Source organism: Actinomadura flavalba DSM 45200, from assembly GCF_000374305.1.
GTDB classification, from domain to species: Bacteria; Actinomycetota; Actinomycetes; order Streptosporangiales; family Streptosporangiaceae; genus Spirillospora; species Spirillospora flavalba.
The window spans coordinates 113634-223682 of record NZ_KB894100.1 but is presented as its reverse complement, the minus strand read 5'-3'; the positions used below and the strand labels follow the sequence as shown (position 1 = coordinate 223682).

Below are 110049 nucleotides of genomic sequence, written 5' to 3'. Positions count from 1 at the left end.
CACCAGATCCCGCCCGATTGTCAAACCGAACGAATTCCCGCACCACAGCAGACAGCCCACAACCATCCAGACGCGACAAAGCCACGCCAACGAATTGATCATGGAGGGTTCCCCCGGGCCGGCCACCGCGCACGCGCAGCGTCCTGCATCCCGCTGGGGACAAGTGAGAAACTTATGCGGTCCCGGCGGCGACGTCAAATCGAACGGCCGGTGCGGCCGGACACGGTCGCCGTCCAGACGACCCGGCCCCCGTCGTCCCGCCCGGGGAGGGCGGCAGCTCGCAAGACGGCAGTCCCCACGACGGTCCGCGTCCGAGCGGTCCGGGAAGGCCCGTCGTCCATCAGCATGCGACTTTTCGGAAGCACCCGTCTGTTCAAATGACCTCCTGGTCACTTACGCTCGGGACGAAACGGACGGACGACCTCGGGGAGCTAGAGACGATGGGCGCTCCGCGCGACGTGGTGATCATCGGTGCCGGGTTCGGCGGCATCGGCATGGCGGTCACGCTGAAGCGGGCCGGGATCGACGACGTGCTGGTGCTGGAGAAGGCGTCGGGGCTCGGCGGGACCTGGCGCGACAACACCTATCCGGGCGCGGCGTGCGACGTCCCCTCGCACCTGTACTCGTTCTCGTTCGCGCCCGAGCACGGCTGGTCGCGCCGGTTCTCCGAGCAGCCGGAGATCCTGCGCTACCTGGAGCGGGTCGCCCGGGAGCACGGCGTCCTCCCCCACATCCGGTTCGGCACCGAGGTACGGGGCGCCCGTTATGACGCGGACGCGGCGCTTTGGCACGTCGACACCGACGCCGGTCAGGTGGACGCCCGCGTCCTGATCTCCGCGTGCGGTCAGCTCAACCGGCCGGCGCTCCCGGCGATCGAGGGACGCGACACGTTCACCGGCCCGAGCTTCCACTCCGCCCGCTGGGACCACGGCGCCGACCTGGCGGGCAAGCGCGTCGCGGTGCTCGGGACGGGCGCGAGTGCGGTGCAGATCGTCCCGGAGATCGCCCGGACGGCGGCGCACGTGGACCTGTACCAGCGGTCGGCGCCGTACGTGATCGCCAAGCCGGACCGGCGGTACCCGGGGTGGACGCGGGCGCTGCTCCGCGCCGTCCCGCCGGTGCAGGCGCTGAGCCGGGCGCGCGACTACGCGCAGTACGAGTCGCGGGCGCTGGCGTTCATCCAGTACCCGAAGCTGATGAAGGTGATGGAGCGCCGCTTCCACCGCACGCTGGCCGGGCAGGTCGCCGATCCGGGGCTGCGCGCCGTCCTGACGCCCGGCTACCCGATGGGCTGCAAGCGCATCCTCATCTCCAACGACTACTACCCGGCGCTGACGCGGCCGGACGTGGACGTCGTGACCGCGCCGATCGAGCGGATCGTGCCGGACGGCGTCGTCACCCGCGACGGCATCCGCCGCCCTGCCGACGTGCTGATCCACGCGACGGGGTTCGCGGCGTCGGGGTTCCTCGCGCCGATGCGGATCACCGGACGGGACGGCCGGGAGCTGAGGGAGGTGTGGCGGGACGGCGCGGAGGCGCACCTGGGCATCACCGTGCACGGCTTCCCGAACCTGTTCCTGCTGTACGGTCCGTACACCAATCTCGGGCACAACAGCATCATCTACATGCTGGAGTCGCAGTTCCGGTACGTGCTCGGCGCGCTGACCGCGATGCGCCGCCACGGGCTGGAGTGGATCGAGGTGCGCGCCGACGCGCAGCGCGCGTTCGGCCGCCGCATGCAGGACCGGCTCCGCACGACGATCTTCGCTGCGGGCTGCGAGAGCTGGTACCAGACGTCCGACGGCAAGGTCGTGAACAACTGGCCGGGCTTCACGTTCGCCTACCGGCGCGCGACCCGGCGTCCCGACCCCCGGCATTTCACGGCGGGGCGCAGCGCTTAGGGTCGGGGGCATGCCGACTGCCTTGATCACCGGAGCGACGGCCGGGATCGGTGCCGCGTTCGCGCGCCGGCTCGCCGCCGACGGATTCGACCTCGTCCTGCTCGCCCGCGACACCGCCCGGCTGGAGGCGGCCGCCGCCGACCTCGGCGGACGGTACCGCGTGCGGGTGGAGACGCTCACCGCCGACCTGTCCACCGACGCGGGCATCGACGCGGCCGCCGCGCGGGCCGCCGCCGGGGTGGACCTCGTCGTCAACAATGCCGGGTTCGCCAACAAGGGGACGTTCCTCAACGTTCCGGTCACCGACGAGCAGACGATGCTGAAGGTGCACTGCGAGGCGGTGCTGCGCATCACGTCGGCGGCGCTGCCGGGGATGCTGGAGCGCGGACGGGGCGGCGTGATCAACGTCGCGTCGGTGGCGGCGTTCCTGGCGCGCGGCACCTACGGGGCGTCCAAGGCGTGGGTGGTGGCGTTCAGCCGGGGCGTCGCGCAGGACATCGCTGCGCAGGGCGCGAAGAACGTTCGCGTCATGGCGGTGTGTCCCGGGTTCGTGCACACCGAGTTCCATGATCGGGCGGGCATGAAGATGGATGGGATGCCGGAGTTCATGTGGATTCCGCAGGATCTCGTCGTGGACGAGGCGCTGCGCGACCTGCGGCACGGCGTCACGGTCAGCGTTCCGAGCGCGCGCTACAAGGCGCTCGTGGCGCTGGCGCGGATGGTGCCGCCGAGCCTGCTGGAGCGCACGTCGTCGCGCGCGGGCCGCAACTACGACTGACCGGTTCCCTCGGGCGGCAGGGGGTCGAGCAGACCGGGCGCCGTTTCCCGCGAACGGGAGGGCTCGTCGGCGTCGGGCGCCGTGTGGACGGCCTGGCGGCCGTTGTCGCCAGGACGCGTTCCTGCGCCGCACCGACGAGCCCTGAGTCCTGCCGGAGGACTCGGCGGCTCTGCTGCTCGGCGGCGTCCCCGCCGCCCCCGGCCTGCTCACCGAGGCACGCGCTCGCGTGCCCGGCGGGGACCGGCGCAGCGCGATCGTGCCCGCGGCGCCCGGATCGGGGTATTCGTGCGTCTTGCGCCGGGGAGCGGGTGGTGGCCGAGCCGCAGGCGGCGTAGCACCGACGTGGATCGGCCGAGCGTCGCCGCCTTCGGTTCCGAGCGGCAACCGGGGATCACCCCTGTGGGTGGCCGGAAAGGTCGGAGATCGTCGCTTCGTCCTCGGGCGCTCTGACCGGCGCGTCCGGATAAACTCCCGGGCGTGCCGGAACCCCAGTTCGAAGTCCAGATGCTGCACGACCGCGTCATGATCCGGAGCGACCGGGACAGCGGCGAGCGGCGCAGCACCGGCGGCATCGTCATCCCCGCGACCGTGTCGCAGACGAACCGCCTCCAGTGGGGCGAGGTGTGCGGTGTCGGGCACCATGTGCGCACCGTCAAGGCCGGCGACCGGGTGCTGTTCCACCCCGACGACCAGTTCGAGGTCGAGATCCAGGGCGAGAACTACCTCGTCATGCGCGAACGCGACCTGCACGCCGTCGCCAACGAACGCCCCGAGCACGGCACCGGGCTGTACCTGTAGCGCCTGGGTCCTTCTTGCGGTCGTCGAAGGTGCGGAACCAGTCGCGGTAACTGGCAGGGAACGGTGTGACCGGCGCAGGTTCCGCTGCTGTGGCGGCCAGGTGAGTTTGCGAAGTGGTTGTCATGGGAGCCTTCACGCGCTCCGGGCGCGGCGCCTAGTGTCACCTTCGGTAGTCGACCCCCCACCGAAAGGAGTCGGAGGTGACGAGCGAAACCGGCGTCCACCCGTTCGTGCGCGCCAAGATCGAGGCGAGCTTCCGCTGGATGGACGACGACGAGGACGGGTACTTCACCGAGGCCGAGCACGCCGAGATGGGCCGGCGGGCGGCGTCCGCCCTCGGCCACGAACCGGGCGGCGACGCCGAACAGCGGATGATCGACGCCTACCTGCACATCTGGCAGCGGCTGCACGCCCCGCTCGACAGCGACGGGGACGGCCGCATCAGCAGAGCGGAGTACATCGCCGCGACCACCGCCGTCGCCGGCGACCCGGCGCTGGCCCAGCGCACCCTGGGCGAGCTGGCCGACGCGGTGATGACCGTCGCCGACCAGGACCGCACCGGCACCCTCACGCTCCCCGAGTACCTCGCCTTCATCAGCGGCCACGCCCCCGGCCTTCCCAGCGCCGTCGTCACCGAGGCGTTCACCCGTCTCGACCTCGACGGCGACGGTGCCATCGACCACGCCGAACTCACCCGCTGCGTCCTCGACTACTACACCAGCCCCGATCCGGCCGCCCCCGGCAACTGGTTCTTCGGCCCGCCGCCCGCCCCCGTCTAGAAGGGTTCAGGGCCCGGCGCGGAAGTCCAGGCGACGCATGACGCGGTCGACGACGTCGGGCGGGACGCCGGGTTCGCGGCGGGCGTCCAGGGCCTCGCGGCGGCCCGCCGCCTGAACGTCACGCTGGATCTCGCGGAACCGGCCCGCGCGCTGCCAGGCGCGGCGGGCCGACTCGGTCTCGTCGGCGTCGGCGGCCTGCGGGTCGGCGTGGGTGAGGCGTTGCAGGAGGCCGGTGCGCAGTCGCTCGTAGACGTCGTCGGGCAGGTCGCCGGCGGCCGAGACGCGTTTCAGCTCGGCCAGCTCGGCGCGCAGCACGCGGTTCCACAGGTCGAGTTCCATGCGGCGTTCGGCGGCCGTGTCGGCGTGCACGCCCGTCCAGCGGACGACGAGCGGCAGCGTCGGGCCCTGCACGAGCAGCGTGAACAGCACGACGGCGAACGCCGTGAACAGGATCTCCGCGCGGAAGGGGAACGGCCTCCCGTCCGCGACGGTGAGCGGCAGCGCCAGCGCGAGCGCCACCGTCGCGACGCCGCGCATGCCCGCCCACCACGTCACCACCGTCTCCTTCCAGGTGTACGGCTCGTCCATGAGGTGGTCGCGGTGGGCGGTGCGGAAGATCCGCAGCGTCGCGAGCAGCCACACCAGCCGCAGCGCGACGACGACCACGATCACCACCACCGCGCCGCCGAGCATGCGCGGCCACGACGCGCCCGCCTCCCGCAGCACCGTGCTCAGCTCCAGCCCGATCAGGCCGAACGCGAACCCGCCGACGAGCAGCTCGATGATCTCCCAGAACACGTCCCCGACGAGCCGGTAGCCGCTGTCGTCGGTGCGGGTCGCGGCGTCGGTCAGGTAGAGCGCGCAGACCAGCACGGCCAGCACCGCCGACGCGTCCAGCCACTCGGTGACGGCGTAGGCGGCGAACGGCACCAGCAGCGTCAGCGCGACCTTCCAGGCCGCCTCGTCGAGCCGGTCGACAAGACGGCTCGACGCCCAGCCGAACACCCCGCCGACCAGCACCGCGACGACCGCCGACACCACGAACCGCCACGCCGCGTCCCACGCGGAGAAGTGCCCGCTCACGACCGCCTCGATCGCGACGCTGTAGACGACGATGGCGGTGACGTCGTTGAACAGCCCCTCCCCCTCCAACACGGAGGTGAGGCGGCGCGGCAGCCCGAGCTTGGACGCCATCGCCGTCGCCGCGATCGGGTCCGGGGGCGCGACGACCGCGCCGAGCGCCACGGCTGCGGCGAACGGCACCGCCGGATGCACGAGCGAGAACGCCGCCGCGACGGCGGCCGCCGTCACCAGCACGAGCCCGACCGCCCGCAGCGTGATCGCCGCCCAGTTGACGACGAACTGCCGCCAGGACGTGCGGCGCGCGGCGGCGTACAGCAGCGGCGGCAGCACCAGCGGCAGGATCAGGTGCGGTTCCAGCGAGATGTCCGGCACGAACGGCAGCACCGCCAGCACGAGGCCGAACACCGTCATCAGCACGGCCGACGACAGCCCGATGCGGCGGCTCAGCGGTTCGGCGAGAACGGCCGCGAACAGCACGACGAAAAGGAGTCCGAGCTGTTCCATGGTCTCTCCCGTCTCCGATTCATGACCGACCCTAGGCGGCCCGCCGCACTTCCCGGCGCGGGACGCGGCGACGGAAAAGCCTTTGCCCATTCCTGGCCGCCGCGTTATAGTCACCCCATGACTGCCGGGTCGGCCATGCGCCGCGCACGAGTGAGGCACCCGGCCACGGCGTGATCGCCGGGCCGGCCCGAGGGCCGCCTTCTCCTTCGCATTGAACGTCGAGCGCTCTTGGGCGCCGATGGGGCCGCCGTCTGGACGTACCGTCCGTACGCGATCAGCGGGGCCGGTTCGGTGCCCGGATGTCCAGGTGGCACGCACGGCGGACGATGCGCCCGCGCGGCCGATCTGGCCCCCGTGTGCAGGCGGGCCAGGAGCGAATTCGGTAGTACCGATGCTCCCGTGGTGGGTACGAGTCGCCCATGGTGCTCGCTGCCGGTGCGCGGTGGAGCCCGGGCTTGGTGTCGTCCGGGGTGCGTTCTCCTGTTGATGCACCGGACTTTTCACGCGCCGGACATCGTGTGCGCCCTCCGTTCATGAGGTCACTTTCCCACGTATCTGTTGCGTGTTCACTCTCGGCACGGCGGGTCTTTTTCGCCTGCCCTCGTACGACGAAAGAAGAGAATGCCCAACCCTTTCAACGACCCGATCATCAGCGAGTTCCGCGCCAACAACGGCCGCGTCGGCGGTCCTTTCGAGGGCAGCCGGTTGCTGCTGCTCACCACGACCGGCGCGCGCTCGGGGGCACCGCACACCACGCCCGTCGGCTGCCTGCCCGACGGCGACCGCGTACTCGTCATCGCCTCGGCGGGCGGCGCGGACCGGCACCCCGCCTGGTTCCACAATCTCGTCGCGCATCCGGAGGTCACCGTCGAGGACGGCGTCTTCACCTACCGGGCCCGCGCCGACGTCCTCACCGGCGACGAACGGGACCGGCTGTTCGCCCGCGCCGTCGAGGCCGACCCCGGGTGGGCCGAGTACCAGGCGGGCACCGACCGGGTGATCCCGGTCATCGCCCTCACGCAGGTGGACGGCGGGCCTCCCCCGGGACCGCTCGGCGACGGACTCGTCGCCCTGCACGGCGCGTTCCGCCGGGAACTGGCCCTGATCCGCGCCGAAGTGGCACGGTCGGGCGCGGCGGTCGGCGCGCAGCTCCGCGTCAACTGCCTCACGCTCTGCGAGGGGCTGGGCGTGCACCACCGGCATGAGGACGGCGGCCTGTTCCTCTTCCTGGAACAGCACCACCCCGACCTGGCTCCGGCGCTGGCCCGGATGCGCGACGAACACGCCGCGATGACGGCTCTCCTGGACGAGCTGCGCGCCCTGCTGTCCCAGCCGTCCCCGGACCCGTCCGCCCTCGCCGCCGAGGTCGACCGCCTGACCGCCCAGGTCGAAGCCCACCTCGACTACGAGGAATCCGAACTGGTCCCGATCCTCAACGCCGTACCGACACCCGGCTGACCGGCGGACGACGCGGGGCGCCGCCTGCTCGCGCGCCGGTTCCTTCGCTGCCCGCGCGCCCGGCCACAGGCGGCGACCCGGCGAGTCCAGCGCTCGCCGACGTAGACCGGCGCGCGACCTCCAGGTAGGAGCACACCTCGGCGCAGCGACCCACAGCAGCAGCTCGGGCTGGTCGAGCCGTTCGCTGCGGCCGAACGTCGCTCGCGTGCGCGCCGGGTACCCGCACCGGCGCGCCGGGCAGACGCCCTCGGCCTGCCCTGCCGACGCCCCCGGCCTGCCCTGCCGACGCCCCCGGCCTGCCCGGCGGACGCCCTCGGCCTGCCCGGCGGACATCCTCGGCCTGCCCGGCAGGCATTCTCGGCCTGCCGGGCGGGCGCCCTCTGCGTAGCGGGCGGGCGCCCCGGCGCGCCCGGCAGGCGCCCTCGGCCTGCCGGGCGGGCATCCTCGGCGTACCGGGCGGACATCCTCGGCGCGCCCGGCAGGCGCGCCCGGCGCGTCTGCCCGGTACGGCCGGACGTCGCACGCGTGCACGCCGGGTACCCGCCTCGGCGCACCGGGCAGACGCCCTCAGCCCGCCGAGCAGGCACCCTTGGCTTACCGGGCAGGCACCCTTGGCTTACCGGGTAGGCACCCTCGGTGTGCTGGCAGGCGTTCCCGGCGTACCGGGCAGGCGCCCCCGGCCTGCCGGGTAGGCACTTTTGGCGTGCCGGGCGTGCGTCCTCGGCCTGCCGGGCGGACATCCTCGGCGCGCCCGACGTGCACCTTTGGCTTACCGGGCGGGCATCCTCGGCGCGCCCGGCGTGCGTCCTCGGCGCGCCCGACGTGCACCTTCGGCTTACCGGGCAGGCGCTTTCGGCGTGTCGGGCGGGTGTTGGCGCGGTGGTGGTCAGGTCTCCGAGTGGTCGTCCAGGTAGGCGGCGAGGGCGGCGGAGGCGGTGAGGCGTCGGCGGCTGCGTGCGGTCAGGTCGTGTTCGCGGGCGTCGAGTTCGGCGCGGACGCGGGCGGGGTCGCCGGTGGCGCGAAGCTCGCGCAGGACCGCCGCGACGATCGGGAAGGGGTAGCCGCCGCTGCGCAGCAGGGCGGCGATGCGCGCGTCGCGGAGGGCGGGCCCGTCGTAGCGGCGGTGACCGTCCGCGTCGCGCGCGGGACGCAGCAGCCCGCGCCGTTCCCACGCCCGCAGCGTCGTCGCCCGCACCCCCGTCACCCGCGCGACCTCCCCAATCCGCAACGGCTCCCGCCGCCCAAGGCCCCGCGCCGCAGAACGGAAGCCACGCTCTCCGTAACCCATCGTCCCGGCACCCGCGGCACCCGGTGGTCTTGGTGGGGGGTGGCTGGCGGTTTGGGCGGGGAGTGGGGTGGTGGGTTGGTTTGGGGAGGGGTGCGGGTCGTCGGGGGTGGGTGGGGTCTTGGCGGCTGCTGTTACGGCGGCGCGGACGGCTTGGATCTCGGCGCGTTCTCGGTCCAGGGCCGCGTGGCTCGCGTCGGCGTGGGCGAGGGCGGTCGCGGGGTCGCCCGCGTAGAGGGCGGCGAGGATGGCGCGGGTGCGGGGCCAGCCGTGGCCGGCGGCTAGGGCGCGCAGGAGGCGGAGGGCGGCGGCGTGCTCGCCGGTGAGGACGCGGTAGCCGTTCGCGGCGCGGTCGGCGGGCGGCAGCAGGCCGGTGTCGAGGTAGGTGCGGAGCTGCTGCACGGAGATGCCCGCCGAGCGGGCGAGGTCGGCCGCGCGGAGCCGTCGGGCGGTCATCCGCCGAGCGTAGCCCTTGCACCGTCACTTGAGACTTTGGCGCCCCCGTCCTCGACGTTCACGCGGAAAAGTGCCACATAGGGGTCCAAGCCCAGAATGGAAGGGCAGCCACTCGACGGAGGTCCACCCATGCCAGCCCTTCCGCTCCGCACCCTCCGGGTGCTCCAGACCCGCCGCGTCACGCCCCGCATGGCGCGGATCACGTTCGGCGGCGACCTGCACGACCTCGTCCTCGCCGGACCCGACCAGCAGGTCAAGCTCTACTTCCCGCGCCCCGGGCAGGCGGCGCCCGTCCTGCCCGACGGCGGCGACGGCGACCTGACCCGCTGGTACCGGGCGTTCGCCGCGATGCCGGAGGACGAGCGCCCGTGGATGCGGAGCTTCACCCTGCGCGGCCACGACGCGACGACGGGCACGCTCGCGATCGACTTCGTCCTGCATGGTGACGCGGGGCCTGCCTCCCGCTGGGCCGGACAGGCCGAGCCCGGGGACGTGCTGGCGATGTTCGGCCCGTCGGCGGCGTTCGCGCGTCCGGTGCCGCTGCTCGACTCGGCCGTCGCCGCCGACTGGGTGCTGCTCGCCGGGGACGAAACGACGCTCCCCGCGATCGGCACCCTCCTTGCGGCGCTGCCCGCGCGGACGCGCGTCCTGGCGTTCCTGGAGGTGGCCGATATCGCGGAGGAGCAGCGGTTCACCACGTCCGCCGACGTCACCGGCCGCTGGCTGCACCGCGACGGCACCGCTCCCGGCGACCCCGGGCTCCTGACGCGCGCCGTCGCGGCGGCGGCCTTCCCGCCGGGCGCCGTCTTCGCCTGGCTCGGCGGCGCCGCCCCGACCGTCCGCGCCCTGCGCCGTCACCTGGTCGGTGATCGCGGCGTCCCGAAGCACGCGGTCGACTTCACCGGTTACTGGCGTCCCCGCCTCACCCAGGACGACGCCCCCACCCCCGACGACCACGCCGACGCCGCCGCCCTCCTCGAACAGGCCCGGGCCCTCACCCGAACCACCTGAGAGGAAGCGGCGTCCGACCTGGCCCCGGACTGGCCCAGGCCCGCACACACCGATTCAGACACTGGACCGTGACGGTCTACGGTGACTCGAACCACCCCGGACACGCTCCCGGTGAGGCTCGCGCCGGGCCAGGCGCTGACCTCGGCGGCCAAGCCGTGGCATCCCCCGGTGACCTCGAACAGGTCCGAAGCACCCGGTGAGGCTCGCGCCGGGTCGGACACTGGCCTTTGGCGGTCGAGCCGTGGCGTCCGACGGTGACCGCGAACCGCCCGAGACCCGCAGCCGGTGAGGCTCGCGCCGGGCCAGGCGCTGACCTTGGCGGTCGAGCCACGGCGTCCTGCGGTGGCATCGAACAGGTCCGGGGGCTCAGCCGGTGGGGTGGGCGTCGGTCAGGCGTTGATCTTGGTGGTCGAGCCGTGGCGTTCCTTGGTGATGTGGAGCTGGGTGGGGACGCGGGCGCGGAGTTCGGCGACGTGGCTCACGATGCCGACGGCGCGGCCGCCGTCGCGGAGGCCGTCGAGGACGTCCATGACCTCGTCGAGCGTGTCCTCGTCCAGGGTGCCGAAGCCCTCGTCCACGAAGAGGGTGCCGATCTCGGTGCCGCCCGCCTCGGTGGTGACGACGTCGGCCAGGCCGAGCGCGAGGGCCAGCGACGTGATGAACGACTCGCCGCCGGAGAGCGTGGCGGGCTCGCGGACGCGGCCCGTCCAGGCGTCGGCGACGCGCAGGCCGAGGCCGCCGCCGCTGCGGGTGCGGTCGCCGGCGGCCTTCTCGACGGTGTGCTCCAGCACGTAGCGGCCGGACGACATGCGGCCCAGGCGCTCGTTCGCGGCGGCGACGACCTGCTCCAGCCGCGCCGCGAGGACGTACGCCGACAGCGACATCGCGCGCCGGTTCGCGGTGTCGGTGCCTGACGCCAGCCCGGCGAGGCGGCGGGCGACGGCGTGCTCGTCCGCGGCGGGCCGCCACCGCGCGACGGCGGCGGCCAGCTCGGCCCGCAGTTCGGCGAGCCGCGCGCAGCGGACGCGGGCACGGTCGGCGGCGGACGCGGCGGCGGTGTGCACGGCCTCGGCGGCGGCGAGCGCGGCGTCGAGGGCCGGGACGTCGGGGGCGGGACGGGCGGCGGCGCGGGTGAGCGCCGGTTCCGCCAGCTCACGCTCGACGTTGCCCTTCTCCACGTCGTAGCGGCGTTCCTTGTCCCGCAGTACGCCCTGCTCCTCGTCGTCCAGGGCGGCGGCGTGCGCCGCGTCGCCGGACGCGAACCCCTCGGCCGCGACGGTCTCGGCGGCGGTGGCGCGGGCGGCGGCCAGTTCCCGTCCGGCGACGATCGCGTCCCGCGCGGCGTCGGCGGCGGCCCGCAGCGCGTCCGCCTCGCGCCGCAGCCGCTCGGCCCGCGCCTCCAGCGACGGGTCGTCGCCGCGCGCCTCGGCCAGTTCGGCGCGCAGCCGGTCGTGCTCGGCGGCCAGGTGCTCGACGCGCGTACGACGTTCGGCGAGCGTGCGGGCGAGGGCGTCCCGCCGCTCCCGCGCGGCGTCGAGCGCCTCCTCGTCGTCCCGCAGTGCGGCGGCCAGCCCCGCGGCCTCCGCCCCCTGCCGCTCGGCCTCGGCCAGCGCCTGCCGCGCCGCCCGCACCTCGGCCTCCACCTCACCGACGGCGACGTCCCCGACGACCTCGCGCAGCGCCGCCAACTCGGCCCGCGTACGCTCAACGACCCCGCCCGCGACCTCCCGCGCACTCTGCGCCCGATCAGCGGCCGTCTGCGCCGCCTCGATCTCCTCGACCTCCGGCACCCGCCCGGCCACCGGCTCCGCCGCCTCGACGTCCCCCGCACCCGGCATCCACGCGGCCCGCACCCGACCGTCCGCCGACTGCGCAGCCTCGGTGCTCGGCGTCCGTGTGGGGTCTGTCCGGTCGGGTGCCGGGTGCGGGGTGCGGGGATCTTCTGTGGCCGATATCTGTGTGGTGTGGTGGGTTGCGGGGGCGGGGTGGTCGGGGGAGCCGCAGACCGTGCAGGGTTCGCCGGGGACGAGGCGGGCGGCTAGGACTTCGGCCATGCCGTCCAGGCGGGACTGGCGGAGGGTCAGGACGTGGTCGCGGGCGGTCTGGGCCGCGTCGGTGGCCGCGCGGTGGGCGTCCTCGGCGGTGGTCAGTTCGGGGATCAGGGCGTCGCGGCGGCGGGCGGACGTCAGGCGGCGGGTGGCGTCCTCCGCCGCGCGGCGGGCGCCGGGTTCGGCCGCCGCCGCCTCGCGGGCGGCGGCGAGGGCCGTGCGGCGCGACTCGACGCGGGCGGGAAGCTCGGTGAGCGCCGCCCCCGCCCGCTGCTCCTCCGCCGTCAGGCGGGTCAGCTCGCCGTCCAGCGCGGTGCGTTCGCGGGCGAGTTCGGTCAGGCGGTGGGCGTCGGCGCGGCGGGTGTCGAGCTGGGCGAGTTCGTCGCGGCGGTCGCGTTCGGCCTTGCCGAGGACGTCGTCGGCGGCGCCGGGCGGCAGCAGCGCGGCGACGCGGGCGCGGGTGTCGTCGGCGCTGCGGCGCGCCTGCGTCAGGCGGCGGCCCCGGTCGGTGACGGCGTGCAGGTACGGCAGGACGCGGTCGGCGCGGGCGGCGGCGTCCAGCCGCGAGCCCAGCTCGGAGCGTTCGTCCAGCCGCGCGGCGAGCGCGTCGCGGCGGGCCGTCGCCGCCGCGTGCCGGGCCTGGAGGTCGGCCAGCGCGCGGGCCTCGTCGACGGACGCCCGCGCCTGCGCCAGCCCGGCGCGGGCGCCCTCCGCCAGCGCGGTCACGGCGTCGCGGGCGGCGTCCAGGTCGGCGGCGAGCCCGGCGGCCCACCCGGGCAGCACCTCGACGCCCGGCACCAGCGCGGGTTCGGCGGCGCGCGGCCCCGGCACCGGGCCGCGCGGCGCCAGCGGCGACACCGTCCCGGCGGTCTCGGCGACGCGGTCCGCGACGGACGCCGCCGACGCCTCCAGCGCGTCCACCGCGCGGCCCGTCGCGGCGCGGCGCTCGGCCAGCCACTTCTCCACCTGCGTGAACACCTCGGCGGCGAACAGCTTCTCCAGCACCTTGCGGCGTTCCTCGGCGCCCGCGCGCAGGAACCCCGCGAACTCGCCCTGCGGCAGCAGCGCCACCTGGCAGAACTGGGCGGCGTTCATCCCGAGCAGGCTCAGGATGACGTCACCGGCCTCGTCGTTGCGCGTGGCCAGCGCCGTCCACGCGCCGTGCTCGTACTCCTCCAGGATGACCTTGGCCTTCTCGGTGGTCGTCCCGGTGCCGCGCAGCTTGGGACGCTCCCACGCGGGCGCCCGCATGACGCGCAGCCGCCGCCCCCGGATCGTCGTCTCCAGCCGCACCGACGGCCCGGTGCCGGGCGCGGCGTGGTCGCTGTGCAGGCCCTTGGCCGCGTTCCGCACCCCCGGGACCTGCCCGTACAGGGCGAAGCAGACGGCGTCGAGCACGGACGTCTTCCCGGCGCCGGTGCGTCCCCGGATGAGGAACAGTCCCGCGTCGGAGAGGGTGTCGAAGTCGATCGTCTCGGTGCCGGAGAACGGCCCGAACGCGGTGACCTCCAGCCGGTGCAGCCTCACGCGCGGGCCTCCTTGGCGCGGACGTCCTCGAACGCCTCGTGCAGCAGCGCCGCCTCGCGCGGCGCGGGGACGGCGCCGGTGACCTCGGTGACGAAGTCGCCCGCGAGGTCGAGCGGCGACCGTTCCCGGGTGCGCTCGGTCCAGGAGCGGTGCGGCCGGTCGGTGCCGCGCGGCTCGTAGGCGAGGACGAGCGTGTGCGGGAACCGGCGGCGCAGCCGTTCCATGGCGGCGGACGGCCGGTCGGGGTCGGTCAGCGTGACCTGGAGCCAGTGGTCCTCGACGGCGTCGTGCCGGGGGTCCGCGAGCAGGTCGTCCAGGTCGCCGTGCAGCCGGGCGAGGCGGCGCGGGACGGGCGCCTCCGCGAACTCGGCCGACACCGTGCCGTCGGCGGCCAGATCGACCAGCCACGAGCCCTTGACGTGCCGGGTCTCGGAGAAGGAGTACGCCAGCGGCGAGCCCGAGTAGCGGACGCGGTCGGTCATGCGCTGCCGTCCGTGCAGGTGGCCGAGGGCGGCGTAGTCGACGCCGTCGAACACCGACGCGGGCACGTGCGCGGCGCCGCCGACGCTGATGTCGCGCTCGCTGTCGCTGGCCTCGCCGCCGGTGACGAACGCGTGCGCGAGCACGACCGACCGGGTGCCGGGCCGGGTGGCCAGGTCGGCGCGGACGCGGCGCATCGCCTCGGTGAGCGCGGCGGTGTGCCCGCGTTCGTCCAGTTCCCAGGGGGCGCGGACGAGTTCGGGTTCGAGGTAGGGGACGCCGTAGACCGCGACGCCGTCGATGACGACGGGTTCGCCGACAGCGGCGAACGACGTGCGGACGTGCACGCCCGCCGCGTCCATGAGCGCCGACCCGAACCCGAGGCGGCGCGTGGAGTCGTGGTTGCCGGCGATGAGCACGACGCGGACGTCGCGCGCGGCGAGCCGGGCCAGGGTCTCGTCGAACAGCCGCACCGCGTCGACCGGCGGGAGGGCGCGGTCGTAGACGTCGCCGGAGACCAGGACGCAGTCGACGCGTTCGTCGCGGACGGTGGCGAGCAGGTGGTCGGCGAAGGCGGCCTGGGCGCCGAGCAGATCCTCGCGGTGGAACGCGCGGCCCAGATGCCAGTCGGACGTGTGGAGGAAGCGCATGTCGCACGCAACCCTAGAGGCGGCCACCGACACACGCGTGGCAGAAACGCCGGTACGCCGCAAAGCGTCCCTCTACGGTGAGGAACATGACACCGCCCCCTCAGACCACGCGGATCGCCGACGACGTGTACGCCTTCGTCCAGCCCGACGGCACCTGGTGCCTCAGCAACGCCGGGTTCGTCGTCGGGCCGGACGCGGTCACGGTGATCGACACGGCGGCGACCGAGCGGCGCGCCCGCGCGCTGCGCGCCGCCATCGAGGGGGTGACGCCGCTGCCGCCGCGCGTGCTGGTGAACACGCACTTCCACGGCGACCACACCTACGGCAACGCGTTCTTCCGCGACGCGACGATCGTCGCGCACGCGAACGCGGCGCCGCAGATCGCCGAGCAGGGCCTGCTGCTGACGCAGATCTGGCCGGACGTGGAGTGGGGCGCGATCGAGATCGTCGGCCCCGACGTGACGTTCACCGACCGGCTCACCCTGCACGCGGGCGACCTGGCGATCGAGCTGATCCATCCGGGCGTCGCGCACACCACCGGCGACGCCGTGGCGTGGATTCCCGAGCGGGGCGTGCTGTTCGCGGGCGACCTCGTCTTCAACGGCGGGACGCCGTTCGTGGCGGTCGGGTCGATCCAGGGCCTGCTGGACGCGCTCGCGGAGCTGCGCGCGCTCGGCGCGGAGACGATCGTCCCGGGTCACGGCCCGCTGTGCGGCCCGGAGGTGTTCGGCCCGACGGAGGAGTACCTGCGGTGGATTCAGGCGCTGGCGCGGGACGGCGTCGCGGCGGGCCGTCCGCCGCTGGAGACGGCCCGCGCCGCCGACCTCGGCCCCTTCGCGGCCTGGACCGACCCCGAACGCCTGGTGGGCAACCTGCACCGCGCGTACTCGGAGGAACGCGGCGAACCGCTCGGCGCCGCGCTGGACGTGATGACCGCGATGCTGGAGATGGCCGAGTACAACGACGGAAAGATCCCGACCTGCCGGGCGTGAGCCGCGCACTCCAGTAGGTTGACCCGCGTGAGCGAACGCCCCTACGTCCTGCTGAGCTGCGCCATGTCGGCGGACGGGTACATCGACGACTCCTCGCCCGAGCGGCTGCGGCTGTCCAGCGCCGCCGACTTCGACCGGGTGGACGGGGTGCGGGCGACGTGCGACGCGATCCTCGTCGGGGCGGGCACCGTCCGGGCCGACGACCCGAAGCTGACGCTGCGGTCGGACGCCCGCCGTCAGCGGCGCGTCGCGCGCGGGATGCCCGGCGACCTGACGAAGGTGACGATCACGGCGACGGGCGACCTCGATCCCGGGTCGCGGTTCTTCACGCACGGCGACGTCCCCAAGATCGTCTACACGACGCCGGCGGCGGCCGGCGGCACGGCCGCGCGGCTCGGTGACCGGGCCGAGGTGGTCGCGGCGGGCGACCCGGTGAGCCTGCCGTATCTGCTGGCCGACCTGGCGGGGCGGGGCGTGCGGCGGCTGATGGTGGAGGGCGGCGGCGCGGTGCACACCCGGTTCCTCACCGAGGGGCTGGCCGACGAACTGCACCTGGTCGTCGCGCCGTTCCTCATCGGTGACCCGTCCGCGCCGCGCTTCGTCGGGCCGGGCGTGTTCCCGCAGAGCCCGGCGCGTCCGATGCGGCTGGGCGAGGTGACCCGCATCGGGGACCTGGCGCTGCTGCGCTACCTGATCGGCGGCGCCCGTGGCTGACGGCCCGCCGCCCGGCCCGGCGGGCGACCCGTACTGGCTGGGCCTGGCCTGCGACCTGGCCGCGCTCTGCCCGCCGTCGGAGACGGCGTTCTCGGTCGGCGCCGTGATCGTCGCGGCGGACGGGACGGAGCTGGCGCGCGGGTACTCGCGCGAGTCCGGCCCGCGCGACCACGCGGAGGAGGCGGCGCTGGCCAAGCTCGGCCCCTCCCCCGCGCTGCGCGACGCGACGATCTACAGCAGCCTCGAACCCTGCGGGCGCCGCGCCTCCCGGCCCTCTCCCTGCGCCGACCTGATCCTGGCGGCGGGCCTCCCCCGCGTCGTGCAGGCGTGGTCCGAACCGGACCTGTTCGTCGCGGCGACCGGAGCCGTCCGCCTGCTCGCGGCGGGCGTCGAACTCCGCGAGCTCCCCGAGCTCGCCGACCGCGCCCGCCGCCCCAACCGGCACCTGCTCGACTAGGACGGGTCGGGCTTCCCGCGCGGGTGGACCTTCAGCTCGTTGAACGTGGCGACGGACGCGGCGAGCCGGACGCCGTCCCACAGCCGCAGCGCCGCCTCGCCGCGCGGGATGGCGGAGACGACCGGGCCGAAGAACGCGACCGGGTCGCCGGTGTCGGTGGTGGTCGCGATGATGGGGCTGCCGACGTCCTTGCCGACCAGCGCGACGCCCTCGGCCGTCGACGCGCGGACGGCCGGTTCCCACGCCGCGTCCCCGGCGGCGTTGGCGAGGTCGCGGGGCAGCCCGGCGTCCTCCAGCGCGGCGGGGAAGGTATCGTCGGACCAGCCGTCCTCGCGGTGGATGCGCTCGCCCAGCGCGGTGTAGAAGCGGCCCAGCGCGGCCTGCCCGTGCCCGGCCTCGACCGCCGCCGCGAGGCGGACCGGGTACCAGAGGTAGCCCTCGGTGTCGCCCTCCGGGTCCTCGTCGAGGTGCTCGTTGAGGACGGACAGGCTGAGGATGCGCCAGCGGATCTCGACGTCGCGGTGCGCGGCGACGTCGAGCAGCCAGCGGGAGGTCAGCCAGGTGTAGGGACAGGACGGGTCGAAGTACAGGTCGGCGGTCCGCACAGGAGTCATGGACCCTCTCTACCCCGCGTTCGGATGAGACGGCAGTCTCATCCGACCCTGGCGGTGCCCGGGGCGGCCGTGCCATGCTGAGCCAAGCAAGCATTCGGTCAATTGATCGAGGAGAGCGATGCGCGAGCACGACCGGCTGTTCATCGGCGGCGACTGGACCGCCCCCTCCGGGACCGGGACGATCGACGTCGTCTCCCCGCACACCGAAGAGGTCGTCGGGCGCGTCCCGGACGGCACGGCGGCCGACATCGACGCCGCCGTCGCCGCCGCCCGGCACGCCTTCGACCACGGCCCCTGGCCCCGCATGACGCCCGCCGAACGCGCGGAGATCATCGGCCGGCTGGCGGCGATCTACGCCGAACGGCAGCAGGAGATGGCCGACCTCGTCACGGCCGAGATGGGCTCCCCCATCCTGTTCTCGATCTTCGGGCAGGCCGCGCTGCCGCAGATGGTGCTCCAGTACCACGCCGACCTCGCCGCGTCGTTCACCTGGGAGGAGGAGCGCGCGGGCATGCTCGGCCCGGTCACCGTCACCCGCGAGCCCGTCGGCGTCGTCGCCGCGATCTACCCGTGGAACGTCCCGCAGTTCACGCTGATGCTCAAGCTCGCCCCCGCCCTCGTCGCCGGGTGCACGGTCGTCGCCAAACCGTCGCCGGAGGCGCCGCTGGACGGCTTCCTGCTCGCGGAGTGGATTCGCGAGGCGGGCGTGCCGGACGGCGTCGTCAACATCGTCCCGGCGGGCCGGGAGGTCGGCGCGCACCTCGTCGCGCACCCCGGCGTCGACAAGGTCGCGTTCACCGGCTCCACCGACGCCGGACGCAGGATCGGCGCGGTGTGCGGGGAACGGCTCAAGGCGTGCACGCTGGAACTCGGCGGCAAGTCCGCCGCGATCATCCTGCCCGACGCCGACCTCGCCGCCACCGTCGAGGGCCTGAAGATGGCGTCGCTGATGAACAACGGCGAGGCGTGCGCCGCGCAGACCCGCATCCTCGCGCCGCGCGCCCGCTACGACGAGGTCGCGGACGCGCTCGCCGCGATGGTCGGCGGCCTGGCCGTCGGTGACCCCGCCGACTACGGCACCGAGATCGGCCCGCTGGTCGCCCGGCGGCAGCGGGAACGCGTCGAGGGCTACATCCGGATCGGCCAGGAGGAAGGCGCCAAGATCATCACCGGGGGCCTGTCCCGCCCGCACGACCGGGGCTGGTACGTCACGCCGACCCTGTTCGGCGACGTCTCCAACGACATGCGCGTCGCCCGCGAGGAGATCTTCGGGCCCGTCCTCGCGCTCATCCCCTACGACGACGAGGACGACGCCGTCCGCATCGCCAACGACAGCGACTACGGCCTCGGCGGGTCGGTGTGGACGGCCGACGTCGCCCACGGCGTCGAGGTCGCCCGCCGAGTCCGCACCGGGAGCTGCGGCGTGAACCTGTACGTGCTGGACCCCAACACCCCGTTCGGCGGCTACAAGGACAGCGGCCTGGGCCGCGAACTCGGGCCCGAGGGAGTGTCCCCGTACCTGGAGTACAAGGCGATCCCGCGCCCGTCGTGAAAAGGAGGGCTGACCTCCCCCGCCGCCCCCCGCGGCGGAGGAAGTCAGCCCAGCGGAACGACCGTCCAGCCGTGCCGCACGCGGCAGGCCGCGAGCGTGTCACGATCGGGACGGCCCGTCACCAGGAGCCGCACGCCGCCCACCGGAAGTTCGGCGGTACCGGCGTCCAGCGCCCGCAGATCGGCGGGAGTCACCACCGCCATCGTCGCCCGGCGGCGGCCGACCTCGGCCAGCAGCTCGGGCAGGCCCGGCCCCTCGACGGTCGCGAGCGTCGCGCCGTGCGTGAGGCACAGGTCCACCAGCCCGGCCCACACGGCGGACGAACAGTCGCCGGGGCGGCAGGCCAGAACGTCATCCACGCCGAGCCCGACCGTGGCACCGAGACGGTGCAGGTCGGCGAAACGCTCGGCGTGGGTGATCCCCTCCGGTGGATCGCACAGGTGCAGCGCGAGATCGCGCAGCGGGTCGGCGGGAGGCGGCGGCTCGGGACCGGGGTCGGGGGCGACCGGGGGTGCGCCCGCCTCCACGAGCCGCGCGAAGGACGTCGCGCCGGGGACGTTCCCGAACGCGAACACCTGCCGCACGTAGGCGCGCTCGGCCGCCGCCAGCGACTCGGCGGCCGTGGCGGCGCCGGTCAGCAGGAACCGGGCGCCGCACTTTTTCATCAGTTCGGCCAGCGCCGGGACGTCGGCGCCCGCGGGCAGCGGCGCGGGGATCGCGCCCGCCGCAGAGACGGCGTGCACGGCGAGCGCGTGGTCGCACGCGCCGGTCACGAGGATGGCGGCGACGTCGCCGGTGCGGACGCCGAGCCGGCGCAGGCCGCCCGCGGCGGCCGGGATCGACGCCGCGAGCCGCCCGTAGTCGAGTTCGCGGTGCGGGTCGATGAGGGCGGGCCGCGCCGCGCCGCGTTCGGCGTGGGTGCGGGCCGCCGCGAGGACCGCCTCCGTGACAGTGGTCGCGGAGACGGCCGGGTGGCCGAGCTGTCCGTCGAGCATGGGCCGAACGTAGGTGCGGCGCCGCTGCCACCACATCCGAAGATGTGTGTAGGGGGATGTGTAGGTCATGTCGCTCATGTGGTCAGCCCCGCCCTGCGCAGCAGCGTGCGCCGCCGGACGCGGCCGGTGTCGGTGCGCGGGATCGCGTCCACGACGTGCACGGCGGCGACGCGGCGGCTCGGCGCGACCTGCGCGTTGACGAACGACAGCAGGTCGCCGCGCGGGGTCTCGGCGAGCACGACGAACGCGTGCGGGACGAGCCCCAGGTCGATGTCGGGGGCCGGCGCGACGGCGGCGTCCCGCACGGCGGGATGCGTGGCCAGGACGCGCTCGGGATCGGCGGGCGGCTCGGGGGTGCCCTCGCCGGAGCGGCCGAGGACGTAGACGCGGCCGTGCTCGTCGGCGAACGCCGCGTCCCCGGCGGGAAGCCACCGGGACTTCGCCGCCGGGGCGGGCACCGGCACGCGGACGTACAGGTCGCCGGGCTGGTAGGCGGCCTGGTCGGTGCCGGTCGCCGGGTCGACGATGCGCCAGGAGACGCCGGGCAGGCCCCGGCCGACCGAGTCGGCGGTGCCCTCCTCGCAGCCGCGCAGGTTGAGGTGGGTGAAGCCGCCCGCCTCAGCGAGCCCGTACGCCTGCCGGACGGTGCAGTGCAGCCGCTCGGCGCAGGCCCGCGCGGAGCGGGCGTCGAACGGCCCGCCGGTGACGACGACGGCGCGCAGGGCGGGCAGGTCGTAGCGGGCGGTGGCGCGGTCCACGGCGAGGGCCTCGGCCTGCGCGGGGTCGAGCAGCGCGACGGTGACGCCGAACTCGCGCAGCGCGCGCAGCAGCTCGTGGCGTCCGCCGCCGGGCCGCGCGACGACGGTCGCGCCGAGGCGCAGCGCCGGGTTGAGCAGCCCGTTGAGGCCGAGGACGTGCGCGAGCGGCAGGCCCGACAGGACCACGTCGGTGCCGCCGATCATGCCGGAGTCCGCGACGCGGGTGATGCCCGAGACGACCTCGGCGTGGCTGAGCCGGACCGGCCGGGGCGGCGCGCCGGCACCGCGCGTGCACACCAGGAGCGCGGTGCCGGTCGCCGGGTCCACGTCGACGTCGGGAGCCGCTCCACCCGCCAGGAACGCCCCGAACGGCTCGGCTCCGGGCTCGGCGCCGAAGCACACCACGCGCGGCGGCGTCCGCGCCGCCTCGATGGCGTGCCGGACCAGGCCGAGCAGCACGGGCCAGGTGATGACGGCCACGGCGGCGGAGGCGTCGAGCAGCCGGGTCAGCTCGGCGGGCGGGACGGTGACGCGGATCGGGAACGGCACCAGGCCCGCCGCCGCGACCGCGTGCAGCGCGAGGGCGAACTCGGGGCCGTCGGGCAGGTGCAGGGCGACGACGCCGCCCGGCGGCAGGCCGGCGCGGGCCAGCCCGGCGGCGCCGGAGCCGACGAGCGCGGCGAGCTGGGCGTGCGTGGGGCCGCGCCCGGTGGTGGCGTCCAGGACGGCGGCGCGCCCGCCGTGGCCGAGGTCGTCCGCGGCGCCGAAGACGGTCTGCGCCATCGTCATCGCGGTGCGGGCCGGGCCGCCGACCCCGAGGGACAACATCATGCTCCGGACGTTAGGCGCGCACGGGGGCGGCGCACATGCTCCAGAGTGTGCACACGGGGTCGTATCCGTGCGGGCCGGTGTGTGTACACATACCCCGGCGGTCATGCCCCGGCGTCGTCCGGGATGGCGTCCACCGCCCACGCCGCCACCTGGGCCCGGGAGGTGAAGCCGAGCTTGGTGAGGATGTTGGTGACGTGCCGGGCGACCGTCGCCGGGCTGATGAACAGCTCCTCGGCGATGCCCCGGTTGCTGAGGCCGCGCGCGACGAGCAGCGCGATCTCGCGTTCGCGGGCGGTGAGGGTGCTCGGCGGGGACGCGGGGGCGGCGGCGCGCGGCCGGGGCACGCTGGGCCGGTCGGCGGCGTCGGCGGCGTCGGCGGCGTCGGCGGGATCGCCGGGGCCGCGCAGCGCGAGCGTGACGGCCTCGTCGGGGGTGACGACGCGGCCCTCGGCCCAGAGCCGGGCGACGGCGGCGTCGCCGAGCGACCGGCGCAGCGGTTCCAGGACGCTCTCCAGCCGGGCTCCGGCGCCGGGGCGGCGGACGTGGCCGGAGGTGGCGGCGGCGTCGTCCAGCCCGGCGGCGGCTCCGGCGAGCACGACGGCGCCGCGCTCGTCGCCTTCGGCGGCGAGCAGTTCGGCGCAGGCCGTCAGGGCGCGGGCCAGGTCGGCGCGGATGCCCGCGGACCGGCACAGCCGCAGCGCCTCGCGCAGGCTCTCGCGGGCGTCGGCGGGATCGCCCTGGGCGAGCGCGACGCGGCCGATGCCGAGCAGCGCGCGGGCGCGTTCGGGGCGGGCGCCGATCTCCTCCAGGGCGGGCAGCGCGGCGGTGAAGCACGAGCGTCCGGCGGCCAGGTCGCCGCGCAGCACCGCGACCTGCCCGAGCCCGATGAGCGCGGACGCCGCGCCCCACTGCTGGTCGATCTCGCGCATGACCGCCAGGCCCTGTTCGAACAGCTCGCGGGCGTCGCGCAGCCGGTTCTCGCGCATCCGCATCCGGGCGCGGACGAGCAGCACGTAGCCGCGGTTCCATTCCTGGCCGGGGGCGCGGGCGATGGCGGCGGCCTCGTCCAGGTGGACGGTCGCCTCGTCGAACCGGCCCGCGACGATCTCGGACTCGGCGCGGGTGGTGAGGGCGACGGCGGCCATGAAGTCGTCGCCGGACTTTCGGCACGGTTCCAGCGCGCGCGCGGCGAACTGGCCTGCCTGCGTGAAGTCGCGTCCGCCCGCGGCGAGCTGCGCGCGTCCGGCGAGGCCGGGGCCGTGCACGTAGGCGGGCAGGCCGGTGCCCGCGACCAGGAACCGGTCGGTCCACTCCACCCACTCGCCGACGCGGCCCCGCACGATCCAGTACGTGCGCAGCGCCGTGCAGAGCCGCAGGCCCTCCTCGAACTCGCGGCGTTCCAGCGACCACTGGAGCGCGGCGCGGACGTTGCCGAGTTCGGCGTCGTAGCGGCGGAAGAGGGCGACCCGGTCGGCCCAGGTGGCGGGGATCTCGCCGAGGGCCAGTTCGGCGTCGCGTTCGGCGGTCTCCAGGACGGCGTCGCGGTGCCGCCGCCGGACCTCGGCGTCCTCCCCGGCGGCGGCCAGGTGCTCGGCGGCGTACTGGCGGATGCTGTCGAGCAGCCGGAACCGCGTCTCGCCCGCGACCTCCCCGGCGACCGCGGCCAGCGAACGGTCCGACAGGGCGGTCAGCAGGTCGAGCAGGTCGTCGCCGCCCAGGCCGGACAGGGCGGGCGGGTCGTCGGCGCAGACGCGCTCGGCCTGCGCGAGCGTCCAACCGGCGAAGACGGCGAGGCGGCGCAGCAGCACGCGTTCGCGCGGGCCGAGCAGGTCGTGGCTCCAGTCGATCGCGGCGCGCAGCGTGCGCTGCCGGGGCGGCGCCGTCCGGTCGCCCGCGCTGAGCAGGTTGAACCGGTCGGTGAGGCGCGCGGCGATCTGCTCGGCCGACAGCACCCGCACCCGGGCGGCGGCCAGTTCGAGCGCGAGCGGGACGCCGTCCAGCGCGCGGCACACCTCGGCGACGGCGGCCGTCGCGGCGAAGTCGGGGCGGACGGCGACGGCCCGCTCGGTGAACAGGCGTTCGGCCTCGGCGGGCTCCAGCGGCGGCACCCGGTAGACCGTCTCGGCCGACATCCGCAGCGGCTCGCGGCTCGTGGCGAGGATGCGCAGGCCCGGGCAGCGGGTCAGCAGCAGACCCGCCAGCGTGGCGGAGTCCTCGACGAGGTGCTCGCAGTTGTCCAGGACGAGCAGCGCGTCCCGCGAGCCGAGCGCGTCGGCGATGACCCCGGCGACGAAGCGCCCGTCCTCCTCCACGATCTCCATGGCGGCGGCGACGCGGCGTCCGACGGCTTCGGGCGGGCCGCCCGGCGGGGCGTCGGCCAGGTCCACGAACCACACGTCGCGCGGGGCCGCCTCCAGGACGGTGCCGACGACGCGGACGGCGAGGCGCGTCTTGCCGATGCCGCCGGGGCCGCACAGCGTCACGACGCGCATCTCGCGGAGCAGGCCGACGACGTCGGTGACGTCGCGGTCACGGCCGACGAAGGCGTCCGACTCGGCGGGCAGGGGTGTTCCAGGGGAACGTCGCGTCGTCATTCTCGCGGTGATGGCCTCTCGGTCAGCCCCGTCTGGTTGATCCTTGACCTGAGTTTGTCATCACCGGAGCATGGGCGTCCGCGCTTTGCTTGACCGAACCCGGACTGTGATGTCCCGGCGGGCCGATTCCCGGTCGGGGGGCCGCTGGCCGTACGGTAGGTCGCCGTGTCCCCCGCCCGCGAAACCGCCGGACCCGCCGCCGCCAGCCTCGACGACCTGCTGGAGGGCGAGGCCGTCCTCGGCGTCTACCGGCAGATGTTCGCCGCGCTGGCCCGCGACAGCGGCGCCGTCGTGGACGACCCCGCCCTCGTCGACGTCGCCGAGACGCTGCTCGCCGCCTTCGCCGACGCGGGCGAGGACGGGCTGAGCCGCGAGCAGATGCGGCACGTGTGCCGCCGGTACCCGGCCGAGGTGTTCGAGAACCGGCTGCGCGTCCTGCGGGGGCTCGGCGCGATCCGGGAGGTGTTCCCCAAGCCGCACCAGCTCCGGTACCGGGCGTCGTTCACCAGCGTCGTCGGGCTGATGTTCGTCCGGCGGATGATGCTGGACGGCGGGCAGAGCGAGATGCACCGGCTGCTGGCGCTGGAGCAGCTCAACGTCGCCGACCCGCGCATGACGGCCGCGCAGGCCCGCGCGGGCGCCGACGGGCTGGCGCGCGCGTTCCGGCTGTGGAGCGTGGAGCTGCTGACGCTGACGCACGGCACGATCGAGGAGCTGCGCGAGCAGGCGCCCAAGCTGTGGGGCAGCGAGGAGATCATGCTGCGCGCCGAGCGGCTGCACGGCGCCGTCCTGCGGCGCTGGCCGGAACTGGACCGGTCCTGCACCGACCTGCGCGCCGCGCTGTACGCCTACGGCGACGCGTCGCGGCGCGCGGCGGCGCGGCTGTCGGACTCGGCGGGCACGACCCGCAACCTGACCCTGCTGCCGCCGGAGACGTGGCGGACGTTCGCGCGGACGGCGACGCGCGACGAGCTGGCCGCCGTGCTCGACGGGTTCGTCTTCGACGCGCCCGCCCCGTGGCACGAGTCGTCGGCGGTGGTCGCGGCCGTCGCGGACGCGCCGCGCGCCGTCCCGGCCCGTCCGGCGCCGCCGCGCGCGTCGGCGCCCGACCGGGGCCTGGCCCGCGACGTCGGCGCCGCCACCGCCGAGGACGACCGGCTCCGCGAGGTCGCCGAGGAGGTGCTGCGCGGCCGCGACCGGGTGGACGTGCGGGCGGTGCTGACGGGCGGCTGGCCCGCCGCCCGGCGCCTGCTGGCCGACCTGTCGGCGGCGCACCTGCACCCGGGACTGCCGTACCGGCTGGTCTGGGCGGACGGCCTGAAGGCCGACCCGTCCGGCTCCCCGACCTGGCTCTCGTCCGGAACCTTCGAAAGGCACCCACGATGAACCCCCACCCCACTCCCCGAGCCCGGCCCCGGATGGCGGACGGCCCTGCGGTGTCGCCCGGCGCCTCGTGGGCGTCGGCCGGGGCGTTCGCGGGGTGGGCGTGGTGAGTGTCGACGTGGGCGTGCTGGCGCGGGCGCGGGCGCGTGCTCGGGTGCTGGGTGCGGTGGCGGTGCCGGTGACGGCGCCGGTGCCGTCCGGGTTGAGCGGGGTGCCCGACGGGGACCGGGTGTGGTTGCTGCCGGTGTGGCCGGACGGGGCGACACCGGCCGTGCTGGAGCAGTACGAGACGCCGCCGATGCCGCTGGACCGCGCCGGTCAGCAGCGGCGCGTCCTGGCGGCGGCGCTGCGCTGCTGCTGGACGCGGCTGGACGACGCGCCGTGGCCGGGCGAGGCGGCGCCCGTCGCCGACGTCCTGTCCGTCTACGCGCACCTGGCGCGGGGCGACGCCGACCTGGCCCGCCGCTGGGCCACCGGCGAACTCCGCCGCCTCACCGACACCGGCTGGCTCCTGCTGGACGAGGACGCCGCCACCGTCCGCACCGGCCCGCGCACCGCGCAGTGGCCCGCCGAGACCCTCGCCTCACTGCGCGACCTGCTGCGCCGCCTCCCCGGCCCGGAGCCGCTCCATGCCTGACCCGCAGGCGGCCCGCCCGGCCAGGCGCCTCCAGGCCCGGAGACCGTCACCGGCGGCGGGGCGGTGTTCCCCGGGAGGCGGCAGGCGTGTCATCGCCGGGCCGTCGGTGCGGGCCGGGTGCGCGCGATGAGCGACCTCTTCGAGGGACTGCTGCGCCCCTACGACGAGCGGCGGCGGGCCGAGCTGGTGGCCGCGTACATGGCCGTGGAGCACGCGGCCGAGCCGGTGCCCGAGGTGCGGTTCCCGGCACTGCGGGAGCCCGCGCTGCGGCGGGCGCTGGAGGAGATGCTGGCGCTGACCGGGCGGACGCTCGTGCGGGCGGCGCCGAAGGAGTGGACGTCCGGATACCGCGACGACGTGCACGCGGCGCTGGCCGCCGACCCGTCCTGCACGCCGCCCGCCGAGGACCGCGCCGTGCTGACGCTGGTGCTCGTCCACAGCGTCGCGATCCCCCGCGCGGCCGGGCTGCTCGGCGAGGACACGTGGCGGTCGGCGCACCCGGCGGGCGCCGACGAGCTGCGGCGGCGGTCGCAGCTCCCGGTCGGGGAACTGGACGCGGCGCTGCGGCGGCTCCGCGCGGCCGGGCTCGTCACGCAGGTGAAGGCGGGGGCCGGCGACGCGGGCGGCTACGTCCCCGGGCCGCAGTTCCACCGGCTGACCCCGGCCGCGCGGCGGCGGCTCCAGGAAGAACTGATCCTCGCGGCGGGGCCCGACTCGCCGCTGGCGGCGGCCGTCCGGACGCGGCGGGCCGCCGAAGCACAGCAGGGAGACCCCGCATGACCGCCCTCCTCGCCCCGGCGACGACGGAGAACGTCGTCGGCGACCGCACGCTCGTCGCGGTGCAGGCGGTGAACATCTCGCGGCTGTCCACGCACCCGGTGCCGACCGTGCCGGGGACGCTGATCGTCGTGGCCGGGCAGGGGCCGAAGGACTCCAACGGCGCGGGCAAGTCGTCTTTTATCGCGTCGATCACGGCGCTGCTCGGGGACGAGCAGTGGCGGTTCGCGTCGGGGGCGCGGGCCGTCGCCGAGCTGCTGTTCAACGCCGAGCTGGCCGCGCAGGGCGACAGCACGTGGGCGAGCGCCGCGCACGGGTACATCGCGGGCGTCTTCGACTACGCGGCGGGCGACGAACGCCCCGACGAGGACGACGCGGGCCCGGTCACGGTGTGGCTGCGGGTGAACGCGGACGCGCCGCACCTGGAGATCCGCTGGCGCGCGGGCGTCCACCTGGCGGCGGCGCCGTCGGAGGCCGAGCGGGTCGCGCTGGCCGACCGGCGCTGGGCCGAGCTGCCGCGCAGCGCGGGCCGCCGCGACTTCCTCGCCAAGGACCTGGGCCGCGTCCTGTACGGGGGGCGGGTGCGGTGCGTGTCGTTCCTGTCGACGTCGGTGCGGTCGAAGGTCGCGACGAACCTGCTGTCGCAGCCGCTCAACGAGATCACCCCGGACCGGATCTTCAGCGCCATCGCGGCGCTGACCGGGCTGGACCGCGAGCTGGAGGCCGAGCGGACGTCGCGCGCCGAGGAGCATCGCGAGCGCGCCAAGGCCGCCGAGGCGTCCGACCGGCTCGCCGGGTGGGAGCGCGACGCCGCCGCGCAGCTCCGCGCGTTCGACCGGCGCGACCGGGCCCGCGCCGACGCCGCCGAGGCGCGCCGCTGCCACCGGGGGCGCCGGGCGCGGCTGCTGGCCGACGCGCTCGCCGCCGATGCGGGGATCGCCGCCGAGCTGGACGCGCTCGCCGCCGACGACGAGGCCGCCGCCGTCGCGGTGAAGGCCGCCGACGCCGAGATCGACCAGCTCACCGGCGGCGCGCTGGAGGCCCGGCTCGGCGAGGCCGGCGCGGCGCTGGCCGAGCTGCGCGGGCGGGCCGACCGCCTGGCCGCCGACCAGGCCGTCGCCCGCAGCGGCCTGGAGGAGCTGCGCCGCCGCGCGACCGCGCTGGAGGACCGCCGCCGCACCGCCGACGGCCGCGACGCCGCCACGGCCCGCGCCGAGCTGGCCGCCGCCGAGACCCGCCGCGACGAGGCCCAGCAGCACCTGGGCATGGCGCGCGGCGCCGCGACCGCCGCCGAACGCGCCGTGGCCGACGCCGAGACGGGCCAGAGCAGCGCGCCCGCCCAGATCCGCGCGCTGACCGCCGCCGGGATCACCGCCGTGGGCCTCCTCGACGCGGTCGAGCTGGACGAGTCCGTCCGCGACCGGTGGGAGACGTCGCTGTGGCCCTACCGCGAGGCGGTCGTCGTCGCCCCCACCGACCTCGACGCCGCAGCCGAAGCCCTGGCGACACTGCCCGGCTCAATGATCGTCCCCGCCGACCCGAACCGGCAGCGCACCGCCCCGAGCGAGCGAGCCCCCACGAGCGAGCAAACCGACGCGAGTGAGCGAGCCATCGCGGGTGAGCAAACCGACGCGGGTGAGCAAACCGACGCGGGTGAGCAAACCGACGCGAGTGAGTTGCCGGACGGTGTTCGGTGTTCTGTCGCGTTGGCGGCGTTCTTCGCGGGGTTGGCCGGGGGTGGCGCGGGTGTGGTGGTCGTCGGAGGGTTTCCCGAGCCGGTGACCGGGCGGGTCGCGCGGGTGCGGGCGGCGCGGGCCGCGCTGGACGAGGCGCGGGCGGCCGTCGAGGCGGCGCGGGAGGCGGCCGAGGACGCCGCGTCGGCCGTGACCGTCGCGGGACGGCGGCTGGCGGGGGCGCGGGCCGGTGACGAACTGGCCGAGGTGCACGAGCGCGTCACCGAGGCGCGGGCGGAGCTGACCGAGCTGGCGGCGTCCGAGGCGCGGCTCGGGCCGCGGCTGGCCGCCGCCGAGCAGGCGCTGCGGCGCGTCCAGGCCAAGGCCGACACGCGGGCGCTGGAGATCGACCGGCTCCGGGGACGCCGCGCGGGGCACGAGCGCGAACGCGCCCGCGTCCGCGCGGCCGTCGCGGAACTGGCCGGGCGCCGCGCCGCGCTCGGGCTGGCCGGGCTGGAAGAGGAGTGGGGCGACGACCCCGCCACCGCCGCCGCCTGGCTCACCGAGCAGGGCGACGACGCCGCCACCTGGACCGCCGACGAGTGGTGGCGCAGCGCCGAGGCGCGGCTCGCCGAGGCGCTGCGCCGCGCGTTCCCCGACGGCGCCGCCGACGCCGACATGCCGGAGGAGGTCCGCTTCCTGCTGCGCGAGCGCGCCGAGGGCGAGGGCCGCCGCAGCGAGCGCGAGCAGGCGACGTTCCCCCGGCTGGCCGCCGCGCTGGACGGCTACCTGGGCCGCCAGGAGGACTACGAGCGGCACCAGCGCCGCCAGATCGAGGTGCAGCTCGCGGCGCGGCGCGGCGACCTGGTCACCGCGCAGAAGGGCGCCGAGGAGGCGGCGGGCGCGGCCGAGGCGCACCGCACGGCGCTGACGGCGGCGATCCGGGCGCGGCTCACCCGTGTCGCGGACGAGTTCGCCAAGCTCGACCTGGCGTTCGGCGGCTACGGCGCCACCCTCGACTTCCCGACGCCCGAACGGCCCGGCGACCCCGAGCAGGAGTGGCGCTGGCGCGTCACGCCCAAGTGGCGCCGCGCCGAGGGGCAGCGCTACGTCCCCTACGACCGGCGCGCCAACACCGCGCTCATGGACGAGAAGGCCGTCAAGCTCGTCTGCGCGGCGGCGCTGGCGAGCTCCGGCGGCGGCCGGCTCTGCCTCGTCCTGGACGAGCTGGGCCGCAACCTCGGCAAGGAGCACCGCAAGGAGGCCGTCGCCCTGTTCCGCAAGATCGGCGAGACGCACGGCATCACCGTGATCGGCGCCCTCCAGGACGACATGGAGCCCTACGCCATCGACGCCTGCGGCCAGTACGTCAAACTCCGCCGCTCGTCCGACGCCATGCCCTACAACGAGCCCCCGGTCGTCGTCGGCTACGACGCCCACGAACCCCGCGTCCGCCTACTGGCCGAACAGGTCCTTGGAACCCGCCCCGCACCGGACGAGGACTGACGACGGAGACGAGGTGGTCGCGCGTGCCCCGGACCTCCTTGATCAGCGTCGCGACGCTCAGGGAGCGACCACCGAATCGGGTCACGCGCCGGAACATGGCCCGGCGCCGGACGTCGAAGACCGCTTCCAAGTGGGAACGCCGCCGCGCGCCCATGGCCGCGATCCAGGTCAGCACACGCACCGAGCCACCGGCGAGCGGGCGGATCTCGCTGCCCGGCCACCGGGCGCGCCGGAGCAGGCCGGGGGGCGGCCGACCGGCACGCCGGGCCACCGACTAGCGGGCGGTCTCGCCGCCTGGCCACCGGGCGCGCCGGAGCGGGCCTTGGCGGTGGCCGAGTCGACCGGCGACGGCGTACAGCTCATCGACGGAGGGTCGTGGTCAGGGGTTGCAGCAAGCGTTAGGTTGTTGTCATGCGGGTGTTCGTTTCCGGGGCGTCGGGATATGTCGGGTCGCACACGGTCGCGGCGTTGCTGCGGGACGGGCATCGGGTGCGGGCGCTGGTGCGCGATCCCGGGAAGGCGACCAAGGTGCTCGGGGCGCTCGGGGTGCCCGCCGAGGGCGTCGAGCTGGTGCCCGGGGACATGCTCGATCCCGGGGCCGTCGCGGACGGGATGAGCGGGTGCGACGCCGCGATCCACGCGGCGGCGGCGATCGGGGTCACCGGGGGCGGGGGCGACGTCGTCGGCGTCAACGTGGCGGGGACGCGCAATGTCGTCGGCGGTGCCGTGGCGGCGGGGCTGGCGCCGGTCGTCCACGTGTCCACGGTCGCGGTGTTCGTGCCGCCCGCCGCGCCGGTGATCACCGTGGACGCGCCGCCGGCCGTGCCGCGCACCGCCTACGGACGGTCCAAGGTCATCGCCGAACGGTACGCGCGCGGGTTGCAGGACGACGGCGCGCCCGTCGCGATCGTCTACCCCGGCGGCGTCTGCGGCCCCGGCCAGCCGTCCCCGGACGCGCTCATGCAGGGCCTCGCGGCCGGGATGACCTGGGCGTGGCCGCTGCCCGGCGGCGGCGTCGGCGTGCTCGACGTCCGCGACCTCGCCGCCGTGCTCGCGCGCGCCGTCACCGCCGACGCGGCCGGGCGGCGCTGGCTGCTCGGCGGCCACTACCTGACCTGGCGCGAACTGTCCGCGCTGTGCGGCGAGGTGACCGGCGTGCCGTGCCGCCGGTTCCCGCTGCCCGACGGCGCGCTGCTGGCGGCCGGGTCACTGCTGGACGCCGCCAGGCGCGTCCGCCCGTTCGGCTACCCGCTCACCCGCGACGCCGCCGAGTTCATGGTGCGGCTCGTCCCGACCGACGACACCGCGACCTACACCGACCTCGGCCTCGCGCCGCGTCCCGTCCGCGTGACCGTCGCCGACTCGGTGCGCTGGCTGGCCGCCACCGGGCGGCTCGCCCCGCGCCGGGCCGGGCGGCTCGCCCCGCAGAACACCGTGAAGGAGACGTCCATGCCGAACGCCGCCCAGCGCGTCGTCGCGCCCGCCGTGCAGAAGATGGCCGGTTCCGCCTGGTTCGCCCGGGTCGGGCCGAAGGTGGTGCCGCGCCTCGACCGCGTGATCAGCCGCGTCACGAAGGGCCGGTTCCTCATCAGTCAGACGATGGTGCCGTCGCTGGTGCTGACCGCGCGCGGCGCCGTCAGCGGCGCCGAGCGCGCCGTCCCGCTGGCGTGCCTGCCCGAGCCGGACGGCGGCTGGCTCGTCGTCGGGTCCAACTTCGGCCGCGAGAAGCACCCGGCGTGGACGGGCAACCTCCTGGCCCACCCGGACGCGTCCGTCCTGTTCCGGGGCCGCACCACCCCGGTGACCGCGCGGCTTCTCGACGGCGCCGAACGCGCCGAGGTCTGGCCCCGCCTCACGGCCGTCTGGCCCGTCTACGCCCGGTACGGCGAGCGCTCCGGCCGGACCCTCCGGGTCTTCCGCCTCTCCCCCCGTTAGCGGCGGCGGCCGCGCAGCACGTGGGAGAGCTTGCGGCCGACCAGGAGGTAGGCCAGGACGACGCCGAGGGTGTTGAGCATGACGTCGTCGACGTCGAAGGCGCGGCCCATGACCAGGAGGCCCTGGGTCGTCTCGATGACGAGCGACACCAGGCCGCCGATGAGTAGCAGGCGCACCGGGCCGCGCAGGCGGCGGGAGGCGATCGGCAGCAGGACGCCCAGCGGGGACAGCAGGACGAGGTTGCCGCCGAGCTGGAATATGGCCTCCTTGGTCGGGCGGTCGAGGTAGAAGCGCAGCGACCGGCCCGGGTCGGTGTTGCCGCCCGCCTGCCCGTTGTCGTTCACCGGCGTCAGCGTCAGCTTGAACGCGTAGTAGAAGAAGACGACGAGCCCGGCCAGCGCGACCAGCACGGCGAGGACCCGGAACACGGTCACGTACCAGGGCTTCGGTTCCCGCTGGGTCACCGGCGCGTCCTGCCGGGTCTCGGTGGTGGTCATGTCCGCCCTCTTCTGTTCGATCTTCACGTCGCCCGGACCGCTTGTCCCCCGTCCCCACCGGATTATGTCGGAGTCCCGGCGTAACGTCCGTGACGTCGACGAACCCGCGCGAATCCCCCGGGAAAGCGGAACACCCCCGCCGGGGGCGGGGGTGTTCCAGGGACGGGGGTCAGGCCGCGACGGGGGTCGTCGCGGGTTCCAGGGCCAGGTCGAGGACTTCGCGGACGTCGCTGACCGCGAAGACCGTCATGTTCTCCAGCACTTCGGCCGGGACGTCCTCAAGGTCGGGCTCGTTCCGCTTGGGGACGATCGCCGTCGTGATGCCGAGCCGGGACGCGGCCAGCAGCTTCTGCTTGAGGCCGCCGATCGGCAGCACCCGCCCGGTCAGGGACACCTCGCCGGTCATCGCGACGTCCGCGCGCACCGGGCGTCCCGACAGCAGCGACGCCAGCGCCGTCGTCATCGTGATGCCCGCGCTCGGCCCGTCCTTCGGGATCGCGCCGGCGGGGACGTGGACGTGCACGCCCCGGTCCTTCAGGTCACCGACGGGCAGCTCCAGCTCGGCTCCCCGCGACCGCAGGTAGCTGAGCGCGATCTGCGCCGACTCCTTCATGACCTCGCCGAGCTGCCCCGTCAGCGTGACGCCGGTGCCGCCGGTCTCCTTGTCGGCCAGCGACGCCTCGATGAACAGCACGTCGCCACCCGCCCCGGTGACCGCCAGGCCCGTCGCGACGCCCGGCACGGCCGTGCGGCGCTCGCTGCGGCTCAGCTCCGCCTCCGGCGTGAACCGGGGACGGCCCAGGTAGTCCTTCAGGGTCGCGGCCGTGACCGTCACGGGCAGCGTCGCCTTGTCCAGCGCGACGTTCGCCGCGACCTTGCGCAGCACCCGCGCGACCGACCGGTCCAGCGCCCGGACGCCCGCCTCGCGGGTGTACTCGGCCGCCAGCAGCCGCAGCGCGTCGTCGGTGACGGTCACCTCGGCGGCGTCCAGGCCGGACTTGTCCAGCTCGCGCGGGAGCAGGTGGTCGCGGGCGATCGTGACCTTCTCGTCCTCGGTGTAGCCGTCGAGCTGGACGAGTTCCATGCGGTCCAGCAGCGGGCCGGGGATCTGCTCGACGACGTTCGCGGTGGCGACGAACAGCACGTCGGACAGGTCGAGTTCGACCTCCAGGTAGTGGTCGCGGAAGGTGTGGTTCTGCTCGGGGTCGAGGACCTCCAGCAGCGCCGCCGTCGGGTCGCCCCGGTAGTCGGCGCCGACCTTGTCGATCTCGTCCAGCAGGACGACGGGGTTCATCGACCCGGCCTCGCGGATCGCGCGGACGATCCGGCCCGGCAGTGCGCCGACGTAGGTGCGGCGGTGGCCCCGGATCTCGGCCTCGTCGCGGACGCCGCCGAGCGCGACCCGGACGAACGACCGGCCCATCGACCGGGCGATCGACTCGCCCAGCGACGTCTTGCCGACGCCGGGCGGGCCGGTCAGCGCGAGGACGGCGCCGCTGCGGCGCCCGCCGACGACGCCGAGGCCCCGGTCGGCGCGGCGCTTGCGGACGGCGAGGTACTCGATGATGCGTTCCTTGACGTCCTCCAGGCCGGTGTGGTCGGCGTCCAGGACGGCGCGGGCGCCGGAGATGTCGTAGGCGTCCTCGGTGCGCTCGTTCCAGGGGATGTCGAGGACGGTGTCGAGCCAGGTGCGAATCCAGCCGCCCTCGGGGGACGCGTCCGACGACCGCTCCAGCTTGTCGACCTCCTTGAGCGCGGCGTCGCGCACCTTCTCCGGCAGGTCGGCGGCCTCGATGCGGGCCCGGTAGTCGTCCTCCTCGTCGGCGGGGTCGCCGTTGAGGTCGGCCAGCTCCTTGCGGATGGCCTCCTGCTGCTGGCGCAGCAGGAACTCGCGCTGGGTCTTCTCCATGCCCTCCTGGACGTCCTTGCGGATGGTCTCCGCGACGTCGAGTTCGGCGAGGTGGTCGCGGACCCAGCCGATGACGAGCGTCAGCCGCTCGTCGGTGTCGGGGGTCTCCAGCAGTTCGACCTTCTGGTCGTCGGTCAGGTAGGGCGCGTATCCGGCGTTGTCCGCCAGGACGGACGGGTCGTCGATCTGCTGCACGACGTCCACGACCTGCCACGCGCCGCGCTTCTGCAAGATGGCGCTGACCAGGCCCTTGTACTCCTTGGCCAGTTCCTGCGTGCGTCCCGTCGCCGGGGGCACGGGCACCTCGGCGCCCTCGACCCACAGCGCCGCTCCGGGGCCGGTGGTGCCGGTGCCGATGCGGACCCGCGAGACGCCCCGCACGACGGCTCCCGGCTCGCCGCCGGGCAGCCGCCCCTCCTGCTCGATGACGCCGAGGGTGCCGACGGCGGCGTACTGCCCGCCCTGCCGGGGCACCAGCAGCACACGCGGCTTGGCGGCCGACCGGATGCCGGGCCCGCCGCCCTGCGCCACGGCCCGCGCCGCCTCGATCGCCGCCCGCACCTCGTTCCCCTCGGACAGGTCGAGCGGCACCACCATCCCCGGCAGCACAACACCGTCGTCGATGGGCAGCACCGGCAGCGTCAGGTTCTCACTCATGCTCAGCTCCGTTCGTTCTCCGCGTGCGACCCCACCCGAAGGGTTGAGTCATACTCACTCAAGAAAACGGAGCACCAACAAATTTCCTCAGCAACGTTCGCTCTAGGCGAACCCGCCGCGCGAACTCCGCTCAGCGATCCGCGACCGGATAGCGCGTCGCCGCGAGGTCTTCGGCCAGGGAAGCCAGGACGGCCTCGGCGTTGAGCGACGAGACCACCTCCGGCGTCAGCGGACGGAGCGCATGGAGGTGACGCACCCCCTCAAGGTCCACGGGAACCTCGTAGTAATCCTCGGCGAACCGCTGGAACACCTCCGGCGACGGGTCGACCAGCAGGCCGAACAGCGTCGCGGACCCGTCGGGATCGCCCGCGCCCGGCGGATAGGCGATCTCGCCCACCCGCCACCCGGCGTCGCCGGTCTCGCGCCACAGGCAGGCCGTCACCACCGGAACGCCGTCCTCGTCACCGAACGCCGGTTCCTCCACGCAGGGCCGGAACACCTCCGGGACGGAGTCGAGCACTCCCGGCCACGTCCGGTGCCGCCCATCGGCGTACGGGCTCATCGGTGACCCGTGGTCGAAGCCCCGGACGTACGCGCCCGCCGCGCTGAAAACGATCGAGTACTCGGCGCCCGAACCGTCCCTCATCGACGCCATCTCCTCGCCGGGCGACCAGTCCCCGTCGAAGGAGTGGCAGCGGCTCTCCCAGTCGGGGTTCAGGATCGCCTCCAGCATCGCGATCGACCGGCAGAGATCACGGAGCCGGGGGACGTCCGGCAGCAGGGCGGCCACGTCATGAGCGTTCACGGGCCACATCCAACCGGAACCGCCGCGAGCGGGCGGGCGCGAGGTGATCTTTACTCCGTGCCGGGGTTGTCCGGGGCCGTCCCGGCGAACGAATCCTCCGGGGACATTCGACGCGAAGGGGGCGGAAATGGCGCTGCACAGGGTGGCGACGAAGGACAGCGCCGGGTTCGACGACGTGTTCGCGTCGCCGCTCAGCGAGCAGGTGCTGCCCAAGTACCGGATGCCCGAGGGGCAGGCCGACCCGAAGGTCGTCCACGACCTCATCAGCGACGAACTGCTCCTGGACGGGAACTCGGCCCAGAACCTCGCCACGTTCTGCACCACGTGGAACAGCGACGAGGTGCGCCGCCTGATGGCCGCGTCGCTCGACAAGAACATGATCGACAAGGACGAGTACCCGCAGACCGCCGAGATCGAGCGGCGCTGCGTCCACATCCTCGCCGACCTGTGGAACTCCCCCGCCGAGGGCGACACGATGGGCTGCTCCACGACCGGCTCCAGCGAGGCCGCGATGCTCGCCGGCCTCGCGCTCAAGTGGCGCTGGCGGCAGGCCCGCGAGGCCGCCGGGCAGCCCGCCGACAAGCCCAACCTGGTGTGCGGGCCGGTGCAGGTCTGCTGGGAGAAGTTCGCCCGCTACTTCGACGTCGAACTCCGCCAGGTCCCGCTGGAACCCGGCGCCACCGGCCTGCGCCCGCACCAGCTCGCCCATCACGTCGACGAGAACACCATCGGCGTCGTCGCCATCCTCGGCGTCACGTTCACCTGCGACTACGAGCCCGTCGCCGAGATCGCCAAGGCGCTCGACGCGATCCAGGCCAACACCGGGCACGACGTCCCCGTCCACGTGGACGCCGCCAGCGGCGGCTTCGTCGCCCCGTTCCTCCGGCCCGACCTGCCGTGGGACTTCCGGCTGCCGCGCGTCGCGTCGATCAACGCGTCCGGCCACAAGTACGGGCTGGCGCCGCTCGGCTGCGGCTGGGCCGTGTGGCGCTCGGCCGACCTGCTCCCCGAGGAGCTGGTCTTCCAGGTGAACTACCTCGGCGGCGACATGCCCACGTTCGCGCTGAACTTCTCCCGTCCCGGCGGCGAGGTCATCGCCCAGTACTACGCGCTGCTGCGGCTGGGCCGCGAGGGGTACCGGCGCGTCCAGCAGGCGTGCGCGGACACCGCGCAGTACCTCGCGGACCGCATCCGCGACATGGGCCCGTTCGAGCTGCTCTACGACGGGCGCGGCGCGCTGCCGGCCGTCTCGTACACGCTGAAGCCGAACGCGGGCTTCTCCCTCTACGACCTGTCCGAGCAGCTCCGCACGCGCGGCTGGCAGGTGCCGTCCTATCCGCTGCCCGCCGCCCGGCAGGACACCACCGTCCAGCGCGTCCTGGTGCGGCACGGCGTCGGCCGGGACGAGATCGCGCTGCTCGCCGACGACATCGAACGCTCGCTCACCCGGCTCGGCGACGGCGGCACCGGCGCCCCGCACCAGCCCGGATTCCACCACTGACGGGCCTCACGGCCGCGCCGCGACGGGACGTTCGGCCGCGACGCCCAGCGCGGCGGCGTCGCGGCCGGGACGGATGAGGAGGGCGGCCAGCAGCCCGCCGACGATCATCATGACGGCGACGACGTCGAAGGCCACGCGGAAGCCCGCCGCGTCGCTCGCCGCGCCCTCGATGATCGCGCCGGTGACGGCCGGGCCGAAGGCGCCCGCGCTGGACGCGAGCGCGACGACGACGCCGAGCAGGCCCGCGCGCTGCCGCACCGGCGCCAGCTCGGCCAGCGCCGCCTGGCCGAGGCCCTGGAACGCGTTGGCGATCGTGAACGCGACGAGCATGACCAGGATGATCGCGAACCCGCCGCCCACCCGGGTCAGCCCCAGCATGGCCGTGCCCGACACGACGACGGCCGCGCCGCCCAGGGCGCCGCGCGCCACCCGGCTCGGCACGCCGCGCCGCAGCAGCCGTTGCGACAGCGCGCCGAGGCCGAGGATGAACGTGATGCCGAACACCTGAACGCCCGCCGCGACGATGCCCGCCCGTTCCAGCTCGTAGCCGTGCACGCGCTGGAGGAACTGCGGCAGCCACGTCATCGCGACCGCCAGCATCCAGAACACCGCGAACCCGGCGGCCAGCCCGCCGAGGACGCTGCCGCACGTGAGCAGTCTCCGGTACGGGACGGCCGGTCCCCCACCGGCGTCCTTGAGGCTGCGCGCGGCGTAGGGGCCCTCGGCGCCGAGGCGCAGCCAGAACGCGATCCACACCAGGCCGAGCAGGCCGGTGAACGCGAACGCGGCCCGCCAGCCGAACTGGCCGATGAGCACGGCGAGCACCGGGGCGCCGACGGCGACGCCCGCCGCGCCGCCGACCGTCAGAACGCTGCTGGGCAGCGTCCGCTCCTTGTCGGGGAACCAGCCGAACACGGTGTTGTTCGCCAGCGGGAACGCCGGGCCCTCCGCCGCGCCGAGCGTGACGCGGGTGAGGACGAGCGTGAGGAATCCGGCGACGGGCAGCGCGACGACGAGCTGCGACACGCTCCACACCAGGACGAGGACCGCGAGCAGCCGGCGCGCGGGGAACCGGTCGGCGAACAGCGCGATGGCGGCGCCGGACAGGCTGAACAGCAGGAAGAACGAGCTGCCGACGGCGCCGAACTCGCTGTCGGTCAGCCCGAGGTCGTCCCTGATGTCGGCCCCGGCCAGGCCGAGGACCATCTTGTCCATGAAGTTGACGACCATGAAGAAGAACAGCAGCAGGACGATCGTCCACGCGCGGCGGGGGGACGCGGCAGAGGGCATGCGGGGGCTCCGATCGGAGGGGACGCCACCCGGTCACTCTCGCCGCCGCCGCCCCGCCGGGCAAGCGGTGGACGGCACCGGCCCCCGATTCGTGATCTTGAGGGTGCCGCTTTGCCCGCACCGGGATGATCACTGCCGGTCATCTTTTCTTCTTGACCTGCGTTTACGCGCGCGTGGCACGTGGGTACCTTACGCATTGAGATCGTGACCCTAAGTGACGATCCCGGCAAAGTCCCCAGATCGCCCAGGAGTCACCGTGCACGTTCCACCCTCGCCGTCCGCGCCGAGCAGTCCGAGCGCGGCCCGGCCGCCACCGCGCGGCGCGGCCGCACGCGGATGACGGCGCGCTGACGGGCGCATCCATCCGGACGGCCGAGGACGCCACCACCGCCGATGTCCCGGGGCCTCCCCTGTTCCCGGGACATCCGGCCGCCCACGGTGGCACACCTCGGGTCCTCGGCCGTCCGGCCTCCCTTGAAGACCGGTTCGCCGTCGCGCGTGCGCGGAGCGGCGGCGAACCGCCCGTCCCGCACCCCGGGCCACCGGCGCCGCGCACCCACACCGGGCCCCGCAGACGCCGGGCCGGCGACTCTCCTGCCCCGGGCAGCCGCCGGCCCGGCCCCCCGCACCCCCCATCAGCGCACGACGTCCAACTCAGCGACTCTCCTGCCACCGGCCCGGTCTTCCGCACGCCCGACCAGGGCACGGCGTCCAGCTCAGCGGCTCTCCTGCCAGGGCACCCACCGGCCCGGTCCGCCGCACGCCCGATCAGCGCAGGGCGTCCAGCTCAGCGACTCCCCTGCCGGGCAGCCACCGACCCGATCGCCCGCACGCCCCATCAGCGCACGACGTCCAGCTCAGCGACTCTCCCGCCCGGGCACCCACCGGCCGGATCGCCCGCACCCCGATCAGCGCAGGGCGTTCAGCTCGGTTACCTCGTCCGCCGTGAGTGCCATGGAGGCGGCGGCGGTGTTCTCCGCCAGGTGTGCCGTCGAGGACGTTCCGGGGATCAGCAGGGTGGACGGCGAGGTCGCCAGCAGCCAGACCAGGGCGATCTGGGCGCGGGTCGCGGCGTGGCGGGCGGCGATCGCGTCGAGCGTCCCGGACTGTGACGCCGTCGGGCCCATGCCCGGCGGGATCTGGGCGGGGTCCAGGTCCGTGCGCAGCAACCCCGCCGCCAGCGGGAAGTACGGCACGAAGGCGACGCCGTGCAGCTCGCACGCCCGGAGGACGTCCTCCCCGGCGCGGTCGAGCAGGTTGTAGCGGTTCTGCACCGCGACGACGGGCGCCATCGTGCGGGCCTCCGCGAGTTGAGCCGCGTCGACGCCGCTCAGTCCCAGGTGGCGGATCAGCCCGTGCCCGCGCAGGTCGATCAGCGCCTGGAACGACTCCGTCCACGGCGTCTCGTCCGGCGGCAGCAGGCCGTCACCGCCGACCCGCAGGTAGACCAGGTCCAGGACGGGCAGGTGCAGGCGGCCAGGTTGTCCTCGACCTGCTCACGCAGCGACCTCGGTGACGCGGACGGGTTCCAGGCGCCCAGCCCGTCCCGTTCGACGCCGACCTTCGTGGCGATGACGAGACCGTCCGCGTACGGGTGCAGGGCCTCGCAGATCAGGTCGTTGGCGACGTGCGGCCCGTAGAAGCCGGCGGTGTCGACGTGATCGACGCCGCGCTCGACCGCCTGCCGCAGCACCGCGACGGCCTCGCCGCGGTCCTTCGGCGGCCCCCAGGCACCGGGCCCCGGCAACTGCATCGCCCCGTACCCGAGACGACCGGCGCTCAGCCCCTCGGCCAGTCCGATCCGCCCGGCGGCGGTCGCCGCACCCGCCGTCCCGGCGGAACGCGGCCCTCCAGCGGCCGAAGGTACGGGGTCATCGTTCGGGTGCATGGCCGGCCTCTCGTCGTCGGGTGCGCAGGGCGGCGCCCGCGCGCTGGTCGATGCGGTCGCGGACGGACGCGGTGGTGACGCCGCCGGACGGATGCCGGGCGAGCTTGCCCCGGGTGACGAGGTCGTGGACGCCCTGACGGGTGACGCCGAGCATCGCGCCCGCGACGGCGTACGAGACGGCCTCGGCGCCCGGATGCCCCACGCGCCAGGCGACGACGCGGCCGAGCGGGGTCGCCCACCACGCGGCGGGCGGGTCGAACGGCCCGTCGCCCGGATACAGCGCGGCCACCAGGCGGGCGGCGGTGAGCGCGGCGGCGGGGCCGTCGTCGCCCAGCAGCCGCTGCGCCCAGGTTCCGGCGCGCGCGGCGAGCCGGGAGCGGACGGTCGCCAGGTCGTCCTCCAGCAGGATCTCCAGCGGATCGACCAGCCGCGCCTCCACGAGCGACAGCAACTGCGCGGTCAGTTCGCCCCACGCGGGCATCTCGGCACCCATGCCACCTCCTACTTGACGCTAACTGTCAAGTACTGGACGACTGACGTCAAGTAGTGGGCGATGGAAAAAGGGCGGGCCGTGGCGCAGTGCCACGGCCCGCCCCTACGGCGGTGGATCAGGGGGTCTTGACCGGTTCCGGGCCGTCGGCGGCCTGCCGGGAGGCCAGTTCGGCGCGGGCGTCCGCGACGACGCGGCGTTCGATGAAGAAGGCCAGGAAGGGGATGAGGCCGGCCGAGACCATGACGAGCATCTTCTTCAGCGGCCAGTTCGCCTTGCGCCACAGGTCGTAGGCGATGCCCAGGTAGACGATGTAGAGGGCGCCGTGGATCGGGGAGATGATGCCCGACGGCGTCGGGTTGCCGCCGATGTAGCGGACCGGCACGCCCACGAAGCAGACCAGGAGCAGCATCACGCCCACGATGAGCGCGAGGACGCGGTACCGGTTGATGGCCGCTTCCACAGATCACACCTTTCAGAGCACGCCGGGAGCGTGGCGGGGTCGGTCAGTCGCGCCGGTGGGTCTCGGAGTTGAGCCGGGCGAGGTAGCGGTTGTAGGCCGCGAGCGACGGGTCCTCGGTCTCCTGCCGCCGGATGATCTCGCGGGTGACCTCGGCCTCGGCGGGCTCCTCGATGACGGCGGGGGCCGTGCGGGACTCCTCGCCCGCCAGCTCGTCGCGCATCATCTTGATCCACATGACGATGACGAACAGCGCGAAGATCGGCCACTCGAAGGTGTAGGCCCAGCTCCGGTCGTTGCCGGCCTGCGCACGCTCGTACTGCCACCAGCCGAACCCGAGGAACGACGCGCACAGCGTGATCGCGATCGCGTGGAGTCCGAGCCAGCCGGGAGTGAGGAACCTTCGCACGTCATCGAGCGTACCCCCGCCGCCCGGACGCCCGCGCCCGCCCCCGCTCTCGCGGCTTCCGCCCGGGAAGGGGACGAGACGGGCCTATCATCCCCTGAGCATCTGCGGAGGGGACGGACGATGGCGGTCACCGGCGAGCACGGCACGGACACCGGGCGCGACCCCGCGCAGGGACGCATCGTCGCCGTCCTCACCGCGTCGCAGATCCTCGGCGGCCTGGGCGCCGGAACGGGCGTCGCGATCAGCAGCCTCGCCGCCACGTCCCTCTCCGGCTCCGAGGCGGTCGGCGGGCTGTCCCAGTCCATCGCGGTCGCGGGCGCCGCCGCGCTGGCCGTCCCGCTGGGACGGCTGACCGCGCGGTACGGACGGCGCCCCGCGCTCACGTTCGGGTACGGCGCGGCGGCGACGGGCGCGGCCGTCGCGACCCTCGCCTGCGCGACCGGGTCGTGGCCGCTGCTGCTGGCGGGGCTGTTCCTGTTCGGCGGCGGCACGGCGGCCGGGCTCGCCGCCCGCTACGCCGCCACCGACCGCGCCGGGACGCGGCACGCGGCGCGCGACCTGTCGATCGTCGTCTGGGCGACGACGGTGGGCTCGGTCGCCGGGCCGAACCTCGCCGAACCGGCGGACGCGCTCGGCCGCCGCCTCGGCCTCGACGCGTGGTCGGGCCCCTTCGCCGCCACGGCGGTCGCCTTCACGCTCACGGCACTCGGCCTGTTCGCCCTCCTGCGCCCAGACCCGATGCGCACCCCGAACCCACCACCCGCGAAAGCGGCGGTGAAGGGGGGCGGGTCGGGGCGTGGGGGGTGGGCGGTGCTCGTGGCGGTGTCGCGGGCGCGGCTTGCCGTTGCGGCGATGATCGTCAGCCACATGGTGATGGTGGCCGTGATGACGATGACGCCCGTCCATCTGCACCACGGCGCGGCGTCGCTCACCGTCGTCGGCGTCGTCATCAGCCTGCACATCGCGGGCATGTACGCGCTGTCGCCGCTGCCGGGCTGGCTCGCCGACCGGGTGGGGCGGCTGCCGGTGCTGATCGCCGGGATGGCGATGCTCGCGGTCGCGTGCGTGCTGGCGGCGGTGTCGTCGCCGCACGACGTCGGGCGGCTGACCGTCGCGCTGGTGCTGCTGGGCGCGGGCTGGTCGTTCGGGCTGGTCGCCGGGTCGGCGCTGCTGACCGACGCGGTGGAGCGGGACGAGCGCCCGGCCGTCCAGGGCCTGTCGGACGCGCTGATGAACGCGGGCGCGGCGGGTTCCAGCCTGCTCGCAGGGGTCGTGGTGACGGCGTTCTCCTACGGCGTGCTGGCGACGGTCTCGCTGGCGCTCGTCGCGCCGATGACCGTCGTGCTGCTGCGGGCGGGGACGCGCCGCCCGGCGTGAGGCTCATGCCGACGGCTCGTCGGCAAACGTAGAATGGGCAAGTGCCGAGAATCAGCGAACGCACCGTGGCCGAGCACCGCGCCCGCCAGCTCCGCAACCTCCTGGACGCCGCCCGCGCGCTGGTGGCCGAGGAGGGCATCGAGGCGCTGTCGCTCGCGGCGCTTGCGCGGCGCGTCGGGCTGTCCCGGCCGAGCCTGTACGAGTACTTCCGCTCCAAGGACGACCTCGTCGCGGCGATCGTCGAGGAGGAGCTGCCCCGGTGGGCGTCGCTGGTGGAGGCGGCGCTCGCGGGCCCGCCCGACCTGGTCGGCAAGGTCGAGGCGTACGTGCGCTCGCAACTGGAGGTCATGACCGACGGGCGGCACGCCGCCGCCGTCGCGCTCGTCGAGCACGCCCTGGCCGAACCGGCGCGCGAGCGCATCCGCGACGGCCACGCCCAGCTCCTGCGCCCGCTGGCGCGCGCGTTCGCCGAGGCGGGCGTGCCCGAGCCGGAGCTGCGCGCCGAACTCGTGCAGGGCATCGTGGACGCCGCCGCGAACCTGGCCCAGCGCCGCCCGGGCCAGGCCGAGGCGATCATCGCCGCGACGCTCGACCAGGCCGTCCACGGCCTGACGCTCCCCGGCCGCCTCGCGGCGTCCTGACGTCAGGGGTAGGAGACGCCGGTCAGGTCGGCGGAGATCTCCCAGAGGCGGGCCGCGTCGGCGGGGTTCTTGGCCGCCGGAGGCAGCGGCGCGCGGGACGGGGTGCCGCGATATTGCAGGACTCTCGGACCGTAGCAGGCGCCGGTGGTGACGTCCGGCGAGGTGGCCGCGTACAGGGTCGGGAGGGCGCCCGCGGCGGCGGGCTGGGCGATGAGCGCGTTACCGAGCCCGGCGACGCGGTCCTGGAGGGCGCTGCCGGCCATCTTCGGGCCGGTCTGCTGGAGATTCGTGGACGCGTAGCCGGGGTGGGCGGCGGCGCTGACGACCTGCGGGACACGGCGGGCCAGCTCGCGCGTGAACAGCAGGTTCGCCAGCTTGGACTGGGCGTAGGCGACCCACTTGCGGTAGCGGCGCTCGCTCTGGAGGTCGGTGAAACGCATCCGGCCCAGCCAGGCTGCGCCGCTGGACACGGTGATGACGCGCGGGGCGTCGGCCTTCAGCAGGGCCGGGAGCAGCAGGCCCGTCAACGCGAAGTGGCCGAGGTGGTTGGTGCCGAACTGCATCTCGAACCCGTCGGCCGTGGTGCGGTGCGGCAGCGCCATGACGCCCGCGTTGTTGACGAGCAGGTCGAGCGGGGCGGTCTGGTCGGCGGCGAACGCCCGCACCGACGCCAGGTCGGCGAGGTCGAGTCCGGCCAGGGCGGCGTCGCAGCCCGGGGCGGCGGCGCGGACGCGCTTGAGCGCCGTCTCGCCGCGTTCGGGGCTCCGGCAGGCCAGCACGACGGACGCGCCGTGCCGGGCGAGCTGCAGCGCCGCGTGGTAGCCGATGCCGCTGTTGGCGCCGGTGACGATCGCGCGCCGTCCCGCCAGGTCGGGGATGTCGTCGGACGTCCAGCCCATGCGATGACCTCCAGGTCGGGAGGCGGCGCCCGTGCGGCGCCGCCCGGGACGGCCGGTCAGCGGGGAAGCTGACCCTCCACGGCCGAGACGACCTCCGCCGACTCCGGCTCGGCCTGCGGCGCGAAGCGGGCGACGACGGCGCCGTCGGGAGCGACCAGGAACTTCTCGAAGTTCCACCGGATGTCGCCGGTGTGGCCCTCGGCGTCGGCGACGCCGGTCAGCTCGTCGTACAGGGGGTGCCGGGCGGGGCCGTTGACGTCGACCTTCTCGGTGAGGGGGAAGGTGACGCCGTAGGTCGCCGAGCAGAACTCGGCGATCTCCTCGGCGCTGCCGGGCTCCTGGCCCATGAACTGGTTGCAGGGCACGCCGAGGACGGTGAAGCCGCGCTCGGCGTACCGCTCCTGGAGACGCTCCAACCCGTTGTACTGCGGGGTGAGGCCGCACTTGGAGGCGACGTTGACGACAAGGACGGCCTTGCCCCGGTACTGCCCGAGGTCCGCGGCACCGCCGCGCAGACTCTCGATCTCTACGTCGAAGACAGACATGGAGCCGATCTTAGGCGGACCGGCCCGGCACGGTCACGTGGCGATGGCGGTCACGAAGGCCGAGAGCTGCCCGCCGGCGTTGCCGAGCTGGTCGATCGCGTTGTTCACCACGTTCGCCGCCGAGTTCGGAGAGCTCAACAGGTAGAAGATGACGAAGGCGATGGCCACATAGCGGAGGTTCTTCTTCATCCGTACGCCCGTCCCTTAGTAAGCGCAGCGACACACTGAATCCATGAACAGTGTGCCCTTCTGCTCCGACCCGCAAAGCGGATTTTACTGTGACGGTACGGCCAGCGCTTGCTCTCCCCGGATTCGGCGGCGGGCGGCCGCAGCGGAGGCTCCGGGCGTGACAAGGCCCCGTACCACTGGCAGGGTACGGGGCTTGCGTCAGTTCCGCACTAAGGGATGGCGCTCACGAATTGGGACAGCGACTCGGCGGCGCCGCCCAGCCCGCCCAGCGCGCTGTTGACCAGGTTCGCCGCCCCCTCGGGCCGGCTGATCACGTACCACGCGACAAAGGCGATCGCACTGAGTTTCAGATACTTCTTGTTCACGTCCCCCACCCTCTGCGGTGACTTGCCTACACAGAGTAATTCCCCGCAGGGAGGCGGAGGCGATCTCTCCGGAGTAAAGACACGCCCAGGGCACGGCCGGGAACCGGGGTGTCATCCCAGGTCAGCGGTGATCTCCGGCATGTTCGGTGAGATAGGTCACATAGACGGGCCGCAGGGCGTCCGCGAGATCGCTGTCGCCGGCGTTGCGGTACTCCTCCAGCAGCGACAGCGCGTGCAGCATGTCGAACTGGGCGCGGTCCGTCTCGCCCTCGGCCGCCGCCGCGGCCGGGATCGCCTTCAGCAGCTCCCAGACGAACTTCACGTCGCGCCGCTCCCGGGCGAGGGAGACGGCGCGATCGTGCAGCACGGAGGTGGGCAGCCGGTCCAGCTCGGCGGCGGTGTCGGCACCGGTGTTCGTGTCGTCGGCCATGCGACCGACTCTATATTCCGGCGATCTTCTACTTGGTCACGACGTCGGCGGGGACGCGCTCGTCGTTGGCCAGGGCGCCGAACAGGCGCCGCGCCTTCTGCCGGTCCCAGGTGATGTAGGCGCCGACGCCGGGCGCCGAACCCTGCCCGCCCAGCGGGACGGTCGTGGTCAGCCCGTCGTCGCCGGTCACGTCGCGCATCGCCCACATCATCCGCACCAGGTGGTGCAGGTGGTCGCCGTCGTCGACGGTGAAGTTGCTGGTGGCGTGGAGCGCCAGCGGCACGCTGCGGAAGGGGTTGAACAGCACGCCGGGGCTCGTGGACTTCTTCATCAGCGCGCCGAAGAACGCCCGCTGGTTGTCGACGCGGTCCAGGTCGGCGCGGGCGGTGGCGCGGGTGCGGACGAAGCCGAGCGCCTGCCCGCCGCTGAGCGTCTGGCAGCCGCGCTTGAGGTTCAGGCCCGCCTTGGGGTCGCGGATGGGGCGCTTGACGCAGATGTCGACGCCGCCGACCGCGTCGACCACGCCGACGAACCCGCCGAAGCCGACCTCGGCGTAGTGGTCGATGCGCACGCCGGTGGCCTGCTCCAGCGTCCGCACGAGCAGCTTGGGGCCGCCGAACGCGAACGCGGCGTTCAGCTTGTTGGACCCGTGCCCCGGGATGGGGACGAACGAGTCGCGCGGGAGGCTGACGAGCGTGGTGCCGCCCGCGCCGTAGTGCAGCAGCATCATCGAGTCGGTGCGGCGCCCCTGCGCGCGGCCGGTGGCGAACTCGCGGCGCTGCTCGCGGGACAGGCCCTCGCGGCTGTCGGACCCGACGATGAGCCAGGTGGTCCCGGGCGTGTCGGCGACGCGGCCGGCGTAGTCGGACAGGACGTCCTCGCGTTGCAGCCGCGTGTCGAGGTAGAAGGCGAACCCGGCCGTGCCGACGAGCAGCAGGGCGAGCACCAGCGCGAGCACCCGGGGCCAGCGGCGCCGCCGGGGCCGCCGCACCGGGGCGGGCTCGTCCCCGTACCGGCCGCCGTACCCGTCGTCGTAGCCGCCGCCGTGCCCGCCGCCGCGCCCGTCGTTCCCGTAGCCGCGGAGCTGATCGCCTGCGTAGCCGTACGGGTCGTCCGGGGGGACGGGGGCGGACCTGCTGCGCGCCACGGGTCTTCCTTTCGGGCCGGTTCCGCCGCCGGGGCGGAGCGTGTGCCTAGACACTAGACACTGCGGGGCGGTACTCGCGTCCCTCCCGCGCATGATTGTCGTCCGCTCGCGGTCACCGCGGAATGTGACGCCTTGTCCGACTAGAGGTAGGGGCCGGGGTCGGGACGGCGGACCGGACCGGTACCGGTGACGTCGGCGGGGCGCAGCAGCCGGACCTCGTCGTGCGCCAGGGCCTCGGCGGCGGTGATGCGCTGGGCCTGCCGGGCGACGGCGGCGTCGAGCAGGTTGCGGACGAAGCGGGCGTTGCCGAAGGACGTGCCGCGCGCCTCCTCCTCGATGCGCCGCCGCAGCACGGGCAGCACGGCGGGGTCGAGGGTGAACCCGGCGGCGCCCGCCATCGCCTCGAAGATCGCCAGCAGTTCCGCGACGGAGTAGTCGGGGAAGCGCAGCACCTTGGGGAACCGCGACGCCAGGCCCGGATTGGACTCCAGGAACGCGCGCATCTCCGCGTCGTACCCGGCGACGATGACGACGAGGTCGGACCGGTGCTCCTCCATGAGCCGCAGCAGCTCCGCGACGGCCTCGGCGCCGTAGTCGCGGTGCGCGGTGCCCGTCATGGTCAGCGCGTACGCCTCGTCCACGAACAGCACGCCGCCGAGCGCCCGGTCGACGGCGGCGCGGACGCGCGGCGCGGTCTGCCCGACGTACTCGGCCACGAGGTCGGCGCGGGTCACCTCGACCAGGTGCCCGGACGACAGCAGCCCGAGCCGGGCGTACACGGCGGCGACGAGCCGGGCGACGGTGGTCTTGGCGGTGCCGGGGTTGCCGAGGAACACCATGTGCCGGGTCGGCGCGGCCAGCGGGATGCCCGCGTCGCGGCGCAGTTGCTCGGCGCGGGCCTCGGCGACGAGCGCCTGGATCTCCTGCTTGATGTCGCGCAGCCCGATGAGCCGTTCGATCTCACCGAGCGGGTCGCCGGGGCGCGTCCGGACGGGCAGCGGCGCGTCCGGGACGTCGACCAGCAGGATCTCGTGCAGCGACTCGGTCTCGTCCACGACGCCGTCGGCCAGGACGCGGCGGCCCTGTTCCGCGACGGCCCGGTCCAGCAGCCCGAGCGCGAGCCGGGCGCCGCCGGACGCGCGGTCGCGGGGGGCGTCGCGCAGCACGCCGCGCACCTTGTCCAGCACGCCGTCGGCGAGGGTGAAGCCGCCGTCGGCGGCGCGGGCGGCGAACACCTCCGCGAGTTCGGCGGCCGTGAGGTCCGCGAAGTGCAGCCGCCGGTCGAACCGGCCCGCGAGCTGCGGGTGCGACTTCAGCAGCCCGTTCAGCTCGGCCTCCGGCCCGGTGAGGATCACCACGAGGTCGTCGGCGTGGCCCTGCACGGCGGTGAGCAGCACGTCCAGTACCTCCCGGCCGCGTTCGGCGTCGGCGCCGGCCGCGCCGAAGGCGTGCGCGTCGCGGACGAGCAGCACGCCGCCCAGCGCCCGTTCGACGGCGCGCCGCACCCGCAGCGCGCTGTCGCTGGCGTACTCCCCCAGCAGGTCGGCGCGGTCGACCTCGACGACGTGCCCTCCGGCGAGCACGCCGAGGTCGGCGTAGAGGCGGCCGAGGATGCGGGCGACCCTGCTCTTGCCGGTGCCGGGGTTGCCCGCGAACACCAGGTGCCGGGAGCGTTCGGCGGCGGCCATGCCCGCCTCGCGGCGCAGCCGGGCGGCGCGGGCCTCCGCGACGAGCGCGTGCACCTCGCGCTTGACGGCCTCGATGCCGACGCAGGCGTCCAGCTCCGCGAACGGGTCGGGGTCGCCGGTCCCGGCGGCGACGAGCCGCTGCGGCAGGTCGGCGGCGGTGACCTCCGGCGGGCCGTCGCCGCGCTGGGCGGCGGCGGTCACGGCGTCGAGGGCGAGGTGGGCGGCGAGCCGGGCGCCGCGCAGGTTGCGCAGCGGCGGTGTCCGCGACAGCAGGACCCCGGCGGTGCGGGCGGCGCCGGGGTCGACGGTGGCGCCGCGCGCGGCGACGGCGCGGGTGAACAGCTCGGTGAACCCGTCCTCGGTGAAGTCGACGGTGCGGGCGGCACGGAACGCGCGGGCGAGCGCGGGGTTGAGGTCGAACAGCCGCCGTTCGCCGCCGGGCCGGCAGAGCACGACGACGTCGAGCCCGGCGGTGCGGGCCAGCAGCGTGCGCAGTTCCTCGGCGACGGCCGCGCCGCACCGCTCGTTGCCCGCGAGCCGGTCGATCTCGGTGACGACGAGCAGCAGCCGGTCCTCCGCGCACTCGCGGACGCGGGCCTGGAGCCACAGCACGGCGTCGCTGACCGGCAGGGACGCGAACACCTGCTCGGAGATCGTCAGGGCGCCGCGCAGCACGCCGGACTGGACCAGCGACGTCTCGGCCAGCTCGGCGGCGGTGCTGCGGCCGGTGCCCTCGGGGCCTTCCACGAGCAGCCGCACGGCGGGGCCGTCGTCGAGCCGGGCGCGCAGGACGTCGCGCAGCACGGCGGTGAGGGCGGGCTGCCCGACGAGCGCGGGCACCGGCGGCAGCGCCGCCCGCGCCGCCGTGGCGCGCGGCTCGGGCCGGGGCCGGGGGCGCAGCGTGCGGGTGAGGGGGTTGGCGACGCGGCGGACGCTGAACAGGTTGTGCACGTCGATCTGGAACTCGCGCACGGGCAGCGGGCTGCGCGGCGCGATCGCGGCGCCGGGCAGCCCCTGGACGCAGCCGGTGACGCGGGCGGCCATGTCGAGCCAGGCGCGGCACGCGTCGATCTCCCCGGCGACCAGGCCGTCCGCGAGCCGGTCGCGGACGCCGCGCCGCCACGCGGCGGTGGTGAGCGTGGAGCGGCGCGCGCGGAGCCGTTCACCGATCTCGGCGCGGGCGTCGGCGCCGAGGACGGCGGCCGTCTCGGCGGGGACGGCGGTGAGCCCGGCCGCCAGCAGCAGCGCCGCGACGGCGTCGGGGAACGGCTCGTCGTCACCGAGCCGGGCGTGCGCGGCGCGCAGCCCGTCCAGCGCCCAGCCGAGGTAGCCGACGGGGCCGCCCAGTTCGGGCAGCGCGGCCAGCGTCGCGTCGGACGCGCCCTTGGCCCAGTCGGCGGGCAGCGCGTCGTGCGGGAGGTCGCGGTCGCGGGTGCGGGCTCCGGCGTCGGCGCGGCGGGCGTCGAACAGGTCCAGCAGGGCGCGGCGGCGCGGCTCGGCCGGGACGAGCCCGGCGAAGACCTCGACGCCGTCGCGGGCCAGGTCGACCATGACCTCGCGCGCCCCGGCGTCGTCGTCGGCGGTGTCGGTCAGCCACAGGCCGGGGGGCCGCCAGCGCCCGGCCGGGGCGGACCAGCCGAACCGGTCGCGCTGCGGCGGTTCGGGCGCGGCGAGCAGGCCGGGCAGCAGTTCGTGCTCCACGTCCGCCCGTGCTCCCCCGCGCAGGGCCGCCGCGCCGGTCAGGAACTCCAGCAGCGGCCACAGGTCGGCCCCGGCGGCGGTGGTGCCCTTGCGGTGGTGGGGCCGCCGCACCGGGTGCCCCTGGGCGCGCGCGTCCCCGTTGTGGGCCAGGCACCGGTCGCGCAGTTCCTCGAACAGGCCGTCGGGGACGCGCCACGGCCCGGTGGCGTAGACGTCCAGGACGGGTTCGTCGATGAGGAGCGCTTCGAGGTGGTCCGGCAGCCGGAGGGTGCTCACCAAGGGGGTCCTTCGCATCGCGGGGGGCGGGGGCGCGGGGGCTCGCCAGCACCCTATGACGCGGACGGCCCACGCGGTGCGACGCCGCAGGCCGGTTCGCCCAACCGGCTTGGCACCGGGACCGGCGTCCGCGATAGTTGCCACAGGGAAAGCTTCCGTCGCGCCCGTGACGGCGGCCTCTCACGGAACGTAAGGGGAGAACCCCGTGGCGCAACCCCTGCTGGAGATCACCGCACGGTCCGAGCGCGGGCGCACGGTCGTGCGGCTGCGCGGCGAACTGGACCTCGCGGTCGCCGACGACCTGCGCGCGCGGCTGCGCGCCGCCCGCCGCGAGCACGGCGAGCATCTCGTCGTCGACCTGGCCGGGCTGGAGTTCATGGACTCGCACGGCCTGTCGGTGCTGATCGGCTGTCACAAGTCGGTCCAGGCCGCGGGCGGCAGCCTGACGCTGGCGTCCCCGCGTCCGCTCGTCCGCCGCACCCTGGAGATCACCGGGCTGGCCCGCCGGATGACCGTCGTCGCCTCGGTCGCCGAGGCGCTGCGCGCCCCGGCCGGGCAGGAGACGTCCGACGGCGCCCCCGCCTGACGCGCCGGTGCCCCGGGGCCGTCACGACCCCGGGGCACCGGACGGGCGGCGCTACGTCCAGGACGGCGAGACCGTGCCGACCGACCCGGCGGGCGGGCCGCCCGCCGTGTGCATGGTCAGCGCGTGCTGCACCAGGGTGATGAGCACCTGCTTGGTCGACTCGCGGCTGCGCGCGTCGCACTCCATGATCGGCACGTGCGCGCTGATCGACAGCGCCTCGCGGATGTCCTCGGCGGCGTACTGGAACTCGCCGTTGAAGCCGTTGACGCCGACGACGAACGGCAGCCCCAGCTCCTCGAAGTAGTCCACCGCCGCGAAGCAGTCGGCCAGCCGGCGCGTGTCCACCAGCACGACGGCGCCGATCGCGCCGCGCACCAGGTCGTCCCACATGAACCAGAACCGGTGCTGGCCCGGCGTGCCGAACAGGTACAGGATCAGCTCGCGGTCCAGGGAGACGCGGCCGAAGTCCATCGCGACCGTCGTGGTGGTCTTGTCGGGGACGGCCGACAGGTCGTCCACCTCGGCGCTGGCCGCCGTCATGACGGCCTCGGTGGTGAGGGGCATGATCTCCGACACCGAGCCGACGAACGTCGTCTTGCCGACGCCGAACCCGCCGCCCACCACGATCTTGACGGACGTCAGCTCCACGTCCTGGCCCGCGGGCGGCCCGGCCGGCGGCCGGTCAGAGCTTGCGAAGTCCACTGAGCACCCTTTCCAGCAGCCGGACGTCCGGCTGCGTGCCGGCGGGGCGCGACTGGTGCAGTCGCAGCAGCCCCTCCAAGGCCATGTCGGCGACCAGCACGCGGGCCACGCCCAGCGGCAGCCGCAGCAGCGCGGAGACCTCCGCGACCGACCGCGCCGACCGGCACAGATCCATGATCGCCCGGTACTCGGGCGTCAGTACGGCGACGTCACGCGGCGGGTAGGGCGCCGCGGTGACCAGCGCCTCGACCGCCAGGTCGTAGCGCGGTTTGGTGCGTCCGCCCGTGACCGCGTACGGACGCACCAGGGAACTGCCGTCGCCCGGGGCGGGCCGCCCGGGGGCGTCCCGCCAGCCGGGACGCCCGCCCGCACCGGGCCCGTAGGGACTGCCGTGATCCATCGCGCTGGCCTCCGTCGATCATCCAGGTCAGTACCGGGCCGCGCCGGCCCCGTAGGGCGGCTGCTTCTCCTGGCCGCGCAGCGCGGGCGTCAGCGCCCGCCCGACGCGCTCGACCAGCAGCGTCATCTCGTAGGCGACCAGGCCGAGGTCGCAGTCGGGCGCGGCCAGGACCGCGAACACCGAGCCGTTGGCGATCGCCATGACGAACAGCAGCCCGCGGTCCATCTCGACGACGGTCTGGTTGACGCCGCCCGCCTCGAAGATCTTGGCGGCGCCCTGGGTGAGGCTCATCAGCCCCGAGGCGATCGCCGAGAGCTGGTCGGCCCGCTCGGGCGGGAAGCCCGCGGAGTAGGCCATCGGCAGCCCGTCGGAGGACACCACCACGGCGTGGGCGACCTTCGGAACCCGGTCCGCGAAGTTCGTCACCAACCAGTTGAGATCCTGCCCGCTCACCGGGAGCCTCCTGTCTCTCCGTCGTCGTGCGACGGTCCTTCGTTGCCCGCGGGTCCGGACTCACCGCGTGTCTCGGTGCGTCCACGCTGGACACCGCGTTGCAGGCTAGCGAAACGGTTCCGTACGGTATCGGCCGATATGCCCTGTTCCGTTTCGGGCCGTCGTTCGGCCGTCACCGGAATCTGGGGCTGCGGCTGCGGGCTGACCGCACCGGGCACCCGGTTGCGACCGGGAACCCGCTTGGGCAGGCCCACGGCCGTCCGCTCGCCCTCGACGGGGCTGCGCAGCGACTCGGCGGCCTGGAACCCGGCGTCGGCCGGGGACTCCCAGCCCTTCGCCGGATCGTCGGTCGCCGAACCGGACCGGCGCTGGAACCACTCCGACTGCATGGCGTCGAAGATCGGCGACGTGCGCCTCGGGGGCGCGGCGGGGGGCGTGGGCGGTCGGACGGGCCGCGGCGGCGGAGCCGGTCGCCGGGGCGGCTGCTCGGCGGCGCCGTCCTCGGACGGCGGCCGGAGCGGGCCGGTGTCCCAACTGAAGGGGCGCCGCTGCCCCTCTGGCACGGGCGGCACCGGCTCGGACGGGGGCGGGAGCGGCCCCGTCGTCGTCGGGTCCGCCGCCTGCCGCCGGGCCGGGCTCGGCTGGAACAGGTCCTGGTCGGGCGTGGTGCTCCGGGACGCGCGGCCCGGGAGCTGCGCGCCCGGCGTGCGGACGGGCAGGTCGCCGCCCGGGGCCGGACGGTCCGGCGCGTCCGGGCGGACGGCCGGGATCGGGCCGGTCTCCCCGCGCTGGACGGGGATCGGTCCGGTCCCGCCGCGCTGGACCGGGAGCGGCCCCGTCTCCCCGCGCTGGGGCGGGAGCGGTCCGGTCTCCCCGCGCTGGACGGGCGGCGGACCGGTCTCTCCGCTCTGGACCGGCAGCGGGCCGGTCCCGTCGTGCCGGGGCACGGCCGGGCGGGACGGCGGCGCGGGCGGCACCGGCTGCTCGGCCGGAGGCCGTCCGGTGGCGCCGATCGCCGGGAACTGGCCGGTGTCCGAGCGCCGGGGCGGCGGACCGTCGGCGGCGTGCCGCCGTCCGCCGCCGAGCGCGGGCAGCGGCCCGGTCTCGCCGCGCACGGCCGGGAACTGGCCGGTGTCGCCGCCGCCGAGGGCGGGGAACTGGCCGGTGTCGCCGCTGATCGCGGGCAGCGGCCCGGTGCCGCGCGGGCGGGGCGGCTGGCCGGGGCCGCCGAACGCGCCGAAGCCGCCGGTGTCCTGCGGCGCGTGGTGCGGGGCGGCGGGGCCGCCGTTGAGGCGGGGGTCGCCCGCCAGCGCCGGGACGACCTCGTGCATGCCGCTGTCGCGGCCGAAGGCGCGGCTGCCGATGCCGCCGGGGTCGCCGGGGCTGATCACCGGTTCGGGCAGCAGCACGAACGCGGTGAGCCCGCCGCCCTGCGCGGCGCGCAGCTCGACGCGGACGCCGTGCCGGACCGCCAGCCGCCCGACCACGAACAGGCCCATGCGGCGGGCCGCCGAGAAGTCGATGACCGGCGGGTTGGCGAGCCGCCAGTTGGCGTCCTCCAGCTCCTCCTGGGACATGCCCACGCCGTTGTCGGTGATCTGGAGCATGGCCCCGCCGCCGCTGAGCGCCTGCCCGGAGATCGTCACCTTGGTGCGCTCGTCGGAGAACACGGTGGCGTTCTCCACCAGCTCGGCGAGCAGGTGGACGAGGTCGTTGACGACGGGCCCGGCGACGGTCATGTCACCGGCGACGCGCAGCGCGACGCGCTCGTACTGCTCGACCTCCGACAGCGACGCGCGGACGATGTCGATGAGCGGCACCGGCCGGTTCCACCGGCGCACCTGGTCCTGGCCGCCGAGGACCAGCAGGTTCTCGCAGTTGCGGCGCATGCGGGTGGCCAGGTGGTCGAGGCGGAACAGGTTGGCGAGCTGCTCCTCGTCGCGCTCGCTCTGCTCCAGTTCCTCGATGAGCTGGAGCTGCCGTTCGATGAGGGTCTGGCTGCGCCGCGACAGGTTGACGAACATCGCGTTGATGTTGCCGCGCAGCACGGCCTCGTCGGCGGCGAGCCGGACGGCCTCGCGGTGGACCTCGTCGAACGCGCGGGCCACCTGGCCGATCTCGTCGGTGGAGTGGACGTCGATGGGCTCGACCTCGATGCCGCCGCTGGCGGCGTCGGGGTCGCGGAGCCGGTCGACCAGGCTCGGCAGCCGGTTGTCGGCGACCTCCAGCGCGCCCACCTGGAGGCGCCGCAGCGGGCGCACCAGCGAACGGGCGACGACGACGGTCGCGATCCCGGCCAGCAGCAGCCCGACGATGAGGACGGCCGCGTCGGTGAAGGCGCGGCGCCAGGCGCCGTCCTTCAGTTCGGTGGCGCGGGTGCCGATGGCGGCGGCGAGCCGCTGCTCGGCGCCGCGCATCTGCTCCAGCCGCGCGGTGGCGACGCGGTTCCACTCGACCGAGTCGCGCGGGCGCAGCGGGCGGACCGACAGGTTCGGGTCGTTGCCGGAGCGGATCAGCGCCTGCTGGTAGGTGCGCTCGACCTGGCCGATCTCGGGGCCGGTCACCAGGTCCTCGAAGATCTGCCGTTCGGCGGGCGTGGCGATGGCGCGGAACAGCGCGATCTGGCTGTCCTGCTGGGAGCGCAGCGCCTGGAGCCCCTCGCGGTCGGCGGGGTTGGCGAACCGTCCGGCGAGCAGTGTCATGTCGACGCGGGCGCGTTCCTGGGAGGCGTGGTCCTTGGCGCGGGCCAGCGCGGCGAACGCCCGGGTGCTCTCGGCGAGGCCGGGGTCGGGGCTGCCCTGCGCGACCAGGTCGTCGACGCCGATCAGCGACGCGACGAGCTGGCCGTAGACGTCCAGCGTGGACGACGCGGACGCGCTGCGGGTGCCCGAGAGCTGCCGGACGGTGCCGAGCGTGTCGAGCCGGTAGGCGATGTCGCGGAGCTTGGCGGCGATCTGCTCGTTGTGCGCGGCGGGGTCGAGCGCGCCGAGCGCGCCCCGGACGTTCTGGGCGGAGCGGTCGGTCGCGGCGTACTGCTCGCGCAGCGTCTGGGAGAGGTCGTCGCGCTTCTTCCGGGACAGGCTCAGGAACCTGACCGTGACGTCCCGCTCGTCCTCCAGTTCCTGGACGAGACCCGACGTTCGGTCACTCAGCGTAGCCAACTGCTCGATGCGCGTGTACACCTGAACCTCGGTCGCGGCGTCGCGCAGACGCAGCCCGGCCAGGATGCCGGCGACCGCCACGGGGATGGCGATCAGTGCCACCAGCCGCGTCGCGACCCGCCGGTCGGCGAGCCGGAAACCACCTCTTCTCTTCGGGTGTCGCTCCTGCTCAGCAGCGCTCTTGCGGAGGGATTCCGCATCGGGACCCGGGGGCCGGTCCCGCTCCGTCGCCGGTCGCACTTCCCTCCATCACCTCTCACGGCAGTGGGCCCGGGCCGGGGTGTTCGGGGAGCCCGGCCAGTCGGTGCCCATGACCACTGATGCCTCTGGGGCGTGGGTCATTGGAGCACAGAGTAATCCCTGTGGCCAACCTGATGACTGTCATTCAGTACTTTGCAGGATTTGACAGGGTGTCGCCCTATTCGTCCCGTTTTGTCTGGTTCACATCTCACTCGGATAAACAACCGGAAACCAGACGATTCGTACAGGTGGCTGCGCTAGAGTCCCCGACGATCAAGCTGTGCGCACGGCTCCCCCCGTCATGACCCCCCGTCATCTCACACTCGAAGGAGCGTTCATGAAGTTCGCTCGCCTGCGCCGCGTCACCCTCGGCGCCACCCTCGCCACCGTGCTGGGCGTGTCCCTGGCCGCCTGTGGCGGCGGTGAGGAGAAGTCCGCCACCGGTCTGGAGAAGACCTCCATCAACGTCGGCGCGATGCCCATCACCGAGGGCGCCGCCGTCCAGATCGCCATCACCAAGGGCTTCTTCAAGGCCGAGGGCCTGGACGTCAAGCTCCAGACCGTCAACGGCTTCGCCGCCGCGCTCCCGCTGCTCAAGGGCGGCAGCATCGACTTCGCGCACGGCGGCCACGTCGGCACGATCAAGGCCCAGTCCGAGGGCGTCGCCAAGCTGCGGATCGTCGCCGAGGCGTCGGCCATGACCAAGAACCTCAACGGCGTGCTCGTCCCCAAGGACTCCCCGATCAAGACGCCCGCCGACCTGGCGGGCAAGAAGATCGGCACCAACTCCAAGGGCGACCAGATGAGCCTGCTGCTGCGGGCCACCCTGGAGCCGCACGGCGTGAAGATCGACGAGGAGAAGAACGTCGTCGTCGCGCCGTTCCCGAACCAGGAGCAGCTTCTCAAGACCGGCAAGGTCGACGCGATCGTCGTCCCCGAGCCGTTCATCTCCGGCGTCCAGCAGTCCCTCGGCGCCCGGCTGCTCACCGACTTCTCCTCGGGTCCGACCAAGGACTTCCCGATCACCGGCTACGTGACGACCGACGAGTTCGCGTCCAAGAACCCCAAGACGGTCGCCGCGTTCCAGCGGGCGTTCGCCAAGGCCCAGGCGCTGGCCACCGACCGCGCCGAGCTCCAGGACGCGATGCCGCGCTTTACCAAGATGGACCCGAAGGTCATCAGCACGATCACGCTGAGCGCCTACCCGACGTCCACCAACGCCAAGCGCATCCAGCGCGTGGCCGACGTCATGCGGCAGTTCGAGTACCTCAAGCAGGACTTCGACATCAAGCCCATGGTGGCCGAAACCGGATGAGGCACTCCCGACTCGCGCTCGGCGCGGTCGGCGTGGCGGGGGCGGTCGCGGTCGCCGAACTGGTCGTCAGGACCGGTCTGGTCGATGCCGAGGCCGTCCCGCCCGCCTCCACCGTGCTGCGGCGCGCCGCGGAGATGAGCGTCGACGGCGCCTACCTCGCGCAGGTCGGGCAGACGGTCCGCGTGTGGTTCGGCGGGCTGCTGCTCGCCACCGCCGCGGCCGTCCTGCTCGGGCTCGTGCTGAGCAGCGCGCCCTGGCTGAACCGCGCCGCGCGCCTCGTCGTCGAGGTGCTGCGGCCGATTCCCGCCCTGGCGCTCATCCCGCTGGCGCTGGTCAGTTTCAGCTCCCAGTCCCAGGGCCGGACCGCGCTGGTGTTCTACGCCTGCACGTGGCCCATCCTGATCAACACCCTGTACGCGCTGCGCGACGTCGACCCGGTCGCCAAGGAGACGCTGCGCAGCTTCGGGTTCGGCAAGGTCGCGGTGCTGCTGCGGGTCTCGCTGCCCAGCTCGGCGCCGTTCGTCGCGACCGGCGTGCGGATCGCCGCGTCCGTCGGGCTCGTCGTGGTCGTGTCGACCGAGCTGATCGCGGGCGGCGCCGACGGCGTCGGCGGCTTCCTCAGCCAGAGCCAGACCGGCGGCGGGCAGCCCGACTACATGCTGGCGGGCGCGGTGTGGGCGGGGCTGCTCGGCCTCGTCGTCAACGCCGTGCTGACCGCGCTGGAACGGCGCGCGTTCCGCTGGCACCTGGCCGGAACGGAGGCCGCGACGTGAGCACCGCGACCGTGGAACGTCCCCCCGCCGCCGAACCCGCGCGGCGCGGGCGGCGGCGCCTGCTCGGGGCGCTGTCGGGGATCGCGCAGGTGTGGCTGCTCGTCCTGCTGGTGATCGCGTGGGAGCTGGTCACGCGCGCCGTGGACGACGAGTTCTTCCCGCCGCCGTCCGCGATCCTGCCCGCGCTGCGCGACATGTGGTTCTCCGGCCCGGCGGGCGACCTGTTCCTCACCGAGAAGGCCCGCGCCGACTTCGGGCCGAGCTTCCGCAACCTGTTCCTCGGCTGGGGGCTGGCCGGTGTCATCGGCGTCGCCGGGGGCGTGCTCATCGGACGCTCCCGTGCGCTCGGGCACCTGGTCGAACCCGTCCTGCACTTCCTGCGCTCGGTGCCGCCGCCGACCCTCATCCCGTTCCTGCTCGCGCTGCTGGACCTCGGCACGCAGATGCAGGTCGCGACGATCGTGTTCGGCGTCGTGTGGCCCGTCCTGCTCAACACCATCGACGGCGTGCGGTCGGTGGACCGGCTCCAACTGGAGACGGCCCGCGTGTTCGGCATCACCGGATGGCTGCGGATGCGGCGGGTCATCCTGCCGTCGGCCGCGCCGAAGATCTTCGCCGGGCTGCGGGTCAGCCTCGGCTTCGCGCTGATCCTCATGGTGATCTCCGAGCTGGTCGGCGCCGGGCAGGGCATCGGCGCGCACATCCTGCTGGCGCAGCAGGCGTTCGAGATCCCGCAGATGTGGGGCGGCATCGTGCTGCTCGGCGTGCTCGGCTGCCTGTTCAACCTGGTGTTCGCGCTCGTGGAGCGGCGTGCGCTGGCGTGGCACGACAACGCACGCCGTAACGACTGAGACGGGAGTCCACGAATGTCCGAGAACATGCTGGAGATCGACGGGCTGACGCACTCCTACGGCGACCACACCGTCCTGGAGAAGATGAGCCTGCGGGTGCCGCGCGGCGAGCTGGTCAGCATCGTCGGCCCGTCCGGGTGCGGCAAGTCGACGCTGCTGCGCTGCATCGCCGGGCTCGTCCGGCCCACCGGCGGGCGGGTCGTGCTGGACGGCACGGCCATCGACGGGGTGCCGGACGAGCTGGCCGTCGTCTTCCAGGACTACAGCCGGTCGCTGCTGCCGTGGCTGACCGTCCGCGACAACGTGGCGCTGCCGCTGCGCCGGCGCGGCGGCTCGCGGGCCGAGCGGCGCGCCGCCGCCGAGGAGGCGCTGACGTCGGTCGGGCTGGACGGCGCGGGCCGCAAGTACCCGTGGCAGCTCTCGGGCGGGATGCAGCAGCGCGTGTCGATCGCGCGGGCGCTGGCGTACCGTCCGTCGCTGCTGCTGATGGACGAGCCGTTCGGCTCGGTCGACGCCCAGACCCGCGAGGACCTGGAGGATCTCGTGCTGCGCGTCCACCGCGACGAGGGCATGACGATCCTCCTGGTCACCCACGACATCGACGAGTCGGTCTACGTCGGCGACCGCGTCGTCGTCCTGGGCCGCGACCCGGGCGGCGTCCGCGCCGAACTCCCCGTCCACCTCCCGGCCCCCCGCGACCAGACCACCACCCGCGCCCACCCCGACTTCGTCTCCCTCCGCACCGAGGTGAGCACCCTGGTCCGAGGCGCCGCCGCCCCGACGAAGACCGTCGTCCACGAGTGATCCCCGGCATCCCCACGGGGCCGGTCACTTGGCGTCGGCGTAGGAGTCGACGGTGGTCGTCTGCATGGGGAAGCGGACGGTGGTGGCGCCGAACAGGAGGTGGCGGGCCTCGTCGGCGGCGGCGTGGACGGCCTGGGCGGACTGCTCGGCCAGGTCCGCCGGGGTGTGGACGATCACTTCGTCGTGCTGGAAGAAGACCAGGTGCGGGGCACCGAGGGCGTGCAGGCGGCGGCGCAGGCCGCCGAGGAGGGCCAGGGCCCAGTCGGCGGCGGTGGCCTGGACGACGAAATTGCGGGTGAAGCGGCCCCGGCTGCGCAGGGCGGAGGCGGCGCGGGCGTCGCCGGTGGCGGTCAGCTCGCGCCAGCCGGGCGACGGCGGCGGGCAGGTGCGGCCGAGCAGCGAGCGCACCAGGTGACCGCGTTCGCCCTCGCGGGCGGCGGCCTCGACGAAGCCGAACGCGTCCGGGAAGCGGCGGCGCAGGACGGCGAGCAGTTCGACGGCCTCGCCGGTGCCGCCGCCGTACATCGCTGACAGCAGCGCGATCTTGGCCTTGTCGCGGGCGGACGTCGTGCCGCCGGACGGGAACGCGTCCGACAGCGCGGCGTACAGGTCGCCGTGCGCGGCGGCCTCGGTGAACGGCCGGTCGCGGGCGAGCGCGGCGAGCACGCGCGGTTCGAGCTGGGCGGCGTCAGCGACGACGAGCTTCCAGCCCGGGTCAGCGACGACGGCCCGGCGCAGCGTGCGCGGGATCTGCAACGCGCCCCCGCCGCTGGTCGCCCACCGGCCCGACACGACGCCGCCGACGACGTACTCGGGGCGGAACCGTCCGCCGCGCACCCAGGTGTCGAGCCAGGCCCAGCCGTGCGCGGTGTGCAGCCGCGCCAGCTCCTTGTACTCCAGCAGCAGCGGGATCGCCGGATGGCCGATGCCCTTGAGCACGTGCGCGCGGGTGCTGGTGACGGGGTGCCCGGCCGCCGCGAGCGCCTTGACGATCTGCGCGGGCGAGTCGGGGTTGACCGCCGAGCGCGGCCCGAACGCGGCGTTGATCCGGTCGGCGAGGTCCTGGAGGCGGCGGGGCCGCAGCCCGCCGGACGGACGCGGCCCGAGCAGCTCGGTGAGCAGCGCGTCGTGCCGCTCCACCGACCAGGGCACCCCGGCCCGGGTCATCTCGGCGGCGACGAGCGCCCCCGCCGACTCGGCCGCCGTCAGCAGCGCGAATCCGGGCAGCGCGGCGGCGCGGCGCCGCTGGTCGGCGTGCACGGCGACGGCCCGTTCCAGCGCGCCCGCCGTGTCGTCGGCGGGCGGCGGCGCGGGATCGAACAGCGACGCCTGCGGCGGCGGCGCGGCGGCGGGGACCGGGTCGTCGGGGACGGGCGCGCCGGTGAGCCGCGCGTGCGCGGCCTCGACGGAGCGCGGTTCGCCGTACCGTCCGGCGTGGCCGAGCAGCAGCGACTCGGTGAGCTCCAGGTCGTGGCAGCGCGCGACCCGCACCCCGGCCGTCAGCAGCGCCGGGTAGATCCGCGCCGTGGACGCCCACACCCAGCGCGGGGCGTGCTCGCGCTCGGCGGCCGCCACCGCCGCCGCGACGTCGGCCGCCTCATGTACCGGTCCGGCGGGTGCGCCGTCGTCGTCGAGCGGTGCGAGCAGCCCGCCACCCGCCCCGTCGGCGACCACCGCGATCCTCACCCCGCCATTCTGCCGCCGCCCTCCGACAGAAACACGGCCCGCGCCCCGGAGCGGGGCGCGGGCCGTGGGCGAAGGTGTCAGCCCGCCAGGGAGACCTGCTGGCCGGGGGCGATGGTGCCGTACCGGTCGGTGATCTTGTTGAGCTGGATCTGGTAGTACAGCGTGCCGAAGCCGATGAGGCCGAGGAGGAAGCCGACGCCGCCGCTGCACGTGGGGGCGAGGCCCGCGCCGCGCTGCGCCTGGGCGATGCGCCCGCCGAGCTTGACCCACATCACCAGCGGCCAGATGCCGAGCGTGATGAAGCCGAAGATCAGCGACAGCAGCGCGTTGGTGGCGGCGTCGCCAGTGCGGCGGTCGTAGCCGAACAGCTCGCTGTGCACCTTGTAGAACCACACGATGCCGTAGATGCCGAACGTGATGAGCGGCAGGCCGAGCCAGGCGGCGACGGGGTTGCGGCGCTTCATGTTGTAGCCGGAGCCGACCGGCGCCGGGGCGTGCTGCGGCGCGTGGGCGGGCACGCCCCCGCCCTGCTGGTACTGCTGGTACTGCTGCTGCCCCTGCTGGGGGTAACCCATCGTGTCTCCTGGTGAGGATGCGTCCCGGTACGTCATGCCGACGGTGCGTGCGGGGGTACATCCGTGGCGACGGCAGAACTGTAGCCCGATCACCCCATTTGCGGGCGAATTAGAGCTGAATCGTCACTTCGTCCTCGACGGGCGGGGCGTCCTCGTGCTCGCCGCAGCCGCTCACCCCGAAGCAGCGGATGCGCAGTTCGCCGTCGGACACGTCCAGGCGCAGCACGCTCTTGAAGAACGGCGGACGGTCCCAGTCGGCCAGCTCCGAGCGGAACCAGCGCGGCACCCGCCGCACCGGCAGCCGCAGCAGGCCGGTGCGCTTGCGGTTCCCGCGCGGGACGCCGAGCAGGGCCGCGACGAACTTGGCCCGCGCCGACGGCGGCGTCGGCGCGTCGCCGTACCCGCGCGCCGGGCGGATGCCGAGCCGGTGCCTCGCCGCCGCCGTCGCCTCCTGGGGCGTCAGCTCGAACAGCTTCGGCAGCCGCGTCCACGCGCCGTACAGCTTGCTGTAGCGCGACAGCGAGTCGCCGCGCAGCGGGTAGCAGCGGAACGCGTCCTCGTCGACCGAGCGGGTGCGGCGGATCGTGTGGGTGGCGTGCATGAACGCGCCTCCCCCGCCCGCGACGACGTAGTGCAGCGTCCGGTCGCCGACCTTGACCGGGTAGCGCTGGTAGTTGTGGATGTCGCCGCCGATCGCCGCGACGTAGTGGTGCGCCGGGTCGCGGACGATGTCGTCCACGGTCCCGCCGCCCTCGATCGGGCCGGGCCTGCGCTCGTCGTCCACCAGCAGCGGCTTGCCGGTGATGAGCAGCTTGGGCTTGGGCCCCGCCGAGACCTCGCGCAGCCACGCGCCCTGGTCGCGGTCGATGCCGCCGGCGATGCCGGTGTCGATCGCGATGATCCGCAGCCGCGGCGTGTCGACGGCCCAGTACGGACCGGGCTGCACGGCCTGCTGGCCGGGCGCGCCCCGGTACCGGGCGCGGGCCGCGTCGAGCGCGGCGTCGTCCACCGCGCCGGGCCTGCGCCACAGCAGCCGGGCGAGCGGGCCGAAGAAGCCGGTGAAGACGGGCCTGGCGTGGTCTTCGCGCAGGTCGCAGAAGACGCGCAGGAAGCCGCGCAGCCCGTCGTACCAGTCGTGGTTGCCGGGGATGGCGTAGATCGGCCCGGGATAGTTCGTGTAGGGGCGGAAGAACTTGTCCGGGTAGTCGGCGGTGTCGCCCGCCGGGTAGATCACGTCGCTGGCGATGACGAGGAAGTCGGTGCCCGCGCCGATCCGGTCCAGCGCCGGGACCACCGCCCACTGCGACCGGTCGCCCTCGCCGGTGTCGCCCATGAGGACGAACGACACGTCCTCCTCGCGGCGCTGCACCGTGAACGCCGCCGGGACGCCGCGCTCGGTCAGCGCCGCCAGCGACGCGCGCCGGATGTCGTCGGACGGGTCGCCGAACACGTGCGCGAGGACGTCGTTGCGCGATCGCAGCAGCGTGCCGGGCCGCCACCAGGAGAACGCCCGGGTGCGCGGTGGCACCAGCGCCTCGTACCGTCCAGGGGTTCCGCACGTCCACCCGGCCCCGGCCTCCGACGACCGCGAGTTCCCGGACGCGGGCTGGGGGACGGCGTCCTGGGCACGCACCGAGCAACCTCCGGGGGTAGAGGGGCCGAAAACGCCACAAGGTGACGGAGCCCGGACGGACCGGGCACCGCCACCCTATTCTCTTGCCGCGCCTCCGCGCGGGGGCTAGTGGGCTCCCTTTCCGGTGAGGGCGCGGACCTCCAGTTCGGCGTACTTGCCCGCGCCGCTCGTCTTGTCCTTGCTGAGCACCGTGCCGAGGTAGGCGCACAGGAACCCGATCGGGATGGACAGCAGGCCCGGGTTCTGGAGCGGCACCGGGGCGACGGCCGTCGTGCTGAACAGCGCGTCGGCGTTGCCCTTGGGGATCGTGCTGGACGCGCCGCCCCAGCAGACCGGGCTGAGCAGGACGAGCCCGACCGCCGAGACCAGACCGCCGTAGATGCCCGCGACGGCGCCCGAGGTGGTGAACCGCTTCCAGAACAGCGACAGCAGCAGCGTCGGCAGGTTCGCCGACGCGGCCACCGCGAACGCCAGCGCGACGAGGAACGCGACGTTCAGCCCGCGCGCGAAGATCGACAGCACGATCGCGATGGCGCCGATGACCAGGGCCGCGATCCGCGCGGTGCGGACCTCGTCCCGCTCGCTCGCCTTCCCGCGCCGGAGCACGCTGGCGTAGACGTCGTGCGCGAACGACGAGGAGGACGCCAGCGTGAGGCCCGCGACGACCGCGAGGATCGTCGCGAACGCGACCGCCGCGATCACCGCCAGGAACACCGCCCCGCCGGTGGAGCCCTCCCCGCCGCCGAGTTCCAGCGCGAGCTGGGGCGCGGCGGTGTTGCCGCCCTTGTCCTGGGCGGCGATGGCCTTGCCGCCGACGAGCGCGGCGGCGCCGAAGCCGATGACGAGCGTCATCAGGTAGAACGCGCCGATGATGCCGATCGCCCAGTTCACCGAGGAGCGGGCGGCGCGCGCGTTCGGCACCGTGTAGAAGCGGATGAGGATGTGCGGCAGCCCGGCGGTGCCGAGGACGAGCGCGAGGCCGAGCGACAGCAGGTCCAGCTTGGACCACAGGTCGGTCGCGCCGTACTTGAGGCCGGGTTCGAGGAACGCGTCGCCCTTGCCGCTGGCGTCGGCGGCGGCGCCGAGCAGGCTGGACAGGTTGAAGCCGTACTTGGCCAGCACCCAGACCGTCATGACGAACGCGCCGCTCATCAGCAGCACGGCCTTGACGATCTGCACCCAGGTGGTGCCCTTCATGCCGCCGACCGTGACGTAGAAGATCATCAGGGCGCCCACGACGATGATCGTCACGATCTTGGTGGACTCGCTCTGCGAGCCGAGCAGCAGCGTGACGAGCGCGCCCGCGCCGACCATCTGCGCGAGCAGGTAGAAGATCGACACGACGATGGTGGAGAGCCCGGCGGCGGCGCGCACCGGACGCTGCCGCATCCGGAACGCCAGCACGTCGGCCATGGTGAACCGGCCCGAGTTGCGCAGCATCTCCGCGACGAGCAGCAGCGCGACGAGCCACGCGACGAGAAACCCGATCGAGTACAGGAACCCGTCGTAGCCCGACAGCGCGAACATGCCCGCGATGCCGAGGAACGAGGCGGCCGACATGTAGTCGCCGCCGATGGCCAGGCCGTTCTGGACGGCGGAGAACGAGCGTCCGCCCGCGTAGAAGTCGGCGGCGGTGCGCGTCTGGCGGCTGGCCCAGATCGTGATGTAGAGGGTCAGCGCGACGAACGCGCCGAACAGGGCGAGCGAGAGCGTCCGGTGGCTGCCCTCGGCGGCCGCCAGCACGGGGGCGGCGAACGTGCCGGTCATCGGCCCTCCTCCTCGCGGCCGTCACCGGACGCGTCATCGTCGTCGGCGCGGGTGGCGCCGCCGGGGGGCGTCCCGCCCGCGCGCGTGGCGCCGGTGCCGGGAGACGTGTCGTCCGCGTGGTCGGCGGGGGGCGTCGCGGTGGGCGCGTCACCGGCGCGGGTGACGCCGCCGCCCGCCGCGGGGGCCGCGTCGTCGGCGCGCGTCGCGCCCGCGCGTGTGGCGCCGCCGTTCTCGGCGGGGGCGTCTCCGGCGGCGTCGGTGTCGACGGCGGCGGCGAGGGGTTCGAGGGTGCGCCGGGCGTACCGCTCGTACAGCCAGGCGATGAGGAAGGTCGAGAGGAACTGGAGCAGGCCGAAGACCAGCGCCACGTTGATCTCGCCGATCACCTTGGTGCCCATGAAGCCGCGCGCGTACGCCGACAGCACGACGTAGAGCAGGTACCAGGTGAGGAAGGCCGCGGTCATCGGGAAGACGAACCGCCGGAAGGCCGTCCGCAACCGCTGGAACTCGGGGCTCTGCTGGATCTGGAGATAGGCCGCCTGGTCCGGCCCACCTCCGGCGGGCCCGGGAGGGGGCCCGGACGACTCGGTTGTCACACATACCTCCGGCGAGGGTTAGCCCAGTGTCACCGCGCGACGCGTTCGCGTCACACCGGCGGACACACTGCCCGGCTAGGAGAACCGGCGGAGGTCATTTGACCAAAAGGTTGGTTGGGAAGTGGAGGGACAACGCGCCGAAACACGTGGGTGATACACAAATGTGATGTAGGTCACTACTCGACCGCGAAGCGCTGCCGGTCGTCGGTCGGCACGATCTCCCGTCCGAGCGGCACCAGCGAGACCGGGACGAGCTTGAAGTTCGCGATGCCGAAGGGGATGCCGATGATCGTCAAGCAGAGCGCGATCCCGGTGGTGATGTGCCCGAGCGCCAGCCACCATCCGGCCACCACGATCCAGATGACGTTGCCGACGGCCGATCCCGCCCCGGCGCCCGGCCGCCGCACCACCCGGTTCCCGAACGGCCACAGCGCGAACACCGCGATGCGGAACGACGCGATGCCGAACGGGATGGTGATGATCAGGACACAGCAGATGATTCCGGCGATCACGTACCCGATCGCCATCCAGAACCCGGACAGCACCAGCCACAACACGTTCAGCAACGTCCGCATCACACTCACCCTAGGGCGCTGCCCGCCCCACGACCCGCAAAACCTCCACACCCCAATCGACTCCTCCCGAAACACCCCATAAATCCCCCGACCTGGGCACGAACGACACGGGATCGAGCAGGCACGGACGACGCGGATTCGCACGGCCGCGTGCAGCGCGGCAGACCAACGCAGCCTCCGCGCCACCCCCGGGCCCGCCCACCTAACACGGACGACGCGGATTGCACCGCCGCTCGCAGCACGGGCAGAACGGCGGGAACCGCGTGATGGCGCCCCCGGCGGTTGCTCAGGCGTGGGGGCGGGCGACGCAGGTTCGCACGGCCGCGCGTCGCGCGGGCGGGGCGACGCGGCCTCCGCGACACCCCCCGGGCCCGCCCACCTGGCATGGACGACGCGGATTCGCGCCGCCGCTCGTAGCGCAGGCGCGGGCAGACGGACGCGGCCTCCGTGGAGGCCGCGGGAACCGCGTGGTGGTGCCCCGGTGGTCGCTCAGGCTTGGTGGTGGGCGACCGGGTCAGGGCTCGCGTTGCGAGTGTGCGCGGTCACGGCTCGGACGGGACGGGCCGGGGGCGCGGAACGTGCCACGCCTCCCCCGGCCCGGACGGCCGTGGCCGCCGGTGCCACCCCCGTAGACACCGGCGCCGCCACGACGGGCCTGTCCGCGGGCGTCATGAGTCCCCCCAGAACGGCGTAACACGCCTTCTCATGACGCCTCCACGAACAGCCGTAAGCCCCTGAATCGGGACTTGTCCATCACGCTAGCCCGAGCGGCGTAATCGGCGCGTAAACGGCAGTGAAGATCGTCTTCAATCCACCGGCAGCAGGACGTTCAGCGCGCCGGGCAGCACCTTCGCGGTGACCGGCAGCGTGCCGGGCAGCTCGCCGTCGGCGCCGTAGGGCAGCGTGCGCCCCGGCGTCAGCAGCTCGATGCGCACCTCGCGCCCGCGCAGCACGCGGACCTGCGGGCGGCGCAGGTGCGCGCCGTCCTCCAGTTCGTTCATCACGCCGAGGAACATGCGCTTGGGGCCGTCCGCGACGATGACGACGTCGAGCAGCCCGTCGTCCACCCGGGCGTCCGGGGCGATGTGCCGCCCGAAGCCGTAGAACCCCGAGTTCGCGGCGACGACGGTGAAACCGCGTTCGCGGTGCTCGGCGCCGTCCACGGTGACGCGGTAGTCGGCGGGCCGCCAGCCCAGCACGGCGCGCGCCGCGCCGACCGTGTAGGAGATCCGGCCGCGCAGCAGCCGGGTCTCGTTGGCGTACTGGTTGGCGACGGCGTCCACGCCCGCGTAGACGCTGCCGAGCACCGGCACGCCGTTGGCCTCGATCACGTCCACCGGCCGGGCCGCGCCGTCCAGCAGCACGGCGGCGAGCCCGGCCGGGTCGGCGGGCAGGCCGAGCTGGCGGGCGAAGTCGTTGCCGCGCCCGGCGGGCACGACGCCGAAGACCGCGTCCGTCCCGGCCAGGGCGCCGCCGACGCAGCCGACCATGCCGTCGCCGCCGACGCCGAGCACGGCGCGGCCGTCGCGGGCGGCGGTACGCGCCAGCGTGCGCGCGTGGTCCAGCCCGCGGCTGTACTCGACGGCGACGTCCGCGCCGGCCTCGCGCAGCAGCCGGGCCAGCGGCACCAGCAGCGAGGCCGCCGCCGCGCCTCCGGCGGACGGGTTGACGATCGCGGTGAAGCTCCGGGGGGTGGGCATCGGCGGCTACTCCTGCGACACGGGCGGGACGAGCACCCCGGGGTTGAGGATGCCGGCGGGGTCGAGCCGGTCCTTCACGGCGCGCAGCACGTCCACGCCGAGCGGGCCGATCTCGCGGGCGAACCAGTCGCGGTGGTCCGCGCCGACGCCGTGGTGGTGGCTGATCGTACCTCCGGCGGCGAGGATGGCGTCGTTGGCGGCGTGCTTGGCGGCGGTCCACCGGTCGAGGCCCTGCGCGGTGACGACGGTGAAGTACAGCGATGCCCCGGTCTCGTACACGTGCGAGATGTGGCAGAGGACGAGCGGCCCGGCGCCGTCCACGGTCAGCGCGGCGGTGAGCGCGTCGCGGACGGCGGTGTACACGGCGGGGATCGCCGACCAGAACGCGGCGGTCTCCAGCGTCTCGACCAGCGCGCCGACGTCCAGCAGCGCGTCGCGCAGGTACGGGGCCTTGAACCGGCCGTGCTCCCACTTCTCCCCCGGCGCCGCGCCGAGCGGTTCGCCGCCCGCCGCCGCGAGCCGTTCGCGGGCGCCCTCGACGCCGGGCCCCTCGAAGCCGAGGACGGCCAGGCAGCCGGCCGCGCCGGACGCGCCGCCGCCGATGGCGCCGGGGTCGGCGAGGCCGATCATCGTCTCGGTCTCGTCGGAGAGCCGCAGCACGGCGGGGCGCGGGCCGTCCTGGGCGACCGAGCGCAGCGCGGCGGCGCCCGCCTCGAAGGACGGGAACCGCCAGCCCTCGTACGCGGTGTGCTCGGGCAGCGGCCGGACGCGCACCCGGACGGCGGTGATGACGCCGAACGCGCCCTCGGAGCCGAGGACGAGTTGCCGCAGATCGGGCCCGGCGGCCGACTTGGGCGCGCGCCCGAGGTCCAGCGTGCCCTGCGGAGTGGCGACGGTCAGCCCGACGACCATCTCGTCGAAGCGCCCGTATCCGGCGGACGCCTGGCCGCTGGAGCGGGCGGCGGCGAACCCGCCGATCGTGGCCCACTCGAACGACTGGGGGAAGTGGCCGAGGGTGTAGCCGCGCTCGCGCAGCAGGTCCTCGGCGACCGGGCCCTTGAGGCCGGGTTCCAGGACGGCCGTGCGGGAGGTCTCGTCGAGTTCGACCAGTTCGTCCAGGCGGCCGACGTCCAGCGCGATCACCGCGTCCACGCCCTGCGGGGTGAGGCCGCCGACGACGGAGGTCCCGCCGCCGAACGGGACGACGGCCACGCCCGCCGCCGAGCAGATCCGCAGTACGGCCAGGACGTCGTCGTGGGTGCCGGGCAGCACGACGGCGTCGGGCGCGTCGGTGACGTCCCCGGCGCGGATGCGCAGCAGGTCGGGCGTCGACTTGCCGCGCGTGTGCCGGATACGGCTCTCGTCGTCGGCGCGGACGCGCGCGACCTTCTCCAGATCCGCCACAATGCCGGGGGCGAGCCGGGACGGCCGCACGCGGATCTCGCCGAGTTCGGCGGGCGGCGCGGCGGCGGGACGGACGCCCAGCAGGTCGCGCAGCAGCCCGACGACCGCGTCGGGCAGCGGGGCGGCCTCGTCGGGGTCGCCCCATCCGCTCCACAGCATGTCCGCGCTCACTGGTGCCTCCTCGGGTCTCGACCGTGGCTTACACTGTGACACATGACGTCGAATCGTCACAACAGAACCGCGGACGACGCGGTGCTGGACGCCGCCCGCGACTGCGTCCTCGCCGTCGGCGTCCGCCGCACCACGCTCACCGACATCGCCCGCCGCGCGGGCCTGTCCCGGATGACGCTCTACCGGCGCTGGCCGGACGTGCGCACCATCGTCACCGACCTCATGACGCGCGAGTTCACCGCGCTCGCCGCCGACGCCGACCCCGGCGCGGGCAGCGGCCCGGTGCTGGAGCGGTTCGTGGACGCCGTCGCCGACGGCGTCGCCACGTTCCGCGCGCACCCGCTGCTGCGCAAGATCGTCGAGGTCGACCCCGAACTGCTGCTCCCCTACGTGCTGGACCGCCTCGGCGGCACGCAGCGGCGCCTGCTGGAGGTGTTCGAGGCGGCGATCGCCGCCGGGCACGCCGACGGCTCGGTCCGCCCCGGCGACCCCGTCCGGCAGGCGCGGGCGGTGCTGCTGGTCGTCCAGTCGTTCGGGCTGTCGCTGTCCACGATGACCGACCCGGCCGCGCCGGGCCTGTCCGACGACGCCTTCACCGCCGAACTCCGCCACATCCTGCTGACCAGCCTGCAACCCTGACGCCAGGAGTCCCCGTGAGCATGACCCCCGCCCGCTCCTCGCTGAACGCGGCGCGGCGCGCCCGCGAGCTGGCCGCGCTTCCGGACGAGGTCGTGGACGTCCTCGTCGTCGGGCTCGGCGCGACCGGCGCGGGCGTCGCGCTGGACGCCGCCGCGCGCGGGCTGTCGGTCGCCGCGATCGACGCGCACGACCTGGCGTTCGGCACGTCCCGGTGGAGTTCCAAGCTGATCCACGGCGGCCTGCGCTACCTGGCGTCCGGGCAGCTCGACGTGGCGCACGAGAGCGCGGTCGAGCGCGGCGTCCTCATGACCCGCACCGCGCCGCACCTGGTGCGGGCGCTGCCGTTCGTGCTGCCGCTGACGCCGCTGGTGTCGCGCCGCCAGGAGGCCCTGACCCGCGCGGGGCTGCGGGCGGGCGACGCGCTGCGGGCGGCGGCGGGCACGCCGCGCCGGGTGCTGCCCGGCCCGCGCCGCCTGTCGGCGGTGGAGACGCGGCGGACCGCGCCCCCGGTGCGCGGCGCGGGGCTGCGCGGCGGGCTGCTGTCCTTCGACGGGCAGCTCGCCGACGACGCCCGGCTCGTCACCGCGCTGGCCCGCACCGCCGCCGCGCACGGCGCGCGCGTCCTGACCCGCTGCCGGGCGCTGACGCTCACCGGTGACGGCGCGCAGGTCCGCGACGAGCTGACCGGCGCCGAGTTCGGCGTCCGCGCCCGCGCAGTGATCAACGCGGCGGGCGTGTGGGCGGGCGGGCTGGTGGACGGCATCACGCTGCGCCCGTCGCGCGGCACCCACATCGTCGTCCGCGCCGCGACGCTGGAGGGCCTGGCCACCGGCCTGCACGTGCCGGTGCCGGGCTCGACGAGCCGGTTCCTGCTCGTGCTGCCGCAGGGCGACGGCCGCGTCTACGTCGGGCTGACCGACGAACCGGCCGACGGCCCGATCCCCGACGTGCCCGAGCCGACGGCCGCCGAGATCGGGTTCCTGCTGGACATCCTCGGCACGGCGCTGGACGTGCCGGTGCGGGCGTCCGACGTCGTCGGGGCGTTCGCGGGCCTGCGCCCGCTGCTGGACACCGGCGTGCCCGGGGAGACCGCCGACCTGTCCCGCAGGCACGCCGTGCTCACCTCGCGGGACGGTGTCGTCACGGTCGTCGGGGGCAAGCTGACGACCTACCGCCGGATGGCGCAGGACGCCGTGGACGCGGTGGCCGCCCGGTTCGCGGCCCCGCCGTCGCGCACGGCGCGCGTCCCGCTGGTCGGCGCGGCCGGCCCCGACCGCCTGGCGCGGCTGGACGCGCCCGCCCGTCTCGTCCGGCGCTACGGCGCCGAGGCGCCGCTGGTCGCCGCGCTCGGCGCCGCCGACCCGGCCCTGCTGGAGCCGGTGGCCCCCGGCCTGCCGGTGCTGGGCGCGGAGCTGGCGTGGGCGGTGCGGCACGAGGGCGCGCTGGACGCCGCCGACCTGCTCGACCGCCGGACCCGCGTCGGGCTCGTCCCCGCGGACCGCGCGGCGGCGCTGCCGCTGGCCGAGTCCCTGGTGGGAGCGGTGGGACGAAGGTGAAGAAGATCGCCCCGTGGGTATGACGTGTTGCACTTGCCCGATGCGGTGATACTTAGGTTACCCTTACCTAATTCTTCGCCGCAGGAAGATCACGAACACGGGGGCCTTCGTTGACCACGCGCCGCACGAGCTGCGACCACTGCCCGGGTAGCCACTCGGGCGAGCGGCCCTGCCTCGCCAGCGCGACCGTCAAACCCCGGAGCTGGCTGCTGATCGAGCACCCCGGCCCCTGGCCCGAGCGCATCGAGGACCTGCCCGGCGACGGGCCGGTGGCGACCGCCGTCCGCGCCGCGCTGGCCGCCGGGGTGCGGCCCCAGCTCATCCGGCGCACCGGGCGGCGGCGCGGCGTCCCGCCCGTCCAGGTCTACGCGGTCTGGTCGCACGGCGCCGCCGTGTGGATCGAGGGCCGCGCGCTGGACGACCCCGCCGAGCTGGCCGGGCTCGACCTGGCCGCGCTGGCGGCCGGGCGGCGGCCCGGGCTCGGCCCGCTCGTCCGCGACCCCGTCCTGCTGGTCTGCACGCACGGGCGCCGCAACGCCTGCTGCGCCCGCACCGGCGCGCCGCTGGCCCGCGACCTGGCGGCCCGGTTCGGTGACCTGGTGTGGGAGACCACCCACGTCGGCGGCGACCGGTTCGCCGCCAACCTCGTCTGCTTCCCGCACGGCCTCTACTACGGCGACCTCGACACCGCCGCCGCCGTGCGCGCGATCGAGGCGTACCGGCGCGGCGAGGTCGCGCTCGACCGGCTGCGGGGCCGCGCCGGGCTGCCCGAGCCCGTGCAGGCCGCCGAGCACTTCGCCCGCGAGCACACCGGCGTCCTCGGACTGGACGGCGTGCGAGTGGAATCGCTGATCGGTACTTCTCCGTATGAAGCGGTCGTTTCCGTGGGCCCGGCGCGTTATCGCGTCGTGCTGGAGCGGACGACGCCCGGCCGCGCTTGCGCCACGGACTGTCAAGAGAATCTCGAAACCTACACTGTTAGCGACCTCACCCTTCTCAACGAGGCCGCCCTCGTGTAATCTCTCGAAGGCTCCTTTCGCGAGCCCTCCTGCCGCACGACCACCCCGCGCTCCCGGTGCATCCGGACGGGGAACAAGAGCGGCAACTCCAGACGTTGGACCATTCGGCGCTTCGGACGCATCTCTGACGAAGCACGTCGAGCGTCCATGTCCGCAATGGCTCAGTAAGAAAACTAATCAAGGTGGGTGTTCCATGGCTCAGGTACGTCGGCAGGCAAACCTCCCTCGTCCCAGCTGGGGCTGGCAGGACGCCGCGGCGTGCCGGGGAGAAGACCTCGTGCTCTTCTTCGGCCCCGACGGCGAGCGCCAGCCCGAGCGTGAGATCCGCGAGCGCAAGGCGAAGCAGATCTGCATGGGCTGTCCGGTCCGTTCGGAATGCCTGGACTACGCCGTGTCCCGGCCCGAGAAGTACGGCACCTGGGGCGGCCTGAACGAGGACGAGCGCGCCTCCGAGCGTCGTCGCCGCATGCGCCGCGCCAACGCCGCCTAGCTCTCGCGGTCTCATCGGCACCGACGGTCCCTACACCCCGGCACGCCACCCGGAAACGTTACGGCCCCGCCCCGCGGGGCCGTTTGCGTTCTCCGGGGCCCCTTAGCCGATCAACGGCGCGCGCGCACGGTCGTCACCGGTTCGTGATGAACGCGCAAGACGTCGATCAACGGCGTCCGATACCGCACCGCTTACTGACGCGCACACCTTTTCACGGAATCGGAAGAAGACCTTTTCCCGATGCCTCACCCGGATACGGTCAACGGCCCGATCGCGTCCTTGTCCGGAAACGGGACACGAAGGGACACCGGCGGACATGACGAAGGCGCCGCCCCGGCCTCGGGGCGGCGCCTTCGTCGTACGGGTCAGGCGGACGTGGTGAGCCAGCGCAGCGGGTTGGCGCGGACGATGCCGTCGAGCGTGGCGTCGTCGGCGCCGGCGGCGCGCAGCGCGGGCAGGAACTCCTCGAAGAGGTAGCCGAAGCCGTGGCCGTCGTAGCGGCGGATCTGGGTCATGCGGGCGATGCCGGTGCTCAGCAGGACGCGGTCGGCGTGCCCGGCGTCCAGCAGCTCCAGGACGGCCCGCACCCGCGTGCCGAGCGCGGCGGGGTCGCCCGCCGCCAGGCCGAGCGAGCCGAACGTGACGTAGGCGCCGCTCTCGGCGATCTTGCGGGTGACGGCGGGGTCGTCGACGAGGTCCTGGCGGCCGACCGCGATCCGCGCCGGGTTCAGCCCGGCCGTGGTCAGGATCTCCAGTTCGGCCAGGCCCGCGCGGCCGTAGGTGGCGACGGGCAGGCCCGAGTAGCGGGCGGTCTGCGCGGCGGCGCGCAGGCAGCGCTCCTCGGCGGCGCTCGGGACGTCGCCCCACGCGCCGACCTCCCCGATGACGCCGGGCAGCGCGCTGGTGCCGTCCATGCCGAAGCCGATCTCCGCGAGCAGCCGTTCCGCGAGGCGGTCGACGTCGGCGTCGGCGACGAACGCCGGGTGGAAGGGCTCCCCGAAGTAGCCGGTGGCGGCGACGACCGCGACGCGGGAACCGGCGCTCATCCGCGCCAGCGCGGCGGCGTTGCGGCCCATGCCCGCGCTGGTGAGGTCGACGACGAGACCGAGGTCGCGCTCGTTGCGCAGCGCCGTCAGCTCGGCGGTGACCGGCTTCTCCTCGTCCAGCCAGCGGCGGGGATCGGAGTCGAGCAGCGCGGGGCGCGCGGGCCAGCGCAGATCGAGCTGGAGGTGCTCGTGCGGGAGCACCGCGCCGGTGATGGCGGACGTCGGGATCGTGCCGGTCACGGTGCGCAGCCGCCCGGTCTCCTCACGAGGGGTCATGTATCCCGAGATTACGACATGTTTAGGCATTACCGGCGGTGGTCAGGGGTAAGTTTTACGGTTCGTCTCGTTGCTCGCGGTCCGCTTGAACCGCCGCTTGCACCGCGCGGGCCCGCGCGGTGTCGGCGCTCGGCCAGCGCCGGTCGATCTCGGCGTTGAGCGCCGCGCCGATGAGCACCGCGAAGGCCGCCACGTACAGCCAGGCCAGCACGGCGATCGCCGCCGACAGCGATCCGTAGACCGACACCCCGCTCATCGACCCGGCCAGGTAGAGCCGGAGCAGGAAGCTGCCGACGACCCAGATCACCAGCGCCAGCACCGCGCCCGGCGCCTCCCGCCACCACGCCGTCCGCACCGGGACGCTCGCGTGGTAGAGCAGCGTCAGGAACAGCACCGAGACCGTGATCACGATCGGCCAGTACAGGTTCTCGATCACGCTCCCGCTCTCCGGGACGGCGGCGCGCGCCAGCGTCGGCCCGGCGACGAGCAGCGGGATCACCAGCAGCATCGCGACCAGCCCGACCAGGTAGAGCAGGAACGCCCGGATGCGGGTGCGGACGACGCCGCGCAGCCCCGACAGGCCGTAGGAGATCGTGATCGTGTCCACGTAGACGTTGGTCGCCCGCGACCCCGCCCACAGCGAGATCAGGAAGCTGACCGACACGATGTCCGGGCTGCCGCCCCGGATCACCTCGTCCACCAGCGGCACGACGACGGAGTCCACGGCCTGGCCGGTGAGCGCCGTCCGCGCCTGCTCGATGATCCACGTGCGGATCTCCGCGATCGACTCGTCGCCGAGCACGCCCGCGAAGTGGCCCATCGTGCCGACCAGGCCGATCACCAGCGGCGGCAGCGACAGCAGCGCGAAGAACGCCGCCTCGGCCGCCAGGCCGGTGACGCGGTTGTTGAAGGCGTTGACCGTCGTGTCCTTGACGACGCTCCAGACCGTCCGCAGCCACGGCGGCCGGGGCACCCAGGCGGGCAGCGCGCGGCGGACCCGCGCCCGGCGGCGGCCGTCCCGTCGCTCCCTCCCCGGGCGCTCCTCCGGTTCCGGCGCGCGGGCGGGCGGCACGGTGCCCTCGGACGCGACGGCGGGCACCGCGCCGTCGGCGGCGCCGGGGGTGGCGGGGGTCGGATGGGCGGCGGTCACGTCACCTCACGGTAGGGGTCGCGGGACGGGACGTCACCGAACCGTGCCGCTCGGTGACGCGGGGGCCGTCCACTGGATCAGGCTTACCCGCTTCGACGCCGCTCATCGACCCCGCGCCCATGATCGTTACCTGGTCGGTCCGGGGTCGCGTGCGGGGCACCGGCCGGCATCGGTGACAATGGGTACATGATCTGCGCAGCGTGCCGTGAGCGGCGCCACGACGAGTGCCGCGAGGGCTCGTGGTGCGACTGCCAGCATCAGCCACCCCAGGGGCGGGCCGAGGAACCCGCGCCGCGCGGGGAGCCCGCCGAACCGCCGGTGAACTGGAGGCGGCAGGGATGAGGATTTCCGGTAAATTGGGTGGGAAAAGCCTTGAATGTCCGCATGCCGGACGCGACTGGACAGCCCGCGGAACCGCATGTCAGAGTTCAGGCATGACTGCTGCGGACCCCCTGCTGGTGATGCGCCGGCACGTGGACTTCCTGCGCGTCCGCAGCGCGATCTGTCCGTGACGCCCCCACCACGCCCCAGCTTCTGAACTCCGGGCGCGTGGCGTATCGGCGTCACTTCTCCCATTTTCTCCTGCTCACCGTCGAGCCGGCCTGCGAGATGCCGGTGCAGCCACGCGTCCTCGACACGATGAGGATCGCGCCGTGCCACCTGCGACCAAGCGCAAGCGGGGTGAGGGCCAGTGGGCCCTCGGCTACCGTGAACCGCTCAACAAGAACGAAGAGAACAAGAAGAACGACGACGGGCTGAACGTCCGCCAGCGGATCATCGACGTCTACTCCAAGGCGGGCTTCGACTCCATCGACCCCGCCGACCTGCGCGGTCGCATGCGCTGGTACGGGCTCTACACCCAGCGCCGCCCCGGCCTGGACGGCGGCAAGACCGGCGCGCTGCCCGACGAGGAGCTGGACGACCGCTACTTCATGCTGCGCGTCCGCATCGACGGGGGCCAGCTCGACCCGGCGCAGCTCCGCGTCCTGGCCGACATCGCCACAAAGTATGCGCGCGGCACCGCCGACGTCACCGACCGGCAGAACATCCAGTACCACTGGATCCGCATCGAGGACGTCCCCGCCATCTGGGACGCGCTGGAGGCCGTCGGCCTGTCCACGATGGAGGCGTGCGGCGACACCCCGCGCGTGATCCTCGGCTGCCCGCTGGCCGGCATCGCCGCCGACGAGGTCATCGACGGCACGCCGCAGATCCGCGACATCCACGACCGCTACATCGGCCTGCCCGAGTTCTCCAATTTGCCGCGCAAGTTCAAGTCCGCGATCAGCGGCTGCACCGCGCACTGCACCGTCCACGAGATCAACGACGTCGCCTTCGTCGGCACCGTGCACGAGGACGGCCGGGTCGGCTACCAGGCGTTCGTCGGCGGCGGCCTGTCCACCAACCCGATGTTCGCCAAGAGCCTCGGCGTCTTCATCGAGCCCGAGCAGGCCCACGAGGTCTGGAAGGGCATCATCTCGATCTTCCGGGACTACGGGTACCGGCGGCTGCGGCACCGCGCCCGCATCAAGTTCCTCATGAACGACTGGGGCCCGGAGAAGTTCCGCGAGGTGCTGGAGCGGGAGTACCTCGGGTACGCCCTGCCGGACGGCCCCGAGCCGGCCGCGCCGCTCCCCCGCCGCGACCACGTCGGCGTCCACCCGCAGAACGACGGGAACTTCTACGTCGGGTTCGCGCCGCGCGTCGGCCGCCTCAACGGCGAACTGCTCGGCGTCATCGGTGACCTGGCCGACCGGTACGGGTCGGGCCGCGTCCGCACGACCGTCGAGCAGAAGATGGTCATCCTGGACGTCCCCGCCGAGAACACCGAGGCGCTGGCCGACGCCCTGGCCGCGCACGACCTCCAGGTGCACCCGTCCACGTTCCGGCGGCAGACGATGGCCTGCACCGGCATCGAGTTCTGCAAGCTGGCGATCGTCGAGACCAAGCAGCGCGGCATGGACCTCATCGAGGACCTGGAGAAGCGGCTGCCCGACTTCGACCAGCCGCTGACGATCAACATCAACGGCTGCCCGAACGCCTGCGCGCGCATCCAGGTCGCGGACATCGGCCTGAAGGGCCAGCTCGTCATCGACGAGGACGGCCGCCAGGTCGAGGGCTTCCAGATCCACCTCGGCGGGCAGGTCGGCGCGTCCTTCGGCAAGAAGGTGCGCGGCCTCAAGACCACCTCGGCCGGGCTGACCGACTACGTCGAGCGGGTCGTCCGCAACTTCGACGCGCAGCGCTCGGACGGCGAGACGTTCGCCGCCTGGGTGCAGCGCGCCGACGACGCCGACCTGAAGTAGGGGCTCCCATGAGTGAGCGTGCCGCTCCCTTCTACTGCCCCTACTGCGGCGACGAGCACCTCGTCCCGCGTGAAGAGGAGGGGGCGTGGTTCTGCGAGGACTGCGTCCGCTCGTTCCGCCTGAAGTTCCTCGGTGTCGGAGCCCCCCGGCCTGCGAAGGAGACCACCGGTGACCCTGCTGGAGACTGACAGACCGGCCCTCGACTTGGAGGACATCGTCGCGTCGGCGGCGACCGCGCTGGAGGGCGCGTCGACGCTGGAGGTGATCCGCTGGGCGGCGGCCACGTTCGGTGACCGCATCTGCCTCACCTCGTCCATGTCGGACGCGGCGCTGATCCACCTGGTGTCGAAGGTCAAGCCCGGCATCGACGTGCTGTTCGTCGACACCGGCTACCACTTCGCCGAGACGATCGGCACCCGCGACGCCGTCGAGGCCGTCTACCCGGTCAACGTCATCAACGTGACGCCGTCGCGGACGGTCGCCGAGCAGGACGCGGCGCTGGGCCCGCGCCTGCACGGCCGCAACCCGGACCTGTGCTGCCACCTGCGCAAGGTCGAGCCGCTGGGCCGGGCGCTGGAGGGCTACATGGCGTGGTTCAGCGGCATCCGGCGGGACGAGACGTCGTCGCGCAAGGACCGCCGCGTCGTGGAGTGGGACCGCAAGCGCGGGATGGTGAAGGTCAACCCGATCCTGGACTGGTCGCAGGACGACATGGACAACTACATGTCCGACAACGGCGTCCTGGTGAACCCGCTGCACTACGACGGCTACCCGTCGATCGGGTGCGAGCCGTGCACGAGCCCGGTGGCGCCCGGCGAGGACCCGCGCAGCGGCCGGTGGGCCGGCATGGGCAAGACCGAGTGCGGGATTCACCTGTGACGATCCCGCTGGTGGCGGTGGCGCACGGGAGCAAGGACCCGCGCGCCGCCGCGACCGTGACCGAGCTGCTGTCGGCCGTCCGGGCGCTGAACCCGGACGTGCCGGTGCACGCGTCGTTCCTGGACCACGCCGCGCCGGACCCGGCGCGCGTGCTGGGGCGGCTCGCGGCCGACGGCGTCTCCGAGGCGGTGGTGCTGCCGCTGCTGCTCACCGCCGCCTACCACAGCAAGACCGACATTCCGGGCGTGCTGGCGAAGGTGCGGCAGGCGCGTCCCCGGCTGGCGCTGCGGACGGCGGACACGCTGGGGCCGTCGCCGCTGCTGGTCGCCGCGCTGGAACGCCGGCTCGCCGAGGCGGGCGTGCCGCCGGGCGACCCGGACACGGCGGTCGTGCTGGTGTCGGCGGGGTCGAGCGACGCGGCGGCGAACGCGACCGTCCGCGAGCTGGCGGCGGGCTGGCGCGCGCGCGGCTGGCGCCAGGTGACGGCGGCGTACGCCTCGGCGTCCGGGCCCCGGCCCGACGAGGCCGTGGCCGCGCTGCGCGCCGGGGGCGCCCGCCGCGTGGCGGTGGCGTCCTACTTCCTGGCGCCGGGCCACTTCGCGGACAAGGTCCGCCGCGCGTCGCTGGCGGCCGGGGCGGACGTCGTCTCCCCCGTCCTCGGCGCGGCCCCGGAGATCGCGGACCTCGTCCTGCACCGCTACGCCGAGACCCTGCGCGCGCGCCGCCGCGCCCACGCGGGCTGACCCCTCCCCCTCCGCACCGAACCGGACGCCCGGCCACGTGCGGCTGACCGGCTTGACCTTGACACGGTGGCAACCTCTTCACTGGGGTGAGGAGGTGGTCACGATGGTCACGGAGACGGACGTCCGGCGGGCGCTGCGCGGACTGGAGCACGAGGACGCGTCGGTGCGGCTGCGGGCGGCGCTGGCGGTCGGGACGCACCCGGACGCGGAGTTCGTCGGGGCGCTCATCGAGCGGAGCGCGGTGGAGCCCGAGTTCTACGTGCGCGACATGCTCACGTGGGCGCTCACCCGGCACCCGGCGGCGCTGACGCTGCCGGAGCTGCTGGCGGAGGTGCGGTCGGAGCGGGCGCAGGCGCGGAGCCAGGCGCTGCACACGCTGTCCAAGCTCGGGGACCGGGCGGCGTGGCCGGTGATCACCCCGGCGCTGCTGGCCGACGCCGACGACGAGGTGGCGCGCAGCGCGTGGCGGGCGGCGGTCGTACTCGTCCCCGACGACGAGAGGCCGGAGCTGGCCGCCGCGCTCGCGGCGCAGCTCGGCCGGGGCGGGCGTGACGTGCGGCTCAGCCTCAGCCGGGCGCTGGTCGCGCTCGGTGAGGTGATCATGCCCGCGCTGCGGGCGGCCGCGACGCGTCCCGGCCCGGAGGCGCGCACCCACGCGATCGCCACCGAGCGGCTGCTGCGCGACCCCGACGCCGGATTCGAGTCCGCCGTCGAGGAGGCGAAGCGGATCGTGGCGCTCGGGGGTAGGTAGCGGGAGAGGGGGACGCGATGCTCATCGGTGAGGTGGCCCGGCGGTCGGGCGTCAGCGCGCGCATGCTCCGGCACTACGACGCGCTCGGACTGGTGCGTCCGACGGGCCGGAGCGGCGGCGGCTACCGGGAGTACTCCGACGAGGACATCCGGCGCATCTTCCACGTGGAGAGCCTGCGGTCGCTGGGGCTGTCGCTGCGGGACGTCGGGCGCGCCCTCGACGAGCCCGGGTTCGAGCCCGCCGCGCTCGTCGCCGACCTCGTCCGCCGAACGCGGGAGCGCATCGCGGCCGAGACCGAACTGCTCACCCGGCTCGACCGGATCGGCGCCGCCGAACCCGCCGGGTGGGAGGACGTGCTGCGCGTCGTCGCCCTGCTCCAGGGGCTCCGGTCCCGGAGCGCCGGAACGCGGCAGCTCGCGGCGCTCGCCTCGGCCGAGGACGCGCCGGTGCCGGTGGAGGCGCTGGTCGAGGCGGCGCTGACCGAGACGGACGCGAACGTCGCCGGGGCCGTGCGCTGGGCGCTGGCCGGGTCGGGCGCGCGCGGCGCCGCACTGCTGGCGGAGGGGCTGGGTTCCCCGTCGGCGCGGGTGCGGGAGCGCGCCGTCCGGTCCCTCGTCGAGATCGCGGACGACGCGGCGGGCGCGCCGCTGCGGGACGCGCTCGCGCATCCCGACGTCGTGGTCCGCCGGGTGGCGGCGCTGGCCCTCGGGCCGCGCGGCGTCGCCGCCGCCGTGCCGGTGCTGATCGACATGGTGGCGGCGGAGGCGAACGACGTCGAGGCGTCCGACGCCCTCGGCGCGCTGGCGTCCCGCCCCGCGCTGGCCGACCGGATCACCGCCGGTCTCGTGGACCGGCTCGGCTCCGGCCCGGCGTCCGCCCGGCGCCGCCTCGCCCAGGCCCTCGCGGAGATCCCGGGGGACGCGGCCACGGGCGCCCTCACCCGTCTGGCACGCGACGACGACCACGCCGTCGCCCTCACCGCGACCTACGTGCGAGGACTGCGCACCCGGCCCGACGACGTTCCGCGCTGAACGGGGTCGGCACCGCCGCGCCCGGTCGGCCGCCGGGCACGGTCGGTCTGGACGTGAGGGCGCGCGGTCGGTGGGTAGGGCGGGGGCATGACGAAGCGCGATGATCTCGGGCGGGAGCCCGAGCAGACGGACGACGAGTACTTCGGGCCGGTCAACGAGGGGGCCGACGCACGCGGGCGGACCGAGGCCGGGGCGGGAGAGCCCGGCACCAGCGGAACGGGCGTGCCGGGGAGCGGGAGCGCCCACCCCGACTCGCTGCCGCCGGACGAGGCGGGCGTCGAGGAGGCCGAGCGCACCGACGACTCGCGCCGCACCGCGTAGACCCCGGCTGTGCGAGACCGCCCCGTCGCTCGACGCGACGGGGCGGCCGGGGCGTGTCACCGTCCGGCGTGGACCGGGTCCGGCCGGACGGTGCCGGGAACGCCCTAGGCGGTCTCCTCCTGGGGCGTCCGCACCTCCATGCGTTGCAGGGCGATGCGGCGCGCGTCCAGCAGCGCGAGCAGGACCGGCGGGTCGATGCTGCGCATCGACCGCAGCCGCAGCTCGACGTTGCTCAAGATCATGTCACCGCGCACGGTGAGCGGCCCGTGGGCCGCCACCGTCGGAGGCGCGTCCCCGATGACGCGCTCCTCGCCGTGCGGGACGGACTGGGCGAGCAGGAACCAGGTGCCCTGCGGAACCCGGTCCAGCCGGAACCGGCCCGCCCGTTCCAGGACCGTGCAGCGCGCCGGGACGCCCTGCGGGATCGTGTCCGGGAACAGGCCCAGGAACACGGTGCCGGGTTCCTCGTCGTGGGACGGGACGACCTCGCCCTGGACGATGGCGGCGTGGCCGCCCCGTACCGGCCCGTGGTCGGTGATGCGCGGGGCGAACCCCCGGCGCTCGCGGTACGTCGTCGGCGACATGCCGACGCTGTTCTTGAACCGCGTGCTGAAGGTGCCGACGCTGTTGTAGCCGACCCGGTAGGTGATCTCGGTGACGCTCATCGACGTCGTGAGCAGCAGTCGCTTGGCCTCCTCAAGGCGGACGGCCGACAGGAAGCGCCCCGGGGAGACGCCCGTCACCTGCCGGAAGAGGCGCGAGAAGTGGAACTTGCTGAACATCGCCGTCCGCGCCAGGTCGTCGATGGTGATGGCCTCGCCGATGTTCTGATGAATGTCGTCGATGGCGCGTTGAATTGCGGCGGCGGCGCTTCTTTCCATTGTTTCCATTAACACAGCCCTCCCCTGTGAATGGCGATGGATGACCCCTGCGGTTGCCGGGCCGACAGCACGAGGAATGACCGACCGGCCAGGTACTGCCCGCATGGCAACATTTTTGTCACCCTTCCGGAGCCGACCTACACATACCGCGCAGACGGTATCAATCGTGGCGCCGTCTGCCTATACGTGGTCTGAACAAAAATTACCATGCGCACTTCACCCATGACGGAAAGTAACAGCATTGGCCCTACTATTTGCGGGAGATGTTCACCGCATATTGAAAATTGCTGTGTCCTTCGGCGGATCAAAGGTGCTCAGTGATCACCCGGTCGGCCGCGTAGTTCCACCGCGCGAGCGATGCCGTTCCAGCTCTCGGCGCACCGGCGGGCGACGACCGCGACGGCGTCGATGCAGTGCGGCGGGATCGCGTCCACCAGGTCCCGCCACTCCGTGCCGATCAGGGCGCGCGAGTACAGCAGTTGCAGCAGTTCGCGTCCCGGCTCGGTCTGCCGCAGCGCCGGGTCGCGCGCGAGCCGCCGCAGCATCACCGCCATGTCGGTCAGCGCCTCCTCGTCGGGCGGGGCGTCGGCGGACGCCCCCGCCTGCGCGGCCGGCTGCGACCGGTCCGCCCCGGCGGGCAGCGGGCTCTCCCCGCGCCGCATCCGCACGCGCACGTCGTGGGCCGTGCCGAGGGAGACCCGCGCCCGGCGGGCGATCTCGCGCAGCGACGCCGTGGGATCGGCCGTCATCGCCTCGGCCGCGCGGCGCCGCCCCTCCGCGGCGTTCAGCGGACGGGCGCGTCCGTCGATGCCGACCCGGGTGTTCGTCTGCGGAAAAGACTCGCTCGAACGGCGGCGCAGGGACGCCACCGTCCGGGCGGCGAGCCCGGCGACCTCGGCCACGGCGCGGTCGGACAGCTCGGGATGGGAGTGGATGATGCGGACGGCGGCCTCCTTGCGCTCCGCCAGCGAGAGCGGCAGTCCGTGCCAGGTGTTCTCCGCCACCGCCAGCAGGAACGCGTCCCGCTCGCTGCCCTCGAAGAATTCGACGTCGATGGTCTCCGAACGGCGCAGCCGCGCCGCCATCACGCGGTGCAGACCGTCGATCACGAGCATGGTGGAACGGTGGACCAGAATGGGCGGCAGCGGATGCTCGGTCTGCGCCAGCCGCCGAATGTGCTCCTCGTCCGGAGTCGCGCGCGGCGAAACGCCCAGGCGCAGCGCGGACAACGGCACCGACTGCGGCGGCGCGTCGACCGGCACGTGCATCAGACGGTTTCCGGGTCGTCGTACCGGGGCGGGACTCGTATCGACGCGATCGTCGCCCGACCTACCTGAATCGGCCTCATCCACGTGCACAGCCCGGTACACCCCATGTCAGACGGTCAGCCGCTACCACCACGGTAGTAATGACCAGAAACGAGGAAGCTGACCCATCCGGATGCGGAGTTAACGCACCGGTACACCCGCACGCTGAGCACCCGGACGATGACGCTGTGCCAGACAGAGGAGGTGACGATGGGGCGCGGCGAATATCGGACGTTATGGCCGCAAGCGGACAGGAGAATCGGTCGTGAACGCTTGACAGCCCGGCGCACGGGGCGGTCCGCGCCCCGTACGCCCGCCGTTCACCGGATCGCCTGCCCGATTCCGTGCAGGTTTCCCTCGCTGTCATAGAACCAGACGGCCCGTTCGCCGACCCCGCCCTCGGACGGATAGTGCCCCTTGACCTCGACGATCCCGTCGTCGTCCAGGCCGGGCATGTCGAACCGCTCGAACCGCACCCCGCGCTCGCGCAGCTCCGCCACGACCGCCGCCAGGTCGGCCACGCTCCACCCCATCTGGGTGTGCTCGCCGGACGCCTCGCCCTGCGACTCGAAGATCGCGAAAGACCCCGCGCCGCAGCGGTAACGAAGCCCGCCCGGACGCGATTCGGCGGGCTCCAGGCCGAGCTTCTCGGCGAAGAACCGGCGCGCGCGGTCGAGATCCTGCGCGGGGAGCCGCGTCGCGACGCCCGCCGCCGCCAGGCCGCCCGCCCCGAGGCCCAGCCGCTCCCGGCGGAGCGACCAGTACGCGGGCGTCAGCTCGATGATCTGGACGTGGTTGCCGTCCGGATCGGCGACGGTGCCGAACCAGGCGCCGGAGTCGTCCCGGTACTCCAGCGCCGCCACCCACGACACCCCGGCGGCGTCCAGGTGGCGCGCGGTCGCCCGCGCGTCCGGGACGTGCAGGTTGAGCAGGACCCGGCCCGGCTCGGGGTTGCGCGGAGCGACGTCCTGCCGGGGGTCGATGAGGACGCCGACGCCGCCGAGCCGCAGGAAGCCGTCGCCGTCGGGCACCGCGCCGAAGCAGCGCTCGTACCAGGCGAGGAGGCGTCCGGGGTCGCGGGTGCCGAGCAGGATGCTGCCGAGTTCGGGGACGCCTCCGGGCGCCGCGGTCACGACTGGGCCGGCGGGTCGCCGAGGTCGCCGGGGAAGCTGTGGTGCTCGTGCGCGATGAGCCACTTGCCGTCGACCTTGCGCAGGCCGAGGGTGAGGCGGCAGCGCTCGGTGACGATGCCGAGCAGCGCGGTGCAGTAGGCGACGGTGTCGGATGCGAAGATCTCCACGTCGATCAGCTCGAAGCTGCCCTCGCCGCCGGGACTGTACTGGAAGAACAGCTCCCACTGCTTGCGGTACTCGGCCTCGCCGCGGATGCGCTGCGGCGGCACCACGTCGTACATGAGGACGTCGTCGGTATGCCCGGCGAGCACGCCGTCCATGTCACCGTCGCGGACGGCCTTGGCCCAGCGGTAAATGACCTCGCGTACCTCGGCCGTGTTCGTGTCCTGCGCCATGTCGCACTCCGTTCCCGGCCGCCCCCGGACGGCCGTCAGTTGGGTTGCGGGGCCCCGCCCGGGGCCCCCGGGATCGTGCTCTCCAGCCAGATGGACGGGCGCCGCTCGTGGAAACGGCGCAGTTCGGCCATGCCGCTGAGCCATCCGAGCCAGCCCGCGTAGGGCGTTCCGCCGTCGTTGAAACGGCTGTGCACGAACGTCAGGCGCGTCCGGCCGCCGGAGCCCTCCAGCTCCCACGTGGACGCGAACGATCCCCAGTCCAGCTCGACGCGGCGGCCGGGCTCCAGGCTGAGGACCTTGGCGGCGGACGGGCCGGTGTCGGCGCCGTCCATGTGCCAGTGGCCGCCCTCGCGCAGGTCGACGTCGACGACGGCGCCGAGCCAGTTGCGGATCTTGTCGGGGTCGACCAGGGAGTCGAACACCTCCTCCGGCGGCCCGGCGACGACGACGCAGTCGGCGAGGCGGGGGGAGGTGAAGTCGCAGCGGGGGGTGAGGGGACGGCCCTCGACGTAGTCGACGAGGTTGGCGATGGACAGCGACCAGAAGGTGGCGAGCACCGACCGGGCGCCCTTCTCGCGGACGACGTCGCGCCAGTCGGGGACGTGGGTCTGGGTGAGGACGACGTGGGCGCAGCCCGGCCCCTCGTCGGTCACGCTGATCTCGACGGTGGTCTCGGCGCCGCCGATCGACCACGCGAAGCGCAGGGTGCCCGAGTCGGTGTGCAGCGGGCGCTGGCGCGGGACGTCGCCCTCGGGGGTGTAGCGGCCCCAGAAGGAGAAGGCGCGCGGCAGGTCGACCTCGGCGTGCTCGGCCAGCCAGACCCGCAGGGCCTCGGCGTCGGTGATGGCCCGCCACACGTCGGTGGCGGGGGCCTCGACGCGCGCGCGGAGCCGCAGCGGCGCGGTCATGGGGCGGCCTCCTCCCGGGGGAAGGCCGGATAGCAGGCGACGGCGAGCTTGAACGCGTCGCCTTCGGCGCCGCCGTAGCGGGTGAACAGGTCCTGGAGGGAGGACTGGAGTTCGTCCAGGAACTGCTGGCGGCGGTCGGGCGGGACGCGGATCTCGCCGGAGATGCCGATGGAGGGCACCTCGGGGGCGATCTCGGTGCCGACGGTCGCGGCGACGATCGCCAGGTCGGACTGGACCTCCTGGACGAGGTCGAGCACGTAGCCGAGGCTGAACTGGTCGCGCGCGGTCTGCGGCCCGATCTGGCCGACCAGCCCGGGTGAGAGCCAGTAGGAGCGGGCGGCGGCCTGGTAGATGCCCTCGTGAATGCCGCGCACGCGGCGCTGGGCCGTCTGCGTGACGAGCCCGGCCGCGACCAGGCGGGTCACGTGGTAGTACACCCACTGCGGCGTCTGGCCCAGCCGCTCGGCGACCTCGGTGCACGAGCGAGGTTCCGCGAGCTGCTTGAGCACCTCGACGCGCTGCGGCTTGAGCAGGGCCTCGGCCTGCTCAAGCCGCTCCATGACAAGGACCTCTCGCATACGATGAAGTCTGTACGTAAAAAAGGTTCTTGTCAATGGCGGTACCGCGCCGTCAGGCGCAGCGCACGTCCGTCCGGGGACGCTCCCCCGTCACCAGGAACCGGGTGACGATCGCGTCGGCGCAGGCGCTGACCCCGTAGAGGTAGACCAGGTGCCCGCCCTGGTCGACGCTGACCAGCCGTGCCCGCGCGCCGAGCGCCCGGCGCATCGCCGTCGCTCCCACATAGGGCGTGCCCGGATCGCGCAGGTTCGACACCAGCAGGACGTTGGACGGGCCGTTCTGGCCGATCCGCACCGGCGGCTCCGCCCGCTGGACCGGCCAGAACGCGCACGGCCACAGGTTCGCGCCGGACGCCCCGAAGATCGGGTACCGGAGGCGGTCCAGCGCGACGGCGCGCTGGTAGTACCCGACGTCGCGGCGCCAGTTCCCGTCGTTGCAGGCCAGCGAGATGAGCCCGGAGAAGTCCATGACGCCGGTCGAGGGCGGCGGCTCGGCGGCGGTGCCCCGGTCGAGTTCGCTCCACGTCCGGGCCAGGTCGGGGAAGATCGCGTCGGCGAACAGCGAGCTGAACGTGAGGTACCGGAACCCCGGCCCGTCATAGCCCCCGGCCGGGCGGCGCTCCAGCTTGGCGGCGATCCGGTGGAACGAGGCGCGGACCTGCGCGGGCGTGCGGCCGAGCCCGTACTCGGCGTGCCGCGCCGCCGCCCAGCGGGCGAAGTCGGGGAAGCGGTCCTCGACGCCGCGGCCGAGCCGCCGCGACCACGTGTGGTCCATGCCGCCGGGGCCGACGACGCTGTCCAGGACGACGCGGTCGGTGCGGTGGGGGAACAGCGTGGCGTAGACGGCGCCGACGTAGGTGCCGTAGGAGTAGCCGAGGTAGGAGATCTTGCGCTCGCCCAGCGCGACGCGCAGCCGGTCCACGTCGCGTGCCACGTTGGCGGTCGACTGGTGCGGCAGTTGCGCGCCGGTCGCGGACGCGCCGCACTGGCGGGCGATGACGCGCAGCTCGGCGGCGCGGCGCGCGACGGCCGCCGGGCCGGACGCCGCCTGCGACGCCGGGATGCTGAGGTCCTGGCCGGGCCGCAGGTCGCAGGTCACCGGGCTGCTGCGGCCGATGCCGCGCGGGTCGAAGCCGATGAGGTCGTAGCGTTCCCGGACGCTCGCGGGCATGCCCTGCGCGGCGAGCCGCGCGGGCAGCGCCAGTTCGGAGCGGTCGGTGCCGCCCGGCTCCAGCACGAGCACGCCCCGGCGCAGCTTGCGCGACGTCGCGGGCAGCATCGAGACGGCGAAGTCGATCGTGGGGCCGGACGGCCGGGCGTGGTCGAGCGGCACGCGGAGCGTCGCGCACCGCAGGCCGGGCGCGGGCTCGCCGAGGTCGGGGCAGGCGCGCCAGACGGGCGGCGCGACCGGCGCCGCGCCGGGCGGCGGCCCGGCGGCGGCCGGGGCGGCGGTGGGCAGCAGGGCGGCCGTCACCGCCGCGACGAGCAGCAGCGGGGGGATTCGGCGGGGGGATTTCCGGAATGCGCGCATGGATCACGTCCGCGTGGAGGAGACGGTGGGCGTGTCCCACTCTCACCGCCGTGCGGACGGCGCGCATCTCCCGCCATGCGACGGTGGCGGCTCGGCACGAGCGGAGATGCGCCCGGGTCCGGGGAGGCGGAAGCATCCGATGTGCGGTTCCCCCCATCCACGGACAGGAGTGACGCCGTGCAGAGCAAGACCGTTCTGGACGTCTGGGTCGTCGACCTCACGTTCCCCGGCTACATGGACTGGTGGGCCGCCCGGGCGGCCGAGTTCGAGGAGCGCCATCCCGAGTACACCGTCGCGATCACCGCGCTCGGCTTCTTCACCGCGCCGCGCGAGATCGCGGCGGCGGTCGCGGACGGCCGCGTCCCGGCGGTGGCCGAGTACTACTTCTATCTGAACCAGGTGGCGCGCGACATGCGCACGCCCGACGGCGCGCCCCTGTACGCCTCGCTGGAGAAGGCGCTCGGCGGACGGACCGAGGTGCTCGGGGAGCCCGTCGTCGCGGACGACGTGATCCCGGCGCTGCGCGACTACTACACCTTCGGCGGCGAGCTGCTGTCGATGCCGTCGGTCGGGACGACCAGCGTCCTGTACGGGAACACCGACGCGCTGGAGGCGGCCGGCGTCGCGGAGATGCCGCGCACCTGGGCGGAGGTGCGGGCGGCGTGCGAGGCGCTGGCCGCGCGTCCCGGCGGTCCGGAGCACGGCGTCACGTGGTCGAACCACGGGATGTTCTTCCAGCAGGCCGTCGCGTCGGCGGGCGGGGCGCTCACCGACCACGGCAACGGCCGGACGGGGCGGGCCACGGCCATCGACCTCGCGACGCCCGAGATGCTCGCCTGGGCGACCTGGTGGCAGGAGATGCACGGCGCGGGCCACTACCTGGACACCGGCGGCATCCCCGACTGGCAGCAGACGTTCCAGGCGTTCGCCGAGCGGCGCACCGGGCTGCGGCTCAGCTCGTCCAACGACGTCAACTACACCGTCCAGGCGGCGGGCGGTTCGGGCTTCGGCCTCGCCGTCGGCCCCTACCCCTACGACGACCGGCGGCCGTACGCGGGGAACGCGGTCGCGGGCAGCTCGCTGTGGCTCGCCGACGGCCTCGACGAGCCCGTCCGCGAGGGCGCGCTGGCGTTCCTCCAGTACGTGCACGGCCCGCGCATCGCGGCGGACCGGCACCGGGACAACAGCTTCCTGCCGCTCACGCACGCGGCGTACGCGCTGCTGGACGAGGACGGCTGGTTCGCCGCGAACCCGCACCACCGGGTGCCGAGCGACATGCTCGCCGGGCCGCCGTCGCGCGGCGCGGTGTACGGCGACTTCGCGGGCATCCAGGACGTCATGACCCGCGCGATGGCCGACGTCCTGGCCGGCCGCGCCGACGTCGGGGCGAGCTTCGCCGCCGCGACGCGGGAGGCGCAGCGCCTGCTGGACGCCTACAACGCCGGTGCTCCGGGCGTCTTCCCGGGCGGCGCCGAGACGTTGCGGGTGGAGTTCTTCACCGACGCCAAGGCGTACTCGGGCGCCGACATGGACGACGTCGCGCGCGCCGAGCGGCGCTGAGCGAGAGGACGGCCCCGGGCTCGCCGGGGCCGTCCTCCGCTTCAGCCGGGGGCCGACAGGCCGCTGTCGTCCTGGGCCAGCCACCACGGGTTGCGCCGGGCCCAGTCGATCGTGTGGGCCAGGCCGTCGCGCAGGTCCGTCGAGCACGTCCAGCCGACCCGCTCACCGATCTTGCGGGTGTCCGGAATGCGGCGGCGCAGGTCCTGGTAGCGGGCGCCGAGCGCGTCGGCGGTCGCGACCGGCGCGGGCGGCGCGGCGCCCGTCAGTTCCGCGATGAGGGCCGTCACCTCGCCGACCGAGGTCTCGGTGTGGCTGCCGACGTTGAACGCCTCGCCCGTCGCCGCCGGATGCCCGGCCACGGCGATCGTCGCGTCGATCGCGTCCTGGACGTAGGTGAAGCAGCGCGTCTGGCCGCCGTCGTCGTAGAGCACCGGCGGCAGGCCGTTCAGCGCCCGGTGCACGCCCCGGCTCACCACGAACGCGGGCCGCTGACGCGGGCCGTAGACGTTGAAGTACCGGACGATCGAGGCGTTCAGCCCCTTCTCCCGCACGTAGCCGAACACCAGGTGCTCGGCCAGGGCCTTGCTGGAGGAGTAGCACCAGCGGTCCACCGAGGTGGAGCCGAGGACGCGGTCGGCGTCCTCGGCCCACGGCACGGCCGGGTTCTTCCCGAAGACCTCGCTGGTGCTGGCGACGACGACGCGCGCGCCGGTCCGCGACGCCCGCTCCAGGACGTTGCGGGTGCCGAGCAGGTTGATGTCGATGACGTCCAGCGGCCGGTCCAGGTACCGGTCGACGCCGACGACGGCGGCGAGGTGGTAGACGACCTCGACGTCGTCGGGCAGTCCCGCCGTGACGTCGGCGGGGTCGCGCACGTCGGCCGGGACGTAGTGGACGCCGTCGGTCTTCTGGTCGGGCGGCGGGGAGCCGCCGTCGAGCACGGTGATCTCGTGGCCGCGCGCCGCGAGCGCGTCCACCAGGTGGCTGCCGAGGAACCCGCAGCCGCCGGTGACCGCGACCTTCGTGCCGCTCGTCACGCCGCTCACCGCCCGATGCCCCGGTAGGCGTAGCCGAGCCCCCGGAGCCGTTCGACGGTCGCCGCCGGGTAGTGCGCCCGGCCGTCGATCACGACGCAGTGCTCGGCCACGTGCGGGCGCAGCTCGGCGAAGTCCAGCTCGTCGAAGACGTCGTGCCGGGCCAGCACCGCGATACAGTCCGCGCCCGCCAGCGCGTCCCGGACGTCGGGCACGGGCGTCTGCCCGAACAGCTTGGCGACCTCGCCGGGCTCGGCGAGCGGGTCGTGCAGGACGACGTCGGCGCCGCCGTCGCGCAGCGCCGCGACGACCGGGAGGGTCGGCGTGGCGCGCAGGTCGCCGGTGTTGTTCTTGAACGCGACGCCGAGGACGGCGATGCGCGCCCCGGCCAGCGGCCGGTCCAGCAGGGCCAGTTCCCGGGCGACGAGGTCGGCGGTGTAGCCGGGCATGGTGTCGTTGACCTCGCGGGCGACGGGCACCGTGCGCAGGTCGATGTCGTGGTCGCGTCCCGCCTGCCACACCATCCACGGGTCCTTGGTGAGGCAGGAGCCGCCGACGCCGACGCCGGGCAGCAGGATGTTGACGTTGCCGCTGTTCTTGCGCATGGTGTTGGCCGCCGCGATGACCTCCAGGACGTCGACGTCCAGGACGCCGCAGAGCTTGGCGAGTTCGTTGGCCATGGCGATGTTGTGGTCGATCCACCAGTTGTTGGCGAGCTTGACCATCTCGGCGGCCTCCAGCGATCCGCACGGCAGCACCTCGGCGCCGAGCGTCCGCCGCCAGAACGCCGCCGCCGCGGCGGCGGCGTCGGGGTCGTGCCCGCCGATCGCGATCGGGAACGTGCGCAGCTCGTGCAGGGCCTGGCCCTCCGAGAGGCGTTCGGGGCAGAACACGACGCCGAAGTCCTCGCCCGCGCGCAGCCCGCCGCTCTCCAGCACCGGCACGGCCAGCGACCGGGAGACCCCGGGCGGGACCGTGCTCTTGAGGATGACGAGCTGCCCGGGGCGCAGCCGGCGTCCCACCTCGGCGCAGGCGCTGCTGAGGTAGACGTCCACCAGCCCGCCCTCGCGGACCGGGGTGTTCACCGCGATGATCACGACGTCGACCGTACCGACGTCGTCGAAACCCGTCGTGGCGCGCAGCCGCCTCGAGTCCAGCGCCGCGTTCAGCAGCTCCGGAAGCCCGGGTTCGCTGAAGTGCACCCGCCGTTCGTTCAGCCGCGCGACCACCTCCGGGTCGATGTCGATGCCCACCACGTCGACGTCGCCGTCGGCCAGCACCGCCGCGACCGTCGATCCCACATATCCGAGCCCGATGACCGCGACGGAGATCCGTTCGCGGTCGGAGAAGAAACGCATGTGCCGCCCATCTGCCGAAGAAGTGTTATGGACCACCGTCAGCGTGTCCCCGGCCCGCGCGACCGCGCATCTTCGGCGATGCCCTCGAAAGCGGTCGAATGCGGCCACCGCATTCTCGGAGATGCGTCCGCGCGGCGCCCGGCGGAACCATGAGTCGGAGCCGTCCGCGGAAGGGGACCGATGACGCACCGCTTTGACCCGGGCGACGACGTGGCGCTCACCGACTGGCTCACCGCGAAACGGGAGCGCCCCTTCGGCGTGACGCGCATTCCGCTGGCCGAGGTCGAGCACTGGGGCTACGTTCCCGAGAACGGCTCTTTCGAGCACCGCACCGGACGCTTCTTCACCGTCGGCGGAATTCACGTGGAGACCGACCACGGCGCCGTCCGCGAGTGGTGGCAGCCGATTCTGATCCAGTCCGACATCGCCATTCTGGGAATCATCGCGCGTACGTTCGGCGGGGTCCGGCACTTCCTGCTCCAGGCGAAGATGGAGCCGGGCAACACCGACGTGGTGCAGCTCTCCCCCACCGTGCAGGCGACGTCCAGCAACTACACGCGCGTGCACCGGGGGCCGCGCGCGCCCTACGTCGAGTTCTTCACCGAGCCCGAGCGCGGCCGGGTCCTGGTGGACGTGCTCCAATGCGAGCAGGGCGCCTGGTTCCACCAGAAGCGCAACCGCAACGTCGTCGTCGAGGTCGACGGCGACGTGCCCGAGCACGACGACTTCTGCTGGGTGACACTGGAGCAGGTGCACCGGCTGCTGCGCCGCCCGGACGTCATCAACATGGACTCCCGGACCGTGCTGGCCTGCCTGTCGGCCGTCGCCGCCCCCGCGCCGGGCGGGGAACGGGCGCTGCACACGCCCGAGGAGATCCAGAGCTGGTTCACCGGGCGCAAGGCCGCCTACCGGATGCGGGTGCGGCCCGCCCCCGTCACGGCGCTGCCCGGGTGGCGCGCCGACGGCGCGCGCATCGCGCCCGAGAACGGCGGCGGCTTCGACATCGTCGGCGTCCGGGTCCACGCGCAGACCCGCGAGGTGACGGCCTGGTGCCAGCCGCTGCTGGCCCCGCGCGGCGTCGGCCTGGCGGCGCTGCTGGTCCGCGACATCGGCGGCGTCCGGCACGTGCTGGTGCACGCCGAGGTGCAGCCGGGGCACCGCGACACCGTGGAGATGGGACCGACCGTCCGCTGGACGCCCGGCGCCGGCGACCCCGAGCCGGACTTCCTGGAGCACGTGCGGCCCGAGCGCGCGACGCTGCACTACGACGTCGTCCAGTCGGAGGAGGGCGGGCGCTTCCTGCACGGCCGCACCCGCTACGTCGTCGCGGAGGTCGGCGACGACTTCCCGGTCGCGGTGCCGGACGACTACCTGTGGATCACGCCCCGGCAGCTCGCGGACCTCCAGCGGCACAGCTACTACGTGACCATCGAGAACCGCAGCCTGCTCTTCCTGCTGTCCCGTTCACCGCTCACCGAGAACGACTCCTGAAGGAGCCCCGAGATGCGCGTCCTGATCGCATCGGTCCCCCATCCCGCCCACCTGTACATCGCCGTCCCGTACGCGCAGGCGTTCCAGCTCGCCGGGCACGAGGTCGTGTTCGGCACGATGCCCGGCGGGGACGCCGACGCGGTGGCCGCCGGGCTCCCGGCGGTGTCGTTCGGCGAGCCGACCCCGCTGTCGCTGGCGAACTGGAAGCGCCTCGGGCTGCTCCCCGACCAGGAGAAGCGACAGCGGTACACCGAGGTGCTCGGCCTGAACGAGGACGAGCAGGACTGGTGGGACACCTACTACCAGTACTACGCGTTCAACGCCCGGTTCTTCCTCCAGCGCGAACCGCGCGCCGACATCGACGGCCTGATCGAGTTCGCGCGGAAATGGAAGCCCGACCTGGTGCTGTGGGACGCCTGGTTCCCGCTCGGCGGCATCGTGGCGCGCGCGTGCGGGGCGCCGCACGCGCGCATCCTCATCGGGCCGGACTACAGCGGCTGGGCGCACAAGGTCCTGGCCGAGCGGGGCGGGCCGGAGACCGACGCGCTCGGCGGCGAACCGCTGCTGGAGGCGCTGCGCCCGGTCGCGGAACGGTACGGGGTGCCGCTCGACGACGACCTGGTGCTCGGCGCCCGCTCGCTGGACCCGCTGCCGCCCGCGCGCAGCCTCACCCCCGGCCCCGACACGCTGCCCGTCCGCTGGATCACCTACAACGGCGGCGCCGTCAAGCCCGAGTGGCTGCACACGCCCCCGGCCAAGCCGCGCGTCGCGGTGACGCTCGGGCTGTCGGTCCGGCTGTGGCAGCGCGGCGGCGACCCTCGGCTGACCAAGGTGCTGGAGGCGCTCGGGGAGCTGGACGTCGAGGTGATCGCCACCTGCGACGAGGAGCAGCTCAAGCAGGTGCCCCGGCTGCCGGACAACGTCCGCGTCGTGGAGTACGTGCCGCTGTCGCAGCTCCTGCCGACGTGCTCGGCGGTGGTGCACCACGGTTCCAGCGGCGCGTTCCTGTCGTCGATCGCGGCGGGCGTCCCGCAACTCGTGTTCCACACCGACGAGAAGCTGCGGCAGATCTTCAGCGGCGAGGGCGACGCCATCTCGGTGACCAACGCCGACCGCGACACCGACTCGTGGCTGTCGGGCTACATCGCCGAGCGCGGCGCCGGCGCCGCGCTCAACCACCAGACGGACTCGGTGACGGAGATCCGCGCCACGATCGCCAAGGTGCTCGGTGACCCGTCGCACCGGGCGGCGGCGCTGGAACTCCAGCGCGAGTGGCGGAGCCGTCCGGGCCCCGCCGACATCGCCGTCGAACTCGAGAAGCTGACCGCGACGGAAGGGTGAGGGGCCGATGCCGACACTCGTATGGGACTACGTGGGCGAGTACGAGAACGAGAGAGAGGACATCCTCGACGCGGTCGACACGGTCTTCCGTTCCGGCCGGCTCATCCTCGGGGAGAGCGTGCGCGGCTTCGAGACCGAGTTCGCCGCCTACCACGGGATCGGGCACTGCGTGGGGGTCGACAACGGCACCAACGCGGTGAAGCTGGCGCTCCAGGCGATCGGGGTCGGACCCGGCGACGAGGTCATCACGGTGTCGAACACCGCGGCGCCGACCGTCCTGGCGATCGACGGCGTGGGCGCGCGGCCCGTCTTCGTGGACATCGACCCCGAGACGTACCTGATGGACACCGCGCAGGTCGCCGCCGCGATCACCGAGCGGACGCGCTGCCTGCTGCCGGTGCACCTGTACGGGCAGTGCGTGGACCTCGCGCCGCTGCAACGCCTCGCCGAACAGCACGGGCTGAAGGTGCTGGAGGACTGCGCCCAGGCGCACGGCGCCCGGCGGCACGGCCGGCTCGCCGGGACGACCGGCGACGCGGGCGCGTTCTCGTTCTACCCGACCAAGGTGCTCGGCGCCTACGGCGACGCGGGCGCGGTCGTCACCGCCGACGACACCGTCGAGGAGAACCTGCGGCGGCTGCGCTACTACGGCATGGAGGAGCGCTACTACGTCGTGGAGACCCCGGGCCACAACGCCCGGCTGGACGAGGTCCACGCCGAGATCCTGCGCCGCAAGCTCGGCCGCCTGGACGACTACATCGCCGCGCGCCGCGCCGTCGCCCGCCGGTACGAGGAGGGCCTCGGCGACACCGGGCTGCTGCTGCCCGGCCCGGCCGAGGGCAACGACCACGTCTACTACGTCTACGTGGTCCGCCACCCGCAGCGCGACGCGGTGATGGAGGCGCTGCGCGGCCACGACTTCCACTTCAACATCAGCTACCCGTGGCCGGTGCACACGATGACCGGCTTCGCCCACCTCGGCTACGGGACGGGCGACTTCCCCGAGACCGAGTCGGCGGCGGACGAGATCTTCTCGCTGCCGATGTACCCCACGCTCGACCCGGGGCTCCAGGACAAGGTGATCTCGACGCTGCGCGACATCCTCGCGCGCGGCTGAGACCCCCCGCGACCGGAACCGGCCGGGACCTCGCGCGAGGTCCCGGCCGGTTCCGGTCGTCTCAGGGCCGGACGGCGACGAACAGCCCCGGCCGTCCCGGCCCGGTGTCCAGGAACTCCAGCCGGGCCGCGCCCGCGTCGGTGAACGCGCGCTCGTACTCGGCGCGGCTGAACAGCGCGAGCATGTGCAGGTCGGTGAAGTGGTCGATGCCGGACGCGGCGTCCGCGACGAGGTAGTGCACGGTCATCCGGTGCCCGTCCCCCTCCCGGACGGTGTGCGACATCCGGGAGATGGTGCGCCCGTCCACCGCGACGGTGTCGCCCGTGACGTGCCCGGACAGCGCGTTCTCGGTGAAGTGCCACGGCTCGATGAGCATGACGCCGCCGGGGTTGAGGTGGGCGACGCAGCGTTCCAGGGCGGCGGTGAGCTGCGCCAGGTCGTCCACGTAGCCGATCGAGCTGAACAGGCAGGTGACGGCGTCGAAGCGGCGGCCCAGCTCGAACGAGCGCATGTCGCCCTCGTGCAGCAGCGCGCCGGGCAGCCGTTCCCGCGCGACGCGCAGCATGTCGGGCGCCAGGTCGACGCCGGCGACGTCGGGGAAGTCGGCGGCGAAGTGCGCGAGGTTCGCGCCGGTGCCGCAGGCGACGTCGAGCAGCGACGACGCGGCGGGGTTGCGTTCGCGGACCAGGGCGGTGAGCCGGGCGGAGTCGGCGCGGTAGTCCCGGCCCCGGCCCCGGTACACCGCGTCGTAGATCTCCGCCCGCGAGTAGATCGGGGAGACGCCGCGCACTCAGCTCACCCTGACGTCGGGCACGTACCCGATCCACTTGCCGCCGGAGGCCCGGAAGCCCTCCTCCTTGGCCATGATCTCCTCGGCGTGGTTCCAGGCGAACAGCAGCGCGTAGTCGGGGTAGCTCCCGGCGAACGTCTCCGGCGGCTCGACGGGGATGTGCATCCCTGGCGTGACGCGGTGCTGCTTGGCCGGGGTCGTGTCGCAGACGTAGGAGACCAGGTCGGGCCCGATGCCGCAGTAGTTGGCGACGGTGGCGCTCTTGGCCGTGGCGCCGTAGGCGGCGACGGTGCGTCCCTCGGCGCGCAGCGTGCGCAGCAGCGCGACCAGGTCGTCGCGGATCGCCGCGACCGACGTGGCGAAGCCGGTGAGCACGTCCGGGGCGGTCAGCCGCCGCGCGTCCTCGGCGGCGCGCGCCTCGGCGACCGCGGGCGAGGGCGTGCGGGCCCCGGCGCGGGCGAGCGTGTAGCGGATCTCGCCGCCGTGGACGGGCAGCCGTTCGATGTCGACGAGCGCGAACCCGAACCGCTCGGCCAGCTCCGACACCGACCGGACGGTGAACAGGTAGAAGTGCTCGTCGTAGATCTGGTCGAAGGAGGTCTTGGCGACGATGTCGCCCCAGTACGGGTCCTCGAAGACGAAGACGCCGTCGGGGCCGAGCAGGGCGTCGGCGCCGCGCAGCACCGAGTCCAGGTAGGGGATGTGGCAGATGGTGTTGGCCGCGAAGATGACGTCGGCGGGCCCCTCGGCGGCGCGGACGGCCGCGGCCGTCTCCTCCTCGAAGAACTCGGTGCGCACCCGCACCCCGGCGGCGGCGGCGAGCGCGGCGACGCCGCCGGACGGCTCGAAGCCCAGGTGCCGCACGCCCGCGTCAGCGACGGTGCGTAGCAGCACCCCGTCGTTGCAGCCGATCTCGACCATGAACGCGTCGTCGTGGTCCAGCTCGGTGCCGAGGAAGCCGAGGGCCGTGCGGGTGAAGTGCTCGCGCATCACCGCCGAGCCCGACGAGTGGTACGGGTAGTCCTCGTGGAACATCCGCTCGCGCGGAACCTCCTCCATCAACTGCACCATCGTGCAGTCGCCGCACTGGCCGACCGCGAGCCGGTAGAAGAACTCCTCCGCGTCGTCGTCCGGACGCCGGAACGCGTCCGAAAGGGGCTGTCGGCCGAGGTCGAGGAACTCCTCGACGGCGCCTCCGCAGATCCGGCATCCGGTCACGCGGCACACCCTTTCTCCGTGGTCTCGTCGGCCGCGCCGTCCGCGCGGCGGGGCCGACCCGCGGGCCCAGCTTCCGACGCCGCGACGGCCCGCGCATCTCCGGGGTTGCTCGGCGGCGCGACCCCTGTCGCGCCGCTCTTGACAAGATGTTTTTTACGTACAAGCATATTTGTTAGACCGTGATCGCGTCCGCGACCGGAGCCGCATGACGAGAGAAGCGCGGCTCCGCGCACCGGCGTAGACACGGAGGCGGATCTTCGCGCAGCGCGGCGGCGTCCCGGCGTTCGCCCCGTTCCAGAGAGGAGCACCCATGGACGTCCCCGCAGCCGGTTCCGCTGCACCACGCGCAGGCCGGCGGGAGTACATCGGGTTGGCGGTGCTGGCCCTGCCGACCCTCCTGCTCGCCCTTGACATGAGCGTGCTCTACATGGCGCTGCCCCACCTGGCGGCCGATCTCGACGCCAGTGCCGTGCAGCAACTGTGGATCACCGACATCTACGGCTTCATGGTCGCCGGCCTGCTCATCACGATGGGCCGCATCGGTGACCGCATCGGCCGCCGCCGCCTGCTGCTCATCGGCGCGGCGGCGTTCTCGGTCGCCTCGATCCTGGCGGCCTACTCGCAGACCGCCGAGATGCTCATCGTGACGCGCGTCCTGCTCGGCATCGCGGGCAGCACGCTGATGCCGTCCACGCTCACGCTGATCAGCAACATGTTCCGCGACCCCAAGCAGCACGCCATGGCCATCGGCGTGTGGATGGGCTGCTTCCTCGGCGGCACGACGTTCGGGCCGGTCATCGGCGGCGTCATGCTGGAGTTCTTCTGGTGGGGCTCGGTCTTCCTGCTCGGCGTCCCGATCATGGTGCTGCTGCTGATCGTCGGGCCGCGCACCCTGCCGGAGTACAAGGACCCCGACGCCGGGCCGATCGACCCGACCAGCGTCGCGCTCTCGCTCGGCGCCGTCATCGGCATCGTGTACGGCCTCAAGGAGGTCTCCCGCGACGGCTTCGTCCTGTTCCCGACGATCGCGATGATCGTCGGCGCGGTGCTGGCCGTGCTCTTCCTCCAGCGCCAGCGCACGCTCGCCCACCCGCTGCTCGACCTCTCGCTGTTCCGCATCCGCACGCTCAGCTCCTCGGTGACGATGTCCGCCTTCGCGGGGCTGCTCGCCGGTGCGCACCTGTTCGTGTACCTGTACCTCCAGCTCGTCCAGGAGCTGCCGCCGATCCAGGCCGCGCTGTGGATGCTGCCGTCCGGCCTCACCACGCTCGTCAGCCTCATGGTCGGCCCGCTGATCGCGGCCAAGATCCGGCCCGCGTACGTGATGGCGGCCGGGCTGGTCATCGTGGCCTTCGGCTACCTGCTCATCACCCAGGTCGGCGGCGACGGCGACCTGGCCCTGCTGGTCAGCGGGCTCGTCGCGGTCGCGGCCGGCATCGGCCCGGCGGCCGGGCTCAGCGCGAGCCTCGCGCTCGGCTCGGTGCCGGTGGAGAAGTCCGGCACGGCGGCGGCGGTCAACGAGACGGCGGCCGAGTTCGGCATCGCGATGGGCATCGCGCTCATGGGCGTCGTCGGCACCGCCGTCTACCGGCACCAGATGGACGAGACCATCCCGGCCGGTCTGCCCGGCGACGTCGCCGCGACGGCGCGCGAGAGCGCACCGGGCGCCGCGTCGGTGGCGCAGGACGCGGGCGCGCAGGCGGCGCAGCTCATCAACGCCGCGCACGACGCGCTGGCGGCGGCGCTCAACTCCGCCGCCTGGGTCAGCGTCGGCATCGCGGTCGGGCTGACCGTCCTCGCCATCGCCGGTCTCCGGCACGAGCCGCCGACGGGCGAGAAGGAGGCCGAGGGCGCGGCCGCCGACCCGGCCGCTCCGGCCGCCGTCGCCGCCGACGCCGACGTCCCGCCCGCCGAGACCGCCGGTCCCGCGTCCGACCGCACCGGAGCCCAGCCGTGACACTCTCGCCCACCGACTGGGACGCGCTGCGCCGGACGCTGTCCGGCGCGCTCGTCCTGCCCGGCGACGCCGACTACGAGCGGGCCCGGCAGTCCGCGCTGCGCCAGTACGACGACATCCGACCGCAGGCGGTGGCGTACTGCGCGTCGCCCGCCGACGTGGCCGAGGTGCTCGCGTTCGGCGGCACGCACGCGCTGCCGACGGTGCCGCGCAGCGGCGGGCACAGCTACGGCGGCTACTCCTCTACCGAGGGCCTGGTGCTGGACGTGTCGCGGATCAACCACATCCGCCGCGAGAACGGCAACGTGGTGGTCGGGGCGGGCACCCAGTCCGTCGACCTGCTGCGCACCCTCGACCCGCACGGCGTCGCCGTCGTCGCGGGCGCCTGCCCGAACGTCGCGATCGGCGGGTTCCTCCAGGGCGGCGGCATGGGCTGGCTGACCCGGCGCTACGGGCTGGGCAGCGACCGGCTCGTCGCGGCGACCGTCGTCCTGCCCGACGGCCGCGCCGTGCGGGCCTCCCCCGACGAGCACCCCGACCTGTTCTGGGCGCTCCAGGGCAACGGCGGCGGCAACTTCGGCGTCGTCACCGAGTACGAGGTCCGGCCGGTCGAGCTGACGTCGATGGTGATGTACGCGCTGTCGTGGCCGTACGACGCGGCGGCGCGGCTGCTGGAGGTCTGGCAGCCGTGGGCGCTCGGCGCGCCGGTCGAGCTGGGCGCCGGGATCACCGTCACCGACGGCGACCCCGAGCGGCCGGGCCCGCAGGTGGACGTGCACGGGAGCTGGCTCGGGTCCGTGGAGGACCTGGACGCCCTGCTGGACGCGCTCGTCGCGGAGGTCGGCGTCAAGCCGCTGTTCCGCGGCGTGGAGCACAAGTCGTTCTACGCGGCGATGATGGAGACGTTCCTCTGCCAGGACCTGGAGGCCGACCAGTGCTACCGGGTCGGCTACTCGCCCGAGGCGGCGCTGCCCCGGGAGAACTTCTTCCAGCACCGCAACCGCATGTTCGACCGGACGCTGCCGGCCGCGCAGATCGGTGACCTGCTCGACCAGTTCGCGTCCGGGCGGCCCGAGCACCAGTTCCGCCTGATGTACGTGGACGCGTTCGGCGGCGTGGCCAACGAGCCCGACCGCACCGCGACCGCGTACGTGCACCGCACCACGCAGATCCTCGCCGGGTTCGGCGTCTCGCTGACCGACGAGAACTTCACCGGCGAGGACGTCACGGCCGCGAAGACGTGGCTGGCGGGCGGGTTCGGCCGGCTCGACCCCGGGTCGCTCGGGGAGAGCTACCAGAACTTCATCGACCCCGACCTGGAGGACTGGAAGACCGCGTACTACGCGGAGAACTGGGAGCGGCTGACGCAGGTCCGCGAGCAGTACGACCCCGAGGGGTTCTTCCGGTTCGCCCGCGCCGTCGACTGACGGCGACCCGAGACCCGCGGTGACCGGCCCCGCACCCCTCCGGGGGTGCGGGGCCGGTCATCGTTCCGGGCGGCCTCAGCGGGCCGGGCGGCGGGCGGTGATGATGACGAAGGTGCCGGGGCCGCCGTCGTCCTCGACGACGAGACCGGCCCGGTCGAGCCAGCCGTCCACCTGGTCGCGCTCGAACAGGTGCAGGCCGTCGGCGTGCTGCGGGAAGTGGTGGCGGCCGACGAAGTACCGGTAGACGGGGTCCTCGGAGTTGCGGAAGGTGAGCAGGGAGAAGGTGCCGCCGGGGCGCAGGCAGCGGCCGACCTCCGCGACGGTCGCCGCCGCGTCGTGCGGGAACGCCTGGAGCGCGTTCCAGCACAGGGCCGCGCCCAGGGACGCGTCAGCGAACGGGAGGCGGGCCGCGCTGGACAGCACGGCGGGCAGCGCGGGCAGCCGCCCGCGCAGCGTCGCGAGCATCGGCAGCGCCAGGTCGAGCGCGACGACGCGGTCCGGGCCGACGGCGTCGGCCAGCACCCGCGTCCAGCGGCCCGCTCCGGCGGCGACGTCCAGCACCGGCCCCTCGACGGGCCGGACGTGCTCGGAGATGTAGGCGTCCTCGTCGGCGGGCGTCACCGCACCGCCCCAGTTGGACCCGCACAGCCGCAGGAAGTTGGGGCGGGCGTGCGCCTCGTAGAAGAACCCCATGGTGGGGATCTCCGCGAGCTTGAACAGGAAGTCGGCGCCGCGGTCGGGACCGTCGCCGACGGCGGCGGTGAGGTCGAGGATGCCGCCGTCGACGGCGTAGGCGCGTCCGTCGCGGGTGCAGCGGGCGGTGGCGCCCGCGAACGCGAGCGGGCTGCCGCAGTCGGGGCAGCGGAACGCCGACGCGTGCCGGGTGAACAGCTCGGTTCCGGCCTTGGGCGGCCGGGGCGAGCGCGGCGGGACCGAGTCGACGACGACCGGCACGGGGGCGCCGTTGCGGACGGCCCAGTACGCCTTGGCGCCGAGGTGGCCGAGGACGGTCTCGGTGTCGTTGTCCCAGTGCCGGGCGATGTCGTCGGGGCCGAGCGCGTCGATCCAGGACTGGTCGAACGCCTGCTCGTCGTCGTCCAGGTCCCAGGCGGCCGGGGACGGGAACGCCCGGCCGAGGACGGGCGCGGCCGGGTCCAGGGTGTCCAGCGCGCGGTCGAGGCGGGACCGGTCGCCCGGGTCCACGCCGATCGCGTCGGCGGCGGCCAGCACCCGTTCGCGTTCGGCGGGCAGGTGCGCCAGCAGGTAGAGCAGCGCGAGCGAGGCGGGGCTCTCGGCGGGTTCGCGCCGCCACCGGTCCAGCAGCGCGTCGGCGTGCGCGGCGACCAGGGCGGTGACCGCGTCGGCCGTCGCGGCCGGGCGGGCCTCGATGAGGAGACCGAGCAGGACGGCCGCGAACGGCAGCCGCTCGGGGCCCGCCCCGTCCAGACCCTCGACGATCCCGCGCGCGACGGGCACGGCGTGCTCGCCCGCGGTCCCGGACTCCCAGACGGCGGTGATGAGCGTGGGCAGGTCGTCCGCGAGCCGGGCGGGCGGCGCGCCGGTGAACGCGCCGACCAGTTCCGTGACCGTGTGCGGCACGTGTGAGACCGTCATGGCCGTTCCCTCTCGATCGACAGATCTTCGGTCCCACTGTGCACATCCGACCGGCGTATCACTTCTCCGTGGGTGCGAGAACTCCCGAGCCCGTGGAAAGCGATTCTCCGCAACGCGAGAGATGTCGCGCGAATTCTTCCTTGTGACGCTGGATTCGAGCATGTCTTCAGTGCGGCAGAAGAGGAGTCGAAGGTGACCGAGACACAGACCTCCGCGACGATCGGCAAGTCCGGCGAGGAATTGGAGCGGCTGGACGTGCGGCATCTCGTCCACCCCCACCAGAGCGGCGCCGTCAAGGACCGTTTCGTGATCGTCCGCGGCGAGGGTTCGGTGGTGTGGGACGCCAACGGCGTCGAGTTCCTCGACGTCTCCGGCGGCGGCAACTGGATCGCGCAGGTCGGGCACGGCCGCGCCGAGCTGGCCGCGGCGGCGGGCGAGCAGGCGGGCCGGCTGGGCTACTTCTCCTGCTTCTTCAACTTCTCCAACGACAAGGTCGTGGCGCTCGCCGAACGGCTCGTGTCGATGGCGCCCGACCACCTGGAGCGGGCGTTCTTCGCCTGCGGCGGGTCCGAGGCCGTCGAGTCGGCGATGAAGTTCGCCCGGATCTACCACCACCGCACCGGCCAGCCCGAGCGCACCTGGTTCATCTCCCGGCACTACGCCTACCACGGCGCCAACTTCGGCAGCGGCACCGCCACCGGCTTCCCCGGGATGCACGACGGCATCGGCCCGCACCTGCCCAACGTGGAGAAGGTGAGCCCGGCCTACGCCTACCGCGTCCCGGACATGCTGGGCGAGGGCGACCCGACCGACCTGCTGCTGCGCGAGCTGGAGGAGACGATCGAGCGGATCGGCCCCGGCAAGATCGCGGCGATGATCGGTGAGCCGGTCATGGGCGGCGCCGGCGTCATCGCCCCGCCCGACGACTACTGGCCCCGGGTGCGCGAACTGCTCTCCAAGCACGGCATCCTGCTCATCGCGGACGAGGTCGTCACCGCGTTCGGCCGGACCGGGCACTGGTTCGACTCCACCGAGCGCGGCATGAAGCCCGACATGATCGTCACCGCGAAGGGCCTGACCAGCGGATACGCGCCGCTCGGCGCCGTCCTGATGCGCGACGACATCGCCGAGGTCGCCGCCGGTGAGGACGCCTACCTGTTCCACGGCTACACCTACTCGGGGCACCCGGTCTCCTGCGCCGTCGCGCTGGCCAACCTGGACCTGATCGAGAAGGAGGGCCTGGTCGAGCGGTCCGCGCTCGTCGGCGAGTGGCTGCGCGAGGAGCTGACGCCGCTGCTGGAGCTGGACTGCGTGGGCGACATCCGCGTCGAGGGCGCCACGGCGGGCGTCGAGCTGGTCGTCGACAAGGCGACGCGGGAGCCGATCATGGGCCCGAACGTGTCGACCGAGCTGCGCGACCGGCACCGGGTGCTGCTGCGCGACTACGGCCCCACGCTGGTGCTGTCGCCGCCGCTGGTCATCGAGCGGGCGCAGGTCGTCGCGGCGGCCCAGGCCATCGCCGAGGTCCTCGGCCGGCTGAACGCCGACGGGACGCTGCGGTGAGCGACGCCCCCTACGACTACGTGATCGTCGGGGCGGGGTCGGCGGGCTGCGTGCTGGCCGCCCGGCTCAGCGAGGACCCGGACGTGCGCGTCTGCCTCATCGAGGCCGGGCCCGCCGACACCCACCCCGACATCCACCTGCCGCTGGGCGCGGGACGCCTGTTCCGCACCCGGCTCGACTGGGACTACGACACCCACGACGAACCCGTCCTGAACGGCCGCCGGCTGTACCTGCCGCGCGGCCGGGTGCTGGGCGGGACGACGGCGCTGAACGGCATGGTCTACATCCGGGGTCACCGCTCGGACTACGACGGCTGGGGCCGTCCCGGCTGGGGCTTCGACGACCTGCTGCCCTACTTCCTGCGGTCGGAGGACAACGAGCGGGGCGCGTCGGAGCACCACGCGACCGGCGGCCCGCTCAGCGTCTCCGAGGGCCGGTCGCGGAACCCGATCTCGGCGGCGTTCGTCACCGCCGCCGTCCAGGCGGGGCACGCCGCGAACGCCGACTTCAACGGCGCCGGGATGGACGGGTTCGGCCTCTACCAGCTCACCCAGCGCGACGGCCGCCGGTGCAGCAACGCCGTCGCGTTCCTGCACCCGGCGCTGGACCGTCCGAACCTGACGGTCCTCACCAACGTGCAGGTGCACCGGGTGCTGCTGGAGCAGGGCCGGGCCCGGGGCGTCGTCGGGGAGCGGCTGGACGAGCGCGTCGAGGTGCGGGCCGAACGCGAGGTGCTGCTGAGCGCGGGCGCCTACAACTCGCCGCAGCTCCTGCTGCTGTCGGGCGTCGGCCCCGCCGACGAGCTGCGCGCGCTGGACATCACGGTGACCGCCGACCTGCCGGGCGTGGGCCGCAACCTCCAGGACCACCCGGCGGTGAACCTGGTGTACACCCACTCCCAGCCGGTCAGCCTGCTGGCCGCGAGCGAGCCGGAGGCGCTGCGGCTGTACGAGGAGGAGCAGGCGGGCCCGCTGACCTCCAACGTGCCGGAGGCGGGCGGGTTCGCCCGCACCCGTCCCGATCTGGACGTCCCGGACGTGCAGTTCCACGCGTCGCCGCTGATGCTGCTGAACGGCGGGCTGTCGGCGCCGACCGAGCACGCGCTGTCGTTCGGGCCGTGCGTCCTGGCGCCGCGCAGCCGCGGCGACGTGACGCTCGCGTCCGGCGACCCCACGGCCAAGCCGCGCATCCGGCACGCGTACTACACCGACGACGCCGACCTGCGCACGATGACCGAGGGGCTGCGGATCGGGCTGGAGATCGCCCGGCAGGAGGCGCTGGCCCCCTACACCGAGAAGGCGTACCTGACGCCGGAGTCCACGTCGGAGGAGGACCTGCGCGACTTCGCGGTCCGCAACACCCAGACGCTGTTCCACCCGGCCGGGACGTGCGCCATAGGCGACGTCCTGGACGACGAGCTGCGCGTGCGCGGCGTCGAGGGGCTGCGGGTGGTGGACGCGTCGGTGATGCCCGCGCTGGTCCGGGGCAACACCAACGCGCCGATCACCGCGATCGCCGAGCGGGCCGCGGACCTGGTCCGCGGCCGCGCGGCCCGGCCGTCAGCGGGCTGAGACGTCCGGCAGGCCCTCGGGGTCCGCCACGGCGGAGCGCAGGACGCGTTCGTACGCCGCCACCAGGTTCCACATGGTGGCGGCGTCGAACGCGCGCGCGTCGAACTTCAGGCTGCCGCCGGTCGCGCCGGAGGGGAGCAGGTCCATCGCCCACAGCCCGCCGTCGGGGATGTCGCAGCTCAGCTCGGCCGGGAGGGTGCGCTCGCGCAGCTCCTCGTACTCCAGGCCGCCGACCGGGCCGTCCTCGGCGGCGGGCGGGAACTGAAGCACCTCGAACGCCACGATGTGCCGGTCGGGCAGCTCGGCGGGGTCCATCAGGCCGGGCGCCTCGGCCTCGATGAGCGTGAACGGGATGTCGTGCTGGTACGCCTCCAGGCACGTGGTCCGGACGAGCGTGACGACGTCGCGGAACGTCCGGCAGCCGCGCAGGTTGACGCGCAGCGGCAGGAAGTTGAGGAACGGCCCGACCGTGTCGCGGAAGCGCGGGTCGGCGCGGCCGGAGCTGAACGTCGACGCGGTGACGTCGTCGTCGCCGGTGTGGTCGCGCAGCAGCAGCACGTAGGCGCTGAGCAGGATCATGAACGGCGTGCTGCGCAGCGATCGGGCCAGCCGGAGCACGCCCTGCGTCGTGGGCGCGTCGATGAGGTAGCGGTGGTCGGCGAAGACGGCGGCGCCGCCCGGGTCGGGCACCCGCTCGGCGGTCAGCGCGGCCATCCGCGCGCCCGCCAGCTTCGAGCGCCAGTAGGCGCGCGACGCCCGCACGGCGGGCCCGTCCAGCAGCTCCGGGACGCTCTCGGCGTACTCGCGGTACTGGCGGGCGGGCGGCAGCTCGGGGGCGGGCAGCCCGCGCCGGACGGCGTAGCGCACCGACAGGTCGCGCAGCAGCAGCCGCATCGACCAGCCGTCGCCGGCGATGTGGTGGACGACGAGGACGAGCACCGCGTCGCCGTCGGCGAACCGGCCGAGGGCGGCGCGCAGGTGCGGCAGCTCGCCCACCGGGTAGTGCCCGGCCTCGACCTCGTTGAGGAACTCCTGGGCCCGCCGGTGCCGGTCGTCGGGCCCGGTCGGCAGGTCGTGCACGGTCAGCTCGACCGGCACGGGCGGATGCACCCGCAGGTCCCGGTTCTCGCCGGACCGGGCGATCGAGGTGCGGAGCATCTCGTGCCGCTCGACCAGGTCGTCCAGGGCCTCCTGGAGCACGGCCACGTCGAGCGGGCCGCGCACCCGCCAGGTCGAGGTGACGACGTGCCGGGAGCCGAAGGCCCCGGTGACGTCGCCGAAGTCGAACGCGCAGAAGAACTCGTGCTGCAACGACAGCGGAATTCCGGTGATCGTCGGTCCGTCCACCATGGGACCACTCCCCCAACCGTTCGGTTCGCCGTTAACACAGGCCGACACACAGGTTCCCTCCCGGACCGTGCGTCGCACATCTCCCGCCGTGCGAACTTCACGGGCGGGCCGTGCGAAACGTCCGCATCATTGGAGTGGCGGCCATTCGACGAGCGCCTGACAATGAAATCCGTGTGAATACGCCGTGGCGACGGACAGTGGCATCGACGATCCGCCGTCCGGGGTTTTCCGCGTCCATTCATTCTGCATGGAAGGTGCCGTCGCATGAGCGGTAAGGGCGGACGCAAGGCCGTGGTGCTCGGCGGGAGCATCGCGGGACTCCTCGCGGCACGGGCCCTCTCGGAGGGCTACGACGAGGTGCTGGTGGTGGACCGCGACACCTACCCGGACGAGGCGGTGCCGCGGCGCGGCGTGCCGCAGGGCCGGCACATCCACGGGCTGCTGGCCCGGGGCAAGGAGGCCCTGGAGGAGCTGTTCCCGGGCTTCGTCGACGAGCTGCGCGACCACGGCGCGCTCACCTGCGACCTCGGCCACGGGGTCCGCTGGTACTTCCACGGGCGGCGGCTGCGCCGCGCCGAGACCGGCCTGGCGGCCATCGCCGCGACGCGGCCGCTGCTGGAGCACGTCGTCCGGGGCCGGGTCGCCGCGCTGCCGAACGTCGTCCTGCGGGACCGGACGGAGTTCACCACGCTGCTGACCGACCCCGACCGGACCCGGGTCACCGGCGTCCGGCTGCTGCACGACGGCGCCACCGAGGAGGTCACGGCCGACCTGGTGGTGGACGCGACCGGCCGGGGGTCGCGGCTGCCGGTGCTGCTCGCGGAGCTGGGCTACCCCAAGCCCGTCGAGGAGCACATGAAGATCGACCTGCGCTACGCCACCCGGTTCTACCGGCAGGGCGACAAGGACCTGTTCGACGGCGACCAGTCCATCAACACGGTCTCGACGCCGGTGACGCCGCGCGGCGCGTTCTTCTCCAAGATGGA

General features: G+C 74.1%; 94 protein-coding genes (1 of these 94 cut by a window edge). 43 read left to right on the top strand and 51 right to left on the bottom strand.

The window, feature by feature from the left end; translation table 11 throughout:
• Positions 1–440 precede the first annotated feature (440 nt).
• From C229_RS0124610 to C229_RS0124595, 4 genes are all read left to right on the top strand, one after another.
• Entirely contained in the window at positions 441–1901 is a 1461-nt protein-coding gene (locus tag C229_RS0124610) for a flavin-containing monooxygenase (protein ID WP_018657781.1), read from the top strand.
• A 10-nt stretch (positions 1902–1911) separates the two neighbouring features.
• Positions 1912–2679, top strand: coding sequence for an SDR family NAD(P)-dependent oxidoreductase (locus tag C229_RS0124605; protein WP_026314140.1), 768 nt, complete (start codon positions 1912–1914; stop codon positions 2677–2679).
• Between the two features lie 477 nt (positions 2680–3156).
• Entirely contained in the window at positions 3157–3477 is a 321-nt protein-coding gene (locus C229_RS0124600; RefSeq protein WP_018657779.1) for a GroES family chaperonin, read from the top strand.
• A 200-nt stretch (positions 3478–3677) separates the two neighbouring features.
• Positions 3678–4256 carry an EF-hand domain-containing protein gene (locus C229_RS0124595; protein WP_018657778.1) on the top strand — a complete coding sequence of 193 codons (579 nt, stop codon included), beginning with the start codon at positions 3678–3680 and terminating at the stop codon, positions 4254–4256.
• A gap of 6 nt (positions 4257–4262) precedes the next feature.
• On the opposite strand, the gene C229_RS0124590 is transcribed toward C229_RS0124595, so the two are convergent.
• Positions 4263–5843 carry a Na+/H+ antiporter gene (locus C229_RS0124590; protein WP_018657777.1) on the bottom strand — a complete coding sequence of 527 codons (1581 nt, stop codon included), beginning with the start codon at positions 5841–5843 and terminating at the stop codon, positions 4263–4265.
• Positions 5844–6464: 621 nt separating this feature from the next.
• Here C229_RS0124590 and C229_RS0124585 point away from each other — a divergent pair.
• A complete protein-coding gene (locus tag C229_RS0124585; RefSeq protein ID WP_018657776.1) occupies positions 6465–7301 on the top strand; it encodes a nitroreductase/quinone reductase family protein in 837 nt (278 codons plus the stop codon).
• Between the two features lie 886 nt (positions 7302–8187).
• On the opposite strand, the gene C229_RS33835 is transcribed toward C229_RS0124585, so the two are convergent.
• Positions 8188–9042 carry a MerR family transcriptional regulator gene (locus C229_RS33835; RefSeq protein WP_033424747.1) on the bottom strand — a complete coding sequence of 285 codons (855 nt, stop codon included), beginning with the start codon at positions 9040–9042 and terminating at the stop codon, positions 8188–8190.
• A gap of 129 nt (positions 9043–9171) precedes the next feature.
• On the opposite strand from C229_RS33835, the gene C229_RS0124575 reads away from it, so the two are divergent.
• Positions 9172–10053, top strand: coding sequence for a siderophore-interacting protein (locus C229_RS0124575; RefSeq protein WP_018657774.1), 882 nt, complete (start codon positions 9172–9174; stop codon positions 10051–10053).
• A gap of 389 nt (positions 10054–10442) precedes the next feature.
• Here C229_RS0124575 and C229_RS0124570 read toward each other — a convergent pair whose 3' ends face one another.
• Positions 10443–13628, bottom strand: coding sequence for an AAA family ATPase (locus C229_RS0124570; RefSeq protein WP_018657773.1), 3186 nt, complete (start codon positions 13626–13628; stop codon positions 10443–10445).
• Entirely contained in the window at positions 13625–14758 is a 1134-nt protein-coding gene (locus C229_RS0124565; RefSeq protein WP_018657772.1) for an exonuclease SbcCD subunit D, read from the bottom strand. The genes C229_RS0124570 and C229_RS0124565 overlap by 4 nt, the downstream gene beginning before the upstream one ends.
• A gap of 86 nt (positions 14759–14844) precedes the next feature.
• On the opposite strand from C229_RS0124565, the gene C229_RS0124560 reads away from it, so the two are divergent.
• The 3 genes from C229_RS0124560 to C229_RS35080 are packed head-to-tail and all read left to right on the top strand — an operon-like array spanning position 14845 to position 16921.
• On the top strand, positions 14845–15750 hold the full coding sequence (locus C229_RS0124560) for an MBL fold metallo-hydrolase (protein WP_018657771.1): 906 nt from the start codon (positions 14845–14847) through the stop codon (positions 15748–15750).
• A gap of 27 nt (positions 15751–15777) precedes the next feature.
• Positions 15778–16464, top strand: a complete 687-nt coding sequence (locus C229_RS35085; protein ID WP_018657770.1) for a RibD family protein — start codon at positions 15778–15780, stop codon at positions 16462–16464.
• Positions 16457–16921, top strand: a complete 465-nt coding sequence (locus tag C229_RS35080; RefSeq protein WP_018657769.1) for a cytidine/deoxycytidylate deaminase family protein — start codon at positions 16457–16459, stop codon at positions 16919–16921. The genes C229_RS35085 and C229_RS35080 overlap by 8 nt, the downstream gene beginning before the upstream one ends.
• On the opposite strand, the gene C229_RS0124545 is transcribed toward C229_RS35080, so the two are convergent.
• On the bottom strand, positions 16918–17535 hold the full coding sequence (locus C229_RS0124545; RefSeq protein WP_026314138.1) for a mycothiol-dependent nitroreductase Rv2466c family protein: 618 nt from the start codon (positions 17533–17535) through the stop codon (positions 16918–16920). The two genes, C229_RS35080 and C229_RS0124545, sit on opposite strands and share 4 nt — an antisense overlap.
• Positions 17536–17653: 118 nt before the next feature.
• On the opposite strand from C229_RS0124545, the gene C229_RS0124540 reads away from it, so the two are divergent.
• Positions 17654–19087: an aldehyde dehydrogenase gene (locus tag C229_RS0124540; protein WP_018657767.1), complete on the top strand. Its 1434-nt coding sequence runs from the start codon at positions 17654–17656 to the stop codon at positions 19085–19087.
• 44 nt (positions 19088–19131) lie between these two features.
• On the opposite strand, the gene C229_RS0124535 is transcribed toward C229_RS0124540, so the two are convergent.
• The 3 genes from C229_RS0124535 to C229_RS0124525 all read right to left on the bottom strand — a co-directional run bounded on the left by C229_RS0124535 (position 19132) and on the right by C229_RS0124525 (position 24265).
• Positions 19132–20082 carry an AMP-binding protein gene (locus C229_RS0124535; RefSeq protein WP_033424746.1) on the bottom strand — a complete coding sequence of 317 codons (951 nt, stop codon included), beginning with the start codon at positions 20080–20082 and terminating at the stop codon, positions 19132–19134.
• Between the two features lie 74 nt (positions 20083–20156).
• Entirely contained in the window at positions 20157–21671 is a 1515-nt protein-coding gene (locus C229_RS0124530; RefSeq protein WP_018657765.1) for an AMP-binding protein, read from the bottom strand.
• A 101-nt stretch (positions 21672–21772) separates the two neighbouring features.
• The gene (locus tag C229_RS0124525; protein ID WP_018657764.1) at positions 21773–24265 is read right to left on the bottom strand and encodes a helix-turn-helix transcriptional regulator; all 2493 of its coding nucleotides are present in this window, start codon (positions 24263–24265) and stop codon (positions 21773–21775) included.
• A gap of 165 nt (positions 24266–24430) precedes the next feature.
• Between C229_RS0124525 and C229_RS0124520 the strand changes: the two genes are divergently transcribed.
• The 5 genes from C229_RS0124520 to C229_RS0124500 all read left to right on the top strand — a co-directional run bounded on the left by C229_RS0124520 (position 24431) and on the right by C229_RS0124500 (position 32176).
• Positions 24431–25651 (top strand): hypothetical protein, encoded by a 1221-nt coding sequence (locus C229_RS0124520; RefSeq protein WP_018657763.1) that lies wholly within the window; start codon positions 24431–24433, stop codon positions 25649–25651.
• A 103-nt stretch (positions 25652–25754) separates the two neighbouring features.
• Entirely contained in the window at positions 25755–26285 is a 531-nt protein-coding gene (locus C229_RS0124515; RefSeq protein WP_240487381.1) for a hypothetical protein, read from the top strand.
• A gap of 126 nt (positions 26286–26411) precedes the next feature.
• On the top strand, positions 26412–27065 hold the full coding sequence (locus tag C229_RS0124510) for a hypothetical protein (protein ID WP_018657761.1): 654 nt from the start codon (positions 26412–26414) through the stop codon (positions 27063–27065).
• Positions 27062–30241, top strand: coding sequence for a hypothetical protein (locus tag C229_RS0124505; RefSeq protein ID WP_026314137.1), 3180 nt, complete (start codon positions 27062–27064; stop codon positions 30239–30241). The genes C229_RS0124510 and C229_RS0124505 overlap by 4 nt, the downstream gene beginning before the upstream one ends.
• Before the next feature lie 411 nt (positions 30242–30652).
• Complete coding sequence (locus C229_RS0124500) at positions 30653–32176, top strand: nitroreductase family deazaflavin-dependent oxidoreductase (RefSeq protein ID WP_026314136.1); 1524 nt, start codon at positions 30653–30655, stop codon at positions 32174–32176.
• On the opposite strand, the gene C229_RS0124495 is transcribed toward C229_RS0124500, so the two are convergent.
• From C229_RS0124495 to C229_RS0124485, 3 genes are all read right to left on the bottom strand, one after another.
• Positions 32173–32673, bottom strand: coding sequence for a VanZ family protein (locus C229_RS0124495; RefSeq protein ID WP_026314135.1), 501 nt, complete (start codon positions 32671–32673; stop codon positions 32173–32175). The two genes, C229_RS0124500 and C229_RS0124495, sit on opposite strands and share 4 nt — an antisense overlap.
• Positions 32674–32842: 169 nt before the next feature.
• Positions 32843–35239 carry an endopeptidase La gene (gene lon, locus C229_RS0124490; RefSeq protein WP_018657758.1) on the bottom strand — a complete coding sequence of 799 codons (2397 nt, stop codon included), beginning with the start codon at positions 35237–35239 and terminating at the stop codon, positions 32843–32845.
• A 130-nt stretch (positions 35240–35369) separates the two neighbouring features.
• Positions 35370–36053 (bottom strand): hypothetical protein, encoded by a 684-nt coding sequence (locus C229_RS0124485; RefSeq protein ID WP_033424745.1) that lies wholly within the window; start codon positions 36051–36053, stop codon positions 35370–35372.
• Between the two features lie 118 nt (positions 36054–36171).
• Between C229_RS0124485 and gad the strand changes: the two genes are divergently transcribed.
• A complete protein-coding gene (gene gad, locus C229_RS0124480; protein ID WP_018657756.1) occupies positions 36172–37545 on the top strand; it encodes a glutamate decarboxylase in 1374 nt (457 codons plus the stop codon).
• A 6-nt stretch (positions 37546–37551) separates the two neighbouring features.
• On the opposite strand, the gene C229_RS31725 is transcribed toward gad, so the two are convergent.
• The 6 genes from C229_RS31725 to C229_RS31715 all read right to left on the bottom strand — a co-directional run bounded on the left by C229_RS31725 (position 37552) and on the right by C229_RS31715 (position 42082).
• On the bottom strand, positions 37552–38835 hold the full coding sequence (locus tag C229_RS31725; protein WP_018657755.1) for an MFS transporter: 1284 nt from the start codon (positions 38833–38835) through the stop codon (positions 37552–37554).
• A gap of 908 nt (positions 38836–39743) precedes the next feature.
• Positions 39744–40187, bottom strand: a complete 444-nt coding sequence (locus C229_RS35895) for an aldo/keto reductase (protein WP_476692111.1) — start codon at positions 40185–40187, stop codon at positions 39744–39746.
• Between the two features lie 20 nt (positions 40188–40207).
• Positions 40208–40588, bottom strand: coding sequence for an aldo/keto reductase (locus tag C229_RS35890; protein WP_276203316.1), 381 nt, complete (start codon positions 40586–40588; stop codon positions 40208–40210).
• Between the two features lie 118 nt (positions 40589–40706).
• Entirely contained in the window at positions 40707–41216 is a 510-nt protein-coding gene (locus C229_RS0124465; RefSeq protein WP_018657753.1) for a hypothetical protein, read from the bottom strand.
• A 115-nt stretch (positions 41217–41331) separates the two neighbouring features.
• Positions 41332–41676: a DUF3817 domain-containing protein gene (locus tag C229_RS0124460; protein WP_018657752.1), complete on the bottom strand. Its 345-nt coding sequence runs from the start codon at positions 41674–41676 to the stop codon at positions 41332–41334.
• A 43-nt stretch (positions 41677–41719) separates the two neighbouring features.
• Positions 41720–42082: a hypothetical protein gene (locus tag C229_RS31715; protein ID WP_018657751.1), complete on the bottom strand. Its 363-nt coding sequence runs from the start codon at positions 42080–42082 to the stop codon at positions 41720–41722.
• 120 nt (positions 42083–42202) lie between these two features.
• Here C229_RS31715 and C229_RS0124450 point away from each other — a divergent pair, with 120 nt between their 5' ends.
• Positions 42203–43459, top strand: a complete 1257-nt coding sequence (locus C229_RS0124450; RefSeq protein WP_018657750.1) for an MFS transporter — start codon at positions 42203–42205, stop codon at positions 43457–43459.
• Between the two features lie 41 nt (positions 43460–43500).
• Complete coding sequence (locus tag C229_RS0124445) at positions 43501–44100, top strand: TetR/AcrR family transcriptional regulator (RefSeq protein WP_051109091.1); 600 nt, start codon at positions 43501–43503, stop codon at positions 44098–44100.
• A gap of 2 nt (positions 44101–44102) precedes the next feature.
• Here the strand turns inward: C229_RS0124445 and C229_RS0124440 are convergent, their stop codons facing one another.
• The 7 genes from C229_RS0124440 to C229_RS35885 all read right to left on the bottom strand — a co-directional run bounded on the left by C229_RS0124440 (position 44103) and on the right by C229_RS35885 (position 51340).
• The gene (locus tag C229_RS0124440; RefSeq protein ID WP_018657748.1) at positions 44103–44999 is read right to left on the bottom strand and encodes an oxidoreductase; all 897 of its coding nucleotides are present in this window, start codon (positions 44997–44999) and stop codon (positions 44103–44105) included.
• 56 nt (positions 45000–45055) lie between these two features.
• Positions 45056–45544: a glutathione peroxidase gene (locus C229_RS0124435; RefSeq protein WP_018657747.1), complete on the bottom strand. Its 489-nt coding sequence runs from the start codon at positions 45542–45544 to the stop codon at positions 45056–45058.
• 33 nt (positions 45545–45577) lie between these two features.
• On the bottom strand, positions 45578–45733 hold the full coding sequence (locus tag C229_RS34750; protein ID WP_018657746.1) for a hypothetical protein: 156 nt from the start codon (positions 45731–45733) through the stop codon (positions 45578–45580).
• 209 nt (positions 45734–45942) lie between these two features.
• Positions 45943–46098, bottom strand: coding sequence for a hypothetical protein (locus C229_RS34745; RefSeq protein WP_169513867.1), 156 nt, complete (start codon positions 46096–46098; stop codon positions 45943–45945).
• A gap of 121 nt (positions 46099–46219) precedes the next feature.
• Entirely contained in the window at positions 46220–46528 is a 309-nt protein-coding gene (locus C229_RS0124420) for a hypothetical protein (protein ID WP_018657744.1), read from the bottom strand.
• 28 nt (positions 46529–46556) lie between these two features.
• Positions 46557–47675, bottom strand: a complete 1119-nt coding sequence (locus tag C229_RS0124415; protein WP_018657743.1) for an LCP family protein — start codon at positions 47673–47675, stop codon at positions 46557–46559.
• Positions 47676–47815: 140 nt separating this feature from the next.
• Positions 47816–51340 (bottom strand): AAA family ATPase, encoded by a 3525-nt coding sequence (locus C229_RS35885; protein ID WP_051109090.1) that lies wholly within the window; start codon positions 51338–51340, stop codon positions 47816–47818.
• Positions 51341–51545: 205 nt separating this feature from the next.
• Here C229_RS35885 and C229_RS0124405 point away from each other — a divergent pair, with 205 nt between their 5' ends.
• The gene (locus C229_RS0124405; protein WP_018657742.1) at positions 51546–51926 is read left to right on the top strand and encodes an STAS domain-containing protein; all 381 of its coding nucleotides are present in this window, start codon (positions 51546–51548) and stop codon (positions 51924–51926) included.
• A gap of 51 nt (positions 51927–51977) precedes the next feature.
• Here C229_RS0124405 and C229_RS0124400 read toward each other — a convergent pair whose 3' ends face one another.
• The 4 genes from C229_RS0124400 to C229_RS0124385 are packed head-to-tail and all read right to left on the bottom strand — an operon-like array spanning position 51978 to position 56744.
• Positions 51978–52568, bottom strand: a complete 591-nt coding sequence (locus tag C229_RS0124400) for a GTP-binding protein (protein WP_026314132.1) — start codon at positions 52566–52568, stop codon at positions 51978–51980.
• Between the two features lie 40 nt (positions 52569–52608).
• On the bottom strand, positions 52609–53028 hold the full coding sequence (locus tag C229_RS0124395) for a DUF742 domain-containing protein (RefSeq protein WP_018657740.1): 420 nt from the start codon (positions 53026–53028) through the stop codon (positions 52609–52611).
• A gap of 27 nt (positions 53029–53055) precedes the next feature.
• A complete protein-coding gene (locus C229_RS31705) occupies positions 53056–53481 on the bottom strand; it encodes a roadblock/LC7 domain-containing protein (RefSeq protein WP_018657739.1) in 426 nt (141 codons plus the stop codon).
• A complete protein-coding gene (locus C229_RS0124385; protein WP_018657738.1) occupies positions 53478–56744 on the bottom strand; it encodes a sensor histidine kinase in 3267 nt (1088 codons plus the stop codon). The genes C229_RS31705 and C229_RS0124385 overlap by 4 nt, the downstream gene beginning before the upstream one ends.
• 475 nt (positions 56745–57219) lie before the next feature.
• Here C229_RS0124385 and C229_RS0124380 point away from each other — a divergent pair, with 475 nt between their 5' ends.
• The 4 genes from C229_RS0124380 to C229_RS0124365 are packed head-to-tail and all read left to right on the top strand — an operon-like array spanning position 57220 to position 60625.
• Positions 57220–58197, top strand: a complete 978-nt coding sequence (locus tag C229_RS0124380; RefSeq protein WP_018657737.1) for an ABC transporter substrate-binding protein — start codon at positions 57220–57222, stop codon at positions 58195–58197.
• Positions 58194–58970: an ABC transporter permease gene (locus tag C229_RS0124375; RefSeq protein WP_018657736.1), complete on the top strand. Its 777-nt coding sequence runs from the start codon at positions 58194–58196 to the stop codon at positions 58968–58970. The genes C229_RS0124380 and C229_RS0124375 overlap by 4 nt, the downstream gene beginning before the upstream one ends.
• Entirely contained in the window at positions 58967–59821 is an 855-nt protein-coding gene (locus C229_RS0124370) for an ABC transporter permease (RefSeq protein WP_018657735.1), read from the top strand. Before C229_RS0124375 ends, C229_RS0124370 begins: the two co-directional genes overlap by 4 nt.
• A 15-nt stretch (positions 59822–59836) precedes the next feature.
• Positions 59837–60625 (top strand): ABC transporter ATP-binding protein, encoded by a 789-nt coding sequence (locus tag C229_RS0124365; RefSeq protein ID WP_018657734.1) that lies wholly within the window; start codon positions 59837–59839, stop codon positions 60623–60625.
• Positions 60626–60649: 24 nt separating this feature from the next.
• Here the strand turns inward: C229_RS0124365 and C229_RS0124360 are convergent, their stop codons facing one another.
• The 8 genes from C229_RS0124360 to C229_RS0124325 all read right to left on the bottom strand — a co-directional run bounded on the left by C229_RS0124360 (position 60650) and on the right by C229_RS0124325 (position 70720).
• The gene (locus tag C229_RS0124360) at positions 60650–62311 is read right to left on the bottom strand and encodes a bifunctional 3'-5' exonuclease/DNA polymerase (protein WP_051109088.1); all 1662 of its coding nucleotides are present in this window, start codon (positions 62309–62311) and stop codon (positions 60650–60652) included.
• A 77-nt stretch (positions 62312–62388) separates the two neighbouring features.
• Positions 62389–62886, bottom strand: coding sequence for a DUF4234 domain-containing protein (locus C229_RS0124355; RefSeq protein WP_018657732.1), 498 nt, complete (start codon positions 62884–62886; stop codon positions 62389–62391).
• Positions 62887–62995: 109 nt separating this feature from the next.
• On the bottom strand, positions 62996–64519 hold the full coding sequence (locus C229_RS0124350) for a metallophosphoesterase family protein (RefSeq protein WP_026314130.1): 1524 nt from the start codon (positions 64517–64519) through the stop codon (positions 62996–62998).
• A gap of 105 nt (positions 64520–64624) precedes the next feature.
• Positions 64625–66286 carry a solute symporter family protein gene (locus tag C229_RS0124345; protein ID WP_018657730.1) on the bottom strand — a complete coding sequence of 554 codons (1662 nt, stop codon included), beginning with the start codon at positions 66284–66286 and terminating at the stop codon, positions 64625–64627.
• The gene (locus C229_RS36110; RefSeq protein ID WP_081640020.1) at positions 66283–66882 is read right to left on the bottom strand and encodes a DUF485 domain-containing protein; all 600 of its coding nucleotides are present in this window, start codon (positions 66880–66882) and stop codon (positions 66283–66285) included. Before C229_RS36110 ends, C229_RS0124345 begins: the two co-directional genes overlap by 4 nt.
• Before the next feature lie 176 nt (positions 66883–67058).
• Complete coding sequence (locus C229_RS0124335) at positions 67059–67457, bottom strand: YccF domain-containing protein (protein WP_018657728.1); 399 nt, start codon at positions 67455–67457, stop codon at positions 67059–67061.
• Between the two features lie 806 nt (positions 67458–68263).
• Positions 68264–69157 (bottom strand): diacylglycerol/lipid kinase family protein, encoded by an 894-nt coding sequence (locus C229_RS0124330; protein ID WP_018657727.1) that lies wholly within the window; start codon positions 69155–69157, stop codon positions 68264–68266.
• Between the two features lie 6 nt (positions 69158–69163).
• Complete coding sequence (locus C229_RS0124325) at positions 69164–70720, bottom strand: FAD-binding oxidoreductase (RefSeq protein WP_026314128.1); 1557 nt, start codon at positions 70718–70720, stop codon at positions 69164–69166.
• A gap of 54 nt (positions 70721–70774) precedes the next feature.
• Between C229_RS0124325 and C229_RS0124320 the strand changes: the two genes are divergently transcribed.
• The 4 genes from C229_RS0124320 to C229_RS0124305 all read left to right on the top strand — a co-directional run bounded on the left by C229_RS0124320 (position 70775) and on the right by C229_RS0124305 (position 74436).
• Positions 70775–71371, top strand: coding sequence for a TetR/AcrR family transcriptional regulator (locus tag C229_RS0124320; RefSeq protein WP_081640019.1), 597 nt, complete (start codon positions 70775–70777; stop codon positions 71369–71371).
• Positions 71372–71391: 20 nt separating this feature from the next.
• On the top strand, positions 71392–72927 hold the full coding sequence (locus C229_RS0124315; RefSeq protein WP_018657724.1) for a glycerol-3-phosphate dehydrogenase/oxidase: 1536 nt from the start codon (positions 71392–71394) through the stop codon (positions 72925–72927).
• Between the two features lie 110 nt (positions 72928–73037).
• A complete protein-coding gene (locus C229_RS0124310) occupies positions 73038–73946 on the top strand; it encodes a sucrase ferredoxin (RefSeq protein ID WP_018657723.1) in 909 nt (302 codons plus the stop codon).
• A 193-nt stretch (positions 73947–74139) separates the two neighbouring features.
• Positions 74140–74436: a WhiB family transcriptional regulator gene (locus C229_RS0124305; protein WP_081640018.1), complete on the top strand. Its 297-nt coding sequence runs from the start codon at positions 74140–74142 to the stop codon at positions 74434–74436.
• A 365-nt stretch (positions 74437–74801) separates the two neighbouring features.
• Here the strand turns inward: C229_RS0124305 and C229_RS0124300 are convergent, their stop codons facing one another.
• Together C229_RS0124300 and C229_RS0124295 are read right to left on the bottom strand one after the other, a co-directional pair.
• Entirely contained in the window at positions 74802–75758 is a 957-nt protein-coding gene (locus tag C229_RS0124300) for a phosphotriesterase family protein (RefSeq protein WP_026314127.1), read from the bottom strand.
• Positions 75759–75813: 55 nt separating this feature from the next.
• Positions 75814–76908 carry a YihY/virulence factor BrkB family protein gene (locus C229_RS0124295; RefSeq protein WP_018657720.1) on the bottom strand — a complete coding sequence of 365 codons (1095 nt, stop codon included), beginning with the start codon at positions 76906–76908 and terminating at the stop codon, positions 75814–75816.
• A 653-nt stretch (positions 76909–77561) separates the two neighbouring features.
• On the opposite strand from C229_RS0124295, the gene C229_RS0124285 reads away from it, so the two are divergent.
• The 7 genes from C229_RS0124285 (at position 77562) to C229_RS0124260 (ending at position 82939) form a co-directional block, all read left to right on the top strand.
• Positions 77562–79214 carry a nitrite/sulfite reductase gene (locus C229_RS0124285; protein ID WP_018657719.1) on the top strand — a complete coding sequence of 551 codons (1653 nt, stop codon included), beginning with the start codon at positions 77562–77564 and terminating at the stop codon, positions 79212–79214.
• 8 nt (positions 79215–79222) lie between these two features.
• The gene (locus tag C229_RS33825) at positions 79223–79402 is read left to right on the top strand and encodes a hypothetical protein (RefSeq protein ID WP_081640017.1); all 180 of its coding nucleotides are present in this window, start codon (positions 79223–79225) and stop codon (positions 79400–79402) included.
• Positions 79383–80093, top strand: a complete 711-nt coding sequence (locus C229_RS0124280) for a phosphoadenylyl-sulfate reductase (RefSeq protein WP_018657718.1) — start codon at positions 79383–79385, stop codon at positions 80091–80093. Before C229_RS33825 ends, C229_RS0124280 begins: the two co-directional genes overlap by 20 nt.
• A complete protein-coding gene (locus C229_RS0124275) occupies positions 80090–80836 on the top strand; it encodes a sirohydrochlorin chelatase (RefSeq protein ID WP_018657717.1) in 747 nt (248 codons plus the stop codon). Before C229_RS0124280 ends, C229_RS0124275 begins: the two co-directional genes overlap by 4 nt.
• Before the next feature lie 103 nt (positions 80837–80939).
• Complete coding sequence (locus C229_RS0124270; protein WP_018657716.1) at positions 80940–81587, top strand: HEAT repeat domain-containing protein; 648 nt, start codon at positions 80940–80942, stop codon at positions 81585–81587.
• 17 nt (positions 81588–81604) lie between these two features.
• Positions 81605–82618, top strand: a complete 1014-nt coding sequence (locus tag C229_RS0124265; protein WP_018657715.1) for a HEAT repeat domain-containing protein — start codon at positions 81605–81607, stop codon at positions 82616–82618.
• Between the two features lie 87 nt (positions 82619–82705).
• Positions 82706–82939, top strand: a complete 234-nt coding sequence (locus tag C229_RS0124260; protein WP_018657714.1) for a hypothetical protein — start codon at positions 82706–82708, stop codon at positions 82937–82939.
• A 104-nt stretch (positions 82940–83043) separates the two neighbouring features.
• Here C229_RS0124260 and C229_RS31690 read toward each other — a convergent pair whose 3' ends face one another.
• From C229_RS31690 to C229_RS0124225, 7 genes are all read right to left on the bottom strand, one after another.
• A complete protein-coding gene (locus C229_RS31690; RefSeq protein WP_018657713.1) occupies positions 83044–83820 on the bottom strand; it encodes a helix-turn-helix domain-containing protein in 777 nt (258 codons plus the stop codon).
• 314 nt (positions 83821–84134) lie between these two features.
• Positions 84135–85088: a ParB/RepB/Spo0J family partition protein gene (locus C229_RS31685; RefSeq protein ID WP_018657712.1), complete on the bottom strand. Its 954-nt coding sequence runs from the start codon at positions 85086–85088 to the stop codon at positions 84135–84137.
• 359 nt (positions 85089–85447) lie between these two features.
• Positions 85448–86260 (bottom strand): VOC family protein, encoded by an 813-nt coding sequence (locus tag C229_RS35580; RefSeq protein ID WP_018657711.1) that lies wholly within the window; start codon positions 86258–86260, stop codon positions 85448–85450.
• On the bottom strand, positions 86257–86655 hold the full coding sequence (locus C229_RS0124240) for a YybH family protein (RefSeq protein WP_018657710.1): 399 nt from the start codon (positions 86653–86655) through the stop codon (positions 86257–86259). Before C229_RS0124240 ends, C229_RS35580 begins: the two co-directional genes overlap by 4 nt.
• A gap of 35 nt (positions 86656–86690) precedes the next feature.
• Entirely contained in the window at positions 86691–87563 is an 873-nt protein-coding gene (locus C229_RS0124235; RefSeq protein WP_018657709.1) for an SRPBCC family protein, read from the bottom strand.
• Positions 87560–88141 (bottom strand): ArsR/SmtB family transcription factor, encoded by a 582-nt coding sequence (locus tag C229_RS0124230; protein WP_026314124.1) that lies wholly within the window; start codon positions 88139–88141, stop codon positions 87560–87562. Before C229_RS0124230 ends, C229_RS0124235 begins: the two co-directional genes overlap by 4 nt.
• Positions 88142–88193: 52 nt before the next feature.
• On the bottom strand, positions 88194–89672 hold the full coding sequence (locus tag C229_RS0124225) for an alpha/beta hydrolase (protein ID WP_051109087.1): 1479 nt from the start codon (positions 89670–89672) through the stop codon (positions 88194–88196).
• Between the two features lie 177 nt (positions 89673–89849).
• On the opposite strand from C229_RS0124225, the gene C229_RS0124220 reads away from it, so the two are divergent.
• Positions 89850–91232: an extracellular solute-binding protein gene (locus C229_RS0124220; RefSeq protein WP_018657706.1), complete on the top strand. Its 1383-nt coding sequence runs from the start codon at positions 89850–89852 to the stop codon at positions 91230–91232.
• 41 nt (positions 91233–91273) lie between these two features.
• Here C229_RS0124220 and C229_RS0124215 read toward each other — a convergent pair whose 3' ends face one another.
• Both C229_RS0124215 and C229_RS0124210 read right to left on the bottom strand, forming a co-directional pair.
• Positions 91274–92269, bottom strand: a complete 996-nt coding sequence (locus C229_RS0124215) for an NAD-dependent epimerase/dehydratase family protein (RefSeq protein ID WP_018657705.1) — start codon at positions 92267–92269, stop codon at positions 91274–91276.
• 5 nt (positions 92270–92274) lie between these two features.
• Positions 92275–93624 carry a nucleotide sugar dehydrogenase gene (locus C229_RS0124210; protein WP_018657704.1) on the bottom strand — a complete coding sequence of 450 codons (1350 nt, stop codon included), beginning with the start codon at positions 93622–93624 and terminating at the stop codon, positions 92275–92277.
• A 180-nt stretch (positions 93625–93804) separates the two neighbouring features.
• Between C229_RS0124210 and C229_RS0124205 the strand changes: the two genes are divergently transcribed.
• Genes C229_RS0124205 through C229_RS0124195 form a run of 3 tightly spaced genes read left to right on the top strand, consistent with a single transcriptional unit; the run spans position 93805 to position 97573 of the window.
• The gene (locus tag C229_RS0124205) at positions 93805–95115 is read left to right on the top strand and encodes an NDP-hexose 2,3-dehydratase family protein (RefSeq protein ID WP_018657703.1); all 1311 of its coding nucleotides are present in this window, start codon (positions 93805–93807) and stop codon (positions 95113–95115) included.
• A gap of 12 nt (positions 95116–95127) precedes the next feature.
• Positions 95128–96456 (top strand): nucleotide disphospho-sugar-binding domain-containing protein, encoded by a 1329-nt coding sequence (locus tag C229_RS0124200; protein ID WP_018657702.1) that lies wholly within the window; start codon positions 95128–95130, stop codon positions 96454–96456.
• 7 nt (positions 96457–96463) lie between these two features.
• Positions 96464–97573, top strand: coding sequence for a DegT/DnrJ/EryC1/StrS family aminotransferase (locus tag C229_RS0124195; protein WP_018657701.1), 1110 nt, complete (start codon positions 96464–96466; stop codon positions 97571–97573).
• A gap of 61 nt (positions 97574–97634) precedes the next feature.
• On the opposite strand, the gene C229_RS0124190 is transcribed toward C229_RS0124195, so the two are convergent.
• Both C229_RS0124190 and C229_RS0124185 read right to left on the bottom strand, forming a co-directional pair.
• Entirely contained in the window at positions 97635–98363 is a 729-nt protein-coding gene (locus C229_RS0124190; RefSeq protein WP_018657700.1) for a class I SAM-dependent methyltransferase, read from the bottom strand.
• A complete protein-coding gene (locus C229_RS0124185) occupies positions 98364–99581 on the bottom strand; it encodes a class I SAM-dependent methyltransferase (RefSeq protein WP_018657699.1) in 1218 nt (405 codons plus the stop codon).
• A 310-nt stretch (positions 99582–99891) separates the two neighbouring features.
• Between C229_RS0124185 and C229_RS0124180 the strand changes: the two genes are divergently transcribed.
• Both C229_RS0124180 and C229_RS0124175 read left to right on the top strand, forming a co-directional pair.
• Positions 99892–101538 (top strand): MFS transporter, encoded by a 1647-nt coding sequence (locus C229_RS0124180; protein WP_026314123.1) that lies wholly within the window; start codon positions 99892–99894, stop codon positions 101536–101538.
• On the top strand, positions 101535–102965 hold the full coding sequence (locus C229_RS0124175) for an FAD-binding oxidoreductase (RefSeq protein ID WP_018657697.1): 1431 nt from the start codon (positions 101535–101537) through the stop codon (positions 102963–102965). Before C229_RS0124180 ends, C229_RS0124175 begins: the two co-directional genes overlap by 4 nt.
• Before the next feature lie 75 nt (positions 102966–103040).
• Here C229_RS0124175 and C229_RS0124170 read toward each other — a convergent pair whose 3' ends face one another.
• Positions 103041–104579, bottom strand: coding sequence for a class I SAM-dependent methyltransferase (locus C229_RS0124170; RefSeq protein ID WP_018657696.1), 1539 nt, complete (start codon positions 104577–104579; stop codon positions 103041–103043).
• A 192-nt stretch (positions 104580–104771) separates the two neighbouring features.
• On the opposite strand from C229_RS0124170, the gene C229_RS0124165 reads away from it, so the two are divergent.
• Positions 104772–106142 (top strand): aminotransferase family protein, encoded by a 1371-nt coding sequence (locus tag C229_RS0124165; protein WP_018657695.1) that lies wholly within the window; start codon positions 104772–104774, stop codon positions 106140–106142.
• A complete protein-coding gene (locus tag C229_RS0124160) occupies positions 106139–107713 on the top strand; it encodes a GMC family oxidoreductase (RefSeq protein ID WP_018657694.1) in 1575 nt (524 codons plus the stop codon). Before C229_RS0124165 ends, C229_RS0124160 begins: the two co-directional genes overlap by 4 nt.
• Here the strand turns inward: C229_RS0124160 and C229_RS0124155 are convergent.
• Positions 107702–109063, bottom strand: coding sequence for a condensation domain-containing protein (locus C229_RS0124155; RefSeq protein WP_018657693.1), 1362 nt, complete (start codon positions 109061–109063; stop codon positions 107702–107704). The genes C229_RS0124160 and C229_RS0124155 overlap by 12 nt on opposite strands.
• Positions 109064–109327: 264 nt before the next feature.
• Here C229_RS0124155 and C229_RS0124150 point away from each other — a divergent pair, with 264 nt between their 5' ends.
• Positions 109328–110049: the 5' portion of an FAD-dependent monooxygenase gene (locus C229_RS0124150; RefSeq protein ID WP_018657692.1), read on the top strand. The gene runs 628 nt beyond the window's last position; the window shows 722 of its 1350 coding nt (coding positions 1–722); the start codon lies at positions 109328–109330; its stop codon lies beyond the right edge, outside the window.

What these genes read in the sequence shown, in the direction of transcription:
- C229_RS0124610 (WP_018657781.1), top strand. Translation starts at nt 441, where the DNA reads ATGGGCGCTCCGCGCGACGTGGTGATCATCGGTGCCGGGTTCGGCGGC.
- C229_RS0124605 (WP_026314140.1), top strand. Translation starts at nt 1,912, where the DNA reads ATGCCGACTGCCTTGATCACCGGAGCGACGGCCGGGATCGGTGCCGCG.
- C229_RS0124590 (WP_018657777.1), bottom strand. Translation starts at nt 5,843, where the DNA reads ATGGAACAGCTCGGACTCCTTTTCGTCGTGCTGTTCGCGGCCGTTCTC.
- C229_RS0124585 (WP_018657776.1), top strand. Translation starts at nt 6,465, where the DNA reads ATGCCCAACCCTTTCAACGACCCGATCATCAGCGAGTTCCGCGCCAAC.
- C229_RS33835 (WP_033424747.1), bottom strand. Translation starts at nt 9,042, where the DNA reads ATGACCGCCCGACGGCTCCGCGCGGCCGACCTCGCCCGCTCGGCGGGC.
- C229_RS0124575 (WP_018657774.1), top strand. Translation starts at nt 9,172, where the DNA reads ATGCCAGCCCTTCCGCTCCGCACCCTCCGGGTGCTCCAGACCCGCCGC.
- C229_RS0124565 (WP_018657772.1), bottom strand. Translation starts at nt 14,758, where the DNA reads ATGCGCTTCCTCCACACGTCCGACTGGCATCTGGGCCGCGCGTTCCAC.
- C229_RS0124560 (WP_018657771.1), top strand. Translation starts at nt 14,845, where the DNA reads ATGACACCGCCCCCTCAGACCACGCGGATCGCCGACGACGTGTACGCC.
- C229_RS0124545 (WP_026314138.1), bottom strand. Translation starts at nt 17,535, where the DNA reads ATGACTCCTGTGCGGACCGCCGACCTGTACTTCGACCCGTCCTGTCCC.
- C229_RS0124540 (WP_018657767.1), top strand. Translation starts at nt 17,654, where the DNA reads ATGCGCGAGCACGACCGGCTGTTCATCGGCGGCGACTGGACCGCCCCC.
- C229_RS0124535 (WP_033424746.1), bottom strand. Translation starts at nt 20,082, where the DNA reads ATGCTCGACGGACAGCTCGGCCACCCGGCCGTCTCCGCGACCACTGTC.
- C229_RS0124530 (WP_018657765.1), bottom strand. Translation starts at nt 21,671, where the DNA reads ATGATGTTGTCCCTCGGGGTCGGCGGCCCGGCCCGCACCGCGATGACG.
- C229_RS0124525 (WP_018657764.1), bottom strand. Translation starts at nt 24,265, where the DNA reads ATGACGACGCGACGTTCCCCTGGAACACCCCTGCCCGCCGAGTCGGAC.
- C229_RS0124510 (WP_018657761.1), top strand. Translation starts at nt 26,412, where the DNA reads ATGAGCGACCTCTTCGAGGGACTGCTGCGCCCCTACGACGAGCGGCGG.
- C229_RS0124505 (WP_026314137.1), top strand. Translation starts at nt 27,062, where the DNA reads ATGACCGCCCTCCTCGCCCCGGCGACGACGGAGAACGTCGTCGGCGAC.
- C229_RS0124500 (WP_026314136.1), top strand. Translation starts at nt 30,653, where the DNA reads ATGCGGGTGTTCGTTTCCGGGGCGTCGGGATATGTCGGGTCGCACACG.
- C229_RS0124495 (WP_026314135.1), bottom strand. Translation starts at nt 32,673, where the DNA reads ATGACCACCACCGAGACCCGGCAGGACGCGCCGGTGACCCAGCGGGAA.
- lon (WP_018657758.1), bottom strand. Translation starts at nt 35,239, where the DNA reads ATGAGTGAGAACCTGACGCTGCCGGTGCTGCCCATCGACGACGGTGTT.
- C229_RS0124485 (WP_033424745.1), bottom strand. Translation starts at nt 36,053, where the DNA reads ATGTGGCCCGTGAACGCTCATGACGTGGCCGCCCTGCTGCCGGACGTC.
- gad (WP_018657756.1), top strand. Translation starts at nt 36,172, where the DNA reads ATGGCGCTGCACAGGGTGGCGACGAAGGACAGCGCCGGGTTCGACGAC.
- C229_RS31725 (WP_018657755.1), bottom strand. Translation starts at nt 38,835, where the DNA reads ATGCCCTCTGCCGCGTCCCCCCGCCGCGCGTGGACGATCGTCCTGCTG.
- C229_RS35890 (WP_276203316.1), bottom strand. Translation starts at nt 40,588, where the DNA reads ATGCAGTTGCCGGGGCCCGGTGCCTGGGGGCCGCCGAAGGACCGCGGC.
- C229_RS0124465 (WP_018657753.1), bottom strand. Translation starts at nt 41,216, where the DNA reads ATGGGTGCCGAGATGCCCGCGTGGGGCGAACTGACCGCGCAGTTGCTG.
- C229_RS0124450 (WP_018657750.1), top strand. Translation starts at nt 42,203, where the DNA reads ATGGCGGTCACCGGCGAGCACGGCACGGACACCGGGCGCGACCCCGCG.
- C229_RS0124440 (WP_018657748.1), bottom strand. Translation starts at nt 44,999, where the DNA reads ATGGGCTGGACGTCCGACGACATCCCCGACCTGGCGGGACGGCGCGCG.
- C229_RS0124435 (WP_018657747.1), bottom strand. Translation starts at nt 45,544, where the DNA reads ATGTCTGTCTTCGACGTAGAGATCGAGAGTCTGCGCGGCGGTGCCGCG.
- C229_RS34750 (WP_018657746.1), bottom strand. Translation starts at nt 45,733, where the DNA reads ATGAAGAAGAACCTCCGCTATGTGGCCATCGCCTTCGTCATCTTCTAC.
- C229_RS0124420 (WP_018657744.1), bottom strand. Translation starts at nt 46,528, where the DNA reads ATGGCCGACGACACGAACACCGGTGCCGACACCGCCGCCGAGCTGGAC.
- C229_RS0124395 (WP_018657740.1), bottom strand. Translation starts at nt 53,028, where the DNA reads ATGGATCACGGCAGTCCCTACGGGCCCGGTGCGGGCGGGCGTCCCGGC.
- C229_RS0124380 (WP_018657737.1), top strand. Translation starts at nt 57,220, where the DNA reads ATGAAGTTCGCTCGCCTGCGCCGCGTCACCCTCGGCGCCACCCTCGCC.
- C229_RS0124375 (WP_018657736.1), top strand. Translation starts at nt 58,194, where the DNA reads ATGAGGCACTCCCGACTCGCGCTCGGCGCGGTCGGCGTGGCGGGGGCG.
- C229_RS0124365 (WP_018657734.1), top strand. Translation starts at nt 59,837, where the DNA reads ATGTCCGAGAACATGCTGGAGATCGACGGGCTGACGCACTCCTACGGC.
- C229_RS0124355 (WP_018657732.1), bottom strand. Translation starts at nt 62,886, where the DNA reads ATGGGTTACCCCCAGCAGGGGCAGCAGCAGTACCAGCAGTACCAGCAG.
- C229_RS0124345 (WP_018657730.1), bottom strand. Translation starts at nt 66,286, where the DNA reads ATGACCGGCACGTTCGCCGCCCCCGTGCTGGCGGCCGCCGAGGGCAGC.
- C229_RS0124335 (WP_018657728.1), bottom strand. Translation starts at nt 67,457, where the DNA reads ATGCGGACGTTGCTGAACGTGTTGTGGCTGGTGCTGTCCGGGTTCTGG.
- C229_RS0124330 (WP_018657727.1), bottom strand. Translation starts at nt 69,157, where the DNA reads ATGCCCACCCCCCGGAGCTTCACCGCGATCGTCAACCCGTCCGCCGGA.
- C229_RS0124325 (WP_026314128.1), bottom strand. Translation starts at nt 70,720, where the DNA reads ATGCTGTGGAGCGGATGGGGCGACCCCGACGAGGCCGCCCCGCTGCCC.
- C229_RS0124320 (WP_081640019.1), top strand. Translation starts at nt 70,775, where the DNA reads ATGACGTCGAATCGTCACAACAGAACCGCGGACGACGCGGTGCTGGAC.
- C229_RS0124315 (WP_018657724.1), top strand. Translation starts at nt 71,392, where the DNA reads ATGACCCCCGCCCGCTCCTCGCTGAACGCGGCGCGGCGCGCCCGCGAG.
- C229_RS0124305 (WP_081640018.1), top strand. Translation starts at nt 74,140, where the DNA reads ATGGCTCAGGTACGTCGGCAGGCAAACCTCCCTCGTCCCAGCTGGGGC.
- C229_RS0124300 (WP_026314127.1), bottom strand. Translation starts at nt 75,758, where the DNA reads ATGACCCCTCGTGAGGAGACCGGGCGGCTGCGCACCGTGACCGGCACG.
- C229_RS33825 (WP_081640017.1), top strand. Translation starts at nt 79,223, where the DNA reads ATGAGTGAGCGTGCCGCTCCCTTCTACTGCCCCTACTGCGGCGACGAG.
- C229_RS0124270 (WP_018657716.1), top strand. Translation starts at nt 80,940, where the DNA reads ATGGTCACGGAGACGGACGTCCGGCGGGCGCTGCGCGGACTGGAGCAC.
- C229_RS0124265 (WP_018657715.1), top strand. Translation starts at nt 81,605, where the DNA reads ATGCTCATCGGTGAGGTGGCCCGGCGGTCGGGCGTCAGCGCGCGCATG.
- C229_RS0124260 (WP_018657714.1), top strand. Translation starts at nt 82,706, where the DNA reads ATGACGAAGCGCGATGATCTCGGGCGGGAGCCCGAGCAGACGGACGAC.
- C229_RS31690 (WP_018657713.1), bottom strand. Translation starts at nt 83,820, where the DNA reads ATGGAAAGAAGCGCCGCCGCCGCAATTCAACGCGCCATCGACGACATT.
- C229_RS31685 (WP_018657712.1), bottom strand. Translation starts at nt 85,088, where the DNA reads ATGCACGTGCCGGTCGACGCGCCGCCGCAGTCGGTGCCGTTGTCCGCG.
- C229_RS0124240 (WP_018657710.1), bottom strand. Translation starts at nt 86,655, where the DNA reads ATGGCGCAGGACACGAACACGGCCGAGGTACGCGAGGTCATTTACCGC.
- C229_RS0124235 (WP_018657709.1), bottom strand. Translation starts at nt 87,563, where the DNA reads ATGACCGCGCCGCTGCGGCTCCGCGCGCGCGTCGAGGCCCCCGCCACC.
- C229_RS0124230 (WP_026314124.1), bottom strand. Translation starts at nt 88,141, where the DNA reads ATGCGAGAGGTCCTTGTCATGGAGCGGCTTGAGCAGGCCGAGGCCCTG.
- C229_RS0124225 (WP_051109087.1), bottom strand. Translation starts at nt 89,672, where the DNA reads ATGCGCGCATTCCGGAAATCCCCCCGCCGAATCCCCCCGCTGCTGCTC.
- C229_RS0124210 (WP_018657704.1), bottom strand. Translation starts at nt 93,624, where the DNA reads ATGCGTTTCTTCTCCGACCGCGAACGGATCTCCGTCGCGGTCATCGGG.
- C229_RS0124205 (WP_018657703.1), top strand. Translation starts at nt 93,805, where the DNA reads ATGACGCACCGCTTTGACCCGGGCGACGACGTGGCGCTCACCGACTGG.
- C229_RS0124200 (WP_018657702.1), top strand. Translation starts at nt 95,128, where the DNA reads ATGCGCGTCCTGATCGCATCGGTCCCCCATCCCGCCCACCTGTACATC.
- C229_RS0124195 (WP_018657701.1), top strand. Translation starts at nt 96,464, where the DNA reads ATGCCGACACTCGTATGGGACTACGTGGGCGAGTACGAGAACGAGAGA.
- C229_RS0124180 (WP_026314123.1), top strand. Translation starts at nt 99,892, where the DNA reads ATGGACGTCCCCGCAGCCGGTTCCGCTGCACCACGCGCAGGCCGGCGG.
- C229_RS0124170 (WP_018657696.1), bottom strand. Translation starts at nt 104,579, where the DNA reads ATGACGGTCTCACACGTGCCGCACACGGTCACGGAACTGGTCGGCGCG.
- C229_RS0124155 (WP_018657693.1), bottom strand. Translation starts at nt 109,063, where the DNA reads ATGGTGGACGGACCGACGATCACCGGAATTCCGCTGTCGTTGCAGCAC.